This is a genomic window from Roseibium aggregatum (genome assembly GCF_017309185.1).
Classification (GTDB): Bacteria; Pseudomonadota; Alphaproteobacteria; order Rhizobiales; family Stappiaceae; genus Roseibium; species Roseibium aggregatum_B.
Map to the genome: position 1 here is coordinate 456,873 of NZ_JAEKJZ010000003.1, position 115,343 is coordinate 572,215.

At 59.7% G+C, this 115,343-nt stretch carries 97 protein-coding genes (2 of these 97 cut by a window edge); 49 read left to right on the forward strand and 48 right to left on the reverse strand.

The genetic code is table 11. From position 1 onward, the window contains the following. From JF539_RS17255 to JF539_RS17265, 3 genes are all read left to right on the forward strand, one after another. On the forward strand, positions 1–229 hold the 3' end of the coding sequence (locus JF539_RS17255) for a TRAP transporter substrate-binding protein (protein WP_207141934.1). It extends 770 nt beyond the left edge of the window; the window shows 229 of its 999 coding nt (coding positions 771–999); its start codon lies beyond the left edge, outside the window; it ends in the stop codon at positions 227–229. 109 nt (positions 230–338) lie between these two features. Continuing rightward, positions 339–866, forward strand: a complete 528-nt coding sequence (locus tag JF539_RS17260; RefSeq protein ID WP_207141935.1) for a TRAP transporter small permease — start codon at positions 339–341, stop codon at positions 864–866. Then, positions 859–2,136, forward strand: a complete 1,278-nt coding sequence (locus JF539_RS17265; RefSeq protein ID WP_207141936.1) for a TRAP transporter large permease — start codon at positions 859–861, stop codon at positions 2,134–2,136. Before JF539_RS17260 ends, JF539_RS17265 begins: the two co-directional genes overlap by 8 nt. Before the next feature lie 8 nt (positions 2,137–2,144). On the opposite strand, the gene JF539_RS17270 is transcribed toward JF539_RS17265, so the two are convergent. The 14 genes from JF539_RS17270 to JF539_RS17335 all read right to left on the reverse strand — a co-directional run bounded on the left by JF539_RS17270 (position 2,145) and on the right by JF539_RS17335 (position 14,758). Next, the gene (locus JF539_RS17270) at positions 2,145–2,972 is read right to left on the reverse strand and encodes a hypothetical protein (protein WP_207141937.1); all 828 of its coding nucleotides are present in this window, start codon (positions 2,970–2,972) and stop codon (positions 2,145–2,147) included. Continuing rightward, complete coding sequence (locus JF539_RS17275) at positions 2,962–3,348, reverse strand: hypothetical protein (protein WP_207141938.1); 387 nt, start codon at positions 3,346–3,348, stop codon at positions 2,962–2,964. Before JF539_RS17275 ends, JF539_RS17270 begins: the two co-directional genes overlap by 11 nt. Continuing rightward, on the reverse strand, positions 3,345–4,175 hold the full coding sequence (locus tag JF539_RS17280) for a hypothetical protein (protein ID WP_209017373.1): 831 nt from the start codon (positions 4,173–4,175) through the stop codon (positions 3,345–3,347). Before JF539_RS17280 ends, JF539_RS17275 begins: the two co-directional genes overlap by 4 nt. Next, positions 4,156–4,716: a hypothetical protein gene (locus JF539_RS17285; protein WP_207141939.1), complete on the reverse strand. Its 561-nt coding sequence runs from the start codon at positions 4,714–4,716 to the stop codon at positions 4,156–4,158. Before JF539_RS17285 ends, JF539_RS17280 begins: the two co-directional genes overlap by 20 nt. Positions 4,717–4,786: 70 nt before the next feature. Then, positions 4,787–6,160, reverse strand: a complete 1,374-nt coding sequence (locus tag JF539_RS17290) for a tetratricopeptide repeat protein (protein ID WP_207141940.1) — start codon at positions 6,158–6,160, stop codon at positions 4,787–4,789. Positions 6,161–6,173: 13 nt separating this feature from the next. Beyond that, positions 6,174–6,941 (reverse strand): FkbM family methyltransferase, encoded by a 768-nt coding sequence (locus JF539_RS17295; protein ID WP_207141941.1) that lies wholly within the window; start codon positions 6,939–6,941, stop codon positions 6,174–6,176. A gap of 240 nt (positions 6,942–7,181) precedes the next feature. After that, positions 7,182–7,670, reverse strand: coding sequence for a cyanase (gene cynS / locus JF539_RS17300; RefSeq protein ID WP_207141942.1), 489 nt, complete (start codon positions 7,668–7,670; stop codon positions 7,182–7,184). Between the two features lie 36 nt (positions 7,671–7,706). Beyond that, complete coding sequence (locus JF539_RS17305) at positions 7,707–8,906, reverse strand: NAD(P)/FAD-dependent oxidoreductase (RefSeq protein WP_207141943.1); 1,200 nt, start codon at positions 8,904–8,906, stop codon at positions 7,707–7,709. A gap of 76 nt (positions 8,907–8,982) precedes the next feature. Further along, positions 8,983–9,834: a sulfurtransferase gene (locus JF539_RS17310; protein WP_419247686.1), complete on the reverse strand. Its 852-nt coding sequence runs from the start codon at positions 9,832–9,834 to the stop codon at positions 8,983–8,985. Positions 9,835–9,919: 85 nt separating this feature from the next. Beyond that, positions 9,920–11,059 carry an acyl-CoA dehydrogenase family protein gene (locus JF539_RS17315; RefSeq protein ID WP_207141945.1) on the reverse strand — a complete coding sequence of 380 codons (1,140 nt, stop codon included), beginning with the start codon at positions 11,057–11,059 and terminating at the stop codon, positions 9,920–9,922. A gap of 72 nt (positions 11,060–11,131) precedes the next feature. Then, a complete protein-coding gene (locus tag JF539_RS17320) occupies positions 11,132–11,671 on the reverse strand; it encodes an OsmC family protein (RefSeq protein WP_207141946.1) in 540 nt (179 codons plus the stop codon). A 46-nt stretch (positions 11,672–11,717) separates the two neighbouring features. Continuing rightward, positions 11,718–12,536 (reverse strand): ABC transporter permease, encoded by an 819-nt coding sequence (locus JF539_RS17325; protein WP_419247687.1) that lies wholly within the window; start codon positions 12,534–12,536, stop codon positions 11,718–11,720. A 56-nt stretch (positions 12,537–12,592) separates the two neighbouring features. Beyond that, positions 12,593–13,879, reverse strand: a complete 1,287-nt coding sequence (locus tag JF539_RS17330) for an ABC transporter substrate-binding protein (protein ID WP_207141947.1) — start codon at positions 13,877–13,879, stop codon at positions 12,593–12,595. A 36-nt stretch (positions 13,880–13,915) separates the two neighbouring features. Beyond that, positions 13,916–14,758: an ABC transporter ATP-binding protein gene (locus tag JF539_RS17335; RefSeq protein ID WP_207141948.1), complete on the reverse strand. Its 843-nt coding sequence runs from the start codon at positions 14,756–14,758 to the stop codon at positions 13,916–13,918. Positions 14,759–15,066: 308 nt separating this feature from the next. Here JF539_RS17335 and JF539_RS17340 point away from each other — a divergent pair, with 308 nt between their 5' ends. The 13 genes from JF539_RS17340 to JF539_RS17400 all read left to right on the forward strand — a co-directional run bounded on the left by JF539_RS17340 (position 15,067) and on the right by JF539_RS17400 (position 30,164). Continuing rightward, positions 15,067–15,657 carry a TetR/AcrR family transcriptional regulator gene (locus tag JF539_RS17340; protein WP_328809260.1) on the forward strand — a complete coding sequence of 197 codons (591 nt, stop codon included), beginning with the start codon at positions 15,067–15,069 and terminating at the stop codon, positions 15,655–15,657. Positions 15,658–16,084: 427 nt separating this feature from the next. Beyond that, the gene (locus JF539_RS17345) at positions 16,085–16,567 is read left to right on the forward strand and encodes a molybdopterin-dependent oxidoreductase (RefSeq protein ID WP_207141949.1); all 483 of its coding nucleotides are present in this window, start codon (positions 16,085–16,087) and stop codon (positions 16,565–16,567) included. 46 nt (positions 16,568–16,613) lie between these two features. Further along, a complete protein-coding gene (locus tag JF539_RS17350) occupies positions 16,614–18,578 on the forward strand; it encodes a putative bifunctional diguanylate cyclase/phosphodiesterase (RefSeq protein WP_207141950.1) in 1,965 nt (654 codons plus the stop codon). Between the two features lie 436 nt (positions 18,579–19,014). After that, positions 19,015–20,037 (forward strand): ABC transporter ATP-binding protein, encoded by a 1,023-nt coding sequence (locus JF539_RS17355; RefSeq protein ID WP_207142059.1) that lies wholly within the window; start codon positions 19,015–19,017, stop codon positions 20,035–20,037. Positions 20,038–20,069: 32 nt separating this feature from the next. Next, positions 20,070–20,966: an ABC transporter permease gene (locus JF539_RS17360; protein ID WP_207142060.1), complete on the forward strand. Its 897-nt coding sequence runs from the start codon at positions 20,070–20,072 to the stop codon at positions 20,964–20,966. Beyond that, positions 20,963–21,778 (forward strand): ABC transporter permease, encoded by an 816-nt coding sequence (locus tag JF539_RS17365; RefSeq protein WP_207141951.1) that lies wholly within the window; start codon positions 20,963–20,965, stop codon positions 21,776–21,778. Before JF539_RS17360 ends, JF539_RS17365 begins: the two co-directional genes overlap by 4 nt. Before the next feature lie 34 nt (positions 21,779–21,812). Beyond that, on the forward strand, positions 21,813–22,847 hold the full coding sequence (locus JF539_RS17370; RefSeq protein WP_207141952.1) for an extracellular solute-binding protein: 1,035 nt from the start codon (positions 21,813–21,815) through the stop codon (positions 22,845–22,847). A 194-nt stretch (positions 22,848–23,041) separates the two neighbouring features. Further along, complete coding sequence (locus JF539_RS17375; protein WP_207141953.1) at positions 23,042–23,359, forward strand: hypothetical protein; 318 nt, start codon at positions 23,042–23,044, stop codon at positions 23,357–23,359. A 49-nt stretch (positions 23,360–23,408) separates the two neighbouring features. Continuing rightward, on the forward strand, positions 23,409–24,317 hold the full coding sequence (locus JF539_RS17380; protein ID WP_207141954.1) for a MurR/RpiR family transcriptional regulator: 909 nt from the start codon (positions 23,409–23,411) through the stop codon (positions 24,315–24,317). Next, positions 24,314–25,651: an aspartate aminotransferase family protein gene (locus tag JF539_RS17385; protein ID WP_207141955.1), complete on the forward strand. Its 1,338-nt coding sequence runs from the start codon at positions 24,314–24,316 to the stop codon at positions 25,649–25,651. Before JF539_RS17380 ends, JF539_RS17385 begins: the two co-directional genes overlap by 4 nt. Before the next feature lie 272 nt (positions 25,652–25,923). Beyond that, entirely contained in the window at positions 25,924–26,883 is a 960-nt protein-coding gene (locus tag JF539_RS17390) for a TAXI family TRAP transporter solute-binding subunit (RefSeq protein ID WP_207141956.1), read from the forward strand. A gap of 208 nt (positions 26,884–27,091) precedes the next feature. Continuing rightward, positions 27,092–29,728, forward strand: a complete 2,637-nt coding sequence (locus tag JF539_RS17395; protein WP_419247688.1) for a TRAP transporter permease — start codon at positions 27,092–27,094, stop codon at positions 29,726–29,728. A 10-nt stretch (positions 29,729–29,738) separates the two neighbouring features. After that, positions 29,739–30,164 carry a universal stress protein gene (locus JF539_RS17400; protein WP_207141958.1) on the forward strand — a complete coding sequence of 142 codons (426 nt, stop codon included), beginning with the start codon at positions 29,739–29,741 and terminating at the stop codon, positions 30,162–30,164. A gap of 314 nt (positions 30,165–30,478) precedes the next feature. Here the strand turns inward: JF539_RS17400 and JF539_RS17405 are convergent, their stop codons facing one another. After that, entirely contained in the window at positions 30,479–31,240 is a 762-nt protein-coding gene (locus JF539_RS17405; protein ID WP_207141959.1) for a hypothetical protein, read from the reverse strand. A 302-nt stretch (positions 31,241–31,542) separates the two neighbouring features. Here JF539_RS17405 and JF539_RS17410 point away from each other — a divergent pair, with 302 nt between their 5' ends. Then, on the forward strand, positions 31,543–32,082 hold the full coding sequence (locus JF539_RS17410; protein ID WP_207141960.1) for a carboxymuconolactone decarboxylase family protein: 540 nt from the start codon (positions 31,543–31,545) through the stop codon (positions 32,080–32,082). 114 nt (positions 32,083–32,196) lie between these two features. Here JF539_RS17410 and JF539_RS17415 read toward each other — a convergent pair whose 3' ends face one another. The 10 genes from JF539_RS17415 to JF539_RS17460 all read right to left on the reverse strand — a co-directional run bounded on the left by JF539_RS17415 (position 32,197) and on the right by JF539_RS17460 (position 42,575). Beyond that, a complete protein-coding gene (locus tag JF539_RS17415) occupies positions 32,197–32,988 on the reverse strand; it encodes a DNA-binding transcriptional regulator (protein WP_207141961.1) in 792 nt (263 codons plus the stop codon). Positions 32,989–33,024: 36 nt separating this feature from the next. After that, the gene (locus tag JF539_RS17420) at positions 33,025–33,867 is read right to left on the reverse strand and encodes a fumarylacetoacetate hydrolase family protein (protein ID WP_207141962.1); all 843 of its coding nucleotides are present in this window, start codon (positions 33,865–33,867) and stop codon (positions 33,025–33,027) included. 4 nt (positions 33,868–33,871) lie between these two features. Beyond that, a complete protein-coding gene (locus tag JF539_RS17425; RefSeq protein WP_207141963.1) occupies positions 33,872–35,365 on the reverse strand; it encodes a bifunctional 3-(3-hydroxy-phenyl)propionate/3-hydroxycinnamic acid hydroxylase in 1,494 nt (497 codons plus the stop codon). A gap of 2 nt (positions 35,366–35,367) precedes the next feature. Beyond that, the gene (locus JF539_RS17430) at positions 35,368–36,348 is read right to left on the reverse strand and encodes a VOC family protein (RefSeq protein WP_207141964.1); all 981 of its coding nucleotides are present in this window, start codon (positions 36,346–36,348) and stop codon (positions 35,368–35,370) included. Between the two features lie 173 nt (positions 36,349–36,521). Then, positions 36,522–37,532, reverse strand: coding sequence for a TRAP transporter substrate-binding protein (locus JF539_RS17435; protein ID WP_207141965.1), 1,011 nt, complete (start codon positions 37,530–37,532; stop codon positions 36,522–36,524). Between the two features lie 18 nt (positions 37,533–37,550). Continuing rightward, a complete protein-coding gene (locus JF539_RS17440; RefSeq protein WP_207141966.1) occupies positions 37,551–38,852 on the reverse strand; it encodes a TRAP transporter large permease in 1,302 nt (433 codons plus the stop codon). 2 nt (positions 38,853–38,854) lie between these two features. Beyond that, positions 38,855–39,337 carry a TRAP transporter small permease gene (locus JF539_RS17445; protein WP_207141967.1) on the reverse strand — a complete coding sequence of 161 codons (483 nt, stop codon included), beginning with the start codon at positions 39,335–39,337 and terminating at the stop codon, positions 38,855–38,857. A 622-nt stretch (positions 39,338–39,959) separates the two neighbouring features. Further along, positions 39,960–41,168, reverse strand: coding sequence for a 3-oxoadipyl-CoA thiolase (gene pcaF, locus JF539_RS17450; protein WP_207141968.1), 1,209 nt, complete (start codon positions 41,166–41,168; stop codon positions 39,960–39,962). A 10-nt stretch (positions 41,169–41,178) separates the two neighbouring features. Then, positions 41,179–41,856, reverse strand: coding sequence for a 3-oxoacid CoA-transferase subunit B (locus tag JF539_RS17455; protein WP_207141969.1), 678 nt, complete (start codon positions 41,854–41,856; stop codon positions 41,179–41,181). Further along, complete coding sequence (locus tag JF539_RS17460; RefSeq protein WP_207141970.1) at positions 41,856–42,575, reverse strand: 3-oxoacid CoA-transferase subunit A; 720 nt, start codon at positions 42,573–42,575, stop codon at positions 41,856–41,858. The genes JF539_RS17455 and JF539_RS17460 overlap by 1 nt, the downstream gene beginning before the upstream one ends. Positions 42,576–42,679: 104 nt before the next feature. Between JF539_RS17460 and JF539_RS17465 the strand changes: the two genes are divergently transcribed. Then, complete coding sequence (locus JF539_RS17465; protein ID WP_207141971.1) at positions 42,680–43,441, forward strand: IclR family transcriptional regulator domain-containing protein; 762 nt, start codon at positions 42,680–42,682, stop codon at positions 43,439–43,441. Between the two features lie 203 nt (positions 43,442–43,644). Here the strand turns inward: JF539_RS17465 and JF539_RS17470 are convergent, their stop codons facing one another. Next, entirely contained in the window at positions 43,645–43,878 is a 234-nt protein-coding gene (locus JF539_RS17470; RefSeq protein ID WP_207141972.1) for a hypothetical protein, read from the reverse strand. A gap of 427 nt (positions 43,879–44,305) precedes the next feature. On the opposite strand from JF539_RS17470, the gene JF539_RS17475 reads away from it, so the two are divergent. Beyond that, a complete protein-coding gene (locus tag JF539_RS17475; RefSeq protein WP_207141973.1) occupies positions 44,306–46,762 on the forward strand; it encodes a hypothetical protein in 2,457 nt (818 codons plus the stop codon). A gap of 43 nt (positions 46,763–46,805) precedes the next feature. On the opposite strand, the gene JF539_RS17480 is transcribed toward JF539_RS17475, so the two are convergent. Next, complete coding sequence (locus JF539_RS17480; RefSeq protein WP_207141974.1) at positions 46,806–47,354, reverse strand: hypothetical protein; 549 nt, start codon at positions 47,352–47,354, stop codon at positions 46,806–46,808. Positions 47,355–47,517: 163 nt separating this feature from the next. Here JF539_RS17480 and JF539_RS17485 point away from each other — a divergent pair, with 163 nt between their 5' ends. Next, positions 47,518–48,108, forward strand: coding sequence for a LemA family protein (locus tag JF539_RS17485; protein ID WP_207141975.1), 591 nt, complete (start codon positions 47,518–47,520; stop codon positions 48,106–48,108). Positions 48,109–48,117: 9 nt separating this feature from the next. Here JF539_RS17485 and JF539_RS17490 read toward each other — a convergent pair whose 3' ends face one another. Continuing rightward, positions 48,118–49,176: a hypothetical protein gene (locus tag JF539_RS17490; protein WP_207141976.1), complete on the reverse strand. Its 1,059-nt coding sequence runs from the start codon at positions 49,174–49,176 to the stop codon at positions 48,118–48,120. Positions 49,177–49,299: 123 nt separating this feature from the next. On the opposite strand from JF539_RS17490, the gene JF539_RS17495 reads away from it, so the two are divergent. The 5 genes from JF539_RS17495 to JF539_RS17515 all read left to right on the forward strand — a co-directional run bounded on the left by JF539_RS17495 (position 49,300) and on the right by JF539_RS17515 (position 57,393). Beyond that, positions 49,300–51,531 carry a vWA domain-containing protein gene (locus JF539_RS17495; RefSeq protein WP_207141977.1) on the forward strand — a complete coding sequence of 744 codons (2,232 nt, stop codon included), beginning with the start codon at positions 49,300–49,302 and terminating at the stop codon, positions 51,529–51,531. Beyond that, positions 51,528–53,321, forward strand: a complete 1,794-nt coding sequence (locus tag JF539_RS17500) for a hypothetical protein (protein ID WP_207141978.1) — start codon at positions 51,528–51,530, stop codon at positions 53,319–53,321. Before JF539_RS17495 ends, JF539_RS17500 begins: the two co-directional genes overlap by 4 nt. Positions 53,322–53,332: 11 nt before the next feature. Beyond that, on the forward strand, positions 53,333–53,974 hold the full coding sequence (locus tag JF539_RS17505) for an SH3 domain-containing protein (RefSeq protein WP_207141979.1): 642 nt from the start codon (positions 53,333–53,335) through the stop codon (positions 53,972–53,974). 276 nt (positions 53,975–54,250) lie between these two features. After that, positions 54,251–56,083: a serine aminopeptidase domain-containing protein gene (locus tag JF539_RS17510; RefSeq protein ID WP_207141980.1), complete on the forward strand. Its 1,833-nt coding sequence runs from the start codon at positions 54,251–54,253 to the stop codon at positions 56,081–56,083. A 5-nt stretch (positions 56,084–56,088) separates the two neighbouring features. Further along, a complete protein-coding gene (locus JF539_RS17515; RefSeq protein ID WP_207141981.1) occupies positions 56,089–57,393 on the forward strand; it encodes a hypothetical protein in 1,305 nt (434 codons plus the stop codon). A gap of 129 nt (positions 57,394–57,522) precedes the next feature. Here the strand turns inward: JF539_RS17515 and menC are convergent, their stop codons facing one another. After that, complete coding sequence (gene menC / locus JF539_RS17520) at positions 57,523–58,629, reverse strand: o-succinylbenzoate synthase (RefSeq protein ID WP_207141982.1); 1,107 nt, start codon at positions 58,627–58,629, stop codon at positions 57,523–57,525. A gap of 114 nt (positions 58,630–58,743) precedes the next feature. On the opposite strand from menC, the gene JF539_RS17525 reads away from it, so the two are divergent. The 6 genes from JF539_RS17525 (at position 58,744) to JF539_RS17550 (ending at position 65,905) form a co-directional block, all read left to right on the forward strand. Beyond that, complete coding sequence (locus tag JF539_RS17525; RefSeq protein WP_207141983.1) at positions 58,744–59,616, forward strand: MurR/RpiR family transcriptional regulator; 873 nt, start codon at positions 58,744–58,746, stop codon at positions 59,614–59,616. A 207-nt stretch (positions 59,617–59,823) separates the two neighbouring features. Further along, positions 59,824–61,383, forward strand: a complete 1,560-nt coding sequence (locus tag JF539_RS17530) for an ABC transporter substrate-binding protein (protein ID WP_209017376.1) — start codon at positions 59,824–59,826, stop codon at positions 61,381–61,383. A gap of 81 nt (positions 61,384–61,464) precedes the next feature. Beyond that, complete coding sequence (locus JF539_RS17535; protein WP_207141984.1) at positions 61,465–62,388, forward strand: ABC transporter permease; 924 nt, start codon at positions 61,465–61,467, stop codon at positions 62,386–62,388. Then, positions 62,388–63,269, forward strand: a complete 882-nt coding sequence (gene nikC, locus JF539_RS17540; protein ID WP_207141985.1) for a nickel transporter permease — start codon at positions 62,388–62,390, stop codon at positions 63,267–63,269. Before JF539_RS17535 ends, nikC begins: the two co-directional genes overlap by 1 nt. 3 nt (positions 63,270–63,272) lie before the next feature. Beyond that, the gene (locus tag JF539_RS17545) at positions 63,273–64,967 is read left to right on the forward strand and encodes an ABC transporter ATP-binding protein (RefSeq protein WP_207141986.1); all 1,695 of its coding nucleotides are present in this window, start codon (positions 63,273–63,275) and stop codon (positions 64,965–64,967) included. Then, complete coding sequence (locus tag JF539_RS17550; protein ID WP_207141987.1) at positions 64,964–65,905, forward strand: DUF6963 family protein; 942 nt, start codon at positions 64,964–64,966, stop codon at positions 65,903–65,905. The genes JF539_RS17545 and JF539_RS17550 overlap by 4 nt, the downstream gene beginning before the upstream one ends. 49 nt (positions 65,906–65,954) lie before the next feature. On the opposite strand, the gene JF539_RS17555 is transcribed toward JF539_RS17550, so the two are convergent. The 8 genes from JF539_RS17555 to JF539_RS17590 all read right to left on the reverse strand — a co-directional run bounded on the left by JF539_RS17555 (position 65,955) and on the right by JF539_RS17590 (position 82,143). After that, complete coding sequence (locus JF539_RS17555) at positions 65,955–66,473, reverse strand: hypothetical protein (protein ID WP_207141988.1); 519 nt, start codon at positions 66,471–66,473, stop codon at positions 65,955–65,957. A gap of 717 nt (positions 66,474–67,190) precedes the next feature. Further along, the gene (locus tag JF539_RS17560; RefSeq protein WP_207141989.1) at positions 67,191–69,206 is read right to left on the reverse strand and encodes a pentapeptide repeat-containing protein; all 2,016 of its coding nucleotides are present in this window, start codon (positions 69,204–69,206) and stop codon (positions 67,191–67,193) included. A gap of 14 nt (positions 69,207–69,220) precedes the next feature. After that, positions 69,221–70,495: a hypothetical protein gene (locus JF539_RS17565; RefSeq protein ID WP_207141990.1), complete on the reverse strand. Its 1,275-nt coding sequence runs from the start codon at positions 70,493–70,495 to the stop codon at positions 69,221–69,223. A gap of 11 nt (positions 70,496–70,506) precedes the next feature. Next, positions 70,507–71,613, reverse strand: coding sequence for a trypsin-like serine peptidase (locus JF539_RS17570; protein ID WP_207141991.1), 1,107 nt, complete (start codon positions 71,611–71,613; stop codon positions 70,507–70,509). A 260-nt stretch (positions 71,614–71,873) separates the two neighbouring features. Beyond that, positions 71,874–75,134: a hypothetical protein gene (locus JF539_RS17575; RefSeq protein WP_207141992.1), complete on the reverse strand. Its 3,261-nt coding sequence runs from the start codon at positions 75,132–75,134 to the stop codon at positions 71,874–71,876. Beyond that, positions 75,131–77,266: a trypsin-like serine peptidase gene (locus tag JF539_RS17580; protein WP_207141993.1), complete on the reverse strand. Its 2,136-nt coding sequence runs from the start codon at positions 77,264–77,266 to the stop codon at positions 75,131–75,133. The genes JF539_RS17575 and JF539_RS17580 overlap by 4 nt, the downstream gene beginning before the upstream one ends. Further along, entirely contained in the window at positions 77,267–78,394 is a 1,128-nt protein-coding gene (locus JF539_RS17585) for a trypsin-like serine peptidase (protein ID WP_207141994.1), read from the reverse strand. It abuts the gene before it with no gap. Next, positions 78,391–82,143 carry a DNA/RNA non-specific endonuclease gene (locus JF539_RS17590; RefSeq protein ID WP_207141995.1) on the reverse strand — a complete coding sequence of 1,251 codons (3,753 nt, stop codon included), beginning with the start codon at positions 82,141–82,143 and terminating at the stop codon, positions 78,391–78,393. Before JF539_RS17590 ends, JF539_RS17585 begins: the two co-directional genes overlap by 4 nt. A gap of 1,403 nt (positions 82,144–83,546) precedes the next feature. Here JF539_RS17590 and thyX point away from each other — a divergent pair. The 3 genes from thyX (at position 83,547) to JF539_RS17605 (ending at position 87,905) form a co-directional block, all read left to right on the forward strand. Next, a complete protein-coding gene (gene thyX / locus JF539_RS17595) occupies positions 83,547–84,485 on the forward strand; it encodes an FAD-dependent thymidylate synthase (protein WP_207141996.1) in 939 nt (312 codons plus the stop codon). Positions 84,486–84,642: 157 nt separating this feature from the next. After that, a complete protein-coding gene (locus JF539_RS17600; protein ID WP_207141997.1) occupies positions 84,643–85,671 on the forward strand; it encodes a hypothetical protein in 1,029 nt (342 codons plus the stop codon). After that, positions 85,668–87,905, forward strand: coding sequence for a hypothetical protein (locus tag JF539_RS17605; RefSeq protein ID WP_207141998.1), 2,238 nt, complete (start codon positions 85,668–85,670; stop codon positions 87,903–87,905). Before JF539_RS17600 ends, JF539_RS17605 begins: the two co-directional genes overlap by 4 nt. A gap of 216 nt (positions 87,906–88,121) precedes the next feature. On the opposite strand, the gene JF539_RS17610 is transcribed toward JF539_RS17605, so the two are convergent. From JF539_RS17610 to JF539_RS17650, 9 genes are all read right to left on the reverse strand, one after another. Further along, positions 88,122–88,502: a VOC family protein gene (locus tag JF539_RS17610; protein ID WP_207141999.1), complete on the reverse strand. Its 381-nt coding sequence runs from the start codon at positions 88,500–88,502 to the stop codon at positions 88,122–88,124. Between the two features lie 91 nt (positions 88,503–88,593). Continuing rightward, positions 88,594–89,514, reverse strand: coding sequence for a LysR substrate-binding domain-containing protein (locus JF539_RS17615; protein WP_207142000.1), 921 nt, complete (start codon positions 89,512–89,514; stop codon positions 88,594–88,596). Continuing rightward, positions 89,507–89,902, reverse strand: coding sequence for a VOC family protein (locus JF539_RS17620; protein ID WP_207142001.1), 396 nt, complete (start codon positions 89,900–89,902; stop codon positions 89,507–89,509). Before JF539_RS17620 ends, JF539_RS17615 begins: the two co-directional genes overlap by 8 nt. 11 nt (positions 89,903–89,913) lie before the next feature. Beyond that, positions 89,914–91,200 (reverse strand): TRAP transporter large permease, encoded by a 1,287-nt coding sequence (locus tag JF539_RS17625; protein ID WP_268957567.1) that lies wholly within the window; start codon positions 91,198–91,200, stop codon positions 89,914–89,916. A gap of 6 nt (positions 91,201–91,206) precedes the next feature. Then, positions 91,207–91,737 (reverse strand): TRAP transporter small permease, encoded by a 531-nt coding sequence (locus JF539_RS17630; RefSeq protein WP_207142003.1) that lies wholly within the window; start codon positions 91,735–91,737, stop codon positions 91,207–91,209. 65 nt (positions 91,738–91,802) lie between these two features. Beyond that, complete coding sequence (locus JF539_RS17635; protein WP_207142004.1) at positions 91,803–92,798, reverse strand: TRAP transporter substrate-binding protein; 996 nt, start codon at positions 92,796–92,798, stop codon at positions 91,803–91,805. A 190-nt stretch (positions 92,799–92,988) separates the two neighbouring features. After that, positions 92,989–94,341, reverse strand: a complete 1,353-nt coding sequence (locus JF539_RS17640) for an NAD(P)H-dependent oxidoreductase (protein WP_207142005.1) — start codon at positions 94,339–94,341, stop codon at positions 92,989–92,991. Position 94,342: 1 nt separating this feature from the next. After that, on the reverse strand, positions 94,343–96,049 hold the full coding sequence (locus tag JF539_RS17645; RefSeq protein ID WP_207142006.1) for an IlvD/Edd family dehydratase: 1,707 nt from the start codon (positions 96,047–96,049) through the stop codon (positions 94,343–94,345). Then, positions 96,046–96,939 (reverse strand): NAD(P)-dependent oxidoreductase, encoded by an 894-nt coding sequence (locus tag JF539_RS17650; protein ID WP_207142007.1) that lies wholly within the window; start codon positions 96,937–96,939, stop codon positions 96,046–96,048. Before JF539_RS17650 ends, JF539_RS17645 begins: the two co-directional genes overlap by 4 nt. A 535-nt stretch (positions 96,940–97,474) precedes the next feature. Here JF539_RS17650 and JF539_RS17655 point away from each other — a divergent pair. The 3 genes from JF539_RS17655 to JF539_RS17665 all read left to right on the forward strand — a co-directional run bounded on the left by JF539_RS17655 (position 97,475) and on the right by JF539_RS17665 (position 100,041). Beyond that, positions 97,475–97,669 carry an IS6 family transposase gene (locus JF539_RS17655; protein ID WP_207142008.1) on the forward strand — a complete coding sequence of 65 codons (195 nt, stop codon included), beginning with the start codon at positions 97,475–97,477 and terminating at the stop codon, positions 97,667–97,669. A 391-nt stretch (positions 97,670–98,060) separates the two neighbouring features. Further along, positions 98,061–99,065: an alpha/beta fold hydrolase gene (locus JF539_RS17660; RefSeq protein WP_207142009.1), complete on the forward strand. Its 1,005-nt coding sequence runs from the start codon at positions 98,061–98,063 to the stop codon at positions 99,063–99,065. Beyond that, positions 99,010–100,041, forward strand: coding sequence for an NmrA family NAD(P)-binding protein (locus JF539_RS17665; RefSeq protein WP_207142010.1), 1,032 nt, complete (start codon positions 99,010–99,012; stop codon positions 100,039–100,041). Before JF539_RS17660 ends, JF539_RS17665 begins: the two co-directional genes overlap by 56 nt. Before the next feature lie 358 nt (positions 100,042–100,399). On the opposite strand, the gene JF539_RS17670 is transcribed toward JF539_RS17665, so the two are convergent. After that, a complete protein-coding gene (locus JF539_RS17670) occupies positions 100,400–100,987 on the reverse strand; it encodes a TetR/AcrR family transcriptional regulator (protein WP_207142011.1) in 588 nt (195 codons plus the stop codon). A gap of 102 nt (positions 100,988–101,089) precedes the next feature. On the opposite strand from JF539_RS17670, the gene JF539_RS17675 reads away from it, so the two are divergent. Next, entirely contained in the window at positions 101,090–102,286 is a 1,197-nt protein-coding gene (locus JF539_RS17675) for an acetyl-CoA C-acyltransferase (RefSeq protein ID WP_207142012.1), read from the forward strand. A gap of 502 nt (positions 102,287–102,788) precedes the next feature. Next, complete coding sequence (locus tag JF539_RS17680) at positions 102,789–103,313, forward strand: DUF2199 domain-containing protein (protein ID WP_207142013.1); 525 nt, start codon at positions 102,789–102,791, stop codon at positions 103,311–103,313. 353 nt (positions 103,314–103,666) lie between these two features. Here the strand turns inward: JF539_RS17680 and JF539_RS17685 are convergent, their stop codons facing one another. After that, the gene (locus JF539_RS17685) at positions 103,667–104,545 is read right to left on the reverse strand and encodes an N-acyl homoserine lactonase family protein (protein WP_207142014.1); all 879 of its coding nucleotides are present in this window, start codon (positions 104,543–104,545) and stop codon (positions 103,667–103,669) included. Between the two features lie 440 nt (positions 104,546–104,985). Between JF539_RS17685 and JF539_RS17690 the strand changes: the two genes are divergently transcribed. The 10 genes from JF539_RS17690 to JF539_RS17735 form a co-directional block, all read left to right on the forward strand. Beyond that, on the forward strand, positions 104,986–105,735 hold the full coding sequence (locus JF539_RS17690; protein ID WP_207142015.1) for an SDR family NAD(P)-dependent oxidoreductase: 750 nt from the start codon (positions 104,986–104,988) through the stop codon (positions 105,733–105,735). A 68-nt stretch (positions 105,736–105,803) separates the two neighbouring features. Continuing rightward, on the forward strand, positions 105,804–106,367 hold the full coding sequence (locus JF539_RS17695; RefSeq protein WP_208997795.1) for a TetR/AcrR family transcriptional regulator: 564 nt from the start codon (positions 105,804–105,806) through the stop codon (positions 106,365–106,367). 10 nt (positions 106,368–106,377) lie between these two features. Next, on the forward strand, positions 106,378–107,265 hold the full coding sequence (locus JF539_RS17700) for an SDR family oxidoreductase (RefSeq protein WP_207142017.1): 888 nt from the start codon (positions 106,378–106,380) through the stop codon (positions 107,263–107,265). 456 nt (positions 107,266–107,721) lie between these two features. After that, positions 107,722–108,786, forward strand: a complete 1,065-nt coding sequence (locus JF539_RS17705) for an SMP-30/gluconolactonase/LRE family protein (protein ID WP_207142018.1) — start codon at positions 107,722–107,724, stop codon at positions 108,784–108,786. Between the two features lie 332 nt (positions 108,787–109,118). Beyond that, positions 109,119–110,075: an ArdC family protein gene (locus JF539_RS17710; RefSeq protein WP_207142019.1), complete on the forward strand. Its 957-nt coding sequence runs from the start codon at positions 109,119–109,121 to the stop codon at positions 110,073–110,075. Beyond that, positions 110,072–110,476, forward strand: coding sequence for a DUF2958 domain-containing protein (locus tag JF539_RS17715; protein WP_207142020.1), 405 nt, complete (start codon positions 110,072–110,074; stop codon positions 110,474–110,476). The genes JF539_RS17710 and JF539_RS17715 overlap by 4 nt, the downstream gene beginning before the upstream one ends. 120 nt (positions 110,477–110,596) lie before the next feature. Further along, positions 110,597–111,085, forward strand: coding sequence for a JAB domain-containing protein (locus JF539_RS17720; protein ID WP_207142021.1), 489 nt, complete (start codon positions 110,597–110,599; stop codon positions 111,083–111,085). A gap of 177 nt (positions 111,086–111,262) precedes the next feature. Further along, on the forward strand, positions 111,263–113,416 hold the full coding sequence (locus JF539_RS17725; protein ID WP_207142022.1) for a ParB/RepB/Spo0J family partition protein: 2,154 nt from the start codon (positions 111,263–111,265) through the stop codon (positions 113,414–113,416). A gap of 453 nt (positions 113,417–113,869) precedes the next feature. Further along, positions 113,870–114,034 (forward strand): hypothetical protein, encoded by a 165-nt coding sequence (locus tag JF539_RS17730; protein WP_207142023.1) that lies wholly within the window; start codon positions 113,870–113,872, stop codon positions 114,032–114,034. Between the two features lie 278 nt (positions 114,035–114,312). Continuing rightward, positions 114,313–115,343, forward strand: partial view of a strawberry notch-like NTP hydrolase domain-containing protein gene (locus JF539_RS17735; RefSeq protein WP_207142024.1) — the beginning only. The gene runs 3,322 nt beyond the window's last position; 1,031 of the gene's 4,353 nt are visible here — the first part of the coding sequence; it begins with the start codon at positions 114,313–114,315; the stop codon falls past the right edge of the window.

Sequence of the window (115,343 nt, forward strand, 5' to 3'; positions counted from 1 at the left end):
GGAACAGCAGTCGGCCGTGCTCGATGCGGCGAAGATCGCCGAAAGCTATGAGCGCACCGCCTTCCTCGACCAGGAAGCAGCCCTTTTCGCCGACCTTGCCACCAAGGGGGCCGAGATCATCACGCCGGAAGACCGCGCCGACTGGATTGCCAGGATCAAGGACGTCTATGCGCAGAACGCCGACGACCTTGGCGGGCTCGATCGGATAGAGGCTATCCAGAACTACTGATCGGCGGCAAGCGAAGCCTGACGGAAAACTTGAAGACCGTCACGGCTTCCCGACTGTGCGAGCCACGGGCATCTCCTGCCCGTGGCGCTCCTCCCAAGCGATGGCGACTATGACAGACCCCATGGGCCAGACAGGCCTTTCTTCCCGGATCCGCCTCGGGCTCGGTTTTCTTGAGGCCACCGTCGCGGGAGCCATGCTGACCGTCATGGTCGGCTGCACGGTTCTTCAGGTGGTCGCCCGTTTCGTCTTCCAGACAGGTCTTTCCTGGACCGACGAGGTCGCGATGTTTTCCTTCATCTGGGCCGCCCTGATGGGAGCGGCGCTGGTGATCAACTCCGGTGGCGCCCACCGGATCGATACATTCGTCAATCTGCTGCCGGGATCCGTTCGCCGCGCTGTGCTGGCGCTTGTCTACGCTGCGATCCTGGCCGCGCTGATCCTTCTGATCGTTTACGGCGTGAAACTGCTCGGGGTGGTTCACTTCCAGAGGTCCTCGATCCTGAAACTGAACATGTCCTTTATCTATGTCTCCCTGCCGCTTTCAGCGGGGCTGATGCTGGCGGCCATGCTTCTTGACTGGCGTGTCTATCTCGGCGACGGCGCGGGAGACACTGCCGGGGAGGCCCGCAATGGCTGAGGTTCTCTTCCTGACCTTCGCGGTTTGCCTTGTCCTGTCCATGCCGGTGGTGTTTTCGCTGCTGGTGGCAAGCATCGTGGCGATCCTCTGGGGTGGTGCGCTGCCCTTGACCGTCCTGCCGCACAAGCTCGTTTCCGGCATCGACTCCTATCCCCTTCTTGCGATCCCCCTGTTCATCGTCTTCGGCGAGGTCGTCAACAAGGGCGGTATCGGCCGGCGCATCGTCGATTTCTCCCAGGCGCTTGTCGGCTCCTTCCGGGGCGGGCTGGCCCATGCCAACGTCACCGCCAGCATGTTTTTCGGCGGCATATCCGGTTCGGCGACCGCCGACAGCGCGGCCATCGGGTCCGTGCTCATTCCGGCGATGAAGCGGGGCGGCTATCCGGCGCCGTTTTCCGTCGCGGTCACAGCGACCTCCTCGGTCATCGGCATCATCATTCCGCCTAGCGTCGATCTCATTCTCTATGGCTGGCTGACCGATACGCCGATGGACGAACTCTTCGCCGGCGGCCTGCTTCCGGGCGTTCTGATCGGCTTCGCGCTGATGGCGGTCGCCTATGTGATTTCAAAGCGCAACGGCTACGGCGTCCGGCAACCCTTCTCGCTGCCTGAACTCGCGCGCAAGACGGGAGACACCTTTCCCGCCCTGGTGATGCCCCTGATCATCATCGGCGGTATTCTCGGCGGGGTCTTCACCGTGACGGAAGCCGCGGCGGCGGCCATCGTCTACGGACTGCTGATCACGTGGGGATACTACCGGGAGCTGAAGCTGGCCGATCTGCCGGCCCTGTTCGCGGACGCGGCCAGAACCATCGGCCAGGTGATGTTCCTGCTCGGCACGGCCAAGGTGTTCGCCTATGTGATGACCGTGGAACAGGTGCCGCTGAAACTGTCGCAATCGCTGTTCGCGGTCCTGCCGTCAAGCGACCTGTTCGCGCTCAATGTGATCCTGATCTGCCTGGTCGTCGGCCTGTTCCTGACCCCGGCGATTGCGACCATCATCCTGACCCCGATCCTGTTTCCCGCCGCCCAGAGCTTCGGCGTCGATCCGGTGCATTTCGGTCTGATGCTGGTGTCCGGACTTGCCCTCGGCCACGTGACGCCGCCGGTCGGCCTGACCCTTCTCCTCAGCGCCAGCATCGGAGGCATCACCGTGGAACAGGCCCTGAGACCGCTCCTGCCATTCCTCCTGATGCTCGTCGCCATCGTGCTCCTGATCGCTTATGTACCCGCGATCACGCTGCTCATTCCGGAACTGATGCGGGGCTGATCCGCGTTCTAAAGATCCCGGAGGTGCGGGAAGTCGTCGTCGACCTTGTCGGAATAGCGCCCTTCGAAGGTGTGGGCGCCGACATGCCGGATGGTGGTTTCGCAGTCGAGCCAGATCGTGCCGCCGCACCCCTCGACCCAGCGATTGCTGAAGCGCTGATCCTCGTGCAGGTAGAGACCCCTGCTTTCGGATGTCAGATTGCCGAAGAAATCGTACCATTCCAGGCCCCGATGCGCGGGGAGCAAGGACATGTCGGGGTATTTCTGGACGAGACCGCGTTCAATCATCGTCTTCGGAACCTTGCGGCTCAACAGCGTGAGCCCCTGTCCCGCGGCGGGAACGGAGATGAAACCGTTGCGGGTCTCCGGCTGCCAGTCCCCGTTACCGAAGCTGCGCAGCTGATGGTTGTAGGTCATGCTGCGCGATACGAGCTCCTCGATCGGTGTCCGCTCCTCCTCGGGCCGCTGGAAGTCGGCCTCGATCAGTTTTCGGAGTTGCTCCCAGTTGTAATATTTCTGCGGATAGGCGGAACTCACGAAATCGCCGCCAAAGGCGATCAGCCGCCAGACCGCGTCGGGAGAAAACATCATGTCGGAGTCGATCATCAGCATGTGGCTGAAAGACCGGTTTGAATAGAATTTGCTCATCAGGTGATTGCGGTTGACTGCCAGATCGGCGGCGCCGGTGTAAGTGTCGAAGGAAAAGGCCAGTCCGTGCCGCTGGAATTCCTGCGTCAGGCCGATGAGCGATGCCACCGTCGCCAGCTCCACTTGTCCGCGCGTCGGCATGGCAATCATGATGACGAGCGGCGTCGGCTCGTCCGCGTCATTGTCCATAGATTTTCTCCTCGACGGATCTGGGTGCCTCCAGCGCCACATCGATCGCCGCCTTCAAACTGCAGCGCCGGTTGTTGAGTTTCTGGACCTTGCGCGCGAGGTCTATGTAATCGGGCCCGAAAAGCCGTCGCTCTTCCGCGTCATGAAGCGCGTCCTCAATGTCCCAGAGCTGTCTGTTCACATCCGCCAGTTCCGTTTCCAGGTCGATGGTGGACGGGCAGAAGGCCAATTCGTCTCTCAGGGACCGCAGCCGGTTCAGCGCCGTATCGAACAAGTCGGCCTGCTGGCCGGGCCGGGAATGTTTCACCTTCAGGGCCAGAATGGACAGCCGGTCGCAGAGTTCGCCGGGACCGATTTCAATCAGGATCGGCTTCATTTTGGAGGCGCTTTGGGCTGAACCAATCGGCTGGGCCGGATTTTTTCCGCGGATTTGAACAGCGAGAAGGTTTGATTGAGGTAGCTCACAACCCCCTGGATCTCCTGCAGATAGGCTTCCAGTTCCGGCGTGCGTTCCGCCTCGATCAGTTGGATCGGGCGCGACTGCGGAAAGACTTCGAACATCAGGTAAAACAGCGGGTCTCCACGACGCAGGACAAGTGGCGCACCGGTGTCGTGCCACTCGAAGGCCCAGGTCAGGGTGCGCGGCCAGACATTGATCGGAAACCGTCCGGGAACCATCAGGCCGGGCAGGGGTGTCGTGCTGTAGTGCTGAAACGGCGGCACCTGGGACATGTAGACCGGCTCATCCGCGACGAAGATATAGGGAAGCCGAAGCTGCATCAGCGGCAGGTCCGGGCTGCGCCATTCTTCGCGGGGATGGACGACAATCAGATGCGACAGGGCATGGTCGCGCACCGACGACATGGCTCCGTCCAGGTTTCTGACATCAGGCTCGCCGAAGTCGCTCTCCCCCATTTCGAAGGTCAGGTCGAAGGGGCAGAGGATTTCGAACAGGCGGCTTTCAAGACCCAGAACGGCAGGGCAGGAGGACACGGACTTTGCGTGGGTTCGCGAGCCCTTGCCGGAAATGTGTTTCAGCCGTCTGGGCGGCGCGAAGATGAGATGAGATTCACCCGGCGCGAGAAGCCAGCCGATCGTCGCCGGACCGGTCTCCTTCGCGTCGCCCGAGCCGATTTCAACCGTTACGCTGAAATTCGCGCTGACGGGAGCGGCTTCGCCGTTTTTATCGTCTGAACTGGGCACTGATCCAGGGCGGGGCTGGGAGCCAGCGGTTCAGGCTCTGGTCGAGATAAAGGCCCGTCACCTGATTATAGGTGATGGTAACAGGCTGCCGGGTCGAAGGATGGACGATGTTCCGCGTCACGATTTGCGAAGGGCCACGCCCATGAAGCTGGTTTTGACCGCCAAATGCGGTGTTGGCGTCTTGAAACGCAGTCAAGGCTCTCCCGGTGCCGGGAGACCAGGGATCGCCATAAATCGTATCCATGGCTTTTCCGATGCCAGGAGACCAAGGGTCACCATAGATCGTATCCATGGCTCCTCCCCTGCCTGGAGCGATGCGGCCACCGTAAAGCGTTCCCATGGCTCCTCTGCTGCCGGGAGACATGAGACCGCCATAAACCGTATGCATGCGCGGTGGTTGCGCTGAGATGTGGCCGGCAGTCAGGGTCTCCGAATGCCATTGACCCGGCCGGCCGCCCATCAGCTTGGGGTCGGTTTGCTGCCGGCCACCGCCCAATTTGCCGATATCCTTGTCGATGCCCGGCCTTTTGCGAGAAACCAATGGAACAATCCTTTAAGTAAACTCAGAAAACTATAGACATGGTTCGAAGGATGTCAATTACGTTACGTCATCAGGTGTAGCGGCACTTCCCAGCGAAATCGGCCAACGCTTCCCTTACTCGGATAACGACGTCGCTCCAGTCGTGCGGCTGGCTCTGCCGGAAAAAACGCATTGCCGGATACCAATCGGATCCCGAACCTTCAAAGCCATGAAACCAATGTGGAAACCGGTCCAGCAGCACCCAGACGGGTGTTCCGAGCGAGCCCGCAATGTGCGCGACGGCGCTGTCGGTCATGATGATGAGATCCAGGGACCTGATCAGTGCCGCCGTTTCGGAAAAGTCGAAATCGTCGCAATCGATAATCAGGTCGCCGTAACCGCCCTCGATCAGCTCTCGCTGGGGAGGACCCTTTTGCAGGCTGTAGAGCTGGACGAAGGGCAATTCCGAGAGCGGCAGGAAGTCGGTCAGTCCGGCCGCCCTGTCGGCATTGCCGCCATAGTCCACGTTTCCGGACCAGAGAATGCCGACACGCAGTGGCGCTCTTGCCCGGCCCAGCAATCTCACGAGGCCGCCTCCTTGTGCCGGTTCTGCGTGAAGCTTCGCCGGAGGGTAGCGGGCAGGGTTTTCGACCTCAAGAAGCGAGGGAACGGACAGGATCGGAACCCAGAAGTCATAGTCCGCTTGTGGGCCAGTGTCCTCGTTCCAGGCATCGACCCCTTCAAGGTCCTTGAAAAGATTGGAAAGTGCGGGTCTGGTCTGGACGTGAACCTCGGCGCCCGCCGCCTTGAGGCCGGGCAGAAAGCGGGCGGCCCAGATCGTGTCGCCATGTCCGCCTTCTGGGAGCACGAGAATTTTCCTGCCGCTTAGAGGTTCGCCTTGCCACATGGGCACGGTGTTCCGAGTTGCCGGACAGGAGACATAAATCGGCCGGCGCTCCCAAAGCGGCCAGCCCTCCCTGTAGCGTCTGTCTCCCAGAAGCAGCCAGGTGGCTTCGATGGCCGAAGCGGACGCGGTGTCTTCGATCTCCAACAGCTTTTGAAATGCCAAGAGCGCTTCCTCTCTCTTGTCTGCCCTGGCGAGAGCGACGGCAAGTACGTATTCGGTGTCCAGATCGCCGGGCAGGATCTCCAGCTGGCGTCTGGCGGCGTTAACGGCGTCCGGCGCGCGTCCCATCTGGAGATATTGACGTGTCAGGCGGGACAGCGCTTCCAAAGAAGGCGGCTCGATCGCTGCCGCGCGGATCAGGCAGGCAAGCGCCGCCTGATCCCGGTCTTCGAAGGAATGGGCTTCGGCCAGGAGAAGCCAGGCCTCGACATGATCCGGCGAAAGCTCCAGGCAGGCATCGCACAGCACTCTGGCGCTCTCGGTCTGCTCCCGCCCGAAATTTCGAAGCGCCATCTCATACAGTCTGTCCGCCGCCGGACGGTCATCCTCCCGGGTCATTCAGTCTCCTCGTCTAAACTGAGCGATAGATTTCGTCTCTGCCGATGAATTCGATCACTTCGTAGCCCTTGCCGGCCATGAACCGGGCGATGTCCGGGGTGTCGGTATTGTTCTCGATGCTCCAGGCTTCCACGCGGATGGTGTCGAACGGGAAAGTTTCCAGAACCGCCCATTCTCCACCCTCGATATCCAGGGAAAGATAGTCGATCCGCTTGATATTCGCTTCCTCCAAAAGATCCCGGATGGGCCTCACCGGGACAGGGACGCGCCTTTCCCGATGCGCGGGGTTTTGGCGAACCGTTTCAAGCATTGTCTGTTCGTAGCTTTCTGCCAGGCCGCTCATCTGGGTGTAGCCGTCGAAAACCTCGATGAAGGTGGCTTCCGCCGGAGCGCGCCCCACTGCGCATTGACGACAGGCGCAGCGGCGGGTCCTGCTGGCGGTCTCGAAAGGCGAGGACGCAGGTTCCACAAGAAGCCCGGTCCATCCAAGGTGTTGCTCGAAGAAGAGCGTGTTCGATCCGGTGATGCCGTCGTATCCACCGATGTCGACGAATGTGCCTTTGTATTTTCCTTTGAAAATCTCTTCGTGGAGAAACCGGTCCTGACCTGACTGGCTGAAATAGTCCCGATGGAGGCCAAGCGCTTTTTCGACACTCCAAAGGTCGTGCATCAGGCGGCCGCGGGGCGGTCCGAAAACCTTGTCCAGGTCCGCCGAAAGCCGCGTTCGCAACGGGTTGAGGTCCTCCGGGCTTGCCTCAGGGAAGGACAAGTGAGTGGCCATGCGCGACCTCATCTGGCCAGGGTCAGGCGGTGCCGGGAAGAAGCGCACGCAAGACTTGAAGGAAATAAATGTCCCGGAAGCTTACCGCGTCGAAGGATCGGGTAACACAAGAATTTTGCAGCGACTGGCCCGTGCTCTCTCCGGAGCCCGGCGAACTGGGGTTGGAACGCCAATAATATAAAAAGTCCGGCCCCCGTCGCGTGGAGGCCGGACCTTGGCATCAAGAATGCTGAGGCCGTGTCAGTCTTCCTTGAGGCCCAGCGGGGGGATGCCCTGCTCGGCGCCGTAGTACTTGTAGGGCAGGAACTTGCCGGACATCTTGATGGCGACACGGTCGCCTTTCGGGTCTGCAAGACGCTCCATCTCGAAATCGAAATCGATGGCCGACATGATGCCGTCGCCGAATTCTTCCTCGATCAGCGCCTTCCAGGCCGGAGCGTTGACCATGACCAGTTCGTAGAAGCGGTAGATCAGCGGATCGGTGGGCGGCATCGGCGTGCCCTGGCCGCGCATCGGAACCTCGTTGAGCATTTTTTCTTCCAGCTCGGTCAGGCCGAACAGGTCGGCGGCCGCCTTGGCAAGCGGCTTGACGAGCTTTTGCTGGCCGAGCAGGGCGCCGACGACGAGCACGGGGCTCATGCCGCCGATTTCGTCGGTGATGTACTTCCAGGTCCAGCCTTTCTCGCGTTTGATGTCGAGGATCTTTTCCGTCAGGTCGTCTCTCTTCATGGGGGTCTCCTTGGTTAGAGCTATCGGGGTTGGAGGTCAGCCAGTCGCCGTGGCGGCGGGCCTGGATGAAGGTTGCGCGGGAGCGCCCTGGAGCTCGCGGCGGGCCAGCATATGGGCGCGTGGCGCGTTCACCGCGTCCACGGCGATGAGGCAGTCGTCCCTGAAATAGCGCAGCGAGAAGCTTCCCGAGGCCGGGTCGCCGTCGAGTTCCGTCCGGTCGTACCCTTCAGACAGGCCCGCGATCTGCAGCTTGGCGTCATACTGGTCGCTCCAGAACCAGGGCACGGGATCGTAGGGAACGGTCTCGCCCAGCATGCTTCCGGCGGCGATCTTCGCCTGATCGATCGCGTTTTGAACGCTTTCGAGGCGAATGATCCGGCCGTAGCGGGCGGACGGGAACAGGGTGCAATCGCCGGCCGCATAGACATCGGGAGCGCTGGTGCGGGCGAAGGCATCGACCTGGATGCCGCCGGAAACGGTCAGTCCGGCTTCCTGGGCCAGTTCGGTCACCGGTTCGGCGCCCACGGCCATCAGGACGAGGTCGGCGGGGCGTTGCGTTCCGTCGCTCAGTTCGACAGCGGATACCCGACCGTCTCCTACGATCCGCTTGACGCCCGTTTCCAGAAGAAGGGCGACGCCGTTCTCCCGGTGGAGCTGGTGAAAATGCTCGGAAATCATCGGAGCGACCGAGCGTTCCATGGCACGCGGGCGGGCCTCGACGACACTGACCGTCTTGCCGAGTTTCGCGGCGACCGCGGCGAATTCCATGCCGATGTAACCGGCGCCGAGAATGACGATGTTTTGTGCGTCCTGGAGCGGGCCGCGGATTGCGGCGACGTCCTGCATCGTGCGCAAGGAGAAGACACCATCGAGGTCCGCGCCCTCCAGCGGGATCTTCCGAGCCCGTGTGCCGGTCGCGATCAGAAGGCTTGAGTAGGAAAGTCCGGAGCCGTCGCCAAGGGTCACGCGGTGATTGTCCGGGTCGATCGCTGCGACCTTTTCGGCCGGGCGGAGGTCGATGGACGCCGTCTCGAAATAGGCCCGCGGCCTTAGAAACAGACGCTCCTCGTCCATTTCGCCTTTCAGGTAGGCCTTGGAAAGCGGCGGGCGCTGATAAGGCAGGTATGGCTCGTCGCCGATCATGACGAGACCGCCGTCATAACCTTTCTGGCGCAGGGTTTCGGCGGCCTTAAGGCCGGCTTGTCCGGTGCCGATAATGAGAATGGGCGCGCTCATGGCTTGTCAGTTCTTAACGTTCGAATGGAATTTGGCGGGGCATGGGGCGCAATAGCGTCCCATGCCGGGCAGACGATCAGTAGGGGAGGCCTTCCTCGATCGGCAGGGACGGGTCGCGGGACCATTCGTTCCAGGAGCCGAAGTAGATCTTGACGTCCTTCACGCCCGCTTCCTTGAGCGCCAGATAGGTGTTGGAGGCGCGGGCGCCCTTGAAGCAGTAGAGAGCGACCGGCGTTTCCGGGGTGATGCCCACGGTCGCGCATTCCGCCAGCACTTCTTCCTTGGTCTTGATCATCGGGCCGTCCGCGGTCGGCTTCATCATCCGGTACCACTCGATCCAGCGAGCGCCGGGAATGCGGCCCTTGCGCGGGCAGAAGTCCTTGCCGTAGGGCGAGGAGCTTTCGGCGATCCATTCGTCGATGTCGCGCACGTCGAGCTTGACGACCTTCTCGTCCTTGACGGCGTCCAGCATTGCGGCGGTGTCCATCATGAGATCCTTGCCGGTTTCCGGCAGGGGGAAGGTCTTCGGTTCGGGCGCGGGAGCGTCGGTCGAGGTTGCGAGGCCGGCGGCCTCCCAGGCAGCAAAACCGCCATGCAACACCTTCACCTTCGGATAACCGAGATACTGCAGCAGGAAGTAGCCGCGGCAGGACTGGCCGAAGCCGGTGTTCATGGACTGCTCGTAGATGACGGCGGTTTCTTCGCCCGACAGGCCGACGGAGCCGAATTCCTCGGCGAACTTGCTGCGCAGTTCGGCGATGCCCTCCGGCGTGGAGGTGGCCAGATAGGTGAAGATGTCATGCAGGTTGACGGCGCCCGGAACATGGCCGGCGGCAAAAGCGTCCGGAGCCCGCGTGTCGATCACCACGCAGGGTTCGGCCGCAACCAGCGCCTCGAGCTCCTGGGGAGAAATCAGGGTCTTTTCAATCATGCTGTCTTGCCTTTCTTGTGAGATGCCGGCCGGGGGCGGTCCCCAGCCGCGTTGTCTTGTGACTTCCTTCCGCGCGGCTTCTTCAGGCCGCTTCAAAATCCGCGAGCATTTTTCGAAGCTGTTTGGTGGCAGGCGTGACGATGGCGACAAAATAGGCTTCCCTCAGACGGCGCTGGGCCGCGCCGCGCTTGACGTAGCCGCGGGCGCCGCAATGGAGCATGGCGTTGTGCGCGGCTGCGACGGAAGCGTCTCCGGCGGCCAGACGCGCCTCGATCACCCGTTTGAAAAACTCCGGAGAAGGGTCGTACGGGGTTGCGCACAGGCTGTAGACCTCGTCTTCCATCTTGGCCAAAGTCTCCCGGAAATCGTCCGGCTGGTCCGGCAGATGGCAATTGACATGGGAGAGATTGGCGCCTGCCTGCTCCATCAGCTCGATGCAGTTCCTGATCAGGCCGAAGGCCATGCCTGCCTGGAGCAGAATGAAGCCGGCGCGGATCCTCGGGATGTAGTCGGAGATCGGATCGGCGAGGACATGCTCGTCGGGAATGAAGGCCTGACGGAACTGGATGGCGAAGGTGCGGGTGCCGTCCAGAGCGACGAATTCATCGTTGGCGACGATCTTGGTGTTTTCGTTTGAACAGTCGGCGACGGCCATGACCATTTTGCCGTCTTCGCCCGGAAGCGAGAAGACGATCCCGAAATAGTGATCCTCGCCCAGGTTGGAGACCCAGGGCAGCATGCCGGTCACGGAGAAACCGCCGGGAACGCGTTCGGCCTTGAGCTTCAGGCGCTCGATGCCGAAGAGGGTCTTCATGGGGTTGGACAGTCCCGTACCGCCCAGGGCCTCACCGGTCAGAAGTTTCGGGCCGATCGTGGTCTTCAAGGTGGAATTGTCGCTGTTGGCGATGTACCAGGCGAGCGCATCCTGACACCACACGCAGAACGCCGTGGACAGGCAGTGCTCGCTGACCTCGGACATGGCGCGGACGGACGTCCCGATGTCGATGCCGCCGCCATCCACCATGGGTGCGTGCGCGGAATAGGCGCCGGCCTGCCCCAGGGCGCGCATGAAGTCCTCCGGGTAATGACCCTTGAGATCGATATCGTGAACCAGAGGGGCCAGATCCTTTTGGGCCATCTGGCGGACGGTCTCGACCAGTCCGGCCGCGTCCGGTATCGGGCCGGATACCTGTGCCGGTTGGACGCCAAGCTGTACGTTCATTTTCGTTACTCCTAGAAAAGGCCCCTCCGAAAGGCAGCCTGCCCCCGGCTGCTTGGGGGCAGGTCAATGCTGTCAGACGGACTCGGCGACCATGTTCACCGGCCGGGAGAAGGTGTTGAACACCGGCGACCACTGGCAGACATGGGCGATCAGTTCGTCGATGGTTTCCTGCGGAGCGTCCGCGTCCATGTGGACCTTGATGCGCACATCGGTGAAGCCGACAGGCTTCTCGCTGGTGTCGCCGGTGCCCCAGACAGCGGTGATGTTGAGATCGCCTTCCAGCTCCACTTCGAGTGTTGTGATGGTGATGCCCCGGTGGACGGCATTGGCGTGCAGGCCGACGGCGATGCAGGAGCCGAGCGCGGCGAGGGAAGCCTCAGAGGGGTTCGGCGCGGTGTCGTCGCCAAGCAGGCCCGGGGGCTCGTCAACGATGTAGGGCTGCAGGTCGCGGATGTAGTTGGCGTGACGGAAGCGGCCTTCGGCCACGGTCTTGCACTTGAGGGTCTTGACCGCCTTGGGGTCGGCCTTGCCCTTTTCGATCAGGCCTTCCAGACCGTCCTTGTCGATCGGAGCAAGGCACCCGGTCAGGGCCGTTGCGGGTTCGTTGGACATTTCACTCTCCTTGGGTTGCGACGCCGGATTGTCCGGCGCCATTGGGTTAGTCCTCGCGGTGCCAGCTCAGACGCGCGATGGCCTGCTGGCAGAGGAAATCGAGGCCGAAGCCGATGATGCCGATGACCACGACGGTGGCGGCCAGACGGTCGTATTCGAGGGTGTCGCGGGCGTCGTTGATGGCGTAGCCGAGGCCCGATGTGACGCCGAGATATTCGGCCGGGACGAGCACCACCCAGGCGACGCCGAGCGCCAGCCGGATGCCGGTCAGAATGTCCTGGGAGATCGCCGGCAGGATGATGGTGAACAGCATGTGCCAGGGACGGGCGCCGAGATTGCGCGCGACCTTGAACCAGGCAGGATCGACCCTTTTCAGTCCGGCGGCGGTGGAAAACAGAACCGGCCATACCGCGGCAATGCCGATCAGGAAGACAATCGCTCCGTCCCAGGTGGCGAAGGCCATCACCGCGATCGGCATCCAAGAGAGGGGCGAGATCATGCGCAGGAACTGGAACGGAATATTCGTCAGCTTGCGCGCCTGATGAAACCAGCCGATGAGAATGCCGGTCGGCACTCCCACCGCGACCGCCCACAGCAGGCCCAGACCGACACGGTAAAGGCTTGGAATGGCCATGTCGGCGGCTTCGCCGGTGGCGATCATCTCGTGGAGCCGGGCGAACGTCGGCCCGGGGGCGAAATCCGTAAAGGCGAAGAGATCCGGATTGGACTGCGCAATCCGTCCGCCCAGCCACCACAGCACGATGAGCAGGGCCATCCCGCCCAGGGCATAGGCCAGGTCCACGGCAAGCGCGGCCGCCCTGGCATGCCCCGAAACGCGTTCGCGGACGGGGCCCGCCGTTTCCACCCCGGTCTCGACCGGGGTGGGGGGCGTTGCTTCCTGAAGGAGGGCGGAGGACTGGGTCACAGCGCCAGGACCTCCTCACGCTCGTAAGGATTGTCGGGATTAACGGACGGATCGTTCTTCCACTCGGGGTTCTTCTCGAGCGCGGTCTTGACGAAGCTGCGATCGACCAGATCGTCGGCGACAAATTCCGGGTCGAGCGCGCCGAGGAAGGTCTTGTCGCCGCCGACAACCGTTTCCTTCATCTGTTCCACCGTCAGCTTGGTGGCGGACGGATAAGGCCAGGGCTGGAAGTCGATGCGGCCGTTGCCCCAGTCGTCCACGTGCTGGACCGCACCGCTCGTGCGGTAGCTTTCCAGGTCGTATTCGGTCATGGCGCGGGTGACGACCGGCGCGGGCGCGGGCAGGTAGCCCTCGCCGTTCTTGGAGATGATTTCGGCGACTTCGGCCTTGTTGTTGGACGCGTAGATCGCGCCGCGAACCACGGCGTTGACGACTTTCTGGGTCCATTCCGGACGCGCCTTGGTGGCCTCCTCGTGCATGCACAGGACGCAGCAGGGGTGGTTCTTCCAGATGTCGCCGGTGAAGCGCAGCATGCGGGCGCCGGCCTTCATTTCGCCGAGCGCGTTGAACGGTTCGGCGACGATATAGGCGTCGAGTTTTTTGGCGGCGAGGGCGGCCGGCATTTCAGGCGGCGGCAGGACCTGAAGGTTGCACTCGTCGGCGGCCAGCGTCTCGCCGTCGCCCTTGATGACCGGCTTGATGCCTGACTGGCGCAGAGCATATTGCAGCACGATGTTGTGCATGGAGTACCAGAAGGGCACCGCCACCTGCTTGCCGCCAAGCTGGGAGAAATCGGTGATGTCTGTGTGGCGGCCGACCACCAGACCGGAGCCGTTGGTGTGCGCCCAGGCCATGATCTTGACCGGGAAATTGTTGTTGTAGCGCATCCAGATCGGGATCGGATTGAGGAAGTGCACAACGTTGAACTTGTTGGAGACAAAGCCTTCGATCAGCGGCGACCAGCCGCGGATCAGGGTCGGGCGCTCCGCTTCCAGGCCCTCGTCCCCGAAGAAGCCCTTGGCATGGGCGACCAGGAGCGCGGTGGCGTCGGTGATCGGCAGGTAGCCGATACGAACGACCTCGTCTTCCTGGGCATAGGACATCTGCGGCAGGCTTGAGAGCAGGCCGGAGAGGGAAGCGAACAGACCGCCCTTGGCGAACATGCTGAGCATCTGGCGGCGGGAGTAGTCGCCGGCATAGGCTTCGCCGGCCCATTTTTGCATGGCCCAGTCGAACTCGCTGGTGTTGAGGCTGTCTAGATACTGCTTTTCATGGGTACTCATAGGCGGATGCCCCTTATGCTCAGGTGGTGGTCGGGATCAGTTGAAGGTTCCGTCGGCCGGTATACGGATGTCGTCCGTTTCGGCGGCCGGTTCGTTCTGGCTGGAGAAGGCGTCCGCATCCGCCATGGCGAGGCCGGCGGCTTCCTCGTAGGCCGCCACAAGCCGGTTGCGGATGCCGGCGAAAGCGGGGGTGGAGGGACTGCGGTCACCCGGGATGGGGATGGGGAGTTCCTTGTGGATCCGCCCCGGATTGGCCTTCAGCACGAAGGCCCGGTCGGCCATCATGACGGCCTCGTTGATGTCGTGAGTGACGAGCACCAGCGTGATGCCCCGGTCGGCGGCGATCCTGCGGATGTCGCGCTGAAGCGCGTGACGGGTGAAGGCGTCGAGCGCCGACAGCGGCTCGTCGAGCAACAGGACCTGCGGGTTGAGAGCCAGAGAGCGGGCGAGCGCCACCCGTTGCTGTTGCCCGCCAGAGAGATCCTGGACGTTGCGTTTGGCGTAGGCCTCAAGTTCGACCAGGGCCAGCAATTCCGGAATCCGCGCCTTCGCTTCGCGCATGCGGCCATTGAACTTCAGGCCGATGGCGATGTTCTGCTCCACGCTCATCCAGGGATAAAGGCTCGGCGTCTGGAACATCATGACCCGGCTGGGCGAGGGTGCGTCAACAAGCGCGCCGTCCACATACACTTTTCCCTGGCTCGGCTGGGACAGGCCGGAAAGAATGTGCAGCAAGGTAGACTTCCCACAGCCCGAGCGCCCGATCAGCGCAACGGCTTCGCCCGGCTGGATTTCAAGGTCGATTCCGGCCAGCGCCTGCGTCGCCCCGCGCCTGTAGGTGTGGGAGATGCCTGTAGCCTTGATATGTGCGCCCTTCATCTGCCCGCTCCCTAAAAGAAACATACCGTTCTGTTTTCATCGAGCCTTGTTAAGCAGGGATCGTGCCAAATGCCGAAAAGCGGAGGTTATGGTTGAGATTCAATGGCAACCTGCCTTTTGTCGCAGGATGGAATGTTTCAAGAATGGCTATTTTCAGGTCTTCTGCACGGAAAATAGCCTAATTTAAAGGCGAGTGTACTTCGTGTGCACCCGCTCGGAGAGGCGTTAAGACTGCAGGTAAAGATTGCAGTGCGGCTCGCCCTGGGCTATATAAAAGGAAACCGATCTGTAGCTTTTTGGAGGGTCCTGTGAGTCTTGTCGCAGAGATGAATGTCAGCGAAGGCGGCCGTGGGCAGGCGCGCGAGCGCCTGCTGCTGGCCGCCTCGGACCTGTTTTGCCGGCATGGGATCAACGCGACCGGCGTTGACGCGGTTGTGACCGCTGCGGGGACGGCCAAGACCACTCTCTACAAGGCCTTCGGGTCCAAGGAGGGGCTGGTGGAGGCGGTTCTGGAGCGCGAAGGGGAGTTGTGGCGCCAGTGGTTCGTCGATGAAGTGGACGCTATTCCCGGTGACGCGTCCAACAAGCTGGTGGATCTCTTCGATGTGCTCAAGCGCTGGTTCTGCGAGGAGAACTTTTTCGGTTGTCCGTTCATCAATGCCATTGGCGAACACGACAAGAACGATGACCGCCTGCGCGATATCGCCCTGCGGCACAAGGGTATCGTCCTCGACAAGATCCGCGAACTGGCCCGTCAGGCCCGTCCGGCCGACCCGGAGGGGCTGACGCACGAACTGGCCCTTCTGATCGATGGCGCCATCGTCGCCGCGCTGCTCACGCGCGACCCGAGCGTCGCCGATCACGCCAGAAACGCTGCCGCCCGCATTCTCATGAAGTGACGATTCTGGATTCTGTCTCTTCGGTTGAGCGGATCACTTTGGTTGCTGCCGGGGCGGATATCGGGCCGGCATCGGGAAAGACACTCGGTGCGCTGTGGTGGAAAGGCCGTTCGACTGACAGTCGTCGCGTCTTTCAGGAGGTCGCGCGCGTTTGCCGTTCTGGTGATGGTAAAAATTTCCGGGAAGGGCAATTTTGTTTTTCGGGCCCGGTAAATCTTCTTCATTGGTAAAATTTTCGTTGTTGATTGATTTATGTTGCTGCTTCTGGTGTCGATAGAAGTTAATATGCTGTGATAAGTCCCAATGACATTATTTTCTATTTTGATTTTTTTGATTTAATTCGACCTCAATTCTTTGGGTTTGAAAATAGATATTAAACGACTGATGCCTATACTGCCTTTTAGTCAATTTGGCACGAGAGAGTGGTATGGGCCGTCTGTTTCTTTGTACGCTTACTATCAAGCTGATCCTGATCTTCTGTGCACCGTCCCATGGACAGTCCGGCCAGGCGATCTTGTCCGTTTCGGGAAATATCGCGGCTGGGCAGATCGATCTCACGCGTGACGATCTGGAGCGGCTTCCGCAGAGCCAGATCAGGACCGGCACCCCCTGGCACAAGGGAATCGTCACGTTCGAGGGGCCTCGGCTTTCCGACCTTATGAAGATGGTCGGAGCCAGCGGCGAAACGGTCGAAGTCATAGCGCTCAACGACTATAGCGCCAGCTTGCCGTTCTCCGACTTCGATGCCTTCAATCCCATTCTCGCTCTCAAGGAAAATGGGCAATTCATGACGGTTCAAAGCAAGGGGCCGCTGTTTGTCGTCTATCCCTTCGACGACCGGCCGGAACTCAAGACAAAACTGTATTTCGCTCGGTCGGTCTGGCTTGTGCGGGCTCTCAAGATCAACTGAGAAACAAACATGAGCCTTGGTTGAAACCATTGTAAAAGGCCCGGCAATGCATCGTTCTTTTTTCACGGTCCTGTTGTCCGCAGTTTTTCTGCTGATCGTTCTCGTGACATTCCGTCTGCACGAAAGTCTGCATGACACGCAATCTGAGACGATCGGCCGGACCATGCAATACGATGCTGCCTGGAACGGAGCCAATGGCCGGCTGGAATTTTACCAACTGATCGCGTCGGCGCAAAAATTCCTTCTCGATCCGTCCGAAACCAACCTGAGGGACACGGAGCTCAGATACGATATCCTGGTGTCTCGGATATCGGTCTGGGAGGGCGAAGGGTTCCAGGCCTTCCTCGGCACAAGGCCGGACCTCCGGGAGGTTTTCAACGAGCTGAAGCACAGCCTAACGGATCTCGAGTCTTCGCTTCGAGACCTGTCCGATCCGGCTCGCTTGGAGACTTTTCTGGCAACTCTGGAAGACCTGAAGCCGAACCTGGACCGGCTCGCGTCCGAAGCCTATCGCGGAAATCTTGAACTGAATGCGACGGCTCATGCCGACTTGCTGGAAAGCTTCCGGCTCGAGGCCCTCTTTTTTATCGGCGTCTTGAGCTTTGAGACCCTGCTGCTGGTGATTGCGCTTCTGCAGAACAATTCCTTGTCCGCCGCAAACCGGAGGATACGAAAGAACGCAGAGGAACTGGCCTTTCTGGCGCACAACGATTCCCTCACCGGCCTGCCGAACCGCGACTATTTCAAGGACATTCTGAAAGAAACCGGCAATACGGACGCCCAAGACCATGAAATTGCGGTCTTTGCCCTGGATCTGGACGGTTTCAACGTCATCAACGACACCGTCGGTCATTCCGGCGGTGATGCGCTTCTGACGGCGGTCGCGGAACGGCTGAAACGCCGCGCGGTCAGACTGGATAGCCGCAATGTCGTGGCCCGCCTCGGCGGCGACGAGTTTTTGCTTCTTGTTCACAAAGGGCACGGGGCGCCCGGGTTCGACGAGATCGCCGGTTCCATCATTGACTGGTTTTCCGAGCCCTTCAGGACAGAGGCCGGAAACATGCTCGTCCACGCGTCCGTCGGCTATACCGTTGTTACGCCGAATGAAGAGGACCCGCAGAATATCCTCAAGGATGCCGATCTTGCGCTCAACGCGGCCAAAGCCGGCGGGAGAGGCGGTATTGCGAAATACGATCTCGACATGCGGCAGCTTCTGGAGCAGCGTACCTGGATCGAGAAGGAGCTCGACTTCGCGCGCTGGCGAAACGAAATCGTTCCCTATTATCAGCCGCAAATCGATCTCGAGAGCGGTGAGGTGGTCGGATACGAGGCTCTGGCGCGATGGGATCACCCGAGACGCGGTTTGCTGGGGCCGGATGCGTTCATCAAAATTGCCGAGATCAGTGGAGACATCGCCTGGATGGGGGAGGGCATTCTTCGAGCCGCGTGCACCGATATCCAGCAGATTTCCACCACGGCCCGGGTTTCCGTCAATCTGTCCATCGCGCAACTCGTCGGCACCGATATCGTGTCGACTGTCAAACGGGTTCTCGAAGAGACAGGACTGCCTCCCCGGCGTCTGACGCTCGAAATCACCGAGAGCATCGCCATGCTGAACGAGGATCTGATCTTCGACGCGCTGCGCGAGCTCCAGAAAACCGGAATCGCGATTGCGCTGGACGATTTCGGCACAGGCTATTCGTCCCTGTCCAAGATCGGCCAGTTCAGATGGGACGAACTGAAGATCGACAAGAGCTTCGTCCCGGAAAACCAGGGTAACGAAGTCCTTTTCGCGATCGTTGAGTTCCTGCGCAAAATCTCCAGACAGATCGACTGCAAGCTGGTCGTTGAAGGTGTGGAAACGGAGGCGCAGCGAGACTTGTTCGCGAAACTCGGGTGTCAGATCGCCCAGGGCTACCTCTTCGGACAACCGGCCCCCGCATGGAATTTTATGGACGCCCAGGCGGAGAACGTCCGGCAAACAGCCGGCAAGCAATTGTCTCGCCGCTGAATTAAGTGACCCGATCGCCAGCGCCGCTCGTTTGCTCAAAAATAGTGCTGGAGAATGGCAGGAGACAATTCCGGAACACGGAAGGGAAGACACGGTAATTCAACCGTTTAAAGCTCCCCGTAATCAGGGGATCCGCATTTGTTTTCTTAGTTTTGAAGTTTCTTGAACGCGCAAAAGCCATCTTGACAAATTTGTAGATTGGCTATGGCTTAATGTTTTGGGAGGCGTGTTGTTTTTTAGGGGTGTGTCCGGGAATGCGGACTTTTTCGGAATGTGAGTTTTTCCGTGCATATGGCATTTCCGGCGTGATCGTCCGGTCGTCGGATCGATTTCAAGGCACATTTGCCTGCACGCCTGGAGGCAGCTGGTGACAAACGAAGGCGTCGCGATATCCGCGCAAGCTGTCTCCAAGGTTTTCGGCACCGCGCCCAACGAAATGCGGGCGCTGGATGCCGTATCGGTGGACATCAGGCGCAACGAGTTTTTCACCCTGCTTGGACCGTCGGGCTGCGGCAAGACCACACTCCTGAGGATGATCGCGGGTTTCGAGGCTCCGACCGAGGGTGCGATCCTGCTGGAGGGCGCCGACATCACCGCCGAGCCGCCGTTCAAGCGGCCGGTGAACACCGTCTTTCAGAGCTATGCGCTGTTCCCGCACCTGACAGTGTCTGAAAACATTGCCTTCGGCCTGGAGATGCTTGGCCGGAGCAAGGCGGAGACCGAGACAGCCGTGCGCGAGATGCTGGCGCTGGTGCGCATGGAGGAAATGAGCGGACGTCTTCCGGCCCAGCTTTCCGGCGGCCAGCAACAGCGTGTCGCGCTCGCGCGCGCGCTGGCACCACGGCCTTCCGTCCTCTTGCTGGACGAGCCTCTGTCGGCCCTCGACCTTAAACTGCGCCAGCAGATGCAGATCGAGCTGAAGCGGATGCAGAGAGATACCGGCATCACCTTCATCTTCGTCACCCACGACCAGGAAGAAGCGCTGACCATGTCGGACCGGATCGGCGTCATGAACGGCGGAAAGATCCTTCAGGTCGGCAGTCCGCAGGAAATCTACAACCGTCCGGTCAACCGCTTCGTGGCGAGTTTCATCGGGGAATCCAATTTCCTCGACGCAGAGGTCGTGGAAAGCGGGCGGCCCGCGCGGGTGAAGCTTGCCGGAGGGGTCGAAATGGCGGCCGATTATCTGGAGGGCGAAACCCCGTCCGGAAAGGTAACGGTGACGGTCCGGCCGGAACAGATCGTTCTTGACCCGGCCGGGGGCGCGGAAGGGCTTGCCGGCAAGGTCACCAACACCCTTTATTTCGGTACCGATCTTTATTGCTACATCGATCTGGGCGGCGGAACCGAGCTTGTCGCCAGAACACCGGCCTCCGCCGGCGGCGAGGGTCTTCACAAGGTCGGCGATGCGGTGAACATCGGCTTCGCGCCCGGTGCGCTACGCATCGTGGGAGGCTGACCGTGACAAGGAAACCGCCTGAACCCGGAGTTCTGGAAGCCAGGCTCGAAGCGACGCGCGTCAAGCGCAACTGGTTGCTCTCCCTGCCGGCGCTTGTTCTGCTCCTGGTCGGCGCGTCCGGCCCGCTGCTCATCGTGCTGGTCTATTCCTTCATGGAACCGGGGGACTACAGCGGGGTCGTCTGGAAGCCAACCTTCGATGCCTGGGTGCAGATTTTCTTCAGCCGGGACATCTTCGACGACACGCTGGGGCTGGCCGACGCGCATCTGACGATTTTCTGGCGGTCCGTGCGGCTCTCGCTCCTGACCACGCTGATCACCATCGCCTTCGGATTGCCGACGGCCTATTTCATCGCCACGCGGCCCGGAAGGGCCCGGGTCTTCTGGCTGTTCCTGATCACGATCCCGTTCTGGACCAATCTCCTGGTGCGCACCTTCGCGATCCTGGAAATGATCCGCTCCGAAGGCCTGATCAACACCTGGCTGCAGAACCTCGGCCTGATCTCCGAACCGCTGCAGATCATGTATACCGACACGGCGGTCCTGATCGGCATGGCCTATGTCTATCTGCCGCTGATGGTACTGCCGCTCTATGCGGCCATCGAGCGCTTCGATTTCCGTCTGGTGGAGGCCGGCTACGACCTTTACGCCAACCGCTGGCAGGTCTTGCGCCGGGTCATCCTGCCCATCGTCAAACCGGGCATCGTCGCCGGGTCCATCCTCGTCTTCGTGCCGTCGCTTGGCGCCTATGTGACCCCAAGGGTGCTCGGCGGTGGCAAGAACATGATGATCGGCAACTTCATCGAGCTGCAGTTCGGGCAGGGCCGGAACTGGCCGCTGGGTTCGTCGCTGTCGATCCTGCTGCTTCTGATCGTGATGGTGGCGCTGCTGTTCTACGTGCGTGTCTCCACCCGGGAGAGCGAGCGATGAGAGGCGCAAAACCGTTTTCCATCCGGCGCATTCCGGGCTTTACCATGATCGCCGTCACCTGCTTCGTGCTGCTCTACGCGCCGATCCTGACCATTGTCGTCTATTCCTTCAACGCCGGGGACTCCGTGGCGCTCTGGAAGGGGTTTTCCCTCAAGTGGTATGTTGTCGCCGCCCAGAACCAACAGGTCCAGGAGGCCACGCTGCGCTCGCTGGTCATCGCGCTGGCGGCCTCCCTGATTTCGACGACGCTCGCCACGATGGCGGCATTGGGGACGACGCGGACACGCGGTTTTCCCGGCAGGACGGCGATCTACGTGATGATAAACCAGCCGCTGATGGTGCCGGAGATCGTCACCGCCGTGGCGCTTCTGATCTTCTTCGCCAGCATCAAGGTTGCCACCGGCTATACCGGCCTGGGCTATTTGATCCTTGCCCATTCCGCTTTCTGCATCCCCTTCGCCTATCTGCCGATACGCGCGCGCATGGAGGGGATGGACCTCTCTCTGGAATCCGCCGCCGCCGATCTTTACGCCACGCCCTGGCGGACCTTCCGGCGGATCACCCTGCCGCTGATGGCGCCGGGTATCGTTGCCGGCGCGATGCTCGCCTTCGTCATCTCTCTGGATGACGTCATCATCACCGAATTCGTCAAATCGGCCGGCCAGGATACGCTGCCGACCTACATGCTCGGCCAGTTGCGCCGGGCCATCACCCCGGAGGTGAACGCCATTTCAACGGTCCTGCTCGCGCTGACCGTCCTTCTTCTCACCGTGTTCTTCATTCTCTCAGGCAGGGGCACGGCGAAAAGCTGAAGAATCTAAAAATGCCGAAAGAGGGGAATTCATCATGCATCTCATTCGACTGACCACGGCAACGGCGGCGGCTTTGCTCGCCACGACGGCCCTGTCCTTCGCCGAAGGCGAACTCAACATCTACAACTGGGGCAACTATACCAACCCCGAGCTGATCAAGAAGTTCGAGGAAAAATACGACGTCAAGGTCACGCTGACCGACTATGATTCCAACACCACGGCGCTCACCAAGATCGAGGCCGGCGGCAGCGGCTTCGACATCGTCGTGCCGACCGGCAACTGGGTGCCGATTTACGTCGAAAAGGGCCTGCTGCTCGAAACGCGACCCGACCAGATGGAAAACTTCAAGAACGTCGCCGAGCGCTGGGTCGATGTGCCGTGGGATCCGGGCCGTCACTACACCGTGCCGTGGCAATGGGGCACGACCGGGGTTGCGGTCAACAAGACGTCCTATTCCGGCGATGTCAACACTTCGGCGATCTTCCTCGACCCCCCGGAAGAACTCGTCGGCAAGGTCAATGTCGTCCCGGAAATGAACGACATCATCAACATGACGATTTTCTACGTCGGCGGCGAGGCCTGCACGGAAGACAAGGAAGTGCTGAAGAAGGTGCGCGATACACTCGTGGCGGCCAAACCGAAATGGCTGTCGATGGACTACGGCACCACGGACAAGCTGAAGAGCGGCGAATACCAGGCGACGGTCAACTGGAACGGCTCCACCTTCCGCGCACGCCTGGAAAACCCGGAGGTGGTCTACGGCTATCCCAAGGAAGGCTATCCGCTGTGGATGGACGCCGTCGCCGTCCTGAAGGACGCCAAGAACGTCGAGAACGCCAAGCTCTTCCAGAACTTCATCATGGAACCGGAAAACGCGGCCCTGATCTCGTCTTTCGCCCGTTACGCCAACGGCATCAAGGGCTCCGAAGCCTTCATGCCGGAAGACATGAAGGGCGCGCCTGAACTCGACACCCCGGAAGACCTCCAGGCTGCCGGCCAGTTCATCCCGGTCTGCCCGAAATCGGCAAGGGATATCTACACGGCGATCTGGACGGAACTGCAGAAATAAGCCGATGAAAGAACGGCGGAGCGGCTCAAGCCGCTCTGCCGGAAAAAAGCTGCAACGTTTTCGAGTAACTTCCGGATTTATCCCGGGCTGCCCTCCGGCGCCCTGTTTAGTATGCCCCAATTTGCCGATGAGGACGCGGGTGGGCTCGCGCATGCCGGCGAAGGATCGCATCAGGGCCGAGATTCATCCTGGCCTTGAAGCCTGATGTCGGTGACGGGATTGCCGCCGGCGCAAGATTGAACCGGGCGCTGATGCCTTGGCTTTTCATCTCGGATCTTTTCACACCTGAGCAAACCTCGCGGCCTGTTTCGCTGACGGCTTCAAACGCCGCGCTTGGCTATGGTGTCCCATCAACATTGAAACATCTGCCGGGCAGCCATCAGTGCTTTTGTAACAGGACAACAGCATTTCCACCCGCCGTCGTGGCAATCGCGATCACTGGGTCTGGAACAGGCAGTGCGCCGTTCAATCCGGGCGGCTGGCGAGTAATCCATTTGTTGACTTTCTGTTAATTTTGAAACAAGTGTTGCAAGTTGCAAATGAGCGCGCAGGATCGATCTCATGCTCAAGCCGGCGCTTGCCGATCGGATTATCGAAAATTTCGGCGGTTTCCCGAAGGAGCTGAAAAAGGCGGCGCGTTTCGTCATCGACAACCCGAGCGACGTTGCGCTGCTGTCCATGCGCGAACAGGCACGGCGTGCCGGCGTGCAGGCCTCGACGATGACCCGGCTGGCGAAACAGCTCGGCCTGGAGGGGTACGATGCCGTACGGGAGGCTTATGCGGAAGCCGTGCGTTCCCCGGTGTCCGACTTTGCGGAAAAGGCACGGGACCAGCGACGGCTTCAGGCACTTGACGGCGACCAGGCCCTGGCCGCGAACATCATTTCATCCCTCAAGCAGCAGATCGACGCGCTGGGATCCCCGGAAAGGCTGGCCCAACTCACCGAGGCGGCGGCCCTGCTGGTGAACGCGCGGCGCGTGTTCTGCGTTGGCTTGAGGGCCAGCTATCCCATCGTCTGGCAACTCCACTACATCATGTCCCTCATCGGCGAAAAGACCGTCATGCTGGACGATGTCGCGGATACCGGAGCGGACAGGCTGCGTTTTGCGACGAAGGACGATGTCCTCTTTGCCGTCACCGTCCGCCCGTACACGCGGGTTACCCTGGATATTGCCGGTTACGCGCAAGCTAGAGGGGTCCCGGTCATCGCGCTGACGGACAGCGCCGTCTCGCCCCTTGCGAGCAACGCAGCCGTCAGCGTCATTGCCTCGACGGAAAGCTCCTCTTTCTTTCATACGATGACGCCCGCCTTCGCGCTCGCGGAAATTCTGGCGGGCCTCGTTGCCGGCCGCGAAGGCGACGAGGCGCTCGAAGCTCTCAGGCAGGCGGACGATTATCACGCCAGCCTCGACACCTATGTCACGACGCGCCCCCTGCCGGTGGCGCCAACTTCGAAAGACATCCGATGACACATCTTCTGCATCGAAATATCCGGTCAACACCTCCGGTCGCCGTCCGCGGCGAGGGAATTTATCTTTATGATCAGAGCGGCAAGTCCTATATCGACGCTTCGGGCGGCGCGGCGGTTTCCTGCCTCGGTCACGGGCATCCCGACGTTCTGAAGGCCCTGCACGCGCAACTTGACGCCATCGCCTACGCCCATACCGGGTTCTTTACGACGGAGGTGGCGGAAAAGCTGGCCGATCGCCTGATCGGCGACGCGCCGGAGGGGATCGACAAGGTCTATCTTGTCAGCGGCGGCTCGGAAGCCGTCGAGGCGGCCCTCAAGATGGCGCGGCAGTATTTCGTCGAAACCGGCCGCCCCCAGCGCCGCCATGTCGTGGCGCGCCGCCAGAGCTATCACGGCAACACGCTCGGGGCGCTCGCCGCCGGGGGCAACGAATGGCGCCGGGTTCAGTTTAGTCCGCTGCTCATCGAAACCCATCACATCGCGCCCTGCTATGCCTACAGATACCAGGAGGCGGGCGAAACGCTGGAGGAGTACGGCCAGCGCGCGGCGCAGGAGCTGGAGGACAAGATCCTGGAGCTCGGGGAAGACGCGGTCATGGCATTTGTCGCCGAACCGGTCGTGGGGGCGACGAGCGGCGCACTGACGCCGGCTCCGGGATATTTCCGTAGAATCCGCGAGATCTGCGACCGGTATGGCGTCCTGTTGATCCTTGATGAAGTCATGTGCGGCATGGGGCGGACCGGTACATTGCATGCCTGCGAGCAGGAGAATGTGCGTCCCGATCTTCTGACCATCGCAAAGGGTCTCGGCGGCGGCTATCAGCCGATCGGCGCGGTGCTGTTGAGCAAGGCGATTTTCGAGGCCTTCGAGACCGGATCAGGCTTTTTCCAGCACGGGCACACCTACATGGGCCACCCGATGGCCGCCGCAGCCGGGCTGGCCGTGCAGGAGATCATCCGCCGGGACAATCTGCTGGCGAATGTCGTGGCCATGGGCGAGCATCTTTCCACCTGCCTGAAGAACCGTCTCGGCCAGCATGCCAACGTCGGCGATATTCGCGGACGCGGATTGTTCCAGGCGGTAGAGCTTGTCAAGGACAGGGAAACGAAGGCGCCGTTCGACCCTGCGGTGAAACTCAATGTCCACATCAAGCGCGAGGCGATGGACCGGGGACTCATGGTCTATCCCATGGGGGGAACGATCAACGGACGCGACGGCGATCATGTCCTGCTCGCGCCCCCCTTCATTTCGACCAGGGCCGATATCGAGACCATTGCCGACCGGCTGGGCGCCGCGGTGGACGCGGCGATTGCTTCGGTCGGAAAAAGCTAGCGGCATGGGCGGTCGCGCTGCCCGGGGTCCTGATCCCGGAAGCGCCCGCGGGATAATGAATTGCATTCCAGCCCCATCGATCGTGCCGAACGGTTTGGGACTGGAGCTACGGAAATTCTGACGGTTGAGCTGAAAGAGGGTTGCACAATCAATCCCTGCATAGTTCTCTGTCAGAATTACCCTGGGGTAAAGGGAAGCAGCAAGACAGGTACCTCCCCGGGACTTTAAACGAAACTCGAAGCGAAAATTTTGAACAGAGTGGGAGTAAAAAGATGAAATTGAAGAAATTTGCGGCCGCTGCCGCGATTTCATTCCTGGCTGCCGGTGCGGCACAGGCCGAGGAAACATTCATCACCATCGGTACCGGCGGACAGACCGGCGTCTACTATGTGGTCGGCCAGTCCATCTGCCGGCTCGTCAACCGGGGTTCGAGCGAGCACAACATCAAATGCACGGCCCCGTCCACGGGCGGTTCCATCGACAATATCAACGCCATCAAGAACGGCGACCGCCAGCTGGGCGTTGCGCAGTCCGACTGGCAGTACCATGCGTACAACGGAACGTCCAAGTTCGAAGGCGCCAAGTTCGACAAGTTGCGTGCGGTGTTCTCCGTGCATGGCGAACCGTTCACCGTCGTCGCCCGCGCCGACTCCGGCGTCAAGAATTTCGACGATCTGAAAGGCAAGCGCGTCAATATCGGCAACCCCGGCTCCGGCCAGCGGGCAACCATGGACGTCGTGCTTGACGCCAAGGGCTGGTCGACCGACGATTTCGCACTGGCGTCCGAGCTGAAGGCAGCGGAACAGGCCGGCGCGCTCGGCGACAACAAGATCGACGCCATGATCTACACCGTCGGTCACCCGGCCGGTGCGATCCAGGAAGCCACGACGACCACCGATGCCGTGCTTGTCAACGTTGACGGCGATCCGATCGCGAAGCTTGTCGATGAAAACGCCTATTACGCCTGGGCGACCATTCCGGGCGGCATGTACAAGGGCAATCCGGACGACATCAAGACCTTCGGTGTGAAAGCGACTTTCGTGACCTCCGAGGATGTCCCCGATGAGGTGATCTACGAGGTCGTCAAGGCGGTGTTCGACAATTTCGACCGCTTCAAGAAGTTGCATCCCGCCTTTGAAAACCTGAAAGAAGAAGACATGATCAAGGGCGGGCTGTCTGCCCCGCTGCACCCGGGTGCAGAAAAATACTATAAGGAAAAAGGCTGGATGTAAGCCGACAGATCCCCTGCGCGCGGATGCGCGCAGGGGATGTTTCGTGCGCCCCGGTCAGAGCAGGTCAGAGGGCGTTTTGAGATATTTTTAAGGGGGCAGCACTTTGGTGGATTCGGGAGACACGGCCGACAGGCAGGCAAAAAGCCAGGCGGAAATCGATGAACTTGTTGCAACCGCGGATACGGGCGCGCGCTCGGCGGGTCCGGTCATCGGCCGACTGATTGCCGGGATCGCGCTCGCCTGGTCCCTGTTCCAGCTCTGGTTTGCCTCGCCGCTTCCCTTTGCCCTCGGCATCGGCGTCTTCAACGACACCGAGGCGCGCTCGATCCATCTTGCCTTTGCCGTCGTTCTCGCCTTTCTTGCCTTCCCTCCGGTGCGGTCAGGATTTCAGACAACTCTTGCCGCCGGGGTTCCGCTTGTTGTCGGCGGACTGCTTGCCTTGTCGGCGGGAAACACCTTTCCCGCCTGGGTCGTGCTTCTGATCGCCGTCGCCGTGGCGGTCGCCTGCGCGCTGCCGACCCGTAACGATCGCATCGCCGTCCAGGAATGGGTGATGATCGCCGTCGGCGGATTTTGCTCCGCGTATCTGTTCTTGTTCTATACCGAGCTGGCGGACCGGGTCGGTCAGCCGATTTTCATGGACTACGTCGTTTCCATCGCCGGATTGCTGTTGCTTCTGGAAGCGACGCGCCGGTCGCTCGGACCCGCGCTCGTCGTCGTCGCCTCCCTGTTTCTCGTCTACACGGTGCTTGGGCAATACATGCCGGAAATCATTGCTCACAAGGGCAATAATCTCCGTGAAATCATCAACCATCACTGGATCACCACCGAAGGTGTCTTTGGGATTGCCCTGGGCGTTTCCACGTCCTTCGTCTTCCTGTTCGTGCTCTTCGGCGCGCTTTTGGACAAGGCGGGGGCAGGCAATTACTTCATCCAGGTCGCCTTTTCGCTGATGGGCCACATGAAGGGCGGTCCCGCCAAGGCCGCGGTTGTTTCCTCGGCCATGACCGGCCTGATTTCCGGCTCCTCGATCGCCAATGTGGTCACCACCGGCACCTTCACGATTCCCTTGATGAAGAAGGTGGGTTTCTCCGCGGAAAAGGCCGGCGCTGTCGAAGTCGCCTCCTCGGTCAACGGCCAGATCATGCCGCCGGTGATGGGGGCCGCGGCCTTCCTGATGGTCGAATATGTCGGCATTCCCTATTTCGACGTGGTCAAGCACGCGATTCTGCCGGCGGCGATTTCCTACATTGCCCTTGTCTATATCGTTCACCTGGAAGCGGCGAAGGCCGGCATGGAAGGCTTGCCGCGCGCCTACGAGCCGGGGCCGATCCTTCGGCGCCTCGTCGGTTTTGTCTTCGGTGTCCTCGTGCTGTGCGCGGTTTCCTTCGCCGTTTATTACGGCATGGGGTGGATCAAGCCGACCTTCGGTGCCGCCGCACCCTACGTCGTCTTCGTCTTGCTGACGGTCGTCTACGTCGGCCTCGTCGCCTTCGGTTCGCGCTACCCGGAACCCAGGATCGAAAATCCCAATGCGCCGGTAACCTCGTTGCCGCTGCCCGGGCCGACCATCAAATCCGGATTGCACTTCATTCTGCCCGTGGTGGTCCTCGTCTGGGCGCTTATGGTCGAACGGCTGTCACCGGGCCTCTCCGCCTTCTGGGCATCGGCCTTCATGATCTTCATCCTGCTCACACAGCGGCCGCTGTTCGCGGTGTTCCGGCGCGAAGGCGCTCTTCCCGCGGCGGCGCGGCGCGGCTGGGACGAGCTGATCGAAGGGCTTATTGCCGGTGCGCGCAACATGATCGGCATCGGTATCGCCACGGCGACCGCCGGCATCATCGTCGGTGCGGTTTCGCAGACCGGGGTCGGTTCGGCTCTCGCGGATGTGGTTGAGGTTCTGTCCGGTGGAAACCTTCTGGCCATTCTTTTCCTGACGGCGATCCTGTCGCTGATCCTCGGAATGGGCCTGCCGACGACGGCGAATTACATCGTCGTTTCGGCTCTGCTGGCGCCGGTCATCGTGACGCTCGGGCAGGAGAACGGTCTGATCGTGCCGCTGATCGCCGTGCACTTGTTCGTTTTCTACTTCGGCATCATGGCCGACGTCACTCCACCGGTCGGGCTTGCGTCCTTCGCCGCCGCCGCGGTGTCCGGCGGCGATCCCATCCGGACAGGTCTCGTCGCCTTCTTCTATTCGCTGCGCACGGCCGCGTTGCCGTTTCTGTTCATATTCAATACCGACCTCCTGCTGATCGACGTCGATTTGCTGCACGGCATCTTCGTCTTCATAACGGCAACGATCGCCATGCTGCTTTTCGCGGCGGCGACCCAGGGCTGGTTCCTGACGCGCACGAGATACTGGGAGGCCGCGGCGCTGCTGCTCATCGCCTTCACGATCTTCCGGCCGGGGTTCTGGATGGATATGGTTTCGCCACCGTTCATCGAGCGCGACCCTTCCGAAATCGCGTTGGCAGCGCAGAACACGCCGGCCGGTGAGCCGCTTCGCCTGCGCATCCGGGGCCTCGACGATGTCGGCGACACAAAGGAGTGGGTGGTCCTGCTGCCGCTCCAGGACGCTTCGACCGGTGAGGAAAAGCTGGAAAATGCAGGCCTTCTGCTGAGAACGGACGGTGACAAGACGCTCGTGGACGATGCCACCTACGGGTCGGCGGCCAAGGAAGCGGGGCTCGATTGGGATCAGGAGATCGTCCGTGTGCTCCGCCCGGTTGATCAGCCGTCGAAATATCTGATGTTTCTGCCGGCCCTGGCCGTCCTCGCTCTCGTTGTCTTCCTGCAGCGGCGCCGGGTGGCATCGGTCCAAGGCAAACCACAGGCCGCTTAAGGGGGGAGCCATGTATTCTTCGATCCTGTTTCCGGTCGATCTGGAACACGAAAGATCCTGGAAGGACGCGCTTCCGGTCGTCAAGAAACTGGCGCATGCGCTCGATGCCAAGGTGCATGTGCTGACGGTCGTCGCCGACGTGCGCGGCACGATGGCGGCGCAGTTCCTGCCGGATAATTTCGAGGACAAGGTCGTCAAGGAGGCAAAGCAGCGCCTGACGGCCTTTATCCAGGAGCATATGGACGGTTTGGCGGAGGTCGACGGCTATGTCGCAACCGGCCGGCCCTACAAGGAGATCGTCGCAAACGCCGAAAAACTCGGTTGCGATCTGATCATCATGGCGTCGCACAAGCCCGGTGTCCTGGATCACCTGATTGGCCCGAACGCCGACAAGGTCATTCGGCATTCCAAACTGTCGGTCATGGTGGTCAAATAGACCGGTGGGACCGTTGCTGCCTTGAGAGGCGATGGCGCAGCCTCCGCAACAGACTGAATGTTTCCTCTGAACTGCCTTGGCCTGCTCAGGCCCAAAGCCGTCAGCGGATTGCAGGCAACGCGGAGACCGCAACAAGTCGTGTTATCGGGCGGTCGAAAGCTCAGGATTGCCGCCTCAAGTCCGGCGGCTGCGGCGCTTCGAACCATTTCGAAGGATCCAGACCTTTGGACCGGACCATGTTCTACAAATCAAAATAGTTGAGGCGCGATCAAATGACCGCGCCTCTTTTGGATGCGATGCTGTCAATAACAGTATCAGGCAGATTTTCGGCTCCGCCAGCCGAGCAAGCCGAGCGCGGAGAGCAGCAGCCAGGCCGCGGCCGGAACCGGCACAGCGGAAACTGATGCGTTGGCGACGATATACCCGTCATCTCCGGAAACGTAATTGCTCAAGGTGTCGCCGAACACCCAGTTCACCCCGTAGGCGACATTGGTGCCCAACTCGCGCGGTGCGCCACTGCCCAATCCGGCCCATCCGGTCGTCAACTCCTGGACGGACGGCGCCATGATGGTGAACATGGCAAGGTCTGCGAAGGTGAGGCCGACCCCGGCGTTCGGCAGCCACGACAGATCGGAATTCTCGTAGACTTTCGCAACCTTGTCGCTCAAGTCGGCAAAGCTCAAGTTGTAACCGTTGCTATAAAGGGGCTGAAACGCCGGGTTTGATGGTTCGTTGGCAACAACGGCATAGTTCGTACCATCCGTGATCCAGAAATTGAGGTAAGGCGCAACGGCAGGTCCGCTTCCCGCTGAGAACCGGGTGACGTCATCAAGACGATCGATGCTGATGTTTGCGATCGACCCCAGGGTCTTGCCGTTGATGTCGTTGGATCCGAGCGCGGCCTTTTCACCCCCCACATCAGTGATAAATTCGGTTTTGCCGCTGCCGAGATCGTTAATTGTAGCGTCACCGCGAATGATAATCGCGTTAAACGACGATGCACTCGCTGGTAGGCTTGTTGCCGACAAGGCCGATATTATCAAAGCAGCTGAAAATATCTTTGTTCTTCCAAGCATATTAGTTCTCCCCCCACTGAAGGTTGATGGTCTGTTTTTATTGATGGGCTTATTAGAGCGTGACGCTCATTTTGCATTTTAAAGGATAAAAATTTTCATTCTTTTCTATTTGTTAACATTGTTGTCTCGCCCTTTCAATGATTTGCTGCCGGATTTGAGGGGGGCTGGTTCGACTGTTGTTGAAACCGGAAAAGCTGACATGATGCGGCGGCAAGAATCGTCCAAGCAACGGACGGTTTTGGGGACGGACCTTGCCAAGGCGGCGGGTTGCCGCTTCACTCGGGGACGAAAGGATCCAATAGATGACACTCCCTGACGAGACCGGCCCGATCAGCGACGCGGACTGGCCGGTGGATATTGCCGATTTGCGCGAGGGGTTCGCGGGTGCGCTCAACGTCTACCGCACCATGGCCCATCATCCGGCGCTCGTTCGGGCCTGGGCGCCCTTGCGCCAGCATGTGGTCAAGGACACGGTTCTGGGCCCGGAACGATCCGAGATCGTTATCCTGCGCACCGGGGTCCGGGTCGGCTCCTCCTACGAATGGGCTCATCACGTCTCTCGGGCGCGCGCGCTCGGCATGTCCGACGAGCGTATCGCCGCCGTGCTTGGCCAGCCCGCGGGCGAGGACGGGCTGCTGGTGCAGGCCGTCGATGCGATCATCGACAATCAGCGGCTTCCGGGCGCTCTGGAGCGTGAACTGGTGGCCGCTTTCGGCAAGGAGGCGGTGTTCGATCTGATCGCGACCGTCGGCTTCTATCTGGTGCTTGGAACCATTCTCAAGACCTATGACGTTCCCGTCGACGACGACATCGCCGCGGAACTTGAGGCCCGGCCACTCTGAGTCCCGACCGGCTAGAGCATCCTGCGTTCAAGTGAACGCAGACAAGATGCTCTAACATATTAAGATCGATCAACTTTTGGACGCTCAACCGATTCCGGTTGAACGTCCGTTGATCTAGTCGGGCAGGGCCTCGGCGATCTTTTCGGCGATCTCGAGCGTCAGCGGGCCGAATTTTTCAAGCGCCTTTTGCGTGCTCATCGCGCTGCGGATCCAGATGAGCGAGATGCAGCCGAGCACGTTTCCAGATGAGCGGATAGGTACGGCGATGGAGGCCGTTTCCTCGCGGAATTCGCCGCTGTCCCGAACGGCGATGCCCCGAGTACGGGTCTCTTCGATCAACCTCGACAGCCAGCGGTCTTCCAGGAACGGCGCGTCCTCCTCATCGTCGAGACGGCGCAGGTGATCCAGGATGAGCGCCCGTTCCCCGTCGGAGCAGAAGGAGATATAGGCGCGACCGCTGGATGTTCTCAGGACAGGCAGGCGATAGCCGGTCATCCCACGGTCGATGGAGAGCGGCGAGCGGCCATGGGTCGTTTCCTGAATGACCATGGCGGCGTTGTTGTAGACCGTCAGGTCGAGCGGCCAGACGACCTGGCTGGAATATTCAGCAAAGATCGGACCGGCAGCCTGGGTGATTTCCGTCGTCAGCGCGTAGCCATCGCCGAGGGCCGCGGCGAAACGGGTTACCCGGACATAGTTGGACGTGGCGGAAAACGCGACGTAGCCGAGTTCCTCCAGCGTCTCCAGGAGCCTGTAGACGGTCGGACGTGGCAGGCAGAGCGCCTTGGCGATCTCGCCGGGCCGCGCTTCTCCCACCTTGTTCACATAGCGAAGAATGGCGAGCCCGCGCGCCAGCGAGCGCACGGGGGCCGAGGCATTCTGAGCGGAGGCCGGGTCAGTGAGCATGGAGGGACCATCGCACAGGCCGGGCCGGCGAGGAAGTCAGGCTTCCGCCTTCACCGGGTTCGACAGAATGCCGATCCCTGAAACCTCGACTTCGCAGATGTCGCCGTCCTTCATGAAGAGCGGCGGCGTGCGCCGTGCTCCGACGCCGCCCGGCGTGCCCGATACGATCACGTCGCCGGGGAGGAGCGGCAGGATGGTCGAGCAATAGGCGATCAGGCGCGGGATGGAGGTGACCAGCAGCGAGACATCCGTATCCTGCACCACTTCGCCATTGAGTCGCGTCTGGAGATGAAGCTTCGCCGGATCGGGGATTTCGTCGGCGGTCACCATCCACGGACCGAACCCGCCCGTTCCCGCGAAGGTCTTGCCGGGCATGAACTGGTGGGTGTGCTTCTGCCAGTCGCGGACCGAGCCGTCATTATAGCAGGAATAACCGGCCACATGGCTCAGCGCGTCCTCTTCTGAAATCCGGCGGCCTTCCTTGCCGATGATCACCGCGACTTCGCCTTCGTAGTCGAACTTGTCCGATTCAAGCGGTTTGATGAGGGGCGCGCCATGTCCGATCTGGGATCCCGAATAGCGAGCGAAAAGAACCGGATTGGGTGTCTCTTCGCGTCCCGTTTCGGTGATGTGCGTATGATAGTTGAGCCCGACGCAAATGATCTTGTCCGGGTTCGGGATCACCGGATCGAGGGAGACGTCATCGAGGCTGAAGTCGGCCTCTCCTTCGAAGAGTTTGGCGGCTTCCGCCGTATCGTCGCCAGCCAGGAAGTCGCGCAGTGTCTTTGCGGTGAACCGCTTGCCAAGATCGACAAGACCCTTGTCGGTGACGAGGCCGTAGGAGGACGTGCCATCCTTGGTGAAAGAACAGAGTTTCATGGTGTCAGACCAGTTCCGGTTGCTGTGTTTCGATGGGGTTGGGAAGCACGAGCGCCAGCAGCGCCTCGAGCTCTTCTCTGGTGTCGGCGCCGCCCAGCGTGTGCCGGTCCGGCCGCAGAACAGTGGCCCGCGCTCCGATGCGCTTGAGATGTTCGGCCGTGTTCGAGGTCTCGCTTGTCACAAGCGCGACGCCGTTCGGCAGGGCAAGCCCCTCGGCGAGGTCCGCTTCGGCGACGACAACGAATTGATGCGGATGGAGCGCGTCCATCAGCGTCCCGTCGTTGAAGCGCGGCTGGCCGAAAAGGCGGCCTGCCAGCGGGCCCTGTCCGAGACCCTCGCCAAGGGGAGGGGCTATGCTTTCCATGCGCGCGGCCCCGTCGGACGAAGGCAGGGCGGCGCGCAGGGCCTCTTCTGTTCCGGCGGTGTTGATCAGGCCGCCGAGGCGTACGGCGGTCTGGATATATTCGCGGGCATTCGGCTTTCGCTCGCTTTCGTAGGTGTCCAGCAGCCGTTCCGCGTCGGCGCCCGTGACCTTGCCTTTGCAGACAAGCGCGAGTTTCCAGTAGAGATTGGCGACATCGCGGGTTCCCGCGCACATGCCCTGACCCATGAAGGGCGGTGTCTGGTGGCAGGCGTCGCCGGCCAAAAGAAGCCGGCCCTTGCGCCAGTCTTCGGCGACGAGCGAATGGAAGACATAGACCGCGGTGCGTTCCAGATCCGCCTCGTCCGGGGTGATCCAGTCGGAGAGAAGCTCCCAGACGCGCTCGGGCTTTGCTATTTCCGCGCTGTCCTCTTCGCTGCGAACGGTGATTTCCCAGCGCCGCCGCCGGCCAGGCGTGCGCACGTAGGTGGCCGGTCTTTCCGGACGGCAGTACTGGATCGAGTGATCGCCCAGTTCCGGCTTGTCCGTCTTCAGGATGACATCGACGACGAGCCAGCGCTCGTGGAAGCCGTAGTCCTCCATGCCGCTCTCGATATAGCGGCGGACGAGAGAGCGGGCGCCGTCGCAGCCGACCACATATTGCGCCGACACGCGTTCGATCCTGCCGCAACTCATGTCCTCGAAGCGCAGGTCGACCCGGTCTCCCTTGTCCTCGATGTGAAACACGTCACAGCGGCTGCGAACCGTGACGCCCTTGCGGCGGGCCAGATTGTGGCGCAGCAACTCTTCAAGGTCGGGCTGGTGGAAACGGTAGTTGGCCCGCCAGCCTTGGGGGCCTTCGCCCTGCGGCCGCGGCCAGTCGAGCAGCAGCTTGTCCTGCGGGTCGACGAAACGCATGCCCGGATGGCGATGGGTTTTCGCCTCCATTGCCTCGGCGATGCCGATCCACTGGAAGACCCGCATCACCTCCGCATCGAAATGCACCGCGCGCGGCAGATGATAGTGGGCGCTTTCCCGTTCAAGGACCAGCGTCTTCAGCCCGCACTGGCCCAGAAGATGGGCAAGCGTTGCGCCTGCCGGCCCGTAGCCGACGATGGCGACATCGAAATGCTCCATGGTCATTTCCCCTGTTTTGCAAGTTCGCCGTAAAGCCATGGGCACTCGACGACGGGTGGCGAGCGGCGGCCGTTTCTTGCGGCCTCAAGGCGCATGTCGCGCAGGCGTTTGCGCCCGCCTTCCTCGGTCAGATAGAGGCGTTCGTGGCCCCAGAAGCTCGGCCCGTCGTGGGTCTCGTGCGGTTCCCAGGTGGCGGGGTCGATCACCCGGCCGCCCCAGCCGTTTTCCACGAAAAACCCCGACGGTGAATTGGCGTAAAAGGAGGTCATGTAGTCGTTGGTGTGCCGGCCGAGCGTATAGGCGACGCGGCCTTCCTCCTGCTGCGCCAGGTCGTAGCCCTGGCCGACATCGTCGAGGTTCTGGAACTCGACCATGAAATGGTGGAAGCCGGCCTGTCCCGAGCCGACCATCGCGAAGGAATGATGGCGCCCGTTCACATGGAAGAAGTAGAGCCCGTAGGGCTTAAGGCCGTAGTCGGAAACGTGGAAATCCAGAAGGTCCCGGTAGAACGGCAGCATGACATCGATGTTCTTCACGTGCAGAACGGCGTGCCCCATGCCTACGGGGCCGGTCAGGAAGCCGTCGATCGGCCGTCCCGGGGTGAAGGGATCGGATGCGATCATCGGGTTGTGGAACAGTTCGACCCGGTTGCCCATCGGGTCCTCGAAGGCGATCATGCTTTCGACGAAGCGCCGGTCGCAGAGTTCCTTCGAGGCGAGGGTCACGTTCACGCCGGCCTGTTCGAGCCGCGCCGCATAGGTCTGAAGGTCATCAGAATGCTCGACCTCCCAACCCATGAAGGCGAGTGTGTCGCCGTCTTCATCGGAGACGAGCAGCCGCTGCATCCGGTCGTCCATGCGAAAGGCGAGTGCCTTACCGCCACGGTCGATCTTCTGCATTCCGAGCAGCTTTCCAGCAAAGTCGCTCCAGTCATCCAGCCTGTCGGAGCGCACACCGAGATAGCCCAGTGCATTGATTGCCATGGTTGTTTTCCTGTCTGAATTTGCGATGCCACAGTTTAGGCGCGGGGCCCCGCCGGCTCCGAGGCGGGATCGCCGGCTGTCCGCTGGACGGACAGGCTGTGGGACACCTGTCCGTCCGCTGCAGGAAGGGACGCGGGCTGCGTGTCCGCCTATGGAACGGACGGCGAATCGGTCTATTCGCCCGCGATCTCCTTCGCGCGCTCAAGCGTTGCCGCCGCGAGATCCGCATCGGGCTGTCCCTTGACCCAGGCCTGCGCGGCTCCGGCGAAGGCCTCATCCCAGGCGGCCCGGCCCGCATCGTCCAGATCGATGAAGGTGACCTTGCCGTCTTCGCGGAAGCTCTTTTCGACTTCCGCGTCGGTCGCGTCGATCACGGAGGCGATCCATTCGGCCGTCACTCGGCCCGACATTTCGTCGATGACAGCCTTGTCCGCGTCGGACAGGCTGTCATAGGTGGCCTTGTTCATAAGGATCGCCATGGGCGAGGCGATGAAGCCGGTGGTGGTGATGTTCGGTGCCACTTCGTTCAGTCGAAAGGTGCGATAGGCATCCATCACCCAGACCGCGCCCGAAACCACGCCGCGTTCCAGGCCCTCATAGACCTGTGGCGCGGGAAGGCCGACACCGGAGGCGCCCACCATGGCGAACAGCTCGGAACCGAATTTCGACGGCGAGCGAAGCTTGAGACCGGACAGCTGGGCCGGCTCGGTCACCGGATCACCGGCCATGAAAAAGCGGTAGGCGGGTGTCGTGAACAGCGCGATCACCTTGTAGTCGGCATATTCGCCGGCAAGGCTGCCGTCCTCGGACAGCGAATTGAGAATATCGGCGCCAACGGCACCGTTGCTGACGAGACCAGGCACTTCGACAACGCCTGTCAGCGGGAACACGCCGGGCGTATAGGTCGGCACGACCAGAGCCACATCGGCGACACCGGCCTTCACCAGATCCGCCTGCGCGGGTGGGGTTCCCAGGATCGAGCCGGGGTAGAGCTTGAACTCGGCGCCCTTGGAGAGCCTGGCGTTGACCTTGTCGATCCAGGGCTGAAGGATCTTGGACGAATAGAAGCCCTGCGCCGGTTCGAACGACGAAACGCGCATCTGGCGGGCTTCGGCGAGCGTCGCTGTCAGCGAGGTGGCGCAGAACAGCGCGATGGCCGTGGTCTTGAGCAGTCTGTTGAACATGAATTCCTCCCTTTGAAGTCACATGGCGTTAAGCGGCAGCCAGAGCACGATCGCCGGAATGGCGATGATGATGGCGACGCGGACGATATCGGCAGCGACGAAAGGCGCCGCTCCCGTCCAGAGTTCGGTCAGCCGGATATCGGGCGACACGGTCTTGAGAACGAAAAGGTTCATGCCGATTGGCGGCGTGATGAGGCCCATCTCCACGACCATCACCGCGAATATGCCGAACCAGATGAGGTCGATCCCGGCGGCCTGCGCGATCGGGACGAAGAGCGGGACGGTCAGGAGAAGCATGGCGAGACTGTCCATGAGCGTTCCGAGCATCAGGTAGATCGCCAGCATCAGGAGAATGACGAGAAACGGTTGATCGATGATCCCGGAGAACATGCCGGTCAGAGAAAACGGCAGGCCGGAAAGCGCGAGGAAGAAATTGAAGAGATTGGCACCGATCATCACCAGATACAGCGCGCCGCAGGTAAGTGCGGTGTCCCGAACCGCGGCGAGAAACCCGTTCAGCGACAGCCTTCGCGACAGGAAACCGTAGGCCAGCACCAGCGCCGCGCCGATGGCCGCCGTCTCGTTGGCCGTGAAGACGCCGCTGTAAAGGCCGCCCATGATCAGGCCGAAGATCGCGAGCGGCGGCAGCAGTTCCCTGAAGGCCGCGCTGCGTTCGTCGCGGGCGGCGCGTTCGCGCTGGGGGGCTGTCGACCAGCCGAACCAGATCGGGACCCAGATGGCGAGACAATAGAGAAGGACGGCGAGAAAGATGGGTCCGGTGGTCGCCAGCAGGAGTTCGCGGATCGACTGTTCGGCGATAAAAGCGTAGATCACCAGTACCGTCGACGGCGGGATCAGGATGCCGAGCGTGCCTCCCGCGGCGACGGAGCCGGCCGAAAGCGACTTCGAATATCCTGCTTCCTTCATCTGGGGCAGGGCGATCCGGCCCATGGTCGCGGTGGTTGCGAGTGAGGAGCCGGAGATCATGCCGAAACCGGCGGAGGCTCCGATGGTTGCAAGCGCCAGTCCGCCCCGGCGATGACCGAAAAGGACGGACATCGACTGGTAGAGCTTGGCAGACAGCCCGCTGTGGGCGGCCAGATTTCCCATCAGGACGAACAGCGGGAGCATGGTCAGCGTGTAGTTTGTCACGCTGTCCCAGACCGTGGTCGCGCCGATTGTGATGGCGCCTGCGAAACCGATGATCATCGCGGCGCCGAGGAGGCCGACGAGGCCCAACGCGACGGCGACAGGAATTTCCAGGAATATCATGACGATGGCGGCGCCGAAGCCGAGGCCGCCGAGAAGGAGTCCGTCCATTGTCAGGCCCTTTCGTTCCGAACCACGAACCAGACGCCGGAAAGCGCGGCGATGAAGGCTGCAAGAAGAGCAAGCGTGACGACCGTCAGGGCAATCGGGACCGGAAGGCCGAGGTCGGGGGTTGTTTCCGGCGAGCCGATCTTGGCAAGGGCGTTCTGGCCGACGGCCCAGAGGATCAGTCCGGCAAAGCCCAGGGACACGAAACTTCCCAGGAGGCCGAAGGGGCGCGCGAAGCGGGCCGGGGCCAGCTCGGAGAGCAGCCTGGCACTGACGTGTCCCTGTTTGGCGTAACAGACCGGCATGGACAGAAGCGCGCCAAGACCGATGGACAGCGACGTCAGTTCGATCGCGCCTGGAATATTCGTCCCGGCAATTGCGCGCAGGCATACATCGCTCACGGTGACGGCGGTTCCGAATAGAAAGCACATGCCGGCGAGTGCCAGGAAACTGTTGGAGACGATTTTTTTGAGAGTCAGGCTCTGCATGACATCCGTTTCTGTTGGTGGATGGAGACGGAGGTCAAACTGCCGGCGCGACGTGCCAAGGCTCATGCTTGGGCCAGGCAGTGTTCCTCCCAAACACTGTCGGGCGAGCATAGAAATCCGGTCGGGGAGGAGGTAGCGAATTCGGGCGGGTGTCCGCCTGGCGGACATGTTCGTGTCGGCCGGGTGGTCGCGCGGCGTCCTGTCCGTGTGGTGGAATTGAAGTTCACCCGACAACCACCGTATTCTCGGCAGCGAGTTTCTGGTCCAAAAAGAGTATCGGAAACAGTTGTTTGTCAGACGCTTCCCTCGCTGTGAAGCCCGCAACAGGCCTGCCTTCAATTGAGGTGAACGACAAAGTCAGGTGACGAACTGGCGCCGTGCGCCGCCCGTCTCAGGGGATGCTCCGCGTGACTTCAATCGGGCGGAGCACCGCTTTAGCCCGTCAGCGTGAAGGTCTTTTGGGAGGCGGGGGCTGGGCCGGGTCCAGCCCGATACCGGCAACGCGGGTTGTTCGCCTCTCAAAGAAAAGCTTTGAGAGGCCGAAGACAGAGGAAAAGGTCAGTTTAGCGCGCGTGACGCGCGACAGCCGATACCGGCAGTTCGCGAAGAAAGCTTCGCAGCGTCAGCCGGCGGCTTTCAAGGCAATCGCGATGCCCTGGCCGACACCGATGCACATGGTCGCCAGCGCATGCCGGCCTTTGACCTTGGCGAGTTCCAGGGCCGCCGTTCCCGTAATGCGCGCACCGGACATCCCGAGCGGGTGGCCGAGGGCTATCGCGCCGCCGTTCGGATTGACCCGCGGGTCGTCGTCCGCGATGCCCAGATCGCGCAGTGTGGCGAGGCCCTGGGACGCGAAGGCTTCGTTCAGTTCGATCACGTCGAAATCCGACTGCGCCAAGCCGAGACGGGCCATGAGTTTTCGGGAAGCGGGAGCCGGGCCGAACCCCATGATGCGCGGGGCAACGCCGGCTGTGGCGCCGCCGAGCACCTGCACAATCGGTGTGAGGCCGTACTTCTCGGCGGCCCGCCGCGAGGCCACGATCAGGGCGGCGGCGCCGTCGTTGACGCCAGATGCGTTGCCGGCCGTGACCGACCCGTTTTCGCGGAAAGGCGTCCGCAGTTTGGCGAGCCCTTCGAGCGTCGTTTCGGGGCGCGGATGCTCATCGGCCTCCACCAGAACTGGATCGCCCTTGCGCCTCGGGATCGAGACGGGGGTGATTTCCTCTGCGAGCCGACCGCTCTCCATGGCGGCCTTGGCCTTTTGCTGGGAGCGGAAGGCAAAGGCATCCTGATCGGACCGCGATATGGCGAAATCCTCGGCGACGTTTTCACCGGTCTCCGGCATGCTGTCGACACCGTATTGCGCTTTCATCAGGGGATTGATGAACCGCCAGCCGATGGTCGTGTCGTGGATCTCGTTTGCTCTGGAATAGGCGCTTTCTGCCTTCGGAAGCACGAACGGCGCCCGCGACATGCTTTCGACACCGCCTGCAACGATCAGCTCGGCTTCGCCCGCCTTGATCGCGCGGGCGGCGGTGATGACTGCATCCATGCCCGACCCGCACAGGCGGTTCATCGTGGTGCCGGGTACCGTGTCCGGATATCCCGCCAGCAGCAGCGACATGCGGGCGACGTTTCTGTTGTCTTCGCCGGCCTGGTTGGCGCAGCCAAAGATGACTTCGTCGATCGCCGCCAGATCCATCGATGTGTTTCGTTCAGCTAGGGATTTGAGCGGGATCGCTCCGAGATCGTCCGCCCGAACGGAGCTCAGCGCCCCGCCAAAGCGCCCGATCGGGGTGCGGATATAGTCGCAGATGAAGACGTCTTGCACAGGTCTTTCCTCAGTCCAGGTCCGGTACGGTCAGGTCGGCGGGGTCGCCCTCGAGATGCAGGGGCGCGCCGGTGACCCCCTGCAGCTCCTCCAGCGTCAGTCCGGCGAGCTTTTCACGCAGCACGAAATGCCCATCGACAATGTCGACAACCGCCAGGGACGTATAGACGCGGGTAACGCAGCCGACACCGGTCAGCGGAAAGCTGCAGGTTTCAACCAGCTTCGGCTTGCCGTCCTTGGTGACGTGATCGGTCACCACGGCCACCCGCTTGGCGCCGTGGACGAGGTCCATCGCCCCACCGACGGCGGGCACGCCCTTTGTCCCGACACGCCAGTTGGCCAGGTCACCGTTCCGGGAGACCTGGTAGGCGCCGAGGACGGCCAGGTCGAGATGTCCGCCCCGCACCATCGAAAAACTGTCGGCATGATGAAAGAAGGAGGCGCCCGGGTTCAGTGTGATCGCCTTCTTGCCGGCGTTGATCAGGTCCCAGTCCTCTTCGCCTTCCTTCGGCGCCTTGCCGAAGCCCAGCACACCGTTTTCGGTGTGGTAGATCACGTCGCGGCCTTCGGGCTGGAATTTCGCGATCATCTCCGGAAAGCCGATGCCCAGGTTGACATAGGCCCCGTCCTCGAGGTCCTGCGCCGCGCGCCAGGCGATTTGCGCGTTGGTCAGTTTCGAATAAGCCATCAGTAGACCACTCCCGCGCGGACCAGCACTTCTTCCTGTTGCGGTTCGGAGACCTCGACAAGGCCGTCGACGAAAATGCCGGGAGTGACGACCGTTTCCGGGTCGACGCCTCCGGGGGGAACCAACTGGCTGACCTGGGCAACGGTGCGGTCCGCCGCCATTGCCATCAGCGGGTTGAAGTTGCGCGCCGCGAGCCGGTAGGTGAGGTTGCCGACCGTGTCGCCGGTCTCGGCTTTCACGAGGGCGTAGTCCGCCTTCAGCCATCTTTCGCGAACATACATCTTGCCGTCGAACTCTTCCACCGGCTTGCCTTCCGCCAGCTCCGTCCCGAAAGACGTCGGGGTATAGAAGGCGGGGATGCCCGCCCCGGCGGCGCGGATCCGCTCGGCGAGCGTGCCCTGGGGGATGAGTTCCAGCTCGATCTCTCCGGCGAGGTATCTTTCGTTGAAGGCCTCGGCATTCGAAGACCGCGGAAACGAGCACACCATTTTGCCGACCATGCCCGCCTTGATCATTGCGGCGATGCCGATGGCGCCATTTCCGGCGTTGTTGTTGATCACCGTCAGGTTGCCGGGGCTGCCGGTTTCGCGAAAGCGGTCGATCAATGCATGAATGAGCTCGATGGGCGCGCCGGATCCGCCGAAACCGCCGATCATCAGCCGGGCGCCATCGGGAATGTCGGCAACGGCCGCATTGGGGGATGCAAGGGTCTTGTCCATGAAAATCTCCTCGAATGAGGGACTTCTAAGCTTCCTGATCCGGTTCCGCGAGCCTGTTTGTTCGCATCTTGACATTTGTTCAGATAGCGCCCGAAAATGTGCGCATGTTGAATAAGCCTACGGACTATATTGCCTCACTCGCGAAGGGGCTGAAGGTGATCGAATGTTTCGGCGCGGAAACCTCCCGTCTCTCGATTTCCGACGTTGCCCGAACGACCGGGCTTGACCGGGCCACGGCGCGCCGCTGTCTGCTGACGCTGCATCACGAAGGCTATGCGGAGTATGACGGCAAGTTCTTCACACTGACGCCACGGGCTTCCCGGCTTGGCCTGGGTGCGCTGGCGGCTCTGCCACTGCCCCAGGTCATGCAACCCTGGCTCGATCAGCTGACCGAGCAGATCGGCCAGTCGTGCTCTGTTTCGATCCTCGACGGCACGGAAGTCCTCTATCTGGCTCGGGCGGCGCAAAAACGGGTGATGTCCATTGGATTATCGCCTGGATCGCGCTTGCCTGCCCATTGCACGTCCATGGGGCGGGTGTTGCTGGCGGCCATGCCCGAGGGCGAGGCGCGGGCGATCGTCGAGCGCTCGGACCTGACCCCCCGGACCGCATTCAGCTTGACCGACCCGGAGGAGATCATGGCCCGGATCGGCGAGGTGCGGGCCCAGGGCTACGCGGCCATCGACCAGGAAGTGGAGATCGGTGTCCGGTCTCTGGCCGTTCCGATCCGCGACAGCCGCGATCGAGTGGTTGGCGCGCTCAATACCGGAATGGCCGTGATTCAGACGAGCCCCGAAGACATGGTCCGGACCTATCTGCCGGCACTGCTGAAGGTTCAGTCCGGCGTGCAGCGGGTGCTGCATTAGCAGGTCGTTGAAATAGAGCCAGATTTGTCACCCCGGGTGGCGCTCCGCTTGTCCGGGGTGATACCGGAAAAGAACCGGCTTTTTCAGTGCGCTGGCAGGTCTTTCGGTCCGCGCAGCCTCTTCAATCTGCGCCGGGACGTTTCGAAACAATCAACCTTGTGTTTTCCGCGCCCCTTCGCCGGAGAACCAACGGCACCTGCGCATTATGAAGACGCGAAGGAAACCTTCACGCCGCGCTGGCGAAAATAGGCCTGCAGGAGCTTCCGTCCGGACCGGTTGTTCTGGACAAGCCTCTCCGGATCCAGAACGGCTTCCTTCAGGCCCTCGCGTTTCAACGCGGCCTTGAGGGCTGCGATATGCGCGTCGATGTCCTCGTTGTCCGCCTTGAGGGAGTCATAAACGCGGCTCGTTGCATCCGCTACGGTCAATTCGCTCACTGGTGCATTCCCGATGTTGTCTGGCTGGCGCTTACCACATTTTGCCGCCCGACCCAAAGCCAGATTGAAATTCAGGCTCAACGAAGTCGAGGAGGGGATTTGGCTGATCAGCTTCCTGAGCCATGATCCGGGATACATCGATCCGGAGCAGGGACCACTACAGTCAATCGGCAACCCGTTCGGCGCGAGGTGAAACCCATGTCTGAATAGCCGCCAGATTTGTAGACGGCTTCTTCCCTGATTTTGAGGCAGGGAGGCCATGACGGGCAGGCTGATTACCTCCTGGCAGGGGCGTAGGCCTATCAGAGAACCGTGGTGCCGGAGCGGTGAGGTCTTTTGGCCGCGTCATCACTCACATGGGTGATGTGCCAGTCCGAAAGCAGGTCGAGAATGCGGCTTTTCAACCTGCTCCGCGAGCGTCCGCACAATGTCCCGACTTCCCGACTGGATTTTCTCACTTGCTTGCATTGGCTTTCTCTTCGGAGCTGATGCCGTTTCAAGTCGGGCGAAGAGTGAAGAAGTTGATCGATTTTCTCTTGAAGTTGGAGAAACGCAGCTCACCGGATTGGCGACGCGAAGTGGCGAAGACGCGCTTGAGATTCGTCTCGTCGCAAAATGGGGGGGCAACTGCTACTCATCCCTGGGAGAACCTGATGGCGAGCCGTCTTCTGAATGGATAGCGCTCTGTGAATCCCTGCAAAAGGATGGAACGGGCGTCTTTACCGGCACATTGCAGCGAGATCCCTGGTCAGCGGTTTCAGCCTTTACCGGAGAACTGAAGCGAGAAGATACCGGCTTTTCTCGTGAGTTCACCCTGACCCCGGGAAAGGGTTGCTATACCGATCTTGGGATCGGCCTGCCTTCGTCGCAGATGGCATTTCACAAGCTTACATCCTGCAAAAGGCAGCCAACGTCCGCAACTTCGGCAGCATACGAGCACCCTACCGCATCCGGAGCCTCGTTTCCGGTCCTGCTTGTTCGTGAAGGTCATCGCTTTGAAGGCTTCGCCACGCCCTATGGGGCTGGCCGGATGGAACTCGACATGAAGTTTGCGGCCGATGATGCAGTTGTGTGTACACGTGCGTTTGATGCGGAAAATGATGCATACAAGCAGGGCTGGCAACGAATGTGCCAGAGCGCTGCCCGTTTCGGCGAGTTGCGATTAGCCGGCATGCTCGAGGTGACTGGCGGTGGCGTTGTAAAGGTCCTCGAGGGGGAGCTGACCGGGCGCGATCCGGCATTTGCTGTGGATGTGAAAATCCAGTCCAGCAAGGATTGCGTTCTGCGCATCGCGACACGAGGTTCGGGCAATCTTTATTCGTATTTCGAAACAGAATGCTCGCCGAGCGGCGAAGGACAGCTCCCTTCAGCCTCCGAGGCGACAGAGGCTGAGGCGGGCGATGACGCCGAACTGGTGGACGCCATCAACAATTGGTTTCAGGCAAGCGAGCCGAGTGACGCCCAGGCCGGCAGCAACTCGTCGCCTGAAGCAGATGGCCGGGCCCCTTTGGCGCCAGGCGGCCTTAAGGACCGGGCTAATAATCTGGGTCCGGTCGATGGGGCCGATGACGATCTCTTTCCAGTCGCCGGAGCGGGGTACCTCAAGCTGTTTTTCTTCAATGTTGAGGAGGGGGCGCCTGGAGGTGGCAATTCATCTGAACCATGGGCGCGAATTCAATTGGCACGCGTTGCTCCCGGCCAGGAAGAGATCCGCATCGACAGCTACAGTCAGTGCCCAAACGATGTGAAAATAGCCGCTCCGGCATTCTGCAAAATGGCGGAAGAGAATATTGGTGAGGCGATTGCGATTGAAGATTATGGCTTTAACGGCAGCTACGGAATTGGTCGTTTCACCTACAATGGCGACACCTGGTTTTTGCGGTTGCGTGGCGACACCGGAAAACTCGAGGCGGATCTTATCCGCACGCAACTCATGGTGCAGAGCGATCTGGGCGTGAACCCGACCGCACAAGATGCCAAGTCTGAATATGATGTTGGTGGCCGGCAACTGCCTGTGGCCTCCGAGGATCTCTATCCCCTGGACGGTTATGGCCACATGCAGGTCTTCATTGCGGAAAAGATGCCGATTTCAACCGGCCGTCCCAATGTGCTGGTCCAAAGCGGAGATGTGGTTTTTCGCGGCAGCGGAAGCAACGCGCGCATTCATATTGATGACTACGGCCAATGCCCGACTGGCGTGAGTAGGCGCTTTTGCAACGAAACCCAGAGCGGACTGAACCGGTCCTGGCCGGTTGAAGACTACCGGTTCAACGGGGCGATTGGCACTGGTGAGGTGAGCTACGCGGGGACGCGCTATGTTGTCGTGCTCGCCCAGTCGTCGAGCGGTCAAATCGAGGCGCAGTTTTACCTGAGCGACAGGGCGACCCTTGGCATGTTCTCGACGAAGGTCGGTCCATACGAGGAACAGCCCGACGATCATGCCGAAGCCGGTGCTCCCGCTTGTGCGACCGGCTTTCAGGGGCAGGCGCTGGTGGTCTTCGCTCGCCCCAAGAACCACAAGGACGAGCCCCTGGCTTGGTGCTCGGGGCGAGCATGTGTCGATCAGGACATCGGATATGCGCATACGATGTGCGAGGTCGCCTATCGCGAAGACTTGCGCCGCTCCGGGGAGCTCACATCAGGCTCAGCCGAGACACAGATCTTGTGGGGCAAGGCATGCGGAATCCAGGGTTCGCCTCAAAATGCCGCAGCCTTCAAAGCCAAGGGTGCCCAGTCGGGCATATTCGTTGATGCACCGGCACGTGTCATGCAGGCCTATCGCCATCTGAATGAAGGGCAGTCACTCGATTTCTGGCTGGACTACGAAAGCTGCTCGAACTGCCAAGCGATCGAGGCGCTGGCCTGTGAGAAGTTTGAGGGCTGACGCCAGAGTGACAGGGCGCCAACCGTTGGTGTTGGGATGAAGATCACTCCCGCGTCAGGACAAACTGAAGACGCGCGGTGGCTGGTCCTGTTTCGGCAACCGACAGGCCCACCATCTGATCCGCTGAGGCCATCCAAAGATAGAGATCCGTTACAGGCCCCTTGCCGGTGCCCACCGATTGTCCGCGCAGGAAGGGCATGTCCTCGACCTTGCAATCGTAGAGGATTTCCATCTCCTGCGTGTTCACTGTGGCGAGAGGGTCCGGATCGTCCTCCCGTGGGTCGAAACTGGCTTGGGTCGTCTGATCCCAGTAAACGGCAAAATCGCGTTTGACTGTCTCGCCACGCAGCTGAAGATGATCCTCCTCGAGGGAGAGGCGCATGACCATGGTGGGCGGCAAGGTTTCCATGGCCTGTGGCCGGCCGGAAACAGTCAGCAGACCTTTTGTCCATTCCAGCTTCCATTTGCCTTCGATATCGGTTTCGTGGTCGCCGATATAGCTCTCGGCGCGTAGCCCACATGGTGATGCCACAGCCGCAGTCGCCAAGGTGAAACCGGCGGCTATCACGCCTGCAAAGATCAGTGTCTTCATTGATGTCCCATTCGTTCCTTCAAGTGGAGCCGAGTTGTCTCGGGCGTCTCACCCTCGTTTGAAACAGCGGGCGGCGCGTCACTCAGATGAGTGATGTGCGATTGGGCTTTTCGGTCTCTTGTCAGGGCAATCGCGTAACACTTTTCCTGAAGGAGGGCTGAATGTGGTCGGCCAGTTGTTGATTTTGCTCGTTGTTCTGCTGGCCCTCTGCGTGGGCCTCACCCTGGTCTACGTCGTCACCTTCAACGGACTGCAGACGGCCCAAACCCAGGTCGTTGAGACCTGGTCCGGAATTGAGGTCCAGCTGAAACGGCGGCATCAACTCGTTCCGGGGCTGGTTTCAGCGGTGAAGTCCGCCATGCGGCATGAGACGGCATTGTTTGAGAAGCTGATCGAGGTGCGAAATCAGGCCGAGGTTGCCATGAGATCAGGGGATGCGGACGAAATCTCCAAGCAGGAAGCGGCGTTGTCTCACCACCTTCGAGGGGTTTTGGTTCAAGTGGAGGATAACCCGGCCATTACAGCGACCGGGAACATTGAAGCCTTTCAGAAACAGCTTGAAGAGACGGAGGATCAGATCGCGGCGGCTCGCAGGATCTACAACGGCAACGTTCAGAACCTGAATGCGCGTATCGCAAGTTTTCCGGGCAACATGATCGCACCGCGTCACGGCATCAGACCGGCCAATTCGTTCGTGCTTGGCGAAAGCGAATTCGAAGCTGTCTACGCGGGGCCGGAGGTGGCACTCCACTAGGGGGCAGCGCTACTCCATATAGGTCTTGAGACGAAGCAACCTGGTGCTGATGGCCTCCACATGGCCCTGCATTTCCGCCGCGCATCGGGAGGGGGTTTGCTTGTCGAACGTAACCGGCATCGCACAACGAAGGTAGATTGTGCTTGCTTCCACCCGAACTTCAGCGCCGGCAGCACGGAACAGGTCGATCAGCAGCGTTTGGGCCGCGGGCGTCAAAAGCTGGAAGAGCTTCAATTGCTCTCCTGAGCGAAGCTGCACCTTGTAGAGATCGTTGAAGGCGACGCTTTCCAGCCTGGCGTCAAAACGGCTTTTCAGGGCAGGGATTTCGGCGCTCAACATGACACTCAGGTCGAAGTCAAGCGCTGCCTTCACTGCGATGACCATGCGCAGAGTGTAATTCCCCGACAGGTTGCTGGCAGAGACGAGAACAGGGTTTCTGATGTCATGTTCGACGAGTTGGGCAGTCATCCAGAGCGGGGTTTCCTCATGATGCCACCAGAACAAGGCTTCAGGCGAGATGGGAGCGGCTGAGACGGGGCTCGGCATGAGAAACGGCTTGAGCCTTGAGGTCACTGTATAGATGTGCGGATCTGTGAAGGTAATTGCAGGCGGCCCCTTGTCGGTCCGGTACTTCACTGCAGCAAGCGCGTCGATCTGCTCCGCTGAGACGGTCAGGTCCGGCCTCTTGGGAAACACGTCCTGCGCTAAGGCCTGGATATCGGTCTTTGTCGGCTGCCTGCGTGCGCCCAGGGACCGGCGAATGGAAGATACCTGCAAATGCCAGGATCCACCCAGTTTCTGACCCAGGGCATCAAAGGCCAGGGCATGGCGTTCGGGTTTCTTGTCGTTGATGTTGAACGCCAGGAGCAGAACGCCGCCGAAAAACAAGGGGACTCCAAGGAAGGCTATCAGATCGAAACCAAGCGCCTTGCCGCCGATGAAAAGCGTAGCGCCGAGCCCCGTAAGCAAAACGTATCGCGCGATGCCAGGGCCTTTTGCGGCGGGTTGGAATGTATGCCGCTCGACTTCAAGCTGGCCGGAGAAGGGATCCCAATGTGTTTTGCGCATGTTGGCTCCACCTGTTTCAAACAGGAATAAGGAGGCAGGCGCGGCGCGCATCACTCATTTGAGTGACGTAGCCCCTCGTGCAAGTGGTTAGCATCCGCCCAAACGACTAGCTTTGGAGCGAGCATGACCCTTCTCAACCTAAGAAAACTGACGTTTGCGTCGGCCTTTCTGGCCTGTGGCACGGCCAGTGCTGTTGCAAGCGATCTGATGGTTGTCTTCGACGGTTCCGGATCCATGTGGGGGCAGATCCAGGGAAAGACCAAGATCGAGATCGCGCGTGAAACGCTTTCCGGCGTGTTGGGTGAGGTTCCTCTCGACGCAAATATCGGCATGATTGCTTATGGGCATCGCGAAAAGGGACTGTGTTCAGACATTGAAACGGTGGTTCCAACCGGTCCGGCCAGCCAGACCGTGCCGCAGATGGTGGGGGCCGCCAATCGTCTGAAACCAAAGGGCAAGACGCCATTGGCAGATGCGGTGCGCATCGCGGCGGAAGAGCTGAAATTTACTGAGAATGCCGCGACGGTCGTTCTCGTGACGGACGGGATCGAGACCTGCAACGCCGATCCATGTGCACTGGCGAATGAACTGGAGTCCCTTGGCATTGATTTCACCACGCATGTGATCGGCTTCGGACTGTCGGAGGACGAAGGAAGCCAGGTGCAATGCCTCGCCGAGAATACGGGCGGTATGTACCTGTCAGCCAAGAACGCGGAAGAGTTGTCCGATGCACTCAGGCTCACTGTGCAAGCCGAGCCGATTGCCCCCAGTGAAGATGATTTTCTGCCGATGGAGCGCGATGTGCGGTTCATTTTTCGCGACACACCGGATGGCGAGCAGATCGGCATTCGCCAGCTAAGCGGTGTCGTTGAAAAAGCTGATGGTGGAGCCATCGCGGACGGTGCATTCGAGTTTCGGTACCCCGAAGCGCATGGCAACTCTGCGGTCGCGACGTTGGAGCCGGGTTCATATGTGGGGCTTTTTCAGCGTGATGGCGGGACGAACGGCGGCTACACGGTCCGGTACGCCTTTGAAGTGCCTGAAGGCGATGGCGAGCATGTGATCGAGGCGGCTCTCTCGGCAGCGCTGACACTCAATGTCTTCATCAACCCCGATTTGCCCTACGCGAAGGGCGAACCGTTCCCGACCGCAATCGGTGGCTCACGTCGTCGTGTCAATTTCGAAGTCTTCGAGGTGCACGATCAAGCGGTTTCTGAGGAGCCGGTGGCATCGGCAAACATGGATCAGTTGACGGTTGTCTTGTCGCCGGGGACTTACCTCGTGCGCGGCAATCTGGACAACACAACCTCCGCCGAGCGACTTGTCGAGGTCGAGGGAGGCAGAACCACGGAGTTTGATTTCTCCTTCGACGCAACGAGAGTTTATCTCGACGCGCGGCAGGCAGATGGAACTCCGGTCAAGCGGCAGACAACATATTGGTACGCCGGGTCACCGGGCGACGTGAAATCCTGGATCAAGGGGAGTGGAGTTTCCAAGGGTGAGCTGACACCGTTCTACGTTCCCACCGGTACCTGGGGTGTGAGCGTTGGCGGCGAGGGGTATGGCGATCGACGCAGCCGGCTCATGATCGATGTCCCTGGCGACTATGCTGATATCCGCCTTGAGGTGGGTGAAGGCGAGCGCCTGAATGCCGATGAAAAGGGATATCTGGATTCCCGCGCCTACATCGGGTGCCTTGAGCAGCTGAAGGTGAAATATACCGGTTGCCTGGTTCAACGTGCGGATCTTGGGAGCAGCGGTGAAGGACAAGAGCCATCTTCGCCGATTGAACCGTCGGAAGACGCAGCAACCGATGATTTCTCCGACAATGAGACCACCTTCGAATTGCACAAGGCGGAGACCGGCAACCCGACAACTCTTGCTGGCGTCTTCGTCATGTACGGTCCGGGCAGTCCGCTTGAGGAAATCATCGATGATCCGATGCATGCGCAGAGCTGCCAACGCAGTCCGGTCGTGATCTACCCCGATGGAAAAGTCTTTGTGAAACGCTTCGTCAATCCAAAGGGGCCGGAAGACAATCCGTTCAAGCCTAAAGCGGCAGGCACCTGCCAGGTGAACAATGGGCGTTATGATTGCAGCATTGCTGAGCGTGGCAAGCCGCTTGAGCGCATGGTTTTCCAACCTCGCAGCATGGGCAACGGCCATTTCGAGATCTGTAAGTCAGGGCAATCGGAGTGCGATGTTTTTGCTTCCTGCTTCTTTCCGGGAGGGAAAATGAACGCGACGCAGATCATGCCGAACGGCCGTCCGCTGGGAGACCTGATGATCGAGCGGGCAGACGGCCAAGCCCCCGGCTTTTCCTACGGTGAAGACAATCAGGTGATCCTGCCATGACCCTCCGCTTGGTGATGACACTCGCCATCGTATTGCTCGAAGCCGTTTCGGCGCGTGCGGACGATTGGACCGGGAACTGGGACAGCAACTACGGTCAGCTACGGCTGATCCAGGAAGGCGATCGGCTTTACGGTGACTACGCGGACAATGGCACGATCGAGGGCATCGTCGGGCCGGACCGCAAGACAGCCCATGCAGTGTTCTATTGGAACAACGGTCAGTGGGGCACGGTTTTGTGGCGGCGCGCCAACGATCGCATGGTTGGTGTCTGGAATTGGAGCAAGGATGGGCTGCCTGAGCTGAAAAGCCGGAACCGGTGGATGGCCACGCGTACGGCGAGCCGTGTCGCGCCGCTCAAGTTTGCCAGTCAGATCAAGCGGCGCTTTCCAGAGCAAGACGTGAATTTCACCGAAGGGCCGTTCTTGAGTTGGCTGTCCTTCAACGGCAGCAGAAACGTGCTGCAGGAGAACGGGAACGCAAACGCCAACAGCAACACGGGCCAGAACCCGCGCACGGGGTTAAGCCGTTGGTACGGTGGCTACGATCTGGTGAATGTCGGCCCGGCATTCGAGATCAGCGCCGATGTCATCCACTACCGGAGCCAGAACACCGCATCCATTGATCTGTCCATTTACGCGCGACCGGGCGGGCAATGTCCGCAGACCATGCACTTGGGCTTTTGCCGGGATCTGGTTGCAAGCGCCGATGCGCGTGGGTTCGTGGATGTGAAAACGAGCGGAGTTGGCCTTCTCAACCCCTCGAATGGCGGGATTGGAGAAGAGTTTCGCGTCGCGTTCCGGCTGCCGGGAGACAGTCAGGACCGTCTCCTGGTTCTGCGCCGCGATGTGACCTCTTTCAGCGCGTCCATTCACCATCCCCAACGAGGTTGGGATTACGACGGGTTTGCGACGGCGCGGACGCACATCTGCGAAACCTCACAATGCATGAGGGCTGTGTTCGACGAGGTGCGGCGTTTCCCGAACCGTTTCCGCAAAGGCTATAATTCCACTTACTTGAACCGCATCTACAATCTTCCAAACAGCATCACGGCGTCTCGCCGCAACACGCAGGTACCAGCGCCTGCACCGGGTGGCGGCGGCGCGCTGGAGGGAACCTGGGGCCTCTATGAGGAGACCGGCGAGTCTCTGGGATATGTCACGATGTCCGGGCGTGGTCGAAACCTGCAGGCTTCCGGCAACCTCGCCAATTTTTTCGTGAACGGTGCTTCGGCCGAAACCCGGTTTTCGCTTGCCCAGCAAACCGACGAGGCCGCCGCCTTTGATCTGACGACGTTTGCCGATGGATCCGGCGAGCGAAAGACGGGGCGTTTGATTGTGGAGTTTCCACGCTCTGGCAGCGCTAACCCACGCGGAACGCTTATTGTCGCCGATGAAGTGCTGTTGGTGGAGCTTAACGCGCATAACGGTGGGGTGACGCCCAACTGGCAGACGCATCAAGGTGAGCAGTCTGACCCGGACCCGGACCAGGACTTCGATAATCCGGGCTTTGGCATCTACAAATTCACCTATCGGTTGCGCGGCGTCCCCCCGGGCCGAGCCGTTGCGCTGCGTGCGGGGCCGTCACGCAGTGAGAGCATTGTGAGATCGCTGTCAGGTGATGCGCGCGCGCTGCAACTGAACGATTGTGATCCGGATGTTGACAATATCGGGTTCGAAGCCGCGTCGCGCGCCGCCCAATTGTCCGTTCTGGACGCCCGTTGGTGTGAAGTTGTGACCCCTGATGGCAATGGCTGGCTTCCGGGCCGCTATCTTCAGCCAGAGCAAAATTGAGGAAGCCCCCCATGCACAGGATTATGAAGCTCATCATGAGTGTCGGGCTGATCGCCGCCAGCGTGGCGCCCGGAGTGGCGGCTGACCATCGCTACGAACACAACGGCTCAACCATGCGTGTGGAGGTCAGTGGCTCCTCCGTTCGCATCTACTATGAAAAGCCGCGACAGGGGCTGTCGGCTCACGGCGTCAGGCCTGGGACGCTTCTCTTCGATGGCAAGGTCTCCAACGGGTATCTTGAGGGTATGAGCCGCATCTTCAATGCCAATTGCGGCGAGGTCGACTACTACGTCTATGGTGATTTCGTGCCCGGTCAAAGCTTCAAGCTGAGCGGTGCTGCCCCGGTTCTTTCCGGTATGAGCTGCCGGATCGTCGATAACGTCTACACGGGTCCGAACGCCAACCTGCAGTTCAATGCCTTGCGAGCCGGTGCAGGCAGGCCTGCCAATGTCGGCCGCCCGGGCTGCGTGACAGGAGTGAATTCCTATCTGAATGTTCGTTCAGGTCCAGGTGCCGACTATGGCCGGATCGGAACGTTCGCAGCAGGCAGTTGCGGGATCGAGATTGTGAACAACCACTGCCTTGGAGAGTGGTGTCTGACCAGACAAGGGCCGACGACGGGGTGGGTGAACAGCCGGTTTCTCAACCGCTGACTTTTTGGGCCGCAGGCTAAGTCCTGGCGCGCCGGAGAACACGCTTGAAATGCACCGGTGTCCCTGGCGCCAAAACGAAATCGTCACTGGGTTTCGAGTGTCACCTAGTTGCCTAGATGGTTCTACTCAGTCAATTTGAGATAAAAAACAATAGTTTGTCATTTACTTGCCGGTTTCGGCATGGTAATTCGAGGGCTCTTTCCGAGAAGTAATTGTACCTGCAGTTGACATTCGATGATGTTCTCTCGCAGTGCCCTCAGTTCCAGCCAATCCAATATGCAAACACGCAACATAGTCACGATGGACGGCGTGCCGCTCGTCTTCAGAACCTTTCCAGCAGACAAACCCAGCGGAAAATCCGCTTTCGTGACCCATAGCCAAGCCCTCCATACGCTGAATATCTCGCAGACCATGCAAGGGTTGGCCGACCGGGGCTGGACCGTTCACGGAATTGACCTGCGCGGGCATGGTTATTCAGTGTCAGAGCGTGCGCCCTACGCACATCTTGAAATCGGTCGCGGCTGGGATGACCTGGTCAGCGATTTCAAGTTGGGGCTCGAGGCTGCCTTCGACGGCATCCCCTGGGAGGACCGGCTTATTGTCGCGCCCAATATCGGGGCGCTTCTGGTTCTCGAATGCCTTAAGGCTCAGCCTGATCTCGCCCGCAATATTGTGTTCGTGACGCCGCCGCCCAATCAGCCGGGCTTGATGAAACTTGCGAGAAGCATAACGCGGGTTCGAGCGCTTCTACATCCACCAGAGCGCCCCGATGAACTGACCTTTTACCAGCTTTACACGTTCTTGGGAGCGCACCTGGAAGACCGGAAAAACCTGATCGATGTCATTTCGTCGGACAAGGCTTTCACCCAATCCATCCTGGATGATCCCTATGCCTGGCCAACCCCCACGACAGGATATTTCTACGAGCTTTTCCGCGGAATTGAAAAAGCATGGAAATGGCCTCGCAACATTGAGGTGAAAGAGGGCACCCGGGTTCTTCTGTTGTATGGCGGGGATGACCCGATGACCGCGAATGGCCGCTTCATCGCCCCGATCCGGAAGCATTTCAACAAAGTGGGTGTTTATGACGTTGAGAGCCACTGCGTCGAAGGCGGGCGCACCGCCTTGTTTGCCGAAGATCGACGCTTTGGAATTTCCAGCATTATTAATGATTGGTGCGAAGGGCTCCCGCTCAATCCCGACAACACATCGCGTGAAGCCGCTGATGGCGGCGGAATCGAAGGGGTGAGCAAGGACATCCTTCAGCGCCTGGGCCTGGCAGACTTTCGGCATGAGCTGAAGCCGGACGCGCTGGTGGAGCTTTGTTACGGTGCAATCTCCGATGATAACCGCTGGATCGAGATGCTGTATCGGGTGGCCTTTGCGGCTTCCGGCGAAAACGGTCTGGAGGAGCAAGAGCTGGAGACCATAGTTGCGGAATTGATGCCGCACTGGGATCGGTCCTTTAGCCTCAACCGGCAGATCATGCGCTCGGCCGCCGTCGGTGCTGTCTTGCATGAAGTGATCGAGCGCTTCGAGATCGGCATGGCCATCGTCAACGATGACTTCGAAATTTCCTATGCAAACCGTCCCTTTATGGAAGCTGTTTCGACCCTCGTCGGAGGTGTTCGATTTGATGCGGACAGCGAAGATATGGTGGCCCTGAGCAACGCTTTGGCGATGCTGCTGAATACGGATTTTCGAAACAAATCCCGCAAGAGCCAGGGTGAGGCGCTGCTGATGGTCGGGGGAAAGGCGGTCGGTTTTCACTTTCGGCCGCAAACTCTACGCCAGACATCCTTAAACAGGCAGGGGGCGTCGGGTGTGATGATCTTGCGGGCTGCGGATACCGAGACGCGTGATCTCTCTGACACATTTCATGAGCTGCTTCAGTTCGGCTATGGCCTCACTGCTAAGGAAGCACAGGCGGCGTGCTGCCTGGTCAATGGACTGTCGCCAACCGAAATTTCGCGCCAACTCGACGTGTCCATCCACACGACCCGGACGCATCTGAAGAGGGTCTACGAAAAGGTCGGCGTGCAAGGTCAGACCGAACTGACGGCACGGTTGCTTCAGGGGCCTCTTGGACTTCTGGCCGACGGGAAATAACCGGAATGCATGATCCCCGTTTCGGCAGCATGTTGGCGATCGCCATTGTGCTGTTGCTGCCTCTGCTCGCGTCCCTTGCGGTTCAGCGACGATTTCGAGGTGACGACCCGATCGGTGCTTTCGTCAGCAACAAAGGGGGCAACGGCTTTTTGGCCACGGCGGCCGGGGCCATTTGTGGGAACATCGGGATCGGTACGTTTGTCGCCCTGTTCCTGTTTGCCTCGCAGAGCCCGGTGATCGGGTTTTCGATCGCCGCTTCTTATGCGCTCGGCCTGATACTCTGCGCGCTCATGGCGCCTCTGATCCGCCGGCGGGCTGCGGCAGTGGGGGCTATCGGCCTGATCGACTTGATTGCGCGATCGCATGAAACCAGAGGGAATTGGCTTACGTGGCTTCCCATCGCGGTGGTCTTCATCCTGCGCTCCGCGGTTCAGCTAAGCGCTCTGGGCGTCATTGCTGCCAGTCTTTTTGCAGGGCAGACCGCTTTGGCAACGATTGTTTGCGCGGCTGTGCTGACGGGTTATCTGCTTGTGGGCGGCTACCGCGCGGCCGTGACGACGGACATTCTGCAATCAGCCATCATATTGGGTGCGGTTGCCGTGGCCGCGCTCGGGTTGCCTCAGCTTTCGGGGGCATCGGTCGACTTCCTTCAGATTGAGCCGTTTCAGCCGACAATCCTTATCGGGATCTGGCTGCTCCTTCCGTGGAGCGCCGTGCTGGCCGTTGACAATTGGCAGCGCGTTACGGTGGCGAGTAGCGATAGGGTCGCGGTGGCCAGCTATCTGGGAGCGGCGGTGGTTTGCGGCGCTTGCTACGCAATGATTTCGCTGGCCGGATACTGGTCGGGCGGCGGCTCCGTTTTCGATACCTTTTCCGGATTGATGCCACCGGGTGCAGCTTGGTCGGCCACGGCCATGTTCACCGCCTGCATCATGTCGTCCATCGATACATTCGTCATGCCGTTGACGGTGGCGCTGGGCGACCGAAGGCTTTCGGCACTGCGGTGGATTATCCTTTGCTTGATGGTGCTTGTGACAATGACCGCGCTCGCCTTCGGTGACGTGCTCTCAAATGTCATCGCGGCCTTCAATTCGCTAACAGTGTTCCTGCCGGCGGCCCTTGGTGCGCTCTATCTGAAGCGAAAGACGCGCTGGGGCGCAGTTGCCTCCATGTGTTCGGGGCTCGTCGTGGCTCTCTGCTTGACGTTAGTTGATATCAACATTGCCGCCTTGCTGGGTTTTGTGGTTGCGACCGTGGTGTACGGGGCGAGCGTCGTTGTCGCCAATCGGAAGCAACAGGCAGGTTGCTAATTGGCGAGATGAATAGCCCCTGGATTCATAGACGCCTTCTTCCCTGATTTTGAGGCAAGTCCATTACATTATTGGAGGTTTTGTGTGTCCAGGCGGCGTCCCGATCCCCTGTAGGCTCGCCGGGTCGGATCATCGGATCACGGCTTCGTTCACGGTAAAGCGCTTCAACTTCGCGGGATCGGGTTCCACGCCAATCCCGGGTCTTTCCGTCGCCGTCACATAGGAGGGCGCGGAGTAGGTGACGTCCCGGTTGGCCAGGTCCTCTTCGTAGAATTTTTCAGTCGGGAAGACATCGGCCGGATAGGTCATGTTGGGCAGAGTTGCAAAAGCGATCGTCGCATTCTGGGCAACGGCCGATTCCAGCATGCTGCCCATCCAGTTGCCGACGCCCGCGGCCTTGCACATCTCGCGCACCCGCAGTGTGGGCGTGATCCCGCCCAGTCGGCCGAGTTTCAGGTTGATGATGTCACAGGCCTCCTGTTCGATCGCCTGCCGGGCGCGTTCCACGGAGGTGATCGTCTCGTCCAGGCAGATCGGCGTGGCGATCTTTCTGCGCAGCACCGCATGGTCGAGAATATCGTCATGCCTGAGCGGCTGTTCGATCATCGCCAAATCGTACCGGTCGAGAGCGCGAAACATTTCAAGATCGTCGAGCGTAAAGGCGCTGTTGCAGTCGATATGCATCAACAGGTCAGGATAAGCGCTGCGGACGGCGGCGACCATGTCCACACCCCAGCCCGGCCTGAACTTGAGCTTCACTCTCGCCAGACCCTTCTCCACGGCCTTGCCGATTTTCGCGACCAACTGGTCGAGTGTCGGCTCCACCGAGATGTCTTCTCCGACCAGCACGTCCGGCCGGGCCCCGCCGAGCAGCCGCCACAGAGGCCTGTCCTGAGACCGGGCGAGAAGATCGTGAAACGCAAGGTCCAGCCCCGCCTTCGCAAACGTGTTCCCTTTCACGGACTTCAAAAGAGCCTGGAGGTCTTCCCCGGAGGTTAGGGTCTGTCCGGCAATTGCCGGTGCGAGTTTCTTTTGAAGGACAAGGAACGCGCCACCCGCCCATTCCTCGCAATAGTTGGGGCCACTGTGAGGGGCCGTCTCACCCCAGCCGGCGAGACCGCCGGACGTCATGCGCACGAGAACGGATTCAATGGCGGTCTCGTCGCTTGCCGCGGTTCGCCACGGCTCGCGCAGCGGCATGGCCACATGAAACAGGTCAATTCGGTCTATCAGCATCGGAAAATCCCCTGACCTGAACGCGGTCAATCAGACAGGTTATCCATGTTGGGACTTGACTTGACCATACTCGCGGTATCATTTTTTCATAAATGAAACTTTTTGAGCCTTACCATGCCGACTTTCCAGCAAGACCGACTCTTTTCCCAACGTATTCTTGACGCCTATAACGAGATGTCACGCGGCGAGCGTTACCTCGCGGACGTGCTGCTGGAAAATCCGCTTGCGATTCTCGACCAGACGGCCACGCAGCTTTCCGAACGCGCCGGCGTCTCCAAGGCGACCACGGCGCGGTTCTTCCGGTTGCTGGGATACCCCAGCTACAAGGCGGCCCAGGCTCAGGCACGGGTGGAGGGTATCAGTTCCGGCCAGTCCCAGTACGGCTCCCGCATGCAGACGTTCCGGAGCCACAAGCCGGACCTCAGCATTCATCTGCAAAGTGAAGTCCAGAACATGGTCCGCACGCTCGAGCAGCAAAGATCAGACCACCTCGACCAGGCGGTTCATATCCTCGCACGCGGCGAAAAGCTTTGGGTTGTGGGCTTTGCAGACAACTATCCGCTGGCCCATTTCGCCCGTGCGCAGCTCATTCGCGTCCGACCGGATATCCGTCTCATTCCGCTTGGAAGCTTTTCGGTCGCGGAAGAATTTGCGTCGATTTCGGCTTCGGACGCGTTTCTGGCCTTCGGTGTCCTGAAGCGCATTCCGCAGTTCCGCAATGTCCTGAAATCGGCGATCGGGGCCGGCTCGAAAGTTGTCTATCTCACCGATCAGATGACCCGGACGGGAGACGACATCGCGACCGTGACCCTGCGGTGCAGGACCCGCAGCACGGGCCTGTTCGATACGGTTGTTCCGACCCTCAGCCTGATCAATTACCTCTGCTCGGCCCTGGCGATCTATATCGGCGAAAGCGCCATGGAACGGCTGAACATGATCGACGAGATCCATGCCGAATGGGATGATTTGCTGTCCGATCACAACTGACCACTCCCCAAAAATGATGGCAATTTTCACTATTTCACCCAAAAAATCGTCAGATATGAAATAAGTTGTTTCATTTTCGAAATTTTGTTGACGCCGCACCGGTTTGCGGAAAGCATTTCTCCGAGTTGAGCGGGCCCACAGCCTTCCGGGCGCGCCGCTGGCGGGGACAGAACAATTGCCCGCCCTAATCAAGACGGGGACACAACCATGCGCAAACACACTTCGCGAATGCTTCAGGCCTTCCTGGGCGGCGTGGCCATGATCGGCCTGACCGCTTCGGCATCGGCCTCGGAAATTGTCTGGGCACGTTACGGCGACAGCGACACGCTGGACCCGCATGCCAGCACGACCACGCTGTCCATGCAGTCATGGCGCCAGATTTACGATACCCTGCTGGCCTTTGACGAAAGCGGCATGCCCCGGCCCAACATGGCGAAAAGCGTCGAAGTCAGCGAAGACGGCATGACGGTCGTTTTCGTGCTTAACGAGGGGCTTACCTGCCACGACGGCACGCCGTTCGATTCCGCCGATGTGAAATACACCTTCGACCGCGCGCTTTCGGAAGACAAACCGAGCATCACGAAATCGGCCTGGGGCCCGATCTCCGGTGTCAGCACACCGGACGCCACCACCATCGAAGTCACGTTCGAAAAACCTTTCGGCGCCTTCGTTCCCTTCATGGCGGACCCGTTCTCGTCGATGATCTGCGACAGCAACGAAGCTTTCGGGGACGAGTTCGGCTCGACCAAGGCCGTGGGCACAGGTCCGTGGAAACTGTCGGAATGGACCAAGGGCGACCGCATCGTTCTGGAGGCCAATGAAACCTACACCAACTACGGCCACCCGACGGAAAACAAGGGCCGTCCGTTCGCGGACAAGCTGATCATCCGCACCGTGCCAGAAGCGCAGACCCGTCTGGCAGGCCTGAAAACGGGCGAACTGGATATCATCGAACCGCCGCTGGAAGATGTCCCGAGCATCAAGGACGACCCGTCCATGACGCTTCATATCGCGGAAGCCACCGGTCAGGACGTTTTCTTCGAATTCACGATATCCAGGCCGCCGTTCAACGACGAACGGGTGCGCCGGGCCGTGGCCCATGCGGTCGATGTCGACATGGCGCTGGACATCGGTTTCGAGGGACTGGTGCAGCGCGAGAAGTGCCCGATCGCGGCCGGTGTTTTCGGCAATGACCAGGACTTCTGTGCGCAGCACCTGGCAGAATACGACCCTGAAAAGGCGAAAGCCCTTCTGGCGGAGGCCGGATACGGTCCGGACAACCCCATCGACGTGACCATGATGACCTGGACCGGCGGCGGCCGGGAGCGGATCCTGCAGATTTTCCAGAACCAGCTCTCCCAGGTCGGCATCAAGACCGAAATCGAAATCATGGATATCGGCACCCTCAACGCACGGGTGAAGCAGGAAAACGAGAAAACCGAAGGCAAGGCCACCTTCGACATGATGGGCTGGTCCTGGTACGACCCGGACATTCTCTATCAGCTCTGGCATTCACCGGGCGCCTATTCGGGATATAATTCGCCTGAACTTGACGCCATGCTCGAGGACATGCGCTCCACGGTCGACACGGAAGCAAGGCTGGAGATCGTGAAAAAGGTGAATGCCTATCTTCTGGAAAAGGCGATCCATGTGCCGCTCTACACGCCGGGCTGGATGTGGCTCTATGTAACCTCCGCCGATGTTGAGGGGTTCACGATCGGCGCCTTCGATCAGCCTCTGCTGATGGATGTGAAGGTCGCGGAATAAGACTTCCCCCGACGGCGGCATTCCGAACCGGAGTGCCGCCGTTTCCCTGTTTTCCGGCAGCGACAATCGGCGGTCCGCTAGATGTTTCGTTATCTGACGCACAGAATTGGCACGGCGCTCCTGACGGTCTGGATCACGACTATTGCCGTCGCGATGCTGATCCATATCGTTCCGGGCGATCCGGTGCAGATCATGTATGCCCAGTCACAGGGCACCACCCCCGAACAGCTCGAAGAGATCCGGACCCGGCTCGGCCTCAACGAGCCGATCTGGGTGCAATACGGCATGTTCGTCTCGCGGATCGTCCAGGGAGACTTCGGCCAGACCATCAGGGGCAACCAGCCGGTTCTGGACCTTTTGATAGGCCGCTTGCCGAACACGCTCCTGCTCGCCAGCGTCAGTCTCGTCATCGCGGCGCTTGTCGGCGTGGTCTTCGGCTTCTTCGCCGCCTACAAGCGCGGCACTGCGGTGGACACCGGCCTGATGATCACCGCGTTGATCGGCGTCTCGATGCCCCATTTCTGGTTGGGCCTGATTCTGCTTTTCGTCTTCGCCGTGAACCTGGCCTGGCTTCCGGTTGCCGGCGAGGACTGGCGTTCCCTCGTGCTTCCCGCGATCACGCTCGGCGTTGCCAATGCCGGCATCATCGCCCGTCTGACCCGCTCATCCATGATCGACATTCTCAATCAGGACTTCGTGCGCACGGCGCGGGCGAAGGGCCTTCACAAGGGCACCATTCTTTACCGCCACGTTCTGATGGCCGGGCTCATTCCGGTCGTCACCATGCTCGGCCTCCAGTTCACCTACATGCTGGGAGGAGCCATCGTCGTGGAGAACGTCTTTGCCTGGAACGGTATCGGCCGCCTGGCCATCCAGGCGATCTTCCAGCGCGACTATCCCCTGATCCAGGGGTTCATCCTGATTTTCGCCTGTCTCGTGGTGACCGTTTCCCTGATCATGGACCTCCTCTACGCGGTTCTCGATCCAAGAGTAAGGCTGAGCTGATGTCCCTGCAAACCGCGTCGGTCACCGGCGGAACCTCTTCGGAAACGATGCTCAAACTCAAGCAGTTCATGTCGAACAGGGGCGCCGTGCTCGGGCTTGTGATCGTCATGACGCTGATTGTCGTCGCCCTGTTCGCGCCGATGATCGCGCCTTACGATCCGCAGATGATGGGGGCCGGCAGGCGGCTGCAGCCGCCAAGCTTCGCCTATCCCTTCGGTACCGATGAATTCGGACGGGACCTTTATTCACGGGTGATCTACGGCTCGCGCCTGACGCTTCTGATCGCGGCGATCGCGGTCGGCATCGCGCTCGCGGTCGGACTGACGATCGGACTGATCGGCGGCTATGCCGGCGGCTGGACCGAACGCGTCGTCATGCGTCTCGTCGACGTGGTCTTTTCCTTCACCGAAACCCTGATCGCGCTTGCCGCCGTCGCCATTCTCGGGCCGTCGCTCAAAAACGCGATGATCGCCGTCGGCATCGCCACCATGCCGTTCTATGCGCGCATCTGCTATTCCACGGTGCTGGTGGAAAAGAACAAGCCCTATTTCGAGGCGACCGTTGCCGCGGGCGCCGGCCATGCCCGAATCCTGTTTCTGCATCTCCTGCCCAACATCCTGCCGACAATGGTCGTCGTCGCGACGCTTGGCGTATCGACCGCCATTCTGGCTGCCGCAGGCCTTAGCTTTCTCGGGCTCGGCGCGCAGCCGCCGTCGCCGGAATGGGGCTGGATGCTCTCCGCCGGCCGGGACTATTTTTCCCGGGCGCCCTGGATGATGATCGTCCCGGGCGTGGCGATCGCGATCACGGTACTGGGTTTCAACCTCCTGGGTGACGGTGTCCGCGAGATTCTCGATCCCCGCCAGACAAACAGGCGATGACGCATGAGTAGCCCGATCCTGACTGTTGACAACCTCACCATCGGATTTGGCCGCAGCGCGGAACAGGCGCCGGCGGTCCGCAACCTTTCCTACTATCTCAACGCCAACGAGACCCTTGCCATCGTGGGCGAGTCCGGTTCCGGCAAGAGCGTCTCCAGCATGGCCCTGCTCGGGCTTCTGCCTCAGGGGACAAGCCGGATCCTGAACGGGACGGCGATGTTCGATGGCCGCGACCTCCTGCACCTTGGGGAAGAAGACCAGCGGACCATTCGCGGCAAGCGCATCTCGATGATCTTCCAGGAGCCGATGACCTCGCTCAACCCGGTTCTGACCATCGGCCGGCAGATGACGGAAGTTGTGCAGGCACACGACCCCGGGGCGGCTAATGTCGAAAAACTTGCGGTCACCATGCTGGACCGCGTCCGCCTGCCCGATCCCTCCGGCATGATGAAACGCTACCCGCACCAGCTGTCCGGAGGACAGCGGCAGCGCGTCATGATCGCGATGGCGCTGATCAACCGGCCGGAAATCCTGATCGCCGACGAGCCTACGACAGCGCTGGACGTGACCGTTCAGGCACAGATCCTGGAACTGATGCGGGAGCTCAAGGACCAGTTCGGCACCAGCATGCTGCTGATCACCCACGACATGGGCGTCGTGGCCGAGACCGCCGACCGGGTCATCGTGATGAAGCAGGGCGAACGGGTGGAGGAAGGCACGGTCACAGGGCTCTTTGAAAACCCCACGCATTCCTATACCCGCAAGCTTCTGGCCGCGGTTCCGAAAATCGGCACGTCGGACGTCCCGCCGAAAGCGGATGCGACGGCGGGGTCCCGCGCGCCCGTTGTCGAGGCAAAGGATCTCAACAAGACCTTCCGCAGCAAGGGCCACGACGTGCACGCCCTCAACGAGGTCAGCTTTTCCATTCCGCCCGGCGAAACGCTGGCGCTGGTCGGGGAATCCGGGTCGGGAAAATCCACTGCCGCGCGCGCCATCCTGAGGTTGATGGAAGTCGATTCAGGCGAAATCCTGATGGACGGACAGGATATCCGCCAGTTCGGAACGCAGCTCCTGCGCAAGAGCCGGAAACAGATGCAGATGATCTTCCAGGACCCCTACGGCGCCCTGGACCCGCGCATGCGCGTCGACCGGCTCGTGGCCGAGCCCATGCGCATTCACAACATCGCCAGCGGCCGGGAACTTCAGGACAGGACCGAAGCCCTGTTCAGGCAGGTCGGGCTGACAGCCGACCAGATGCGCCGCTATCCACACGAGTTTTCCGGCGGACAGCGTCAGCGGCTCTGCATTGCAAGAGCGCTCGGCGTCGAGCCGAAGCTGATCGTGGCGGACGAACCGACATCGGCGCTCGACGTCTCCATTCAGGCGCAGGTGATCGAACTCATGCTCGACCTGCAGCAGCGGCTCGGGCTGTCCTACCTGTTCATCAGCCACGATCTCGCGGTCGTGGAACAGATGAGCCATTCGATCGCGGTGATGCTGCACGGGCGGATCGTCGAAGTGGGGCCGAGGGACGCTGTCCTCAAGACCCCCGCGCACGCCTATACCCGCGAACTTCTCAATGCCATCCCGATCCCCGATCCCCAGCGGACACGCGGCAAACTGACCGTCACCGACCGGTCCGCCTTTTCGAAAGGTCCACTGCTGCCGGTCTCCGAATTTCATCTGGCGGCCTCATGACTATCGGGATCGCGCTTTCAGGACCCAATGCGGGTCTCGGGATATTCAGGGCGCTGGCCGCCGTCGAAAAGATCGGCCGCGGCGCCGTCGGCGGCTTCGTCAGCTATGCGGCCCTGACCGAAGACGGCCGGCTGCTGCGGGCGCAGACGCAGGACGGCGGCACGTCGACGCTCTTCGGCGGAGCGGAGCCGCCGGCTGAACTGGCGGCGGCCAAGCGCGCGGTGCTGATGTCCAGCGGCCCGAACCGGCCGGAGCCACTCGCCCAGTTCACTCCCGGCGAAGTGGGTGTCGCGCTGATCACCGGCCACCGGTTGCCGAACGTGAGCGCCGGTGGCGGGGTCGCCCCGAACGTCAGGCTTCTGGATGCCCTCAGGCAGGGCACGCCGGTACAGGATGCGGTCGCCTCGGTGCTGGAAGCCAACGGCAATGCGGATGCCGGCCTGATCGCCCTGACGTCTTCCGGCGAGATAGCGATGGGTGACACGGAGTTCGTCCGGATGCGCGAGGACCGGGGAAGCCTGCTTTTTTCCAGCGGCAACAACAGGCTCACCGGTGCGGTGATCCACAATTCGATCTTTCCCGTGCGAGGCGTGACGGAACTGGTGGCCGGTGTCGCGCTCGACTGTTTCGAGGACCCGGACCGGAGCGATCACATGCTCCGGATCGACGAGACGGTCGCAATCGTCCCCTCCGACAGGGAGCGGGTGCATGTCGACGGCAACGGCAAGATTGTTTCGGTCGATGTTGCCCGCGGCCGGATCGAAGACGGATACCTGGAAGGTTCGATCTTTCTGTACCAATCCCCGGTTTTCAGGGATGGAGAGCTGATCGGCCACATCAGCGGCGAGGAACCCTACACGATCGTGCGCGACTACCACGCGGTTTCGTTTTCCGGAAAGGGCAGCGCGCGGATTGCGCTCAAGGAAGTGATGTCCTGAGCGGCGGTTCCTCCCGGAACCGCCCTTTCCTGAAAGCTCGAACCTGGCCCTATTCAGCCTCGTTGGAGACGAATTGCAGCCGCCGCCGGAGGGAACGGGCCTCGCGGCTTTGCCAGAGTTTCAGGAGCCGGTCACGCTTGGCCTCGTGTTCGGGTTTATCGAATGTCGCCTGTTGCAACCGCTGCAGCAGGCGCGAAGCGCGGATGCCTTCGTTGGCCGCGTAGTCGACCAATTCGGGAAACTGCTTGTAACGCTCCTCGCTCATGGTGCGGCCGTTGATGTCGATCACCTCGCCATTGACATTCGTCTTCGGCACGGCCTTGTGATGAAGGGCGACCACTTCCCAGTATTTGTTGAAGACAGGCGCGCCGGAACTGCCTTCGCGCGTGTCGCCGGTGTACCAGCAGAAGTGTTCGGTTTTCTTGCCCTCGCCCAGGCCGTGGTGGCTGGGAAGAAGATATGTCTTCCTTACACAGTTGAAGATCCTCGGTCTTACAAAGGTCGGAAGCCAGCGATCAGGAAAGAGAAGTGCGGCACATTGCTCGTCGGCTTTTACAGCCGAGACCACGGAACGTATGACTTGGCGTTGCAGTCAGGGCTGTCGATCGACAGCCCTTTAAAGCTGCAGGTTGGTACCATGCCGCCCTGTCAGGCGAGAAACCTGCAAAATAGATAGCTGCAAAAACTTGAGAAAATTGGTAGCGGAGGACCGCTACCGTCAATCCACACACCGACCGGAAATACGCTATAGCCTCCGATTGTTCTCGCGGCTGCTGGCAGCATAGTGGTGCATTCGACCGGACCGGTTTGGGGCCGTAAGCCGACAGTCCGGTTCTCGCAGTTGGATCAGCAAAGCGGACATCGCATTTGCAACTAGGTGCGGGGACTTTTTGCCCTGATCTGCCTTCGGGCACCGTCTCAATGAACAGCAGCTTCGCACCCCGCTTCAAACATTTTAGAATCGCCCCTAAGAGCGACCGTTTGCTGCAAACTCACTTTAGATTTCTCAATTGTACCGTGACCGTTCAGCAATGATTCAGGTTCAGGGCGCTAGAAGGATATCGAAACGACGAAAGGTTGCATTCTTGAAGCGAAATGCACTTTTCGCTATAATCTTGCCGAAAGGATTACGTGATGCTGCGAAAGTTTAAAAATCTGAGCCTCATTCGTATGGCGACGGTCTGTGCTGTCTTGGCGATTGCGGTGTCTTTCGGCGGTGCCCTGAAGAACACAGCTGAAGCGAGCCCGTGCCCGAACAACAGCTGCCTCTACGCGCGCTGAAGCCTTATTTGCAATCCAACTTCAGCGGGATGTCGAGAAGCACACGCTCGTGCGTTGGCTTGAAGAGCTTGTCCTGGCCGGTTTCGCAAATGGTTTTTGCGACCAGCGCTGTCGCTTCGGGATCGCCCGTCTCCGGGTCGCTGTTTCCCTTGAGGGCCGCCCAGAAATAATACAGCCATTTCGGATCCATCGGCACGACGCTGCCCTGCTCAGTCCTTTTCGTCTGAACCGGAGGAGACTGACGAGGGTCAATGGTCAGAAACTCCCGAAAGACCGTCACCGCCTCCGTGTAGCGCCCTTTCTGCAAAAGAATATAACCGAGCGTATTGGCGACAGAATGCGGTGTCTTTGCCATGGCAAGCGCCTCGCGGGCGATGTTCTCGGCATCTCCGCCCGCCGAAACGCCATAGACGGCACCGTTGATCGCCTTTGACCAGGCCCAGCTGTTGCGGGCGTCCACCAGCCGGTCTTCCAGCAGAGACTTGTCGTATTTGGCAACGCCGGTGATGTCGATCTGTTCGTAGAGTGTCAGCGCGCGCCGAACGTCCAGCCCTTTTTCCAGGTCCTGTGCTGCCCGGTATTTGGCAAATTGTTCGTTTTCGAGGATCTGCTTTAACGGATAGTCCGTGTTCAGGCGCTCAAACTCCTCTTCGTCCCAGTGGGCTGTCCACCAGGCAAACAAGGGCTCGTGGAGGGTGACGACCGCGCCATCGAAGTTGGCGCCGGTGACGTCGGCGTAGTCGAACACGGTATCCCGGATGTCCGCGCCCCTGAAACTGGCATTCCTGAGATTGGCCTCGACATAGCTCGTGCCGACAATCTCCGTGCCGTCAAAATGACTGCCCTCGAGATTTGTGCTCTGGAAAAAGGCGTTCGATATCTTGCATCCCGTGAAGCTCGCCTGCCGTGCATCGGCGGCTTTGAACGACGTAAAATTATAGCCGGAACCCTGCGGCTCCGGGTGGGTGCTCGTCATCTCGCAATCGTCGAAGATCGCGCCGAGCAATGTGGCGTTGAGAAACCGGGCATCCTGGAGGGAGGCGCGCGCGAATGTCAGCTCCGGCGCTCCGGGACGCCGGATACCCTGCATCTGCAGCGCAATCAGCCTGGCTTCCGTCAGGTTGATGGGAAAGTCGACTTCCTCGTAGAAGAGGTCGAGATAATCGATCGTTCTTCCGGAGAAGAGATCGATCGACTTGATGTCCTTCAGTTTCCTGAGAGCGGCGACACGGTTGGCCACGGCCTCAAGATCCGCCGGGTCCGCTTTGGCCACCACCCGTTCGATTTCGTTGCGGTTCAGAGAGTGCACGAGAATGGCGTCAATTTCCCCCCACGAGGCGTAGGTTAGCGCGGAACCGAGGAGGATTGCACCGAAGAGGCTCAAGGCGTACTTGAACCTCTTGATCTTCTGGTCATAGGCCTTGCTCGCATCGAGGTAGGAGGCGATATCGGGGTCGCGCCGGCCATAGCCGGCATCGATCGCCGTCTGGAGTGCTTTTCCGCGAATGAGATAGTCCCTGGACCGGCCCCTGGTGCGCCATTGGCGGGCAAAGGAACTCAGCCGGATGAGTTCGCGGCTGTCCCGAAGGGTTTCCGCGGATACCTCTTCTTCTTCCTGATCGCTATCTCCGGGCTGCAGGTCCAGGTCGGAAGGCGCGGAAGGCGCGTCGTCCGGTGCCGGGACGAGAGGTTGAGACGGTGCCGGCCCTTCGCCCGCCGGCGGGGTTTGCCGGTCCTCGTAAGGCGCGATACGGGGCAGGGTTGCCGTCAGCTTGCGTGTCGGCGCGAGAAAAAGAAGCTGGGCCGACCAGTAGTCAAGCTTTGCCTGCGCGGATTCGCGATCCCGCGCGCGCCGCAACCCGGAGCCGCTTTCGATCAGCGACTGCATCAGGCTTTCGATTTTTTTCAAGAGTGCGGGATCGGCCTCCTTGCCAGGCTTGGCCGTCTCGACCTGTCGCTTGAGCGCGGCATGTTCCTTTTCTAGGCCCAAGAGCGCCTTGTTGTCGGTGGATTTGAACATACGATGGCCCGCCGTCAGTGAAATGTCTGCTGAATGTTTTCGAGAATGGCGTTCAGTCCTGCGAGGCCCGCCAGTTCGGCGGCGACTTTCACCGCCTGCAGATCGGCTTCTTTTGTCGCAAAATCCCGGTAGTCCAGCAGCCTGTCCCGCAGATCTTCCAGAGCACCCGGCAGCCCGGCCTCCGCGCGCAGCTTCGCTTCCTCCACGGCGGCATGCCGGTCCTCTTCGTCGCGGGTACCGGCTTCCGTGCCGGTGTCCTCGGCGGCAAGAAGGCAAAGGGTCCGCACCATGGTCCGCGATACGGGCCAGTCCGTGGCCGCCGCGACGAGCCAGCGGTCGTTTCTGCGTCCGTCCTGAAGCGAAATTCTGTCGATCAGCGCATCGAGGTCTTTCACCGCGTCGAGCCAGCGGGTGTAGATATCCCCCTTGTGCAACACGATGCCGCGGCAGTTCAGCATGGGGCGCTTGAACGGATCGGTCTGCAGGGCGACATAGCGCAAGATGACCGCAATGTGCTCGAACGAAACGCAGTGCGAATGCTGCAGGACGGGCAGGAGAAGCAGACCCGTCAGCGGCTTCAGCATATAGTTCACCACATTGGCGGCGCTTTGCAGCTGGGCCCTGTCGCCCGTCTGAACGGCATTGCTGAAAATCTGGACGGCTCTGTCGAGGCCGTCCCGATGCCGGGGGTCGAGGTCGCCGTTGCAGATCGTGTCGAGCTTCTCTTTGATCCGCTTCAGACGGTCCGCGATCTCCATTGCCGGGTCATCGGCCGCCGCCGGTCCGGCAGGCGCTTCCCCGTTGAAATTTTGCAGCAGGCGATCCAGATCGCCGGCAAGGTCAATCAGGTCCTTGAGCACGCCCGGATGATGGAGGGAGCCGGCAACATGGGCCACGAAGCGCCCAAGATATTGCTGCATCGCCTGTTGCAACGGTTCCTGGTTCCGGTGCGCGTCCAGCGTTTCCGCAATCATGCGCACTGCCGCCGCGACATCCTGCATTTTCCGGCTCTCTGTCCGGATCTTGTCGACAAGTGTCGCGCGCAGGTCTTCATCGACATTGCTCAGCCGCGCCAGGTTCATGAAAAAGGCTGCAATGGTTCCGTGACGCAGGAAGTAATTGATGCATTCCTGAGCGAACTTGTATTCCGACTGACCGTCCGCATAGACTTTCGCGTAGACACCCTCCTTGGGATACAAGGCTTCCAGGACGATCTTCAGGTCTTCTTTTGTCAGCTTGTAGGTTATTGCCGTTGCAAAAGCGCTTGAATCCAGGGTTTCGAAAAACATGGCCCATCCTTTCAGCCGAGATGGCTTTCCTTGCCGGCGCTTTTGATCTTCTGGCGAATGAGATGCGCGGGAATGCCCTGGTTGAAGACCGGCGTGCCCCAAGCCGGGTCGCCGAGATGATGCAGCGCGACCAGGGCCCATTCCATCGTCAGGCACGGGGAACCGGACGACCCGTTCAGCGTGTTGGTCGAGTATCGGATCCGCTCCGGAACAGGTGAGGCGAGCACCGCTTCGGTGTCGATCGCCAGTTTCATGGGCAAGCCGTCCGGGTGCTGCACGATAATCAGCGGATCTCCGGTCCGCAGATTTGCTTCTTCGGCGGGAAGCGTGATCCATCCGCGCTCCTCGCCGGCAACGAATTCGCTGCCGATGGGCCGGTCGAGCGCCAGCAGGGCAAAATCCAGTTCGTTGGCCGTCGGCGGCGGATCGTCAGGCGTTTCGGTTTTCTCGGCCTTCGCATAAGGGCTGAAGGCGAGGGGAGCATTGCCGCTGACGGACACGGCAACTCCCTCGTCCCGCCCGCCAGAGGCCAATACCTGGTAGTCGAAGCGGCAGTCGATTTGCTCGGTGCTGGCATGCTCGACGACATGCCAGTTGGTCAGCACGCAATCGGGCCCGACGAGAAACCCGGTGCCCGCTGCCGCGCCGCCGATTTCGACCCGGCAGACCCGCCGCTGCACTCTCAGAAGGTTCTTTGCCCAGGTGCCGATGTTCTGGTGATGAAGGTGCGGCTTGATCACCCGTTGAAGCCCGGGAGCGTAGCTCCCCGACGAAACCGAAGCTTCGGCAACCCCGGTCCTCTGCATGGCAAATTCGGGAGGGGCCTGACTGGCCAGGTCGACGATTTCCGGAAACAGAAGGGCGATTTCGATGCGAACGTCGTTCCGGTTCGGTCTTTTCCGGTAGACCTCCGCCAGAAATTCCCGGGTAATTCCCTCCAGTTCGGTCTCTTTCAGAAAATCCTGAATGGTCCGCTGCAGCGGCTTTCCTTCGCCGACCCAGAATTCGAAGAGGCCGTCGCCGGTGCTGAGTTCCACGATGTCTTCAAGATCGTCCTTGCTCAAGGTGCCGGCTAATAACCGGGCCAGATCCTGAACTTGTTTTGGAGTGAGCGTCATTGTTCACGCCATCCCTATATTTAAATCAAGAGCCCTGCGCCAAATAATGCTGTCGAGGTTGCAGGCTGTTTTTCATACTACCGAATGCCTTGGCCGGGAGACACCAACTTGCCCCTGCTGAAATTTCAATTCATGGTTGAGGATTGAATGTAAATACTGTCAAAACAGACAATCGGAAGGTCGCAATCGTGACCCCGCGTACCGGCCCGGATCGATGCCGCGGCCCGGCTGGCCCTGTCTGATCCCGGGACATTTCACAGTCAGGCAGGCGCTGCGGATTGTGTGTCTTGCTGTACGCTGCCCCGGATTTCGAGCAGGGCCCTCATGCACGCGCCCCCGTCGTGCGGCTTGTAATCCATCAGCAGCCGTTCGATCGCACCGCCAAGATCCGATGCGTTGTCGGCCCAGGTCAGAAAGCCGACGACATCGCGCGGCGCCTTCGCTTTCCGCTTGAAGAGGCCTTGTGTCCAGCTGTTCTGGGCTTCGAGATTGTAGTGGTCGCCGTCCAGCCGCCTTTGCACCCTGTCTTGCCAGGTCCCGCTCAGACCGTCCGCAAGCAGATAGGCGAAAGGTACAATCCATTCGGGCTGCCGCAATCCGACATAGGTGCTGAACGTTTCGGCCATGTCCGGATTGTCGCCTGCTTCCTGCGCATATGTCTTGAAGGTGTTTGAAAGCAGGGCAAGGGTGTCCCGATCGGTGATCGTGAATTTCCCGTTGCGAGGCAGCTCCGACGAACGCGTCAGCTCCAGGAGGCGCCGCGTCCGGCTGTCCGGTTGCGATGAGCGGCTGCGCGAGCGAATGAACTTCTCGAACACCGGGGCTATGACGGCGAATTCCGCCAGCGACATGCCTTTCAGCACACGGGACGATTCCAGCAGACACCAGGTGGCGAGGGCTTGCGGCCGGCATTTCACGCCGTGAACGACGAGCGTGCGCAGCGCGATTTCGACGGACCTGGAAGACGTGGTTCTGGATAACTGGCTTTCGCAGAGCTGGTCGTCGATCATATGCGCAAGTTTCGGGTCGTATTGCCTGGCCACAACGAGAGCCATGGACAAGGCCTGCCAGTTCTTGCGCCCGCGTGCCTCCGCGATGCGCTCAATCAGTTGCGGGTAGAAGTCTTCCCACCAATTGGCCGGAGTGCGTCCGGCTTCGGTGAGGCGGGCTGCCAGAAATGCAAACAGAAAGTCTTCCGTCGGTCCGGACGGCAGGATGAGCCGGTCGAACTCGAGACAGTTCCAGAAACCGCCTTTGACCTGCAGAAATTGATGGGCACCGTGTGGTCCTGACGGCTGCCTGCCTGTCTGGAGCGCAAGCAGGACACGCGGTTCTATCTGACGGTCGTCAAGGCTGATCAGGCTGGTTCCGGCCCGGTCCAGATGTTGCCACAACAAGGTCGGGGGCAGCTTTTTCATTTGCTCCAGCGCCATCGGCCGCTCGGCAAACCGGGCTTCAAGCAGACTCCAGCCGGGGGTGCCGGTCTCCATGTCGCTCCGGGCATCAGCGAGCTGGTCGAGCACCCAATCCCGGTCCTGAAGCCAATCGATATCCTCCGGCCGTCCGCGCAACAGCCGGTAATAAGCCTCTTCCACCGCGTCGAATGACGACCGCGATCCGAAATAGTCGACCAGGGCATCCACGACGCGGTCGAACCGTGCCTGGTCGTGACGACGCATCATCGGCAGCGTACGCGCCCTGAGGTCGCGGCGATGCCGCAGCAGGCCATCTTCGTTCTCGACGATCCAGCCTTCGTGGGAGAGGGTTTCAAACGCCTGCAAGGCATTCTCCGGGGAGAGGCGGCAAAGTCCGGCGAGCAGGTTCCGGACAAGGTCCCGCGAAACGGTGCGCGCCACCAGTCCCGGCCAGGCAAGCTTCTGTGCGTCCGTGTCTCGAATGTGATCCAGAATGCGGCGCTCGTATAGGGCTCCGACGAACCCGTCATCGGCGCGTTCGCCCATCGCCTCGATGTCCTTGATCAGGGCAGGCCGGTTCTCAGGCTCTGTGTCCCGGACGATTTCCACCGCAAGACGCAACGTCAGGGGCTCCCGCCTGATTTCGGGACTGGTGCTTTTCCCGGCGAGCTTTGTCGTCCAGGCATCGTTCCAGTCGGAACCGAGCAGCTTGTTGCCGAGACGGCTCACCATCTCGCGGGCATCCCGGACGGCGAATGCCTTGAGCTCGAGCTGCTTCCGTTCAAAGTCGAGCCCCCGGGCAAAGATCAGCTCGTCAAGACCGCTTCGCCCGGCTGCAGCGACGCAAAGCTCCGGAAATCCCGTATCGGTCATGCCCTGCAGCAATGTGGTCACCCCGTTCATCGCGGCGGGGTCGGCCTGCACAATTTCCATCGTATCGAGCGTCAGCAAGAAGGTGCTCGCGCCGCACGCATCCAGCACCATCGAGACGATGTCCCGGAAACGGGTGTAGTAGGTGTGGGACGGACTGATGGCCTTGCTGGCCAGAGCGGCCCTGATGTCCCGGCGCAGACTTTGCGTGAGCTCTTCAAAATCGGGAAACAGGATTCCCACCTGCCGGGCCATCTCCACCAGAAGCTGTTCCGGGCTGCGCGGCTGCAGGGAGGCGCGGTCAAAATCGAGAAACGCGAACGGAAACCGCGTCTCTTCGGACCGGGCGTGGTCGTAGACGAATTTTGCGACCAGCGTGGATTTGCCCAATCCGCCCGGGGCCTCGATCGTGATCAGCCTTGGCTTGCGGCCGGTCAGGCTGTCTGACGCATAGCTTAATATCCGGTCGGTCCCGCGGGTCAGGGCCTCGGACAGGCTTTCCGAACCCAGAACGTCCACGAACGCCCGAAGCGTCGTCATTTCCTTGTCTCGCCCGACAAACCGGTCATTTTGGCCGCCGGGCTGGCCCTGATCCAGGCCGATCATGATGCTCAGCGGATCCAGCAATTCGGAGAGTGCCATCTGGCGTCTGCATTCCTGCAGGCTCGGCGCGTTCTTCGCCAGCATCGACACGCCTTCCAGCGCCGCTCGCGCCAATGTCAGCGCCCGAAGTTTCACGATCCCCAGCCTGCCCGGGTCCGTTTGAACGTTCCCGCGCAACAATCCGCGCAGATAGGCGTTTTTCAACGCCTGCCGGTCGGGATCCGGGTCATGCAAAATGCGGGCGTCTTCCTGTTCGATGCGCCCGAGGACTTCGTGAATGTCTTCGCTTGCGGCAGGATGATCGAGGATACGCCTGCGCTCGACCTCGTGCAGCTGCAGCTGCTTTGTCCGCCCGCCCGGAACGAGAGCCGCGTTCGCGGCGACCCAGCCGGTTTCCCGGGCACTCAGCCCGATGGTTTCGGGATCGAATTCGAAGGACAGCGCCGCCGTCACCAGACCCCGCGAGATTGGCCGGTCATCCGCCGGATCGCTCTTTTCCAGCCTGGAACGGATCGACTGCGCCCAGCGGTCCATCGATTGCAGCACTTGTCCGCCACCGACTTTAAGGGCTTCCTGCCGCATGTCCGGGTCGGTCAGGAGCTGTGCCAGAAACTTTCGGGAGGATTCCCTCATAGCGCATGCTCCTGAACCTCGTAGTCCCGCCTGATCTTGTAGCTGACAAGTTCCTGGCAGAGCGACAGCGCCGTTTCTGGCGTCTCGTCCTGCATGCGCGTCAGGAACAGCTCGACATTCGCAAGCAGCGTGTCGACCTGGCTGGACAGAGCCTCGTCGGTGATTTCAAAATCGCAATCCTCATAGGCGCTGGAAAAGACCGTCTTGACGGCTTCGGAGGAAGGCAGGGTGTTTTCAAGATGCTCGATGGTGACTTCTTCGTTCATCAGGAAATCCGGGACATATCCCAGGAAGAGCCAGCGAATGTCCTTGCGGACATCCCGTATCGAACTTTCCATGATATCCGCGCCTACCAGGCCAGACACGAAACTCTTCACGTGGGAGGACATGGAGCGGACATTCAGATCGTCGAGAGCGATCCAGGTTCTCGACCACCTGTTGCCCCGTTCGATCACGTCGGGCACGGCTGTGGCGAGTTTCCGGATTTCCTCCGGCGCGCCGGCTCCCATGAGATCAAGCGCCGCCTTCGCCTGTTCCGTCCTGTTGACCGTGTGCTGCCTGTGCTTTTCGAGCAGGGCCGTGAACCAGAGGACCATCTTGTGGGAGGCCCAGCGGTCGACCTTGTCGCCATCGTCGGCCTCTCGCGGCAGTTCCGTGCCAGGACGGGCCGGCATGTTCTCCAGTTCGCCTTTCGGAATACCGTAGGCCTCCGCGAGCGCTGTTACAAAATCCTCCAGCCTGTCCGGAAGCAGTTCGGTGTCGCCGCCCAGCACGACGACAATGTTTGTCGCCTGAACGCTCGTCGCCGATTTCAGGATCTCCGTCGAGAAGGTTTTGCCACACCCCGGGTCTCGGCCTTCCGTCGCGTAGATCCGTTCGCTGCGGGAAAGCGGACGGTCTTCGACGGTGAGGGACATGTTGATCCAGTCCTGCAACACCTCCCGTCCGAAAATGGGCGACAGCGCCCCGTCAGCCGTGTCGATCCGCCAGGCCCTTCGATACCGGCCTCCGTTCAGGACGGAATTGCCAAGCATGTTCCGTATCAAGGGGGCAATGGCGTCGAACCGGATGGCCTGGTTCCCTTCGGCGGGTCCGTTCGGGGCGTAATAGGCGTTGTGGACACCGATGACCCGCAGGTCGCTGTTTAGGCAGGGGGCGCCGGACGTTCCCTGCATGCTCTCGATCTCGGACACCATGCGCGTGTTGCAAGGGGAGAGACGACAGATCCGGCCAAAATCCCACTTGCGCGGCGAGCCGCTCGGATGCTGCGGCATGATGATCCTGCTGCCGTTCCGGTAATCGGCCGGGCTGACCGGCTCGAAGCTCAACCACCCCCTGCGGCTGAGGTAACCGGGGCGGACCGGCCGGTTGCCGACGGCTTCCGCAAGCCGGATTAGCGCAAAGTCCAGCTTCCCTCGTAAATCGTCGATATCTTGCTGCGACAGCTCGTCCCGCGTCCCGTCCCAGTCAATCGCGTCGCTCGAAACGACATGCCAGTCCTTGTGGAACTTCACCACACGAACCATGGCCATGCTGTTCAGTTTGCCGTAGTCGGAGATCACCTCGCCGCTGGTAAAATCGAAAACCGCACAAAATTTCAGATCCTCATCGGGCCGCCACCGCAACGCTTCCGAGACAACATGCCTTGACGTCAGGACAAGATCCGGGCCGACGAGGAAGCCGGTGCCCGAAGTGGTTGCGGGAACGCCCCTTTTGTCGATCTCACCCACGATGCAGCACACGCGCGGACCCAGCTCCTTGACGGCGGAGGCCAGTTTTTCGTCGGACAGAAAGTGATCGCGCCGCTGCAGAAGCGCCTGGTGATTTTTTCCCCCCAATCGTGCCGATCTCGTATGGGGACCAACGGCTGCCTGGAAATCCGGCGACCAGGACATTTCGAAATAAAGCTCTTCGGCAACGTCGCAGGCGAATTCACACTCGTTGAGAAGACCGGCGAAGGCCATCGCCAGCGTCAGTTTGGTATCCGACGCACCGACCAGATGGCGCTTCTTGAACGTTTCGATATCTTCGACGAGCCTGGCCTCCAGCACGAAGCGTTCAAGCCGGCCGGGATGAAGATAGCTTGCACAGGCTTCGCCAAATTTCTTCAGGTCTTCCGCGTTCAATTTCATCTAGAGCATTGCTCCAAGCACCGGATGCTGCCGCAGCGCTTCTGCCGAAATGGCCCGGTTGCCGGCAACCTGGTCTCCCCAGTAGTGAAGTCCATAGACCGCCTGATCCATGAAACCGTGGAGGGCGGACCCGGAAAACCCGCCTATCGTCGATGCATCGTGAACAATATTCTGCTGTCCCTGCACGTCGGGGTCCATCAATTTTCCGAAACTCACCCGCTTGCGCTCGTCCGGTTCGCCGAACACCATTTGAATGTTATCGGGCACATATTTCAACTTTCCCGGATGCCCGACGATGTAGAGGCGGTCGATTTCGTAGACGTCTTTCTGCGTGACGGGCAAAGGATCGGGTGCCACGCCGCTGACCGGCTCGACCTTCAGGACGGCCGCGTCTACCGGATCGGAGTCTCCGGCGACAAAGGGGATGTCCGTGATCCGGTATTTCGCCTGCCGGGGCGCTCCGTCGTCGAATGCAAAATCCAGCAGCACCTCGTATTCGCGTTTCAGCCTGGCCTGGGTCGTGCCGGGGACGCGCCGGGCAAGGCGTGTGCCCGTCGGGGGAAAGAGGACATGCCGGTTGGTCAGCGCCAGATCGGGCTTGATCAGAAACGCCGTTCCCTGAACCCAGGAGAAGCTTTGAAGCAGCGTGTCGCGGACCCAGACCGCCGATGACGCGGCAGTGGTCTTTTGCAGCTTGGCGCGGTGCTCGTCCGCCAGCATCACCCACAGATCGGCATCCGGATACTGGCGGATGTCCTCAAGCTCGTCGCCCATGACCCGCACCGCGGGCCGGCCGCGCACATGAATGACCGCCTCGAGTGCGACGGTCTCCTCGAAGCTGAGCGCGCCGTCCGGGCTCCCATCGATGCTTTCCAGGCCTTTTTGCGCCGTGGCGACGATAGACCGCGCCACTCCCTCCGCTTCAATCTGGCTCATCCTGGATCGGCCCGCCGACGTCCCGCGCAGGCGGCTGGCAATAGCCGTGATGTCCCGCTGGCCGGGCGAAGAACCGCCGCCGCCCGTGGATTCCTGGCCGCCTCCCTCACCGACGCCTTCGCCACCGCCGGATGAAAACAGTCTGCGAATCCGCTTCGGGGATTTTTCGAAGTCAAAGCCGTCGTTGCTCATCTGACACCTCCGCTGCGGACCAGGTCCAGAACGTCACCCTGCAGCATTGTCTTCAGGCCGCCAGAAACGCGCATGGGAGGCTGGGCCTCCAGGCTGCGCGAAGCGCGTTTCCGCACGCGCGAGGCATCGAGGCCGACACAGGCAAGTTCCAGTTCGCTTTGCTTGTCCCGAAGCACCGGAGCCGCCGATTCCAGCCCGCCGCTGCCGGCAATCTCACGGAGCAGTTCCGCGACGAGTTCGCCTGACGATCGCGTGCGTTCGACGATTGTTTCGAGCCCCAGAACCGCGTCCGGATCCCGTTTGACAAGCGCTTCGGCATCGATGATGCCGGCACCGTAATTGTCCGTGTCGAATCCGGCAGGCACGCGCGCGGTCGACGCGATCATCGCCCTGAACTGGTCCTGAAGCGTCTGCCCCGGACGCAGCTTCGCGATGAGGGCGTCGCGGCCGTGATGCGCCAGCCAGCAGGCCGCAATTCCGGCAAGGTGAGCCGTCGCAAAGGACGTGCCCTGCCCGCCGCCCACCTTCGACAGGTTCGTACTGTCACGGGCATCTGCCCTGAGGACGAGTTCCGCAGGACCGGATATGTCGACACTGCGGCCCGAGCAGGACCCTTTCCAGGGCAGATCTCTGAAATTGATGCCGCCGACGGCGATGACCTCGTCATAGCGCGCGGGCCAGACCACGGTCTCGACGCAGTTTCCGGCTGCCGAAAACACAATGATATTCGCCTTCACCGCCTTGCGCACCGCGCTGTGCAGGGCCCAGCTGGGCACACCGCCGAGGCTCATCGTGATGATATGGGCATCGTTGCGGCGTGCATGGTCGATGGCCTGGGCGACACGGCTCTGGTTGAAGACCGCGACGGACCGGATACACCTGACCGGCACGAGTTCCGCCTCCGGGGCCGTTCCGCGGACCTTGCCGGCTTCCGGGCTGGCGACAACGCTGCCGGTCGCCGTTCCGTGTCCCAGATTGCCGCTCCCGCGCAAGGGGTCGACAGGCCGCTGGCCCGGTTCGACAAAATTGGCGGATCTTGGATTGTCGGCCGCCCGGGGCGGCATCTCGGTATGGGCAGGCACCACTCCGGTGTCCGGCTGGAAAACGCGGATGCCCCGGCCTTTTGCCGGTTTGCCTTCCTGGCTGGAAAACGCCCAGGCCTCCGGCACGCCCGTCTTGGTGACCGCCCAGTCCGTGTCATCCGGCTTGATGTTGGGATCGTTCTCGTCCACCCAGCACCAGAAGGCGACATCGGAGCTTTCCGCGCTCCCTTCGATCGCCGGCGCTCCCCCGTCCGAATCGTAGTAGCGCGTGTCGAGATCGGGCTCGACGGTCTCCGCCTCGAGCCGGGTGCGGATGGCCCGGGCGACGTCGAAGAGATCCGCCCGGTCGTCCCAGACGACGCCGGGAATGTCGATTGCCCGGTAGCGGTCCAGGTCCGGATCGCTGTAGAACAGTCCGGCAACGTCGACGGTCAGACCGAGGAGGTCCTCGACCTCGGCCTTGACGGTCTGATCCGTCATCGACTTGCCGAGCGAGACGACGAAACGGACGGTATCGAAGTCCTCGAAACTCCGCTCCTCCGATTGCAGCTTCTGCCAGTCGGCAAGGATGTCCCCGATATCGATGCCGGGCGCTTCACCGCCCGTGTTTCCGGCCGCCTCGCCCGAACCGCCAGGCGGCGTCACGCCGGCTGCCTCCGCGAAGGCAACGGCTTCGTTCGTGCCGGACTGATCGGCGTTCCGGATGGTTTCGTGAAAGTCGATCTGCGCCAGATCCTCGATCACGCGGACCGGTCTCAGGGAACGTTTCCACTTTTGAGGGACGGCAAACTCCAGCGGGACATCGGAGAGGTCCTGTTCCAGCAGGAAGGCAAAGCTTTCGAGCTGGCCGTTTTTCTCGGCAACCACGACTTTCCAGTACTTCTCCGGGATGCGGACCCGGACGTCTCCTTCCAGGTCCACGCCCAGGAAAACCGGGTCGGCGTCGGCCAGAACCGGTCCGCCGAACACCACAAGCTTTTCTGTGTCGGCCTGCCGGAGGATCAGGTTCTCCAGATCGCCCCAATTGTCCTTGCCGCGGCTGGACCGATTGAAACCGAGCACCTGAGGCGAACAATTGGTAACGTGAAAGGTGTCGCCGTTGGCGTTCTGCATTTCTTCATAGGTGCGGCCCCAGGCCACATCGTCGCGGCGCACGATATGGCCTTTGTCGAAAGCGCCTTTGTCCTTGGTGAAGAACTTGTCCGGCAATTGTTCGGTCGCGAGAATGCGCTGATCGGAAAACCATTTTTCCTGATCGTTCGGTCCCAGTTTCCCCAGGCCGTCGCGCGTATAGTCGGCATTGGGACGGTTGCCGGGCCGCTTGGCGGCAGCGCTCGCATCGACATTGGCTGCCGTGAAGAGGGCAAGGCGCCGCTTCTTGTGCATGGCGAGCGAGAAATGGTGGTAGTGGAGCAGGTGTCCGCCGTCTTCCAGCCTGGCAAGGTCCTCCGGTTTCCTCGGGGTTGGCAGGGGAACGGCGGGGCCCAGAAAATCCGGATCGTATCCCGTGCGGGTGGAATAGTCCGTATCGTGGAAGGGTTCCAGCGCGCGCTCAGTCCCGTCGGTGGCGCTCAAGGCTCCGGTGGCAGCGGCGGCGGTGGTCACGCCCTCGCCGACCCTGATCGTGATTTCAAGCGGGATACTGAGTCTGATTTCACCGGTTTGCTGGGCCATCGCGCTGGTCCTGTCAGGTAATGGAGAAGAGCTGTTATCGGGCGCGGCCGCGGGAATGGCGGCCTCGGTGGCTTGCCAGTAGGCGTCCCAGGGGACGTCCGCCCGCTGCACGGGCCCGGAAAACCGGACACCGGTATCGATCACACGGCCGTCACGCGCCAGGTCTCCAGCGGCGACACAAAAATTGGCCGTGCCGTAGCTGCCGCCGAAATGGACTCCGAGAACGTCGCCGCTCTTGAGATCCAGCACGCAGGATCCCGAGTTCCCGCCGAGCGTCGAACTGTCATGGGTCAGCGCCTCGACCTCGTGGCGGTAGCTTTCCACCGGCGCGAGGGTCTTGAGGACTCCCGGCTGAAGCCGCTTGATCCCGTAGACGCCGTCGAAGACAAAATTCTGCACATCCGCGGGGTTGCGGGGGTCATAGGCAGGGAAGCCGACCAGCGCGACCTCCCGCTCGAGAAGGTTCGCGCCCGGCTCGGTCGACAGCTGTAGCGGATGCCTGCTCTGCCGAAGACCCTCGGTCCTGACGATGGCGACATCCCAGTAGGGATGGATCAGGACGACGGACGTGATCCTGATGTATTCCTGGTGCGTCGACCGGCGTTCGCGCAGGAAATCCACACCGCTCTCGACACCGGTGATGAACCGCAGACCGCTCGTGCCGATCCCCTCGCAGAACAATTCCGCCACGTGCCGGTTGGTCATCAGCAGGCCGTCGCCGACGACGAACGCGGTTCCGCCATATGGCACGGAGGGGTGGCCCGGCAGCTCGAGCCGGCCGATGCTTGGAAAGGCCTGCCGCAGCCTGTCGCGAACGGGCCCGTCATTCAGATGCAGCCAGTCCTGGTGCCGGGTCTCGTAGGAACCGTCGACAATGTCGATTGCCGGCCGCCGTTCCGGAATGATGATCGCTTCAAGGTGGAAGCGTTCCCGGTCGTTCAGTCGCTGGTCGCGGGCAAGTTTTTCAAGGGTCTGACGCGTCAGTGATCCTATCGCTCCGGCGGCTTCAAGGCCGCCGGGCTTTTCGATCATCTCCGCCAGATCTCCGCTCTGTGTCGTGCCTGAGAGAAAATTCTTAAGATTAAGTTCGTTGGTGTGCGACATCAATTCTACCCACCACAATCTCGCAAAACAAACGTCTATTCAAAAATACAATTTTAACGTTAGTAGATGCAACAACTAAATCTCAGAAGATAAACCGCTCCAGGTTTGCCGGAGGCTCCATGTGTGTATGCCCCGGTTCGTGCACTTCTCTTTTTCTGCTGTCGTGCATGCGCTCTAGTGGGGTCAAATGTCATGCCCGCTGGGGAGGCACTACGGCTGCTACTGGCCGTCATGGAGATACGCGGAGCAGGCGCAGCATGGAGGCCGTCGAGTTCGCAACACTCGAATGGGTCGATTGTTTCAACTTCAGGCGCGTGCCTTCAGTCGGGCCGTCGTCGTTGATTACTAACAATGCGAGCGGTCAGGAAAGCCGACGGGAACGACATCTTCCACCTTCCATTGTCAGGAACCGGGCAGTCAACTTACCGTCCCATTTTGGTCATTCGTTCCGACCGCAGCGAAAGACGGCTCCTACCGCCCATTCTTGGCCTTCGCTCGCCGCGCAACGAATGGCTGCTTTAAGGACAAGTTGGAGAACCGCTGATTGCCCGCCTTGGGGCCGCAAAGCTGCCAGTCGCCGGACGAAGGCTCGTCAAGTCCGAGGCACTACTACGTTGGTTGCTATTTTGCGGCAATGGAGCTGCAATCTATGACCGCGCCGAACCGTTACCATCAGGCTCATAGTCATGAGCAGTGCGATTTCGCAGATACTCGTGGTTTTTGAATGATTTAGAGTATTCTAGCGTATGATCTGGTAGCGGAGGACCGCTACCGTCAATCCCCACACCTACCCGAAATACGCTACAGGCTCCGCCTGTTCTCGCGACTTCTCGCGGCATAGTCATGCAGTCCATCTAACTGGTTTGGGGCCGTGATGAGATTGACGGCTTTCGGATACGCAAACATCGAAGCGGTCATTCACTCGGTTCATATGCGGGGACGAATTTGGTCCAAAGCGGGCAATCACATGCTGACGTACTGCACCGTTGCATCCCGCCGAAGCTTCCGTTTACTTAATCTGCGAAGACAGCGGCACACTTGATGCCGGTAATGCGGACCGGATAGACACTCGTTTTGCGTGCTCGCGCTTACATACATCTGTCATATGCGCTGATCGGTACACTCAAAAGCTCAGCATGTCGAACGCTTGTTCAAAGTAGATAACCCGTACAGGCTCGGTTGAATGTGTGATCAATCGCCTACATTGCGTGCATGTGAAATGGGTTGCCTTCAACAATCTCGTTTCAGCCAATTAGATTGGGTGCGATGCTTCAATTTGCTTAGCACGCGAGGTACAAGCGAGAACCTCTCGCCTAACCTAGGAACGACACATGGCCAAGCTTTCGAACGAACAAGCGGTTGAGATCGAACTGTCGCGGGAGGCCACTGCGCCAACACGGCGTACCGTGTCGGCAGGCATCGAGGAAATCTTATATGAAGCAATTCCTGTGCTCGACCATGGGTTCGTCAGGGTAGTAGACTACATGGGGGACGACGGTGCAATCGTGCAAGCAGCACGGGTGTCCTATGGCCGCGGTACCCGACAAGTGAACCAAGATCGAGGACTAATCCATTATCTTCTGCGTCATTGGCATACTACGCCCTTCGAAATGGCGGAGATCAAGCTTCACGTTAAGATGCCGATTTTCGTGGCCCGACAGTGGATCAGGCATAGAACGGCTAATGTAAATGAATATTCGGCGCGGTACTCAATCCTCGATCGGGAGTTCTACGTTCCAGAGCCGGAGCACCTCGCAGCACAGGCGGTGCAAAATCGACAAGGCCGTGGCGCTGTCGTCGATGCAAAAGAAGCGAAGTATGTTTTAGATCTGCTTACTGATGATGCGCAGCGCAATTATGATCATTATCTCGATATGCTCAATCATGACAAAGCTGGTCAGCGCATTGATAACCAGCGACTAGGCTTGGCCCGTGAACTTGCCCGCATGAATCTGTCGTTGAATTTCTATACACAGTGGTATTGGAAAACGGATTTGCATAACCTAATGAATTTCCTTCGACTTCGCGCTGATCCTCACGCTCAATACGAGATCCGAGCCTATGCCGAGGTTATTCTCGACATTATGCGGAAATGGGTTCCGATAACGTTTGAAGCCTTCCGCGAACATCGGCTGGAAGCTGCAACTTTTTCGGGAGAAGCCTTGAAAGCGCTCCGCCGAATGCTCGCGGGTGAAACTGTTGAGCAAGCCGATACTTCTATGTCAAAACGTGAATGGGAAGAGTTCCTCTCCGTCTTGGCTGGAAGGTGAGCAAGCGACAATGACTAATGGCGCTGACAAACGAGATCGCCTGGGCCAACGCGCAGCCTATGAGCAGTGTGAGAAGGTTCTGGGACTTGTAGGCGAACGCCGAAGCAGCCTAACTGTACCCAACAAGTGGCCCTTTGAAGCGCGCCCTGGAGGGTCTGTGACCGGCGCGCAGCTTGCGGTAACCTGGGCACGTCAAAACCATCCTGCAGCCACGCTTCGCCTCAGCGATGACGTCAATCCTGAGCATGCCGCCGAGACCCTCGTTAGCCGAACGTACGGAATAGTTGCCGCAGCCTTCGCGGATCGTATTATCGGCAGGGATGGAAGCCGTGACGTGACCGCCGGGATGCTAAGAGTGATTAGCCATCGATTGCGCGAGCTTTATGGAGGTCCGTTCGACCGAATGATCCACGGCCAATCGTTACCGTTGCTTTCGGTCGACCATCTGGAAAGACACGGTCCCAACCCGTTTCTCTATGATCCTGAAACAGGTGAAGTTCGCAACGATTTCCTCGGACTTGTGCGGCAGGCGCTCATTAGATTAATTGAACCGAAGAGGTTGCGCCAAGAAGATATTGACGCCGAACTTCTCGCAAACCTGTTCAAAGAGCTTTTTTCCAATACGCACCTCCATGCGCGGACAGATCTCACGGGGGCGCTCTATCGCCGCTCGGCCCGTGGCATCATCTTTGCGCTTCGGCCTGTCGATTTATCTCAAGATACGTTCGCAGCCGATCTTACCCCGCTACGCCAATACTTTCTGGGCATCAAACCCTTTGCGAGGCGAACTCGCGTGGAGTTTTTAGAAGTCTCAGTATTTGATAGCGGCCCCGGACTTGCCGCGCGAGCGCAAGGTTCCGAGATTTCAGGAGAGATGCCCATTGAGCGAGAATACGATCTCGTTCACAAATGTTTTCTAAAAAACGTGACCACACAGTCAGATCCGGCACACGGGTTGGGTCTGCCCCGCGTAATGCTAGCTCTGAAAGCATCAGGCGGTTTCTTGCGCTTAAGGACCGGGCGGCTGGCACTCTATAAATGGTTCTCTCCAGGTATAGAGCAGCCGCGTATTGCCAATGACGACCTCCATTTCGTTGACGCCAATGGGCTCCATCCAAGTCCCTATGCTCGCGTAGCTGGCACTGTATTCTCAGTCCTTATTCCGACGGGGCTACGCAGCTTATGAGCGCCTTCTATCACTTTCACTGGGTCCGAAAAGGTGGAGGGGATAACCTAGTAGTTGTCACGACACTACGGGAGTTCAAGCGGCAAGATCTAATCTCCATTATCGATAGAGACATATTAAGCGGCAGCCCATACCCAGACAGTCTTATCGTCATTGCCCCGTCCGACGCCGCCGTACAAATGAAAAAGAGCTTGAAGCAGATGATCGAGTTGGAAGCACTACTTCGGCTTCCTGCGACCATCCCGGTGGTACTCGTTTCGTTTGACGCACAAGGGCGGCTAAGCGCACCGAGAGCTTCGGTCCTTAGGGGAACGATCAAATTGGAAAAGGAGGATTTTGAGAATATCCTCAGCGCAGGCATTTTGTGCTTGGTGAAGACGCGCGAAGCAGTACTCGTCGCACCGCATGCCCACCATTTCGTTCATCCGCGTCGCCGCCATTCGCGGGGGTTCCTTCGTGCAGCCAATGCTCTCATTCAAGGCGAGGAAATTGGCTTTCTGGCGCTGGTGCTTCTTCGTTATCTCGGGAATGCGGACCTAAAGATCTGGATCGACTCCTCTTCCATCGCCTCCCTCGTATATGCTGCTTGTGCTCTGAAAAGCCGCCTGACTGGTTCGCCTCCCAGTATTCAAATCGAAAGCTTTTCTTCATACGACGGGGTGGACCGGCTCTCAGTTCAGGACCCTAACGGAGAACTCGTGCTCATTTCGGCAACCGCGAGCGGCTCTCTACCTCAGAAGGTAATGGAGAAGACCAGGCTTCCAGATGCTCGCGTAATCACATTGTTTTCTACCGCAAAGCGCGTAGTTGGGACGGTTGTTTTCGATGCGCGTGAAATAATCACAGATCTTGACCCATTAATATTCGAAGTATTCGAAGAAATACAGTGTCCGTGGTGCCGCGAGGGATCCCGCACTATTACTTTCGTCGGTGACCAGTTCCTCGCTGACGCGGCCACCATCACCGCCTACACCCTGGTTCAGAGCGACGCTTCACCGTTGCTTCGTAAGACACTCGGAAGGTACCGTGGGCGCAACGCATTCAGTCTACGGTCGGACGCTGACCGCGCCGTCCATCGCCTGCATGTCGACTTGTCGAAAACACTTTTCGACCGAGACCGCCGGGAGGAAATCCGAACAGTAATACGGCGATACGCGCCTGCTTCGACCACACATATTCTTCCCTCGCGCGGGACCGACAGTGAGACTTTGGCTGGCATCGTGGCTGATGAGATCACCGCGCTCGGCCTAAAGCGTCCGGAGGTTCTGAACCCATTCCAGCCCGATGATGCCACTAGCGATCGCCGAGGAGTCATGGTAGTTGCCGCGAGCATTGGGTCGGGCCAGTCCTTCCAAGATGCGAGCCGCGATCTGAGAAACTCCTTCAAGAACCTACCCAGGACATACCTCGTAGGCCTGAACAAGCACAGCGTAGCTGAGCATCAGCCGATTCTGCTTAAAGACCTCGAACACAATAACACGGCGCCGAAGCATGTTTTGTGCACGGTCGATCAGATGAGTTTCCCACATCCAAATCAGTTTTCTGCCTGGAAAAAAGAGCTCGAGTTCTGGAGAAAACTGAGGCTAGACCTGAGCGTTACCTTCCCAAGCGCGGAAGTCGTCACAACAATCGATAAGCGAATCGAAATCCTATCTCGGGAAATTTTTGGTGACGAGTTTCTCCTGCCGGACAGCCACAAACAACCATTGCGGCTTAGACCCAGTTTCGCTTTCTGGAACGAAGCCTATGGAGACGAGATTACACAAGGAGATGTCTTCGCAACGATCGCCAGCATTCTAGAGAACTGTCGAAAGCAGGCGAAGAGCAGGCATCTATCACCCCCGCTAGCTCAATCCCCATTTCATATGAACGTTCTCTCTAGCGAGAATTTCACGCGCTTCAATGACGGGATTATCCAGGGCTGTCTACTGCGGGCTGCATTCCCGCACGAACTAAGCTTTGCGCACGCGGTTACGGCCAATCACAGTGCGAAGATTAGCCATCTGATCATTAAAATGCTTGAGCATCATGCTGACAGTCAGGGTGAGGCATGCCTCGAATTTCTTATAGCGCTTGCGACGCGGCGAATGTCGTTGGCGGCCGCTGACTTGAAACGCATTGCCAACCATCCGGTCGAAAACCTTCCCGATATTCTTACAGTGGTTCTTCCTTATGCGGTCGATGAAGTGCCTGAGGATCTACTCGACAAAGCAAATATTTCTACTCCATCTTAGAATAAGATGCAGAATACAGACAGCGATGGCTATTCGATTGTGTATGTGGTCGCAATCACTTGGGGGCGTTAAAGTGAGCTGATGCCGCCGATGGGTCTGACCGCGAGAACACGTTCTCGGAAGAGCGAACTATCTCAAAAATTACTAAAGGTGCGGCGAGCACCTCCACCTCGTCCTTTTGGTGCATTCGATCAGTTCACATTGAAAGTCAACAGTTTAAGTGTACTCCGAAATTTCGATCAAGTTGTCGTCCGGATCCCGCAGGTAAACCGAGTTTATGAGACCTTGCGCCCCTGTGCGTGCAACGGGGCCGTCTTCAATAGCAACGCCGCAGTTGTTCAAATGAATGATAACGTCCTCGATTGGCGTATCGGCGATCAGGCAGAAGTCGGCGCTGCCTGGCGTCGGGTAAAGTGACTTGGGTTCGAACTCTTTTCCCTTTTCGTGCAAATTGATCTTCTGGCATCCAAAGGTCAGTGCTTTCCGGCCACCCGCGAATTCCGTCACGCCCATACCCAACACCTTGGAATAAAACGCGCAAGTCGCTTTGATCGAGGCAACGGTCAGGACGAAATGATCCACACGATTGATCTGCATTGCTGGATTTCCTGTCGATTTTCTGAATTGGCGGGGATGACGCTGGTTTGCGCGCCACAACGGTAATTTCGGCTGTGTTCTTGGTTCGTCGTCAGGAGTCAGTGATCGAATCGCCGTTTTCGATATCAATTGCCAGATGCTCCAGCATGGTTCTGATCGGCCGCGCCAGCGCATCGACCTGGCGAACCACAACTTTAAGGGAGCGCTCGGCCCAATCCGCAGATAAGGGGATCATGCGAAGGTTCGAAGAAGACAGATAGGGTTCGACGGCGCCCAAAGGCAGGATGGCAATCCCCAGACCCGCCTCGACCATGCGGCGAACACCATCGAAGCTCAGCACCTCCACACGTGTCTTCAAGGAAAGTCCCTGTTCAGCTGCACGATTCTTTATGAAGGCTTGCAACGAGCTCCCCCGCTGCAGGCCGACAAGGTCGTGTTGCGCGAACTCGGCAAAGGAAATCGGGCCGTCGATTCCCAGAGCGTAGCTTCGAGGAGCAAGAACCACCAGTGTGTCGCGCCGGTATAGGAAGACATCCATTTCGGGTTCGGCAATAAGTCCCGAGTATATGCCGATATCTGCAATACCATCGCGTATCGAGGCTACAATTTCCTCTGAGACCTGTTCGGTCAAATCGATGCGCATGTCGGGATGCTGCTTCACGAAGGATGCCAGGTCTTCGGGCAGGAATTGCGTTATGGCGGAGGTGTTGGCGGCAATTCGCACCGTGCCGCGCAGTCCGGAGGCGAAGTCGCCCATGTGGTCATCCATCCGCTCAAGCAGTTGCACAACATCCCTGGCGTGACGCAGCATTTCCTCCCCTGCCGGGGTCAGCTCGACACCTTTTTGCTGCCGGTAGAGCAGTGGTGTTCCCACAAGCGTTTCAAGGTCCGATATCCGCTTGCTGATCGCCGAGGCGGCAATATTTTCAGACGTAGATGCCTGCGCAATGCTTCTGGACGTCGCAACAGCGATGAACAGTTCCAGGGTGACAAGGTCAAATCGCTTACGCATCGCTCCGGTACTCGCTTATCTCGATGAGATTATCGTCCGGATCATAGACATAAACCGATGTGACCGGTCCAAGCGCTCCAATCTTTTCAACCGGTCCCTGTTCGATGCATACGCCGTGTTGCTGCAGCCGGTCCACGACCGGATCGAGGCCGTTTTCGACGAGCAAGCAGATGTTGGCACTCCAGATTCTTCCCGCATTTCTTGCGGGCGCAAAGGCGCGTCCCGCAGGCTGAAGGTTCAATTTGCAGCGGCCGAAGTGAACTTCGGTGCGTCCATCGGGCAACGTCGTGGTGCGCATTCCCAGCACGCCGCCGTAGAAGGCAACTGAGCGTTTAATGTCGGCGCAGGTAATCACCACATGGTCTATCGCTGTCCAGTCTATGGTCATGGCACCCTCTGTCAAAACAGTCCAGGCAGGGTCAAGACTATCTGCGGGAAGATCAGAACCAGGAGGATCGTCAGCACGATCGGCACGAGGAACGGCAGGACGGCCAGAACCACCTTCTCGAAGCGCAGCCCTGTGATCGGCACCAGAATGTAAAGCACCGTTCCGAAGGGCGGCGTGATCACACCGACCGACAGGGTGATGACCATGAAGACGCCGAAGAACAGCGGATCGATTCCGGTCGCAGACACCGCCGGCACCAGGATCGGCGTCAGGATCAGCACGCTTTCGATCACCGACATGAAACAGCCGACGAGAATGAAGAAAACCATCAGGATAAGCAGCAGCAATATCGGCGGAAGTCCAATAGCGATGAGACTGGACGCGAGAGTTTGCGGTACCTGCAGGCGGACCAGAAGCCAGCCGTAAAAACCGGAGATGGCAATGATCAGCAGGATGACGGCGCTGAATTCCATGCTCTGGACAAAAACCCGGAACAGATCTGAGATCTTTACGTCCCGGTAAACGGCAATACCGAGCACCATCGCATAGAAACAGGCGACCGCACCGGCTTCGGTTGGAGAAAAAACACCGCTCCAGATGCCGCCGACAATGATCAACGGCGTGAACATGGGCAACATCGCGCGATGACCGGTCTGAAAAACCTCGCGCGGCGAGGGCAGCGGTCGCGTCGGCATTTCCACGCGATAAGACATGAGGAAAGTGGTCGCCATCAACAGGCCCGCCATCAGCAGCCCGGGAACAAATCCGCCGAGAAAAAGGTCGCCGACGCTGACATCGGCCTGCCAGCCGTAGACCAGCATGGCGACACTCGGCGGAATGATCGGCCCGATCACGCTCGAGGCAGCGGTGATGCCGGTGCTGTAGCTGAGATTGTAGCCCTTTTCGCTCATTGCTCGGATTTCCAGCGCGCCGAGACCGGCGGCATCGGCTGAAGCCGTTCCGGACATGCCGGCAAAAATCATGCTGGCAACAACGTTCACGTGCCCAAGCCCACCGCGGACGAAGCCGACGAGGACGTTGGCGAAATCGAAGATCCGCGTCGTTGCGCTGCCCCGGTTCAACAGGTTGGCCGCCAGGATGAACAGCGGAATGGCGAGCAGCGGAAAGCTGTTCAAAGTCTGCGTGATCTTCAGTGACATCAGTTCGACCGGCAGTCCGCCAGTTGCCGACGTTACCGCCAACGCCAGCAGGCAGGTTGTGCCGAGCGCAACGAAGACAGGCAGACCCAGGGCCATGAATAGGATGAGTCCGCAAACGAAGGGGAGGAAGATTTCCATGGCCGGTCAGTCTTTCGGGTTGCTTGAGTTGGAGAAGGCGCCCCAAAGCCGGAGGACGGACGCCAGGGCCATGCCCGCAAAGCCCAGCAGCAGGCCGCCGTAATAGATCGAGAAGCTCAGCGACAGCGCCGTAGTCCGGTTGTTGACGCTGCGCTCCATCATCTCGAAGGCACCCCATGCGGTGAGACAGAGGAAGGCCAGCGAAAACAGCTGCAGGAAGATGCCATACCGGTCGTGCCAGCGTCCCTTGATAGACAGCGGCACCAGTTCGACCGCGATATGGGCACCGCGCGCCCAGGCGCCTATAGAGGCGAAGGCGACGGCATAAATCGTCACGAGTGTCGCGATCTCCTCAAGCCAGGGAATTGGCACGTGCAACAGGTCCCGTGACAGGATCGACAGAACCAGCAGGCCAACCAGGCTCATGAGCAGGGTTCCGGACAGGATATCGGTGACCGTTACCAAGGCGTGTTGCAGCGTTTCCGCCGCCCGTCGCGAATGGTCCCTTTCGCCGAGAAATACATGTTCTGTCTGCATCAATGCCTCCGAATATGCAGCAGGATTGTCCGGCCCGCAGAAGCTTCGGCGGGCCGGACAATGGATCAGGAATTGTTGGCGATGGAGACCTCGACATCGTCGATGACGCCGTCCGCCAGCGCGGATAGGGCCTTGTCGATGGCGGGTTTTGCTGTCGACTTGAAGGCAGCGACATCCGGTTCGATCACCACCATGCCGTGCTTCTTCAGCTCCCCCAGATAGAACGCGTCCTTTTCGGCTTCCACCCTTGTGCCTTCCGTGCGGGCGATCTGCACCGCAGCCTTGAGCGCCGCCTGGTCTTCCGGCGCAAGACCGGAGAACCACGATGCGGATGCGACCCAGTGCCAGGGGAAATGCACGTGCCCGGTCAGGATGAGGTGAGACTGCACTTCATAGAGCTTTCGGGCATATGGCGAGACCAGCGAGTTTTCGTGCCCGTCCACCTGTCCGGTCTGCATGGCGAGGTAAATCTCGGTTGCCGGGACGATGACGGTCTGGGCTCCGAGCGTGCTCCACACGTCCACCCAGACCGGAATGCCGGGAAGCCGCAGACGGAAGCCCTCGAGGTCGACTGGCGTCATGATCGCGCGGTTCGCCGTCATGTGGCGTGGAGCGCGCATCTGGGCACCCAGCTCAATGATCCCGCCCTTGTCCCGACCGGCCTGGCGGAGATTTCCGCCGGAAGCCGTATTCATGAAAGCTTCGACCGACGGCCCGTTCGGAAACAGGAAGGGGATCGAGATCGGGTCGTATTCGGGCGCATATTGCGCCCGCCAGTTGCCTCCGGTGAGCGAGATCTGCGTCTCGCCGATGTTCAGAAGTTCCAGAACCGCATTTTCGCCGCCCAGCTGTCCGCTCAAAAACGGCACGACCTCGAAACGGCCCGGAGCCAGGTCCTCCAGAGCGGACCTGAACCTGAGGATGCCGGCTTCTTCCGATCCGCCGGGTTTCATCGTGGTATTGACCTGAACGGTAATTCGATTGGCTGCAATCGCAGGCATCGCCAGGATGGTCGATGCCGCGGCAGCCGTCTTCAACATGGCACGCCGGGTGAGTTTCATGGTGTTCCTCCCTTGAGCTCCTTTGCCCGGAAAGGATCTGCCAACGACCGCGCGAAGCCCAGAATTGCTTCGATAACGGACCCATCGCGCCTGACGATGCCTGCTCGCATCCACTGCAAAAGAACAAAAAGCCCGCGGCATCCCATGTGCCGCGGGCTCTTTCCGGGTGTCCTCCGTTATTTCTGCCGCTTCATGCGGCCGTGCTTTGGACAAGACCGGCTTCGATATTCCTGCGCAAACGGTAGGCGTCCGAATTCGTGTCGATGACAACATCGCGCCATCGGACCGGTTCTCCCTCGCCAACGTCGTTGACCAGCCGGACGTCGTGGGCGAGTCCAAGAGGCAGATAGCCCTCGCGCACCGACACATCCGCCGGGCGCAGGCCGCCGGACACCGTATAGCCACCTTCGCCGTCCAGTACCTCTCCCTTGCAAAGGGTCCTCTTGGCGACGGAAACGACATCGGCCCTGAATTCGGTGGCAACACCGGTCGGCTCGCCGCGCAGGCCGACCGAGGCGACCGAAATGCCCAGTTCCAGGCCGATTAGATGCCAGCGCTTGTAGTTGCACATGTAGCGGCCGCTCTGGTCGGTCACGACCTTGTATTCCTCGAAACAGTTGCGTAGGTAGTCCGTGTCGCCCTCGAAACAGACCCACACCCCCTTGCGAATGTCATGCGGGATGGGCAGGCCGTCGGCGGTCAGGCACGACGCCACCTCGACCATGCCTTTTCGTTCCAGGACGCCGCCTTCGCTTGCGGGCCGCATCAGGTTCGGAACGTCATCGATCCCTCCAGGCGGAAAGGCGAGGCCGTTGACGGGCGCGTCCAGGCCGCAGCAATTGGCGATCGCCGCGCTTTCGATCGCCGGCTTGGAGCCGTCGAGAAACGCATTGAACATCTTCGGGTTCAGTCGGCCGCGCTCGGCCTGTTCCCGCGTCAGCCCCCAGAAGTCCCAGACCGTGTCCGGAGTGGACCGGCGGTAATGAGGCAGCCACTTGTGCCCCCGGCCGGCCGCAACGACGTTGAACCCGCAGGCCCGTGCCCAATCCACAAGATCGCAGGCAAGGGCGGGCTGGTCGCCGTAGGCCATGGAATAGATCACGCCGGCACTGCGGGCGCGGGCGCCGAGCCCCGGACCGGCAAAGGCATCCGCCTCGACCGTGACGTTGATAACGTGCTTTCCGTGGTCGAAGGCGCGAAGGCAATGGCTGACGGCAGCCATTGGATTGCCGGTGCACTCGATGATGATATCGATCCCCGGATGGGCGATCAGGGCCTCCCAGTCGTCGCTGACACAGGTCGTTCCGCTGCGCACCGCCGTATCGAGGTCGCGGGCCGAAAAGCTTTCATCGGGCCAGCCGACATAAGCCATGTTCGACCGGGCGGTTTCGGGCTTCAGGTCGACGATACCGGCAATATGAATACCTTTCAGGCGCAGGGCCTGGGCTAGAAACATCGTGCCGAACTTGCCCGCACCGATCATCCCTACACGAATAGGTCGGCCTTCGGCGGCGCGGGCCTGCATTTTTTCAAAAAGGTTCATCTCAATTCTCTTTCGGCGAGCCGTTGTGGGTCAGGAAATCGAAGTCGCAGCCTTCGTCGGCCTGCAGAACAGTTCGGCTGTAAAGACCGCGATAGCCGCGCTCTGCCGGGGCGGGTGGAATGCGTTCGGCAAGCCGGCGCGTGATTTCCGCCTCGTCCACCAAAAGGTCGATCCGCTTTTCGCTGACCGAAAGGCGAATGCGATCGCCATCACGCACAGCCGCGAGCGGGCCGCCGACGGCCGCTTCCGGCGCCATATGCAGGACGATGGTTCCGAATGCGGTACCGGACATGCGCGCATCGGAAATGCGCACCAGATCCTTGACGCCCTGTCGGGCCAGTTTCTTCGGGATCGGCAGATAGCCGGCCTCGGGCATGCCCGCGGCGACCGGGCCGGCATTCTTCAGGACCATTATGTCATTGGCCTCGATGTCCAGATCCGGATCGTCGACCCGATTGGCAAGATCCTCGAGCCCATCGAACACCACCGCACGCGCCTCGGTCTCGAACAGCCCAGGCGTTGCGGCAGCCCGTTTGAAAATGGCCCCGCACGGCGCGATGTTGCCCGTCAGGGTGATCAGTCCGCCTTCACGGGATACCGGGTCCTCGAAGGGGCGAATGACGCGGCGGTCCACCCAATCCGCGTCGCTTGACAAGCGTTCGCCCAGGGTCTGGCCGGTGACATCCACCGTGTCCAGATGCAGCAGATGGCGGATTTCCCTGAGCACGGCGCCGACGCCTCCGGCAGCGAAGAAGTCCTCCATATAGCCTTCGCCGACGGGCTTAAGGTCAACAAGAACAGGTGTTTCATCGGAAATCCTGTTCAGGCGGTCCTGATCGATCCGGATGCCCAGGCGTCCGGCGATGGCCGTCAGATGCACGATCGCGTTGGTCGAGCCACTGACGGCCATCAGCACCCGGAAGGCGTTTTCGACCGATTTCCAGGTGACAATTTCGCTCGGACGGCGTGGGTTGGAAATCAACTCGACGGCCAACCGACCAGAGCGTTCGGCAGCGACCATCCGGTCGGAATGCACCGCCGGGATCGCTGCAGTGCCCGGCAGGGACATGCCGATTGTTTCTGCGATACAGGCCATTGTGCTGGCCGTGCCCATCACAGCACAGGTTCCAGCAGTGGTGGCAAGGCGGCCCTCGATGTCACCGATTTCCTCGTCCGTCACTTCCCCGGCACGGTATTTGCCCCAGAAACGGCGGCAGTCGGTACAGGCTCCGAGACGCTCTCCCCTGTGCCGGCCAGTCATCATCGGCCCGGTCACAAGCTGCACCGCTGGAACATTCGCCGAGACCGCGCCCATCAGTTGCGCCGGTACGGTCTTGTCGCAGCCGCCAATCAGCACAACGGCATCCATGGGCTGGGCCCGGATCATTTCCTCCGTGTCCATGGACATGAGGTTGCGGTAGACCATGCTGGTCGGGTTCAGAAACACTTCTCCCAGGGAAATCGTCGGAAACGGCCGCGGCAGGGCTCCTGCGGCCAGCACTCCTCGGGAAACTGCCTCCACAAGGTCCGGCATCGAACGGTGACAATTGTTGAAGCCGGATGGCGTCATCGCGATGCCGACAATGGGTTTGTCGAGCATTTCGCCCGAAAGGCCCATGGACCTGGCGAAGGAGCGGCGCAGATAGGCGGCGAAGTCCTTGTCGCCATAATTGGTAAGGCCGCCCCGAATCCCTTTGCTTGCGCTCATCGTTTGGCCTCCTTGCGGCAACTCACTTCCAGCAGTCTTTCGAAAACCTTGACCATCGCTCCCTTGTCGAGCGCGCCATGCCCTTCCAGAAGCGCCTGTTGATAGGTTCCGGTTGCCGCTGCCAGAACCGGAGCCGGTATCCCGTGACGCACGGAAATCTCCGCTCCACTGACCAGATCCTTGTAGGCAGCTTTTAGCGGGTATCCGGTATCGAACACACCTTCGAGGATCTGCGGCAGGAAGTATTCGGACGCATAGCTACGCCCCGTTCCACTATTGATCACACTGGCGGTGGTCGCGGGGTCAAGACCGAGTTTGCAGGCCATGGGCATGATCTCGGCAAGAGCTGCAGCGTTAATGTCGAAGAGAAGCTGGTTGACCAGTTTTGTCAGTTGGCCGCTACCGATGGCGCCCGTGTGCAGGATGTTGTTCGCCATGGCGGAAAGTGCCGGGCGAAGCGTCTCGACCAAACCGGCTTCTCCGCCGATCATCATGGTCAGCTTGCCGTCTTCAGCCCGCTTGCGCATACCGGAAACGGGCGCATCCAGGAACCGGATGCCCCGGACCTGGAGCGCTTGCGAAATACGCAAGGTCCGTTCGTATTCAATCGTGGATGTGTCGATGACGGTCGTGCCCGATGTCAGGGTCGACGCAATGCCCGTTTCAGGTTCGAGCAACATGTTTTCGACGACCTTGCCGTTGGGCAGGCACAGGATCAGGACGTCCACGTCGGCAAAGTCATTTTCCGAAGCGGCTTCCGCCGCTCCGGCGGCAACCGCGACGTCCAGGGCTTCGCGGCGTGTGTCAAAAGCCTTGACGGTATTGGTGCGCGCCAGGTTGCACGCCATCGGTGCGCCCATCTGGCCAAGTCCGACAAATCCAAATCGCATGGCAAACCTCTCTGTTGCTTTCAGGCGTGAAAGCTAACACCGGGTAAGACCAGTGCGACATTCTCAATCGCGATTGCCCCAATCGCGATCAGAGGCACCTTTTGCGTGGAGAGGCTTCTTTATGTGCGTGGCGCAGGGGTGATTACTTCGGTCTAAAGGCGTCCTGTCGTGGCTTCCTATCGTGTGATCCGGTTTAGGTCTGACGATGCGCAAAGATATTGAGACCCATCTTAGAGCCGCTGGTCTTTGGTTTGTTCTGTGACTTCCAATGTAAATTCAAAAAGTGCTTAATTGCTGCCACAGTGCAGGGAGGTCAGCCCTAGGTCAGACTTGCTAGTCGTTGTTGCCAAGTCTGTCCGGGAGTGGATGGCGCGGAGTGTTGCAAGGTCCACTGTGCGGACGGAAGGTTCTGTTACGAATTTTCGAGGTGTCTGGCTCAATCATCAGGCGCGAAGCACACAAATGCATTTCTGGTAGGGCAGGAGTTGGCAAGTTGATCCCGTTCAAAGGTGCACATTTCCCGGAGGATGTGATCTTGCTCGCAGTGTTCTTCTACGTTCGATACTCGGTGTCTAATCGGGATGTCGAGGAGGTCATGGAGGAGCGCGGGATTCAGATAGACTACACGACACTAAGACGCTGGATTGTGAAATACGCCGCGCTGATCGCGGACGAGGCGCTTCGAATCAAGAAGACAACCAACCGCTCCTGGTGCATGGCGAACCTCTGAGTTATTGAGCGTCCGTTTTCCTCGGCAGTGAACTATGGCGCTGCAACAACGACAGGAGAGCGAGATGGAAAAGTGTTTTGCCGGTTTGGATATGTCACAAGCGGAAACATCCATATGTTTCTGCGACTTAGCAGCCTGCTCTTGATTGCGGCGAAGAAAGTGACAGATCCTGATGTAAAGTATCGCAGGCTGAGTCGGTACTCGGCATCTCTTCAATGTGTTGTCCTTGATACCGGTCTGATGGCGAACTGGCGAGCCTGCGATTGCCGCAGAATTGCTTGGTTTTCTTGTCGCACTTCACATTCTGTTCATTGCGCTATGGCGAATTGCCGCTTGTTTAGATTACAATAATAATCTAAAAGAACTTGTGACACTGAGCGGAGTTAATCGCATGGATAAAAACCAATCGTGTGCGTCAAATTTGGGTGTACCGTTAGTTGGGCAGAATGAACCAATCAGGCAGTTTTCAGGAAAGTATCCTGGACAGAAAAGTGTGGGGGCTTTCGTTGTCGCCGCGCTTGCCTTGCTGACTGTAAATCAGGCAAGCGCAAGCGATTTGAAGAATTTCGAAAGGGGTGTCGTACACCACACTGTCTCGGCGTCGGGTGTCCAATTACACTATGCTGAAAAAGGAGAAGGCAACATAGTCCTTTTTCTGCACGGCTTTCCTGACCACTGGCTGACCTGGTGGCGTCAGATGGACGATCTTGCAGCGGATCACCGCGTTGCCGCAATGGATTTGCGTGGGTTCAACTTGAGCAGTCAGCCGACATCTCCAGACGCCTACGAAATCGACAAGCTGATCGCAGATGTCGAGGCAGTAATCAATGATCTAGGAGGCGCGCCGGTCACATTGATCGGTCATGATTGGGGCGGGTTCCTCGCCTGGCATGTCGCGATGCAACGCCCCGAGTTGATTTCACGGCTCGTGATCGTCAATATTCCACATCCTTGGGCCGTGGCGGAAGCTCTTGCGACAAATCCCGCGCAGGATGCGGCCAGTCAATATGTCGATTTTTTCCGGAGCCCGGCGGCGCCTGACACCATCAGTCGTGAGCAGATCAGCAACTGGATTTCGGATTCCGAATACCTGGTGCGTCATAATTCGGCTATGGACCGGTCCGAGATGGATGCCATGCTCAACTACTATCGCACGCTCTACCCCAAACGTCCCTACCGTGCCTATGACACAAAGCCGATCAAAATCACGGCGCCCACGCTTGTTGTCTTTGGCGCGAAGGATCCGTTTCTGCTGGTGTCTGGGCTAAATGCTACTTGGGACTATGTCTCCGCCCCACTGACGATCACAGTTTGGCCTGACGCGGGTCATTTTGCCCAACATGACCAGCCCGCGCGGCTCAACGCTTTGTTGCGGGACTGGCTGTCTTCCAACTAAGTCCACGCCAAATACAAAAAGCGACATCCTCAAATACGGTATTCACATGCAAGGCAAAAGAATTCTTATTACCGGCGCCACCGGCGTAACAGGTGGTTACGCCCTGCGGCAACTGGCTGCTGACGGTTTCCATATCAGAGCGCTTGTTCGTACTAGGGATAGTCGCGCAAAGGCTCTTGAACAATTAGGTGCCGAAATCTGCACCGGTGACATTTCGGATTTTTCGGATGTCCGCAAAGCACTAACCGATATTGACAGGACATATTTCGTTTTCCCCATACGGCAGGGTCTGGTTTCCGCTACGGCACAATTTATCGAGGCGGCGCGGGAAGCAGGCGTTCAGTATATTGTCAACATGTCTCAGATTTCGGCGCGTCCGGATGCGACCAGTCGTGCCGCCCTAGCACATTGGTTGGCAGAGCGTGTTCTGGATCGTTCCGGAATAAACGTGACCCACCTGCGTCCGACATTCTTTGCGGAATGGTTGACTCGCACTGCCCCGATGCTGACACGCGGCGATACAGTTTATTTGCCGTTTGGCGGTGGGAGCCACGCACCGGTAACGGGGTTTGATCAGGGAAGGGTCATCGCTGCCTTGCTTCGCGCACCCGAAGCGCACCTCGGCGAAACCTACACGCTAGTCGGTGCCGAAGAAATGACCCCCGAGATGATGGTGGCCCGGCAGGGGCACGCTATTGGACGTGAACTGAAATACCAGCAGATACCGGCAGCGGATTTCTGTGAGCTAATCAAGGACCAAATTCGTCAATTAAACAGTGAGCGCCCGATGGCAGAGTTGAATGAGCAACTTGATGAGATCGACTATTTGGCGCAACATTTGTTAGAGGTGAACAAAGACTACGCTGAAGGAAGGTTCGGGGGGACCAACAACACTATAGCCGATATCACCGGGGACCCGGCGCAATCGCTTGAGGAGTTTTTACAGCAAAACATGGCGGTATTTCGGGCCCGGTAGCTCACATCGCGACCACTACTGCTAAGTGTTTTTCTGGCCTACTGAGTTTCGTGTCGTGACTGATCAATTATCGGAGGAAGCTAGCCCACAGCATTTTCGAGTGCTTCTGGTTAAACGGGTTCTCGTGAGGGCAGAAAGGAGACGTGCGGAAGTGTTCACAGCCAAGAGATTCGGAACTTCCGCAACCGGATAACCGCATTCGGTAATTTGTGCCATCGCGTCCCTATTGAAATTGTCACTGAAACCGTACGTGCCCACCTTGACCTCCTCGCCTCAAAATTTGGGAAGAAAATGTCTACAAAATGAGAGGCTATTCATTGGACATAAATTGACGCGTAATAAGAGCCAGAAAAATCTTTTACGGTTTTCGTTGACGTTTATCGAATTCCTTGACGCCACGATTGGCCTCCAAAATGCGTTCGGCTAAACCTGAATCCGATACGGCTCTTGCCAGAGACAAAGCCCCAACGAGCCGGCAAAGTTCGCGGATTTCCGAGTTTTTGTCGCAAGAGGTATCTCCACGTGGCCCGGTATCAGCAATCAACTCCAAAATCGTCCTAATACCTTCGTCAAATGCGCGGCGCACAGGTTCATCGTGGCGGGGTGCTTCGGACGCCAAAGTTGCCAATGTGCAGCCCAAACCTCTGTGGTTCAGATGCGGTTCGGAAAGATACCATTGCTCAGCTGCCTTCAAGGCATCTCCCCCAGCGTTTTCGACCGCTTTCCGCCAAGCCGTAGCGTTGTCGGCAAAGGCTTGCGCGGTCGCTTCAGCAATCAGCGCTTCCTTGCTTTCGAACTGTTTGTAGAAGGCACCATTGGTCAATCCCGACGCTTTCATCAATCCGGCAATACCGATGCCGTCATAGCCAAACTCACGGAACATTTTACTCGCGGTATTTACCACTCGCTCCCGGTTTTTCGCAGCTTCTTGCCGACTCATCCGCATGATTAGGTCCTTTATGAATACGCTTGTAAAATTATAGTCATAATCCAAAAGTTGACAACCGCGATTACGATCGTACTCTAATCAAAATTTTGGAGTACACAGATGCCCGTCAAAGAAAACGATCCCGTGTCAATAGTAGCCGCACGTCGCACCCCTTTAGGAGCCTTCATGGGCACATTCGCCGGAACACCGGCCACTGAGTTAGGGGCGGCGGCAATCCGCGCTGCGCTTTCCGATGGAGCCCTTGAAGGCGCCGATGTGTCCGAAGTGTTGATGGGGTGCGTCTTGCCGGCCGGTTTGGGGCAAGCACCGGCACGACAATCGGCAAAAGGCGCAGGTTTAGCCGACTCAGTGGGCGCTACGACGATCAACAAAGTTTGTGGTTCGGGGATGAAAGCGGTGATGATAGGAGCCGACTTAATCCGCGCCGGAAGCGCCGGAATCGTTGTGGCAGGCGGGATGGAGTCGATGTCGCGTGCGCCGTTCTTACTTCAGGAAATGCGCGGTGGGCGCAAGGCAGGCAGCGCCGAAATCCTCGATCATATGATGAACGATGGGCTGGAAGACGCCTATGAACGAGGTCGTCCAATGGGGGCCTTTGGAGAGGCTACGGCGAAAAAATACAACTTCTCCCGTGCCGACCAGGACGCATATTCCATTGAGACACTTGAACGCGCACGTGCTGCGGTTGCTTCCGGCGCATTCGACGCCGAATGCGTTCCGGTTACGGTGAAGACCAAAAAAGGGGAACTTTCTGTATCGCGCGACGAGCGTCCGGAACAGATCAACCCTGCTAAAATTCCCCACTTGCGTTCAGCATTCGGTACGGATGGGACGATAACTGCCGCAAGTTCCTCGGCCAATGCCGACGGAGCTGCAGCTCTGGTTCTGGCTGGTGCCCGTGAAGCCAATCATCGAAACCTGCCGGTCATCGCGCATATTCTCGGACACGCCAGTCATTCGCAGGCTCCCGCCTGGTTCACCACTTCGCCCATACCTGCAATTCGCAAGTTGCTGACACAAGTCGGTTGGAAGCCTGGGGAGGTAGATCTATTTGAGGTCAACGAAGCCTTTGCGGTGGTTGCAATGGCCGCCGCGCAAGAAATCGGCATCCCGCGCGAGAAGCTAAACGTCAAAGGCGGGGCTTGCGCGTTAGGTCATCCGATCGGCGCAACCGGGGCACGCATCCTCGTCACACTTATTCACGCCCTTCGGGCCAACGGAGGCAAGCGTGGCGTGGCCAGCCTGTGCATTGGCGGTGGTGAAGCAACTGCAGTCGCGGTGGAACTGGTGGATTGAGTATGCGCGAATTTCAAAAGGTCGATCCAACGCAGATCCTAAAATCACACGGAGCCATAGATTGCAGCTTCAGGGACATCTGCACGTTCGTACGATGATGTGACCGATCAAATAAAATAGAAGAAACGTGAAAATAAGATATTTCTGGATCTTGGATTGATCGGTCATCCTTTCTTGTCGGAGTGGTGCAAAATTCATTTCGCGTTTACCTGAGTGAAGACGTAAAAAAGGCGATGACATGAAAGCTTTCGTATTATTGGATTTTATGTTTGCAGACAAAAGCTATCGATCAAACGGAAATGTTTGCAATTACCATTATCTGAGGCGTCTATTCTCCATTTCCCGGAAAGCCAATCTGGATGTGTGCGGTTCAAACAGGTGACTGTAACGACCATGAAACCTGTTGGCTGATTGCAGAAAACAATTAGTCCCTGGTTCAAAGTGTATTCATGAACAGCCTCTAAGCCGACTTCGAACAAATTTACTAGGGAGGATAGGGAAATTGCCCCAAGAGGCAGAGGTATTTTCCTTTGTTTGCAATTGCTGCGGCAAAGAGCACGTCGGCATACCCGCCTATGGGTATGACATGCCGGTGGACTACTTTGATATCCCGGTAATGGATCGTGGCAAGCGCGCTGTTCTCGGAACGGACACCTGTGTCATCGACAGGGAGAGATATTACATTAAGGGAATTCTTGACATTCCCATTGTCGGTTACGACGAACCCATTACATGGGGACTTTGGGCGAAGGTCACCGAGGCCGACTACGCGCAATACCGCAAATTGTTGGGATTGGATGGGAGTGCCTTCCAGGCGACAGGAAAAATCGATGTGACTATGCCAGGATACAATGAACTCGACAAAGCTGGTCAAACCTATGCGCTGCGATGTGATCTCGTTGGGCAGCCCGTGGGGCTAAGACCGCGTATTCTGCTCCATCCAGTCTCGCATCGGCTGTTCGTAGATTGCAGTCTGGGGGTTTCGCCTGAACGGGCATCTGAACTAATTGCCTTCATGCCGCACTAGATGTTGTTTCTGATCAAGTTGGAATGGTGAGGGGCCAAATCGGCATATTGTCCTTCCGGCCAAGACTGATCACGAGGTCCAATCTCGCCACGCGATTTTGCCCATGTCAATTGGATCCGCGTTGAACCAGGTCCTGCCAGAAGGCTCCGCAGTCCTGCCAAATTATTGTTGGGATGCGCCTAATTCTGATGAAACAACTGGAGAGATCGAGGCAGGTTCTTCCAATAGTCGTGGTAGTGTTTTCTGGGCAGAGTACTGCAATTGAAGTTACGCGCTTTTTGGGCGGGACCGCGGCGTAAGTAGGCCAGGTGACCGCCGGTTTGTATGACGGTCACCTGAGACAAATACTTCCTTCATTGTATTGAATATGGTGCGTGTGGAATTTTCGCGTTCAAATTCTTGTCGTGTTGGATAAACAATCGCGCGCCTGTCGCGGCAATCAGCCCGTCGATCATACGCATACTGCTTAACGTCTGTTCCCGGTCAGAATTAAAGCCTGGAACACGCTGGTGTTCGTGGTTCGATTCGAAATGCCAGAGATCGCCCGACAAGACCACTGGTCCACTTTTCAAATTGACCCAGAGGACCTGATGCCCGGGCGTGTGCCCCGGCGCTGGAATTATTATCACAGAACGATCGCCAAACACGTCGTGATACCCGGTGAGTTTCTCGGCTTTGGCAGGATCCAGCTGGTCATAGGTTTTAGCGTTGAAATTAAACTCGGCTGCATGTGTGCCAAATGCGGCGTCGTACTCCGCCTGTTGAATGAACCATGTTGCGTTCGAGAAAATATTTGCGTTGCCGGCATGATCCGCATGCATGTGAGACATCGCCAGAAAGTCGACATTGCCTGGATCCACACCGAAGGAGCGTAGCTGTTCGGGGAAAGGTTGCTCGACAGTTAAGTTTATTTTTCCATCTGCGATCTGAAGCCCCTCTTCAAGATTTGCAACTGCCGCCGGAATGCCCGTATCCCACACCATCAGTCCCTTGGAATGACGGATAAGATAGCAACTGGCCACCATCTCGTGCGCAACGCCGACGTCCACGCCTGGTGACCAGAAAGACCGGTCGACTCCAGTGATTTGTCCGCATTCAAACACAGTCAAGTTCTCCACCGTGCCTTGCTCATTCTGTGCGGCATGAGGCGCGTAGGTCGTCAATGCAACGCCTGCGACGACGAGCATCGGCATGCTCAGACACCACTTCATATTTAGGAAGTTACTGTTCACTGTTATCTCCAGATATCGCTGAAAATTCGGTCAGGTGTGACAGAGAACCAATAACTTTTCTGCATCGTTCACGGGGGTAAACTAAAGGGCGAGTTTCATAACGTCTGCGTCACCTCTACCGACCTCTCTGAAACGTATCGTGGGTGTCGAAACCTCTCCGCTCTCCAGTCAGGCCACCTGAAGTCCAGAGACCAGGTTCGTGTCACTTACCGTTGGAATGGCCCACGAATTTCTCCAGAACGCGAGGCAGCGGGCAACGGTGTTCGGGTTACATTTCACTGGTTCCAGCACTTTTAAGTCAAAGCATCACCTGCTTATCAAGCCAATGTGAAGTTTGCAGATCTGTTAATTAATAGACCGGTCGTCTATTTTTAAAATCGAATGCCGCGATGTGATCAGCAGACTGCGGGAAATTCAGACTGAGGAAAGTGAAATCGCACATGGGACAACTTGAAGGAAAGGTGGCGCTGATAACGGGCGGGAATAGCGGCATGGGGCTTGCCATGGCGCGGGAATTTGCCCGGCAAGGAGCGCGCGTTGTGATCTTCGGCCGCGACCTGGAGACGCTTCGACGAGCTGAAGAGACGATCGCCGGTGAATGTCTGTCGGTGGCAGGAGATGTACGTTCACTCGACACCTTGGCCCGCCTCGCCGAGGACGTGCAGGAACGCTTCGGGTCCATTGACATTCTCGTAGCCAATGCCGGCGGAGCGACGATCGAACCGTTTCATGAGGTTACCGAGGAAACGTTCGACTACCAAAGCGACGTGAATTTCAAAGGTGTGTTTTTCACGATCCAGTACCTGTTGCCGAAGATGAACGACGGCGGTGCCATCATCATCGTTTCCTCCAGCGCCAACATCCGGGCAGTGCCGGGGATGAGCGTTTATGGAGCCGCGAAATCCGCCGTTCGCTCTCTCGCGCGTACGTTAACTCTGGAACTGGCGGATAGAAAGATCCGGGTCAACGTTCTGACACCTGGACCGGTCGCCACCGCTGCCTACGAACGCACTGGGCTCTCGGAGGAAGAGATTGCCGCCTTTCAAAGCCGTCAAAGCGAGCAAATTCCTCTCGCTCGGATTGGAGATCCTCAGGAAATGGCACAGGCGGCGCTGTTTCTCGCCTCTTCCGCCTCCTCATTCGTCGCGGGTGCCGAACTCGTTGCGGACGGCGGCATGACGCAGGTTTGAAATGGCATTCTCAAGACCTGCAAGGGGGAATTGATTCAATGGCACGGACACGAAACGAAGACACATACTTGGCAGCACGAGACAAGCTGCTGGACGTTGCGCAAAACCTTTTTCGGGAAAGAAGTTATGGTGCAGTCGGTCTCAAGGACATTCTAGAAGAAAGTTCAGTGCCCAAGGGATCATTCTACCACTATTTCGACAGCAAAGAGAGTTTCGGGATTGCCGTCGCCCAGCATTATCACGAAAGAGAACTCGAAAAGGCACGCGCGTTCTTAACCGATCCCTCGCTTGCGCCCGTGGATCGCCTACGCGCGTTTTTTGAGGGGGCACGCGCGGAAATGAAGCAGCGCGAGTTCGCGCATGGTTGTCTCATGTGCAACCTGACAACCGAACTCGCCGACGAACGCCCCGAGTTTCAAGAAGAATTGGCCAGTCATTGGCGTGCAATGGTCGAGACAGTCGCGGATTGTCTGCGCGATTCTGACCTTGATCAGATCGGTCTTGCGCATCTCACGCCAGAGCAGGCAGCCGACTGGTTGATGAATTCGTGGAGCGGTGCGCTGACCCGGATGAAGGCAAGCCGTTCCGACGAACCCCTGGCGCTATTCATGCGCACCATCTTCAAATCTTGAAGGAAAAAACATGTCAACATCCAAAACAATTCTGATTACAGGTGCGAGCCGAGGTATCGGCCTATTGACTGCGAGAGAATTGGCTCGCCGTGGCCACCGGGTCTTCGCGGGTCTGCGCGACACGGCTGGCCGCAGTAAAGACGTCGCAAACGAGCTTGTTCAATTTTCTACAGCCCTCGATCACCAAATCGTACCTGTCGAACTCGATGTGACCGACGATGCCACGGTCGTTTCCGCTGTTGCGCGGATCGAACAGGAAGCGCCGCTTGACGTCTTGGTCAACAATGCGGGTATCATGCCTGTCGGTCTGACTGAGGGGTTCACTTTGGATCAGGCAAAAGAACTCTTTGACGTCAATTTCTATGGCATCATTCGCATGAACCGCGCGATCCTTCCGGCAATGCGGTCGCGCAAGTCAGGATTGGTAATAAACCTCAGTTCTGCAGCTGGTCGCTTCGGGATGCCATTCTTCGGGTTGTATTGCGCATCGAAATGGGCCGTGGAGGCTTATGCCGAAGCACTTCATTATGAACTCGAATCCTTTAGCGTTGAATCGATTTTGGTCGAGCCAAGCGGGCACGGCACCGATCTTGTGGTTACCGCGCCATCACCATCTGACGAAATTTGCGTTAGCCAATATGGTGACCTTTCCAACGGACGTGACCGCCTTCTTGGTATGTTCAAGGGGATGTTTGATCAGGAGGATAGCAGTACCGATGCGGGCAACATTGCGACACGGATTGCCGAACTCATTGAAATGTCGGCCCCGCGCCCGGTCCGCACACAGGTGGGGCACGATATGGGTGTGACCGCTGTCAACGAAGCAGTTGCGCCTATTCAAGCTGCGTTGGTTAACAGCCTAAAGCCCGTATACATGGGAGAAACGGTCAATGCCTGATCCTGGAAGCTATCCGCTTTTGCTGCTTCTGAAACCTTGGTGAAGAGATGGTCTCGCAATTGTTTGTTCAAGCAACAAGCACAACAGGCTCGGTTTTAGATGGATCAAATGCAATGTAAGGAATTACCACTGCGGAAGCGATGTGATCCAGCACGTGATTGACGCTCCCGTGCCAAGAGAGCAGGCTTCGGGCTTAGAGTTCGGTGCTTACGTGGGCTACGCCAAGAAAGTCACTGACAGGGAGGAATGCCGACGAACTCCTATTGGCGTCCGTGTGCAATGAACCTTCTAGTTTTTTCCTATGAAGCTCCTGACTGAGATACGTGATCGCCAGTCAGTCTCGCGGTTCGGCAGGCTCCACTCTGCCGGACCGCCCCCTTTGGATCTCAGCGAATGACTATTCCAACCGTCCCAAATCTTTGTAATCAGGCAGCTTGGCAAGTTTGGAGGTATCTTATGAAGTCACCAACCAATCGAGAGCGAACGGAAATTTGCGCGATGGAGCGAAATACCGGCAGTCAACTGAATATCTGCTGCTTGATAGCCTTTTTCATTTTTCTTGCAGTGTCTTCATCTCCTACATCCGCCCAAGTTGAAATGCTCAAACCGATCGAACTGCCTTCCTGGTTCCAGTATCCAAATGGGATTGCTCAAACGCCTGATGGAGCACTTCTCATTGGTTCGGTCGTCAGTGGACAAATCCTCAAAATCGATAGTGACGGCAAAAAGCGCTTTGCTATAGATGACCCATCGGTCTTCGCAGGTACTACTTTGAAATACGACCGTGGATCAGGTCGGCTGTGGGGCGCTTCGCCAGATTTTCTCGGAGTAGAGCAGCCAGACGGAAGCAACAAGCGGCGCGCGCATCGCATTTTCGCACGCGACATCGAAACAGGCGCAGTCGATATTGTGATGCTCGTGCCTGACGGAGGCTTTGCCAATGATATCGCAGTGGGTGAAAACGGCTCGCTCTTCATTACAGACACAAGCATTCCGCGCATCCTGACGCTACCACCTGATGCAAACCGGTTGTCTGTTCTCATTGCCGATAACCAACTTGCATCGAATGGCAGCGGCATCAACGGCATCGGTGCGGCCGGGATTGCCGTGGCCGGGGACGGCCACACTCTTCTTGTGGGAGTACTGGGTTCTGGGACCATCTTTGCAGTTGAAAGCACTGAAGCGGGTCATTCGCGTTTACGCCGTCTCGAACTCCAACGCCCCATTGAAAACCCTGATGGCTTTGTTGTCGCCAGTAACGGAGATCTCCTGTTGGTCGAAAGCGGTATTGTAAGCGGAAATGGCAAGCTGACTCGTATCGTCGATCCTCTGTCTAGAGGTCCCCGTCCAGTTGAAACACTGGCCGAAAATCTTGATGTTCCAGTCAACCTGATGATCGATATGGCCGACCCGTCGCTTATATACGTAACCGAATCGGGCCTTGGTCACCGCTTTACAGAGAGCCGACGTTCCGATGCCCCGCCGGAGAGATTTTATGTGAGACGCTATAGGATAAAGTAGGGCGGACAGCACTAATTTCTCTTGGTTGCCTTCCATTTTTTTACATTAGGCGATCGAGCGAAAATTTTGGCGTAGTATAAATTATAGGGGCACGAAATAATAATGTGTGCAGGAATTTTTCTGCTCTGATCCTCGAAAACTGGTTCGTTTTTGACTGAGGGTATTCGGTTGGGGGAGGGCCTTCCCCCTGACCGGCACTGCGTTGCCGGCGCACCCCCTTCTGCGGGGAGACCCCGCAACGCCCCCCTTGAGAGTGAGAGTGCGGACGGGGTTTGCCGTGACGGGTTGGAAGCAGGAGAAGAGGTCTCCGGTGCCCGTCGCGGAGAACCGCGATGTCTAGAAGTGACCGCGCCCCACGTGCAGGTTCGACCAGAGCGAACCTTTTCGACGAAATAACCAACAAGATCATAGCCGAGCTGGAAGAGGGGCGCGTGCCCTGGGTGCAGCCCTGGGGCACGTCCGCTGCGAAAGCCCCGCTCGGCCTGCCGAAGAATGCCGGCACGGGTCGAAGCTATAGCGGTATCAACATCCTGCTTCTCTGGGGCGCCGTAGTGCAGCATGGCTTCCCCGGTCAGGGCTGGCTCACATTCCGGCAGACCCTTTCCCTTGGCGGCAATGTCCGCAAGGGCGAACGCGGTACGACCGTCGTCTATGCCGACCGCTTCGTTCCCGAGGACGAGAAGCAGCGCGCCCGCGAGACCGGAGAGGAGGCGCAGGCCATCCCGTTCCTCAGACGGTTCACTGTGTTCAACACGGCGCAGTGCGAGGGGCTGCCCGAGGATATCGCCGTTACCATCCCGCCGCCGCCACCCGGCCTGATCGAGCCGAAGGTCGAGGCGCTCATCAAGGCGACCGGCATAGATTTCCGCATCGGCGGTGACAAGGCGTTCTACGATCCGGCCCACGACTTTGTGGTCGTGCCGCCGCCACAGGCCTACTTCGAGCCGATCAACTGGCACAGAACCGCCCTGCACGAAATCGGTCACGCCAGCGGCCATCATAGCCGGTTGGGCCGTGATCTCTCCGGCTCATTCGGCTCAAAGAAATACGCCTTCGAGGAACTGATCGCCGAACAGATTTCGGCTTTCTGCTGCGCCTCGCTTGGCATCGTCCCGACCGTGCGCCATGCAGATTACATTGGCTCCTGGCTTGAGGTCATGCGTGAGGATTCCCGCGCCATTGTCCGAGCTGCCTCGCAGGCCAGCAAGGCGGCGGACTGGATCCTGTCCTTCCTTCCGGATGAGACTGGTTCCGCCGACGCCGGCACTGGCGACAGGAGGGCGGCATGAACCTCCTGATACCTGAACTGCGCGAACGCCTGCTTGCCAACGGCCGTGAGCGCGACTTCGACCACGTGCCGGTCGTCAAATTCTTCAATCCTTTCGGCCAGGGCGTCTGGCTCGCGACAGAACTCGATCCTGACGGCGATATTCTGTTCGGCCTTGCCGATCTTGGATATCCGGAACTTGGCAGCTTTTCGCTCGAAGAACTCGCGTCCATTCGTCTCCCGTTCGGTATGGGCATCGAGCGAGACATCCTGTTTCAAACGGATGTCTCGCTTTCGGCATGGGCGGAAGCGGCCCGGCAAGCCGGCAGTATCCGCGCGGCCGAGTGCATACTTTATGCCCGGTGTCGAAGCGATGATGCGTACAAAACCAATTCCGTCGATACGGAAAATCGGAAAGCCTGAATTCCGGCTGCCCTGCTTTACGGGTCTGCGTCGCTCTCTTAGAGGAAGAGGGCGGCGCGGTTTCTCGTGACGGGTGAAAAGCACTGGCAAAGGGCCTGCTGCCCGTCGGGAGACCAGAACATGACCCTGCACCAGAAGACCTTCGCCCTGGAAACGCAGTCCGCACCGCTCTCGGCTGAGGAGCAGGTCGTCATTTATGAAGCGCGTCAGATTTTGCTGCGCCACCTCAATCAGAACCCGGTCCTGTCGTCCTGGCAGGCAGTGCTTGACTATTGTGCCCTCACCATCCGCGGAGAGGTCGAGCGGTTTCATGTGCTTTATCTCGACAAGAAGAACCGGCTTATATCGGATGAATGCCTTGCGACCGGGACCGTCGATCATGTTCCCGTCTATCCAAGGGAAGTCCTGAAGCGCGGTCTCGAACTCAACGCGACCGCGCTGATCCTCGTGCATAATCATCCGTCCGGCGATCCCGAGCCATCGCGCGCCGACATCACCATGACGAAGGAAATCAACAAGGGCTGCAAAGTTCTGGGACTAACGCTGCACGACCATATCATCGTCGGCATTGGCCGGGAGCTCAGTCTGCGCGCCCTCGGCGAAATCTGATGGATTGTCGAATGGGCTGGCGGACCCGGCTGCAATCGTCCGTCATTCCCAAAGCAGTGGCTTCTAATCGTAGGGGGCCAGACCGCGCTCTACGAGAGTGAGAGGTGGGGTGCGGTTTTCATGACGGGTTGAATGTTGAGAGAGAGGCTCTCGGCGCTCGTCACGGAGACTACCTTGATGGCCAGTGTCAACCAGAAGCTCACCCTGTCGCCCTCGCGCGACATTCCCTTCAACAAGCTCGTCCTCAGCCAGTCGAATGTCCGGCGTATCAAGGCCGGCATCTCGGTCGAGGAACTGGCCGAGGACATAGCCCGCCGCGGCACACTCCTCCAGAGCCTCAATGTCCGCCCCGTGCTCGATGCCGAGGGCAACGATACCGGCATGTTCGAGGTGCCGGCCGGCGGCCGCCGCTATCAGGCCCTGGCAATCCTGGTGAAGCAGAAGCGTCTCGCCAAGACCGCGCCGGTGCCCTGCGTCGTTCGTGACCCGTCGACAAACATCCTCGCCGAGGACGACAGTCTGGCCGAAAACACCCAGCGTGTTCCGCTTCATCCCCTCGACCAGTTCCGCGCATTCTTTGATATGCGTGACAAGGGCATGACCGAGGAGGAAATCGCGGCTGCCTTCTTCACCACGGTTCAGGTCGTCAGGCAGCGGCTTCGCCTTGCCACTGTGTCTCCCGTGCTGCTCGACGTCTATGCCGAGGATGGAATGACGCTGGAGATGCTGATGGCCTTCACCGTCAACCCCGACCATGCTCGACAGGAACAGGTCTGGGAGAGCATCCGCAATTCTTGGCAGAAGGAGCCGTGGCAGATCCGGCGCCTACTGACCGAAACCACGGTGCCTTCTTCCGACAAGCGCGCCCGTTTCATCGGCCTTGAAGCCTATGAGGCGGCGGGTGGAGCCGTCCTGCGTGACCTCTTCTCTCAAGATAATGACGGGTGGCTGCAGGATGTCACGCTTCTCGACCGTCTGGTTGACGAGAAGCTGAAACGTATGGCTGACGAGATTGCCGGCGACGGTTGGCGGTGGATCGATGCTTCGGTCGAGCTCCCCTATGGTCACGCCAACGGCCTGCGCAAGCTGGTCGGCACGATGCAGGACCTCACCGAGGAGGAACGGGCGGCTCGCGAGGCACTCCGCAACGAGTATGACGATGTCGAATCGCAATACGCGGAGGTCAGCGATCTGCCCGAAGAGGTCGATCGGCGTCTCGCGGAGATCGAGGCCGCGCTTGAGGCCTTCGAGAACCGTCCCGTCATCTTCGATCCGGACGAGGTTGCCCGCGCCGGCGTCTTCCTCAGCATTGACCGCGACGGTGAACTTGTCGTCGATCGTGGCCATGTCCGTCCCGAGGATGAGCCGGAAGCCGCCGTCGAGGGCAACGGCTCCGAGACCGGTGGTGCCGTAAGCATCGGCCACGTTGATGCCGATCCTTCGGTGCGGAGCGCTGTCATCACCATCGGCAGCCAGCCGCCGGATACGGATGACGACGAGGTCGACGTCATCAATCCGCTGCCGGAACGCCTGGTTACCGAGCTGACGGCCGAACGGACGCTTGCGCTGCGCGACAAGCTGGCGAACAATCCGTCTGTCGCGTTCCTGGCCGTGCTGCACAAGTTCTGCCGGGACGTCTTCTCCCGCTACATGACCTATAGCCCGGCCATGGAAGTCTCGGTGCGCAACACCGGCTTCTCCCTGCAAGCGCCCGGCCTGGAGGACACACCGGCCGCGCAAGCCATCGAGGAGCGCCACAAGGCCTGGGAGGCGCGCATGCCTGACGACGAGGCCGCCCTCTGGGATTGGCTTGTTTCCCTCGAAGGTACCGAGCAGGCAGAACTTTTCGCGCATTGCGCGGCTTTCGGCGTCAACGCTCTCTACGAAAAGGCTGACCGCTACGGCGGCGGCACTGTCACCGTGCACGGCATCCATCAGCGTCTCGCCGAGGCGGATCGTCTCGCGCGCGCTGTGGATCTCGACATGGTGGAAGCGGGCTGGACGCCGACGGTTGACAACTATCTCGGCCGCGTCACCAAGCCCCGCATCCTCGAAGCCGTGCGCGAGGGTGCGGGCGAGCGCGCCGCGGAACTGATCGACCACCTCAAGAAGGGCGATATGGCCAGGGAGGCCGAACGGCTGCTGGCCGACACAGGCTGGTTGCCCGAGCCGCTGCGCATGACAGACGCTGGCGAAGCCTCGCCGGCCGACACGGAAAGTGAGGAGGGCGGAGTAGATGAGTCTCTTCCGGCGTTTCTCACCGATGCTGACGGCGACGATGAGAACGCGGAAGCTGACGAGGATGACGCCGCCCTCGTAGCTGCCGAGTAACGCGATCCCGCCCCGGAGCCGCAAGGCTTCGGGGTTTTTTCATGGTGGCGCAGGCCGGACAGCAATCACCGGACCGATAAGAGAACCCAGCCCTACCAAGACCATTGTGCTCCGTTGGTGTTACGCTGGGTTGCCTGATCCATGCCTTTGCTCCTGCCCATCACTGCATTCCCTGTCGATTGGCTGGCAGGGAACAGAGGTCACTGGCAAACGCATTCCCGGCTTTCCGGCTTCTGACAGATACGGAAACCATCCCCCGCTTCCATTCGCTGACCTTGGTCTAAGCGAGGCTTTGGCATTCAACCCGCATGGGGTCGGCTTACGCGAAGCGTGCCGCCGCGCGGTACCGGGACGAGCCCGAACGCGCGCGGTGATTGCCGTCCTCGATCAGACACATCGGGCGCCTGTCGCGCGGGGGATGGTCCCCCGCCTCCCAAGACAGGAGCCGGAACTATGACCCTTCATGACGCCACCGCATACGCCGCCAGCCTCGCCGCCACGCTGATGGTTTCCATCGTCGTAATCCAGGCCGGTGACGGGTCCTTCGGTGCTGTGACCGCCGACGAAATCGACGGCGACGAAGTGGCCGTGATGTTCGAGATCGATCCTTTCTCTTGAGGCGATCTCTCCATGGCCGGCCGGGGCCCTTAAGCCCCGGTTCCCCGTTTTACCTGCCGCACTGCGCCGCGGCCTGGCCAAGGGCGTTCGAGCAGCCAGGGTACGCTTCGAGCTTCCCGAAACCGATCGTTGATCCGTCTGCAATCTAGTCGCGCCCTCCGGCGTGGCGCGATTTTCGTTGCTCAGAGAGGGAGAGGGCCGCCGGGACAGGGTGTGCCCGGGTGGTCGAGAGAGCGCTGGCCGGGCTTTCCCGTTGCTGCTCTTAAGGAATTCCCCACATGACCATGACCGCACCCGTGGCCGTCCCGGCCACGCCGATTGCTCCTGCGCCTACCATCCTGGCGGCCGCCCATGATCTGCTTGAGCACCTTGAACAAGGCCAGCGCGTGGACGCTGCCATGCTGCGCGCCGCGATGGAAACCGCCTTCGGCGCGTCCGATGCGTCCGGCGCCTGGGACTGGAAGAGCGCCTGTGACGCCTGTGAGGTGGCGACGGTACTCTTCCTGCGCAAATACGGAAAGGCGGTTTTCCGTAAGGCCGCAACGCCGGCTGCACGGCTTTCCGTACTGCAGAAGATCGCGGCGCTGCTGCCGACGCAGACGCGCCGCTCCGAGGAAAGCCAGGCGCTCCAGCAGTTCAGCACGCCCATTCCCCTGGGCCTTGCCGCGCTGACGGCGGCTCATGTTTCCGAAAACGATCATGTGCTGGAACCGTCGGCCGGCACCGGCCTGATGGCGGTATTAGCCGAGATCGCCGGCGGATCGTTGATCCTCAACGAGCTTGCGGAAGCCCGCGCCGAACTGCTTGCCTTCCTCTTTCCGGCCCTGGACGTCACGCGGTTCGATGGCGCGCAGATCGACGACCATCTCGACCCGGCGCTGGTGCCTTCCGTCGTCATCATGAACCCGCCCTTCACGGCGCTGGCGAACGTGTCCGGCCGTGTCGCCGATGCCGGTATCCGGCACATTGCCTCGGCGCTGTGCCGCCTCGCGCCGGGCGGGCGGCTGGTGACGATCACCGGCGCGAATGTCGGTCCGGAACTGCCTGGCTGGCGCGAGGCCTTTGCACGCCTGCAGGAGCGCAGCACCGTCGTTTTCTCCGCCACGATCGCCGGGTCGGCATACGCGAAACACGGAACGACGTTCCCAACCCGGCTCACAGTCATCGGCAAGGTGCCCGCAAAGGATCCGGCCCTGTTCCCGGCCTCGCCAGGCATGGCACCGGACGTCGCCACACTGCTCGGCTGGATCGAGAGCCAGGTTCCACCGCGGCTTCCGGTTTCGCTTCCCGAGGGTCCTCAATCACCGGC

What these genes read in the sequence shown, in the direction of transcription:
- JF539_RS17415 (WP_207141961.1), bottom strand. Translation starts at nt 32,988, where the DNA reads ATGCTCACTGACCCGGCCTCCGCTCAGAATGCCTCGGCCCCCGTGCGC.
- JF539_RS17605 (WP_207141998.1), top strand. Translation starts at nt 85,668, where the DNA reads ATGAGCGCCTTCTATCACTTTCACTGGGTCCGAAAAGGTGGAGGGGAT.
- thyX (WP_207141996.1), top strand. Translation starts at nt 83,547, where the DNA reads ATGGCCAAGCTTTCGAACGAACAAGCGGTTGAGATCGAACTGTCGCGG.
- JF539_RS17320 (WP_207141946.1), bottom strand. Translation starts at nt 11,671, where the DNA reads ATGTCCAACGAACCCGCAACGGCCCTGACCGGGTGCCTTGCTCCGATC.
- JF539_RS17530 (WP_209017376.1), top strand. Translation starts at nt 59,824, where the DNA reads ATGCGCAAACACACTTCGCGAATGCTTCAGGCCTTCCTGGGCGGCGTG.
- JF539_RS17405 (WP_207141959.1), bottom strand. Translation starts at nt 31,240, where the DNA reads ATGCTTGGAAGAACAAAGATATTTTCAGCTGCTTTGATAATATCGGCC.
- JF539_RS17645 (WP_207142006.1), bottom strand. Translation starts at nt 96,049, where the DNA reads ATGAGCGCAAGCAAAGGGATTCGGGGCGGCCTTACCAATTATGGCGAC.
- JF539_RS17700 (WP_207142017.1), top strand. Translation starts at nt 106,378, where the DNA reads ATGTCAACATCCAAAACAATTCTGATTACAGGTGCGAGCCGAGGTATC.
- JF539_RS17335 (WP_207141948.1), bottom strand. Translation starts at nt 14,758, where the DNA reads ATGAAGGGCGCACATATCAAGGCTACAGGCATCTCCCACACCTACAGG.
- JF539_RS17710 (WP_207142019.1), top strand. Translation starts at nt 109,119, where the DNA reads ATGTCTAGAAGTGACCGCGCCCCACGTGCAGGTTCGACCAGAGCGAAC.
- JF539_RS17565 (WP_207141990.1), bottom strand. Translation starts at nt 70,495, where the DNA reads ATGTTTTTCGAAACCCTGGATTCAAGCGCTTTTGCAACGGCAATAACC.
- JF539_RS17660 (WP_207142009.1), top strand. Translation starts at nt 98,061, where the DNA reads ATGGATAAAAACCAATCGTGTGCGTCAAATTTGGGTGTACCGTTAGTT.
- JF539_RS17365 (WP_207141951.1), top strand. Translation starts at nt 20,963, where the DNA reads ATGAGAGGCGCAAAACCGTTTTCCATCCGGCGCATTCCGGGCTTTACC.
- JF539_RS17590 (WP_207141995.1), bottom strand. Translation starts at nt 82,143, where the DNA reads ATGATCGAAAAGCCCGGCGGCCTTGAAGCCGCCGGAGCGATAGGATCA.
- JF539_RS17535 (WP_207141984.1), top strand. Translation starts at nt 61,465, where the DNA reads ATGTTTCGTTATCTGACGCACAGAATTGGCACGGCGCTCCTGACGGTC.
- JF539_RS17295 (WP_207141941.1), bottom strand. Translation starts at nt 6,941, where the DNA reads ATGGCCACTCACTTGTCCTTCCCTGAGGCAAGCCCGGAGGACCTCAAC.
- JF539_RS17455 (WP_207141969.1), bottom strand. Translation starts at nt 41,856, where the DNA reads ATGGCTTATTCGAAACTGACCAACGCGCAAATCGCCTGGCGCGCGGCG.
- cynS (WP_207141942.1), bottom strand. Translation starts at nt 7,670, where the DNA reads ATGAAGAGAGACGACCTGACGGAAAAGATCCTCGACATCAAACGCGAG.
- JF539_RS17550 (WP_207141987.1), top strand. Translation starts at nt 64,964, where the DNA reads ATGACTATCGGGATCGCGCTTTCAGGACCCAATGCGGGTCTCGGGATA.
- JF539_RS17410 (WP_207141960.1), top strand. Translation starts at nt 31,543, where the DNA reads ATGACACTCCCTGACGAGACCGGCCCGATCAGCGACGCGGACTGGCCG.
- nikC (WP_207141985.1), top strand. Translation starts at nt 62,388, where the DNA reads ATGTCCCTGCAAACCGCGTCGGTCACCGGCGGAACCTCTTCGGAAACG.
- JF539_RS17435 (WP_207141965.1), bottom strand. Translation starts at nt 37,532, where the DNA reads ATGTTCAACAGACTGCTCAAGACCACGGCCATCGCGCTGTTCTGCGCC.
- JF539_RS17305 (WP_207141943.1), bottom strand. Translation starts at nt 8,906, where the DNA reads ATGAGCGCGCCCATTCTCATTATCGGCACCGGACAAGCCGGCCTTAAG.
- JF539_RS17515 (WP_207141981.1), top strand. Translation starts at nt 56,089, where the DNA reads ATGCATGATCCCCGTTTCGGCAGCATGTTGGCGATCGCCATTGTGCTG.
- JF539_RS17585 (WP_207141994.1), bottom strand. Translation starts at nt 78,394, where the DNA reads ATGAGCAACGACGGCTTTGACTTCGAAAAATCCCCGAAGCGGATTCGC.
- JF539_RS17440 (WP_207141966.1), bottom strand. Translation starts at nt 38,852, where the DNA reads ATGGACGGACTCCTTCTCGGCGGCCTCGGCTTCGGCGCCGCCATCGTC.
- JF539_RS17630 (WP_207142003.1), bottom strand. Translation starts at nt 91,737, where the DNA reads ATGCAGACAGAACATGTATTTCTCGGCGAAAGGGACCATTCGCGACGG.
- JF539_RS17445 (WP_207141967.1), bottom strand. Translation starts at nt 39,337, where the DNA reads ATGCAGAGCCTGACTCTCAAAAAAATCGTCTCCAACAGTTTCCTGGCA.
- JF539_RS17725 (WP_207142022.1), top strand. Translation starts at nt 111,263, where the DNA reads ATGGCCAGTGTCAACCAGAAGCTCACCCTGTCGCCCTCGCGCGACATT.
- JF539_RS17290 (WP_207141940.1), bottom strand. Translation starts at nt 6,160, where the DNA reads ATGACCCGGGAGGATGACCGTCCGGCGGCGGACAGACTGTATGAGATG.
- JF539_RS17380 (WP_207141954.1), top strand. Translation starts at nt 23,409, where the DNA reads ATGCTCAAGCCGGCGCTTGCCGATCGGATTATCGAAAATTTCGGCGGT.
- JF539_RS17715 (WP_207142020.1), top strand. Translation starts at nt 110,072, where the DNA reads ATGAACCTCCTGATACCTGAACTGCGCGAACGCCTGCTTGCCAACGGC.
- JF539_RS17460 (WP_207141970.1), bottom strand. Translation starts at nt 42,575, where the DNA reads ATGGACAAGACCCTTGCATCCCCCAATGCGGCCGTTGCCGACATTCCC.
- JF539_RS17260 (WP_207141935.1), top strand. Translation starts at nt 339, where the DNA reads ATGACAGACCCCATGGGCCAGACAGGCCTTTCTTCCCGGATCCGCCTC.
- JF539_RS17465 (WP_207141971.1), top strand. Translation starts at nt 42,680, where the DNA reads ATGTTGAATAAGCCTACGGACTATATTGCCTCACTCGCGAAGGGGCTG.
- JF539_RS17385 (WP_207141955.1), top strand. Translation starts at nt 24,314, where the DNA reads ATGACACATCTTCTGCATCGAAATATCCGGTCAACACCTCCGGTCGCC.
- JF539_RS17495 (WP_207141977.1), top strand. Translation starts at nt 49,300, where the DNA reads ATGACCCTTCTCAACCTAAGAAAACTGACGTTTGCGTCGGCCTTTCTG.
- JF539_RS17610 (WP_207141999.1), bottom strand. Translation starts at nt 88,502, where the DNA reads ATGCAGATCAATCGTGTGGATCATTTCGTCCTGACCGTTGCCTCGATC.
- JF539_RS17370 (WP_207141952.1), top strand. Translation starts at nt 21,813, where the DNA reads ATGCATCTCATTCGACTGACCACGGCAACGGCGGCGGCTTTGCTCGCC.
- JF539_RS17390 (WP_207141956.1), top strand. Translation starts at nt 25,924, where the DNA reads ATGAAATTGAAGAAATTTGCGGCCGCTGCCGCGATTTCATTCCTGGCT.
- JF539_RS17330 (WP_207141947.1), bottom strand. Translation starts at nt 13,879, where the DNA reads ATGAGTACCCATGAAAAGCAGTATCTAGACAGCCTCAACACCAGCGAG.
- JF539_RS17705 (WP_207142018.1), top strand. Translation starts at nt 107,722, where the DNA reads ATGAAGTCACCAACCAATCGAGAGCGAACGGAAATTTGCGCGATGGAG.
- JF539_RS17500 (WP_207141978.1), top strand. Translation starts at nt 51,528, where the DNA reads ATGACCCTCCGCTTGGTGATGACACTCGCCATCGTATTGCTCGAAGCC.
- JF539_RS17400 (WP_207141958.1), top strand. Translation starts at nt 29,739, where the DNA reads ATGTATTCTTCGATCCTGTTTCCGGTCGATCTGGAACACGAAAGATCC.
- JF539_RS17635 (WP_207142004.1), bottom strand. Translation starts at nt 92,798, where the DNA reads ATGAAACTCACCCGGCGTGCCATGTTGAAGACGGCTGCCGCGGCATCG.
- JF539_RS17545 (WP_207141986.1), top strand. Translation starts at nt 63,273, where the DNA reads ATGAGTAGCCCGATCCTGACTGTTGACAACCTCACCATCGGATTTGGC.
- JF539_RS17490 (WP_207141976.1), bottom strand. Translation starts at nt 49,176, where the DNA reads ATGCGCAAAACACATTGGGATCCCTTCTCCGGCCAGCTTGAAGTCGAG.
- JF539_RS17575 (WP_207141992.1), bottom strand. Translation starts at nt 75,134, where the DNA reads ATGAGGGAATCCTCCCGAAAGTTTCTGGCACAGCTCCTGACCGACCCG.
- JF539_RS17475 (WP_207141973.1), top strand. Translation starts at nt 44,306, where the DNA reads ATGTCCCGACTTCCCGACTGGATTTTCTCACTTGCTTGCATTGGCTTT.
- JF539_RS17345 (WP_207141949.1), top strand. Translation starts at nt 16,085, where the DNA reads ATGGGCCGTCTGTTTCTTTGTACGCTTACTATCAAGCTGATCCTGATC.
- JF539_RS17580 (WP_207141993.1), bottom strand. Translation starts at nt 77,266, where the DNA reads ATGAAATTGAACGCGGAAGACCTGAAGAAATTTGGCGAAGCCTGTGCA.
- JF539_RS17505 (WP_207141979.1), top strand. Translation starts at nt 53,333, where the DNA reads ATGCACAGGATTATGAAGCTCATCATGAGTGTCGGGCTGATCGCCGCC.
- JF539_RS17430 (WP_207141964.1), bottom strand. Translation starts at nt 36,348, where the DNA reads ATGGCAATCAATGCACTGGGCTATCTCGGTGTGCGCTCCGACAGGCTG.
- JF539_RS17275 (WP_207141938.1), bottom strand. Translation starts at nt 3,348, where the DNA reads ATGAAGCCGATCCTGATTGAAATCGGTCCCGGCGAACTCTGCGACCGG.
- JF539_RS17720 (WP_207142021.1), top strand. Translation starts at nt 110,597, where the DNA reads ATGACCCTGCACCAGAAGACCTTCGCCCTGGAAACGCAGTCCGCACCG.
- JF539_RS17425 (WP_207141963.1), bottom strand. Translation starts at nt 35,365, where the DNA reads ATGGAGCATTTCGATGTCGCCATCGTCGGCTACGGGCCGGCAGGCGCA.
- JF539_RS17270 (WP_207141937.1), bottom strand. Translation starts at nt 2,972, where the DNA reads ATGGACAATGACGCGGACGAGCCGACGCCGCTCGTCATCATGATTGCC.
- JF539_RS17570 (WP_207141991.1), bottom strand. Translation starts at nt 71,613, where the DNA reads ATGACGCTCACTCCAAAACAAGTTCAGGATCTGGCCCGGTTATTAGCC.
- JF539_RS17675 (WP_207142012.1), top strand. Translation starts at nt 101,090, where the DNA reads ATGCCCGTCAAAGAAAACGATCCCGTGTCAATAGTAGCCGCACGTCGC.
- JF539_RS17730 (WP_207142023.1), top strand. Translation starts at nt 113,870, where the DNA reads ATGACCCTTCATGACGCCACCGCATACGCCGCCAGCCTCGCCGCCACG.
- JF539_RS17420 (WP_207141962.1), bottom strand. Translation starts at nt 33,867, where the DNA reads ATGAAACTCTGTTCTTTCACCAAGGATGGCACGTCCTCCTACGGCCTC.
- JF539_RS17670 (WP_207142011.1), bottom strand. Translation starts at nt 100,987, where the DNA reads ATGCGGATGAGTCGGCAAGAAGCTGCGAAAAACCGGGAGCGAGTGGTA.
- JF539_RS17525 (WP_207141983.1), top strand. Translation starts at nt 58,744, where the DNA reads ATGCCGACTTTCCAGCAAGACCGACTCTTTTCCCAACGTATTCTTGAC.
- JF539_RS17355 (WP_207142059.1), top strand. Translation starts at nt 19,015, where the DNA reads ATGCGGGCGCTGGATGCCGTATCGGTGGACATCAGGCGCAACGAGTTT.
- JF539_RS17480 (WP_207141974.1), bottom strand. Translation starts at nt 47,354, where the DNA reads ATGAAGACACTGATCTTTGCAGGCGTGATAGCCGCCGGTTTCACCTTG.
- JF539_RS17510 (WP_207141980.1), top strand. Translation starts at nt 54,251, where the DNA reads ATGCAAACACGCAACATAGTCACGATGGACGGCGTGCCGCTCGTCTTC.
- JF539_RS17615 (WP_207142000.1), bottom strand. Translation starts at nt 89,514, where the DNA reads ATGCGTAAGCGATTTGACCTTGTCACCCTGGAACTGTTCATCGCTGTT.
- menC (WP_207141982.1), bottom strand. Translation starts at nt 58,629, where the DNA reads ATGCTGATAGACCGAATTGACCTGTTTCATGTGGCCATGCCGCTGCGC.
- JF539_RS17650 (WP_207142007.1), bottom strand. Translation starts at nt 96,939, where the DNA reads ATGCGATTTGGATTTGTCGGACTTGGCCAGATGGGCGCACCGATGGCG.
- JF539_RS17315 (WP_207141945.1), bottom strand. Translation starts at nt 11,059, where the DNA reads ATGAACGTACAGCTTGGCGTCCAACCGGCACAGGTATCCGGCCCGATA.
- JF539_RS17350 (WP_207141950.1), top strand. Translation starts at nt 16,614, where the DNA reads ATGCATCGTTCTTTTTTCACGGTCCTGTTGTCCGCAGTTTTTCTGCTG.
- JF539_RS17690 (WP_207142015.1), top strand. Translation starts at nt 104,986, where the DNA reads ATGGGACAACTTGAAGGAAAGGTGGCGCTGATAACGGGCGGGAATAGC.
- JF539_RS17640 (WP_207142005.1), bottom strand. Translation starts at nt 94,341, where the DNA reads ATGAACCTTTTTGAAAAAATGCAGGCCCGCGCCGCCGAAGGCCGACCT.
- JF539_RS17560 (WP_207141989.1), bottom strand. Translation starts at nt 69,206, where the DNA reads ATGTTCAAATCCACCGACAACAAGGCGCTCTTGGGCCTAGAAAAGGAA.
- JF539_RS17620 (WP_207142001.1), bottom strand. Translation starts at nt 89,902, where the DNA reads ATGACCATAGACTGGACAGCGATAGACCATGTGGTGATTACCTGCGCC.
- JF539_RS17665 (WP_207142010.1), top strand. Translation starts at nt 99,010, where the DNA reads ATGACCAGCCCGCGCGGCTCAACGCTTTGTTGCGGGACTGGCTGTCTT.
- JF539_RS17265 (WP_207141936.1), top strand. Translation starts at nt 859, where the DNA reads ATGGCTGAGGTTCTCTTCCTGACCTTCGCGGTTTGCCTTGTCCTGTCC.
- JF539_RS17625 (WP_268957567.1), bottom strand. Translation starts at nt 91,200, where the DNA reads ATGGAAATCTTCCTCCCCTTCGTTTGCGGACTCATCCTATTCATGGCC.